106 protein-coding genes and 3 pseudogenes (2 of these 109 cut by a window edge) are annotated in these 112,652 nt (G+C 60.5%); 67 read left to right on the top strand and 42 right to left on the bottom strand.

Annotated features, from left to right (window positions below; genetic code table 11):
* Positions 1–862, bottom strand: partial view of a Do family serine endopeptidase AlgW gene (gene algW, locus ACCD00_RS00830; RefSeq protein WP_413421092.1) — the 5' portion only. Its footprint begins 302 nt before the window's first position; the window shows 862 of its 1,164 coding nt (coding positions 1–862); the start codon lies at positions 860–862; its stop codon lies off the left edge, out of view.
* Between the two features lie 103 nt (positions 863–965).
* Here algW and ACCD00_RS00825 point away from each other — a divergent pair, with 103 nt between their 5' ends.
* On the top strand, positions 966–1,724 hold the full coding sequence (locus ACCD00_RS00825) for a Nif3-like dinuclear metal center hexameric protein (protein WP_008018698.1): 759 nt from the start codon (positions 966–968) through the stop codon (positions 1,722–1,724).
* A gap of 16 nt (positions 1,725–1,740) precedes the next feature.
* Here the strand turns inward: ACCD00_RS00825 and ACCD00_RS00820 are convergent.
* Positions 1,741–1,869: pseudogene (locus ACCD00_RS00820) on the bottom strand (outer membrane lipoprotein carrier protein LolA); the annotation flags it as partial.
* Between the two features lie 114 nt (positions 1,870–1,983).
* Here ACCD00_RS00820 and cysD point away from each other — a divergent pair.
* Positions 1,984–2,901 (top strand): sulfate adenylyltransferase subunit CysD, encoded by a 918-nt coding sequence (gene cysD / locus ACCD00_RS00815; RefSeq protein WP_413421089.1) that lies wholly within the window; start codon positions 1,984–1,986, stop codon positions 2,899–2,901.
* A 9-nt stretch (positions 2,902–2,910) separates the two neighbouring features.
* A complete protein-coding gene (cysN, locus tag ACCD00_RS00810) occupies positions 2,911–4,809 on the top strand; it encodes a sulfate adenylyltransferase subunit CysN (protein WP_413421087.1) in 1,899 nt (632 codons plus the stop codon).
* A gap of 181 nt (positions 4,810–4,990) precedes the next feature.
* Here cysN and ACCD00_RS00805 read toward each other — a convergent pair whose 3' ends face one another.
* The 3 genes from ACCD00_RS00805 to ACCD00_RS00795 are packed head-to-tail and all read right to left on the bottom strand — an operon-like array spanning position 4,991 to position 8,382.
* Positions 4,991–5,896 carry an acyltransferase gene (locus tag ACCD00_RS00805; RefSeq protein WP_413421085.1) on the bottom strand — a complete coding sequence of 302 codons (906 nt, stop codon included), beginning with the start codon at positions 5,894–5,896 and terminating at the stop codon, positions 4,991–4,993.
* Positions 5,897–7,996, bottom strand: coding sequence for a phosphate acetyltransferase (gene pta / locus ACCD00_RS00800; protein WP_413421083.1), 2,100 nt, complete (start codon positions 7,994–7,996; stop codon positions 5,897–5,899).
* Positions 7,997–8,055: 59 nt separating this feature from the next.
* Positions 8,056–8,382: a DUF3565 domain-containing protein gene (locus tag ACCD00_RS00795; RefSeq protein ID WP_322615825.1), complete on the bottom strand. Its 327-nt coding sequence runs from the start codon at positions 8,380–8,382 to the stop codon at positions 8,056–8,058.
* Between ACCD00_RS00795 and ACCD00_RS00790 the strand changes: the two genes are divergently transcribed.
* From ACCD00_RS00790 to ACCD00_RS00780, 3 genes are all read left to right on the top strand, one after another.
* The gene (locus ACCD00_RS00790) at positions 8,351–8,836 is read left to right on the top strand and encodes an FKBP-type peptidyl-prolyl cis-trans isomerase (RefSeq protein WP_007942189.1); all 486 of its coding nucleotides are present in this window, start codon (positions 8,351–8,353) and stop codon (positions 8,834–8,836) included. The two genes, ACCD00_RS00795 and ACCD00_RS00790, sit on opposite strands and share 32 nt — an antisense overlap.
* A gap of 122 nt (positions 8,837–8,958) precedes the next feature.
* Complete coding sequence (locus tag ACCD00_RS00785) at positions 8,959–9,441, top strand: glutathione peroxidase (protein WP_413421081.1); 483 nt, start codon at positions 8,959–8,961, stop codon at positions 9,439–9,441.
* A gap of 191 nt (positions 9,442–9,632) precedes the next feature.
* Complete coding sequence (locus ACCD00_RS00780) at positions 9,633–10,736, top strand: NADH:flavin oxidoreductase (RefSeq protein ID WP_413421079.1); 1,104 nt, start codon at positions 9,633–9,635, stop codon at positions 10,734–10,736.
* A gap of 125 nt (positions 10,737–10,861) precedes the next feature.
* Here ACCD00_RS00780 and ACCD00_RS00775 read toward each other — a convergent pair whose 3' ends face one another.
* Complete coding sequence (locus ACCD00_RS00775; protein WP_413421077.1) at positions 10,862–12,061, bottom strand: glycosyltransferase family 4 protein; 1,200 nt, start codon at positions 12,059–12,061, stop codon at positions 10,862–10,864.
* 36 nt (positions 12,062–12,097) lie between these two features.
* On the bottom strand, positions 12,098–12,850 hold the full coding sequence (gene cysZ / locus ACCD00_RS00770; RefSeq protein WP_218429322.1) for a sulfate transporter CysZ: 753 nt from the start codon (positions 12,848–12,850) through the stop codon (positions 12,098–12,100).
* 314 nt (positions 12,851–13,164) lie between these two features.
* Between cysZ and trxB the strand changes: the two genes are divergently transcribed.
* Positions 13,165–14,121, top strand: coding sequence for a thioredoxin-disulfide reductase (trxB, locus tag ACCD00_RS00765; protein WP_007970300.1), 957 nt, complete (start codon positions 13,165–13,167; stop codon positions 14,119–14,121).
* Between the two features lie 193 nt (positions 14,122–14,314).
* On the opposite strand, the gene ACCD00_RS00760 is transcribed toward trxB, so the two are convergent.
* From ACCD00_RS00760 to ACCD00_RS00730, 7 genes are all read right to left on the bottom strand, one after another.
* Positions 14,315–15,565, bottom strand: coding sequence for an aspartate aminotransferase family protein (locus ACCD00_RS00760; protein ID WP_413421074.1), 1,251 nt, complete (start codon positions 15,563–15,565; stop codon positions 14,315–14,317).
* 264 nt (positions 15,566–15,829) lie between these two features.
* Positions 15,830–16,168 (bottom strand): HopJ type III effector protein, encoded by a 339-nt coding sequence (locus ACCD00_RS00755; RefSeq protein WP_413421072.1) that lies wholly within the window; start codon positions 16,166–16,168, stop codon positions 15,830–15,832.
* Positions 16,161–16,457, bottom strand: coding sequence for a DUF1244 domain-containing protein (locus tag ACCD00_RS00750; RefSeq protein ID WP_015093518.1), 297 nt, complete (start codon positions 16,455–16,457; stop codon positions 16,161–16,163). Before ACCD00_RS00750 ends, ACCD00_RS00755 begins: the two co-directional genes overlap by 8 nt.
* An 83-nt stretch (positions 16,458–16,540) precedes the next feature.
* Positions 16,541–16,912 (bottom strand): dihydroneopterin triphosphate 2'-epimerase, encoded by a 372-nt coding sequence (folX, locus tag ACCD00_RS00745; protein WP_007970304.1) that lies wholly within the window; start codon positions 16,910–16,912, stop codon positions 16,541–16,543.
* Positions 16,913–16,914: 2 nt separating this feature from the next.
* Positions 16,915–17,490 (bottom strand): GTP cyclohydrolase I FolE, encoded by a 576-nt coding sequence (gene folE / locus ACCD00_RS00740; protein ID WP_413421069.1) that lies wholly within the window; start codon positions 17,488–17,490, stop codon positions 16,915–16,917.
* Positions 17,491–17,510: 20 nt separating this feature from the next.
* Positions 17,511–18,221 carry a dihydromonapterin reductase gene (folM, locus tag ACCD00_RS00735; RefSeq protein ID WP_413421067.1) on the bottom strand — a complete coding sequence of 237 codons (711 nt, stop codon included), beginning with the start codon at positions 18,219–18,221 and terminating at the stop codon, positions 17,511–17,513.
* Between the two features lie 174 nt (positions 18,222–18,395).
* The gene (locus tag ACCD00_RS00730) at positions 18,396–18,965 is read right to left on the bottom strand and encodes an antibiotic biosynthesis monooxygenase (RefSeq protein WP_413421065.1); all 570 of its coding nucleotides are present in this window, start codon (positions 18,963–18,965) and stop codon (positions 18,396–18,398) included.
* Positions 18,966–19,177: 212 nt separating this feature from the next.
* Here ACCD00_RS00730 and ACCD00_RS00725 point away from each other — a divergent pair.
* Positions 19,178–20,138, top strand: a pseudogene (locus ACCD00_RS00725) (MerR family transcriptional regulator).
* Between the two features lie 3 nt (positions 20,139–20,141).
* On the opposite strand, the gene ACCD00_RS00720 reads toward ACCD00_RS00725, so the two are convergent.
* Complete coding sequence (locus ACCD00_RS00720; protein ID WP_413421063.1) at positions 20,142–20,747, bottom strand: hypothetical protein; 606 nt, start codon at positions 20,745–20,747, stop codon at positions 20,142–20,144.
* A 54-nt stretch (positions 20,748–20,801) separates the two neighbouring features.
* A complete protein-coding gene (locus ACCD00_RS00715) occupies positions 20,802–21,278 on the bottom strand; it encodes a PAS domain S-box protein (protein ID WP_413421061.1) in 477 nt (158 codons plus the stop codon).
* A gap of 102 nt (positions 21,279–21,380) precedes the next feature.
* On the opposite strand from ACCD00_RS00715, the gene ACCD00_RS00710 reads away from it, so the two are divergent.
* The 4 genes from ACCD00_RS00710 to ACCD00_RS00695 all read left to right on the top strand — a co-directional run bounded on the left by ACCD00_RS00710 (position 21,381) and on the right by ACCD00_RS00695 (position 24,817).
* Positions 21,381–21,836, top strand: coding sequence for a flavodoxin (locus ACCD00_RS00710; protein WP_413421059.1), 456 nt, complete (start codon positions 21,381–21,383; stop codon positions 21,834–21,836).
* Positions 21,837–22,059: 223 nt separating this feature from the next.
* Positions 22,060–22,842, top strand: a complete 783-nt coding sequence (locus ACCD00_RS00705) for a class II aldolase/adducin family protein (RefSeq protein ID WP_413421057.1) — start codon at positions 22,060–22,062, stop codon at positions 22,840–22,842.
* Positions 22,842–23,744, top strand: a complete 903-nt coding sequence (locus ACCD00_RS00700; RefSeq protein WP_413421055.1) for an alpha/beta fold hydrolase — start codon at positions 22,842–22,844, stop codon at positions 23,742–23,744. Before ACCD00_RS00705 ends, ACCD00_RS00700 begins: the two co-directional genes overlap by 1 nt.
* A 161-nt stretch (positions 23,745–23,905) precedes the next feature.
* A complete protein-coding gene (locus tag ACCD00_RS00695) occupies positions 23,906–24,817 on the top strand; it encodes an SDR family oxidoreductase (RefSeq protein ID WP_413421053.1) in 912 nt (303 codons plus the stop codon).
* Between the two features lie 74 nt (positions 24,818–24,891).
* On the opposite strand, the gene ACCD00_RS00690 is transcribed toward ACCD00_RS00695, so the two are convergent.
* Entirely contained in the window at positions 24,892–25,662 is a 771-nt protein-coding gene (locus tag ACCD00_RS00690) for an N-acetylmuramoyl-L-alanine amidase (protein ID WP_413421051.1), read from the bottom strand.
* Positions 25,663–26,236: 574 nt separating this feature from the next.
* On the opposite strand from ACCD00_RS00690, the gene ACCD00_RS00685 reads away from it, so the two are divergent.
* The 3 genes from ACCD00_RS00685 (at position 26,237) to ACCD00_RS00675 (ending at position 32,107) form a co-directional block, all read left to right on the top strand.
* Positions 26,237–28,030 (top strand): DUF1302 domain-containing protein, encoded by a 1,794-nt coding sequence (locus ACCD00_RS00685; protein WP_413421049.1) that lies wholly within the window; start codon positions 26,237–26,239, stop codon positions 28,028–28,030.
* Between the two features lie 23 nt (positions 28,031–28,053).
* Positions 28,054–29,421, top strand: coding sequence for a DUF1329 domain-containing protein (locus ACCD00_RS00680; RefSeq protein ID WP_413421047.1), 1,368 nt, complete (start codon positions 28,054–28,056; stop codon positions 29,419–29,421).
* Positions 29,422–29,563: 142 nt separating this feature from the next.
* Complete coding sequence (locus tag ACCD00_RS00675; RefSeq protein ID WP_413421045.1) at positions 29,564–32,107, top strand: LuxR C-terminal-related transcriptional regulator; 2,544 nt, start codon at positions 29,564–29,566, stop codon at positions 32,105–32,107.
* An 18-nt stretch (positions 32,108–32,125) separates the two neighbouring features.
* On the opposite strand, the gene ACCD00_RS00670 is transcribed toward ACCD00_RS00675, so the two are convergent.
* Complete coding sequence (locus tag ACCD00_RS00670) at positions 32,126–32,923, bottom strand: IclR family transcriptional regulator (protein WP_413421043.1); 798 nt, start codon at positions 32,921–32,923, stop codon at positions 32,126–32,128.
* Positions 32,924–33,088: 165 nt separating this feature from the next.
* Here ACCD00_RS00670 and hmgA point away from each other — a divergent pair, with 165 nt between their 5' ends.
* From hmgA to ACCD00_RS00650, 4 genes are all read left to right on the top strand, one after another.
* Entirely contained in the window at positions 33,089–34,393 is a 1,305-nt protein-coding gene (gene hmgA / locus ACCD00_RS00665; RefSeq protein ID WP_413421041.1) for a homogentisate 1,2-dioxygenase, read from the top strand.
* A 3-nt stretch (positions 34,394–34,396) separates the two neighbouring features.
* Complete coding sequence (gene fahA, locus ACCD00_RS00660) at positions 34,397–35,701, top strand: fumarylacetoacetase (protein WP_413421039.1); 1,305 nt, start codon at positions 34,397–34,399, stop codon at positions 35,699–35,701.
* A gap of 12 nt (positions 35,702–35,713) precedes the next feature.
* Entirely contained in the window at positions 35,714–36,349 is a 636-nt protein-coding gene (gene maiA, locus ACCD00_RS00655) for a maleylacetoacetate isomerase (RefSeq protein ID WP_413421037.1), read from the top strand.
* 165 nt (positions 36,350–36,514) lie between these two features.
* Positions 36,515–37,900: an MFS transporter gene (locus ACCD00_RS00650; RefSeq protein ID WP_413421035.1), complete on the top strand. Its 1,386-nt coding sequence runs from the start codon at positions 36,515–36,517 to the stop codon at positions 37,898–37,900.
* A 44-nt stretch (positions 37,901–37,944) separates the two neighbouring features.
* Here the strand turns inward: ACCD00_RS00650 and ACCD00_RS00645 are convergent, their stop codons facing one another.
* A complete protein-coding gene (locus tag ACCD00_RS00645; protein WP_413421033.1) occupies positions 37,945–38,748 on the bottom strand; it encodes a SirB1 family protein in 804 nt (267 codons plus the stop codon).
* A gap of 183 nt (positions 38,749–38,931) precedes the next feature.
* Here ACCD00_RS00645 and ACCD00_RS00640 point away from each other — a divergent pair, with 183 nt between their 5' ends.
* Entirely contained in the window at positions 38,932–39,951 is a 1,020-nt protein-coding gene (locus ACCD00_RS00640) for a Glu/Leu/Phe/Val dehydrogenase dimerization domain-containing protein (protein WP_413421031.1), read from the top strand.
* Positions 39,952–40,139: 188 nt separating this feature from the next.
* Here ACCD00_RS00640 and ACCD00_RS00635 read toward each other — a convergent pair.
* Positions 40,140–40,379 (bottom strand): annotated as a pseudogene (locus ACCD00_RS00635) (YebG family protein); the annotation flags it as partial.
* Between the two features lie 276 nt (positions 40,380–40,655).
* Between ACCD00_RS00635 and ACCD00_RS00630 the strand changes: the two are divergent.
* Positions 40,656–41,156, top strand: coding sequence for a phosphate-starvation-inducible protein PsiE (locus ACCD00_RS00630; protein WP_413421029.1), 501 nt, complete (start codon positions 40,656–40,658; stop codon positions 41,154–41,156).
* Here the strand turns inward: ACCD00_RS00630 and ACCD00_RS00625 are convergent.
* Both ACCD00_RS00625 and ACCD00_RS00620 read right to left on the bottom strand, forming a co-directional pair.
* Positions 41,153–41,470 carry a DUF3509 domain-containing protein gene (locus ACCD00_RS00625; protein ID WP_413421027.1) on the bottom strand — a complete coding sequence of 106 codons (318 nt, stop codon included), beginning with the start codon at positions 41,468–41,470 and terminating at the stop codon, positions 41,153–41,155. The two genes, ACCD00_RS00630 and ACCD00_RS00625, sit on opposite strands and share 4 nt — an antisense overlap.
* A 305-nt stretch (positions 41,471–41,775) precedes the next feature.
* Entirely contained in the window at positions 41,776–43,152 is a 1,377-nt protein-coding gene (locus tag ACCD00_RS00620; RefSeq protein WP_413421025.1) for an L-serine ammonia-lyase, read from the bottom strand.
* A 135-nt stretch (positions 43,153–43,287) separates the two neighbouring features.
* Between ACCD00_RS00620 and ACCD00_RS00615 the strand changes: the two genes are divergently transcribed.
* The 8 genes from ACCD00_RS00615 to ACCD00_RS00580 all read left to right on the top strand — a co-directional run bounded on the left by ACCD00_RS00615 (position 43,288) and on the right by ACCD00_RS00580 (position 51,530).
* On the top strand, positions 43,288–44,235 hold the full coding sequence (locus ACCD00_RS00615) for a LysR substrate-binding domain-containing protein (RefSeq protein WP_007986794.1): 948 nt from the start codon (positions 43,288–43,290) through the stop codon (positions 44,233–44,235).
* Between the two features lie 214 nt (positions 44,236–44,449).
* Entirely contained in the window at positions 44,450–44,860 is a 411-nt protein-coding gene (locus ACCD00_RS00610; RefSeq protein ID WP_413421023.1) for an HPF/RaiA family ribosome-associated protein, read from the top strand.
* A gap of 259 nt (positions 44,861–45,119) precedes the next feature.
* Positions 45,120–45,425, top strand: a complete 306-nt coding sequence (locus ACCD00_RS00605) for a DUF3649 domain-containing protein (protein ID WP_413421021.1) — start codon at positions 45,120–45,122, stop codon at positions 45,423–45,425.
* Entirely contained in the window at positions 45,422–46,993 is a 1,572-nt protein-coding gene (locus ACCD00_RS00600) for a PepSY-associated TM helix domain-containing protein (protein WP_413421019.1), read from the top strand. Before ACCD00_RS00605 ends, ACCD00_RS00600 begins: the two co-directional genes overlap by 4 nt.
* Positions 46,994–47,320, top strand: coding sequence for a DUF3325 domain-containing protein (locus ACCD00_RS00595; protein WP_413421017.1), 327 nt, complete (start codon positions 46,994–46,996; stop codon positions 47,318–47,320).
* A 4-nt stretch (positions 47,321–47,324) separates the two neighbouring features.
* Positions 47,325–47,897, top strand: a complete 573-nt coding sequence (locus ACCD00_RS00590; protein ID WP_413421015.1) for an RNA polymerase sigma factor — start codon at positions 47,325–47,327, stop codon at positions 47,895–47,897.
* Positions 47,894–48,883, top strand: coding sequence for a FecR family protein (locus ACCD00_RS00585; protein WP_413421013.1), 990 nt, complete (start codon positions 47,894–47,896; stop codon positions 48,881–48,883). The genes ACCD00_RS00590 and ACCD00_RS00585 overlap by 4 nt, the downstream gene beginning before the upstream one ends.
* A gap of 217 nt (positions 48,884–49,100) precedes the next feature.
* The gene (locus ACCD00_RS00580; RefSeq protein ID WP_413421011.1) at positions 49,101–51,530 is read left to right on the top strand and encodes a TonB-dependent siderophore receptor; all 2,430 of its coding nucleotides are present in this window, start codon (positions 49,101–49,103) and stop codon (positions 51,528–51,530) included.
* A gap of 155 nt (positions 51,531–51,685) precedes the next feature.
* Here ACCD00_RS00580 and ACCD00_RS00575 read toward each other — a convergent pair whose 3' ends face one another.
* Positions 51,686–52,561, bottom strand: a complete 876-nt coding sequence (locus ACCD00_RS00575) for a helix-turn-helix domain-containing protein (protein WP_413421009.1) — start codon at positions 52,559–52,561, stop codon at positions 51,686–51,688.
* Between the two features lie 151 nt (positions 52,562–52,712).
* On the opposite strand from ACCD00_RS00575, the gene ACCD00_RS00570 reads away from it, so the two are divergent.
* A complete protein-coding gene (locus ACCD00_RS00570) occupies positions 52,713–53,615 on the top strand; it encodes a DMT family transporter (protein WP_413421007.1) in 903 nt (300 codons plus the stop codon).
* Between the two features lie 12 nt (positions 53,616–53,627).
* Here the strand turns inward: ACCD00_RS00570 and ACCD00_RS00565 are convergent, their stop codons facing one another.
* Complete coding sequence (locus ACCD00_RS00565) at positions 53,628–54,137, bottom strand: DUF2165 family protein (protein WP_413421005.1); 510 nt, start codon at positions 54,135–54,137, stop codon at positions 53,628–53,630.
* Between the two features lie 192 nt (positions 54,138–54,329).
* On the bottom strand, positions 54,330–55,304 hold the full coding sequence (locus ACCD00_RS00560; protein ID WP_413421003.1) for a 2-hydroxyacid dehydrogenase: 975 nt from the start codon (positions 55,302–55,304) through the stop codon (positions 54,330–54,332).
* 179 nt (positions 55,305–55,483) lie between these two features.
* On the opposite strand from ACCD00_RS00560, the gene ACCD00_RS00555 reads away from it, so the two are divergent.
* A complete protein-coding gene (locus tag ACCD00_RS00555; RefSeq protein WP_413421001.1) occupies positions 55,484–55,741 on the top strand; it encodes a hypothetical protein in 258 nt (85 codons plus the stop codon).
* 119 nt (positions 55,742–55,860) lie between these two features.
* On the opposite strand, the gene ACCD00_RS00550 is transcribed toward ACCD00_RS00555, so the two are convergent.
* The 4 genes from ACCD00_RS00550 to norR all read right to left on the bottom strand — a co-directional run bounded on the left by ACCD00_RS00550 (position 55,861) and on the right by norR (position 59,466).
* Positions 55,861–56,187, bottom strand: coding sequence for a hypothetical protein (locus ACCD00_RS00550; protein WP_413420999.1), 327 nt, complete (start codon positions 56,185–56,187; stop codon positions 55,861–55,863).
* A gap of 150 nt (positions 56,188–56,337) precedes the next feature.
* On the bottom strand, positions 56,338–56,796 hold the full coding sequence (locus ACCD00_RS00545) for a GNAT family N-acetyltransferase (RefSeq protein WP_413420997.1): 459 nt from the start codon (positions 56,794–56,796) through the stop codon (positions 56,338–56,340).
* A gap of 27 nt (positions 56,797–56,823) precedes the next feature.
* Complete coding sequence (locus ACCD00_RS00540) at positions 56,824–57,726, bottom strand: chemotaxis protein CheV (RefSeq protein ID WP_413420995.1); 903 nt, start codon at positions 57,724–57,726, stop codon at positions 56,824–56,826.
* Positions 57,727–57,915: 189 nt separating this feature from the next.
* Entirely contained in the window at positions 57,916–59,466 is a 1,551-nt protein-coding gene (gene norR / locus ACCD00_RS00535) for a nitric oxide reductase transcriptional regulator NorR (protein ID WP_413420993.1), read from the bottom strand.
* Between the two features lie 153 nt (positions 59,467–59,619).
* Between norR and hmpA the strand changes: the two genes are divergently transcribed.
* On the top strand, positions 59,620–60,801 hold the full coding sequence (gene hmpA / locus ACCD00_RS00530; RefSeq protein ID WP_413420991.1) for an NO-inducible flavohemoprotein: 1,182 nt from the start codon (positions 59,620–59,622) through the stop codon (positions 60,799–60,801).
* 292 nt (positions 60,802–61,093) lie between these two features.
* The gene (locus ACCD00_RS00525) at positions 61,094–61,603 is read left to right on the top strand and encodes a disulfide bond formation protein B (protein ID WP_413420989.1); all 510 of its coding nucleotides are present in this window, start codon (positions 61,094–61,096) and stop codon (positions 61,601–61,603) included.
* Between the two features lie 550 nt (positions 61,604–62,153).
* Here ACCD00_RS00525 and ACCD00_RS00520 read toward each other — a convergent pair.
* Positions 62,154–62,414, bottom strand: coding sequence for a hypothetical protein (locus tag ACCD00_RS00520; protein ID WP_413420987.1), 261 nt, complete (start codon positions 62,412–62,414; stop codon positions 62,154–62,156).
* Positions 62,415–62,441: 27 nt separating this feature from the next.
* Between ACCD00_RS00520 and cyoA the strand changes: the two genes are divergently transcribed.
* From cyoA to ACCD00_RS00485, 7 genes are all read left to right on the top strand, one after another.
* Positions 62,442–63,377, top strand: coding sequence for a ubiquinol oxidase subunit II (gene cyoA, locus ACCD00_RS00515; RefSeq protein ID WP_008018861.1), 936 nt, complete (start codon positions 62,442–62,444; stop codon positions 63,375–63,377).
* Between the two features lie 3 nt (positions 63,378–63,380).
* Positions 63,381–65,411, top strand: a complete 2,031-nt coding sequence (gene cyoB / locus ACCD00_RS00510) for a cytochrome o ubiquinol oxidase subunit I (protein WP_111281029.1) — start codon at positions 63,381–63,383, stop codon at positions 65,409–65,411.
* 3 nt (positions 65,412–65,414) lie between these two features.
* Entirely contained in the window at positions 65,415–66,041 is a 627-nt protein-coding gene (locus ACCD00_RS00505) for a cytochrome o ubiquinol oxidase subunit III (protein ID WP_008000700.1), read from the top strand.
* A complete protein-coding gene (gene cyoD, locus ACCD00_RS00500; RefSeq protein WP_008018862.1) occupies positions 66,042–66,389 on the top strand; it encodes a cytochrome o ubiquinol oxidase subunit IV in 348 nt (115 codons plus the stop codon).
* 11 nt (positions 66,390–66,400) lie between these two features.
* Positions 66,401–67,288: a heme o synthase gene (cyoE, locus tag ACCD00_RS00495; RefSeq protein ID WP_413420984.1), complete on the top strand. Its 888-nt coding sequence runs from the start codon at positions 66,401–66,403 to the stop codon at positions 67,286–67,288.
* Positions 67,289–67,849: 561 nt separating this feature from the next.
* On the top strand, positions 67,850–68,032 hold the full coding sequence (locus tag ACCD00_RS00490; RefSeq protein ID WP_413420982.1) for a hypothetical protein: 183 nt from the start codon (positions 67,850–67,852) through the stop codon (positions 68,030–68,032).
* 103 nt (positions 68,033–68,135) lie between these two features.
* Positions 68,136–69,635 carry a Fic family protein gene (locus ACCD00_RS00485; protein WP_413420980.1) on the top strand — a complete coding sequence of 500 codons (1,500 nt, stop codon included), beginning with the start codon at positions 68,136–68,138 and terminating at the stop codon, positions 69,633–69,635.
* A gap of 72 nt (positions 69,636–69,707) precedes the next feature.
* On the opposite strand, the gene ACCD00_RS00480 is transcribed toward ACCD00_RS00485, so the two are convergent.
* Both ACCD00_RS00480 and ACCD00_RS00475 read right to left on the bottom strand, forming a co-directional pair.
* Positions 69,708–69,986: a DUF3077 domain-containing protein gene (locus tag ACCD00_RS00480; RefSeq protein ID WP_413420978.1), complete on the bottom strand. Its 279-nt coding sequence runs from the start codon at positions 69,984–69,986 to the stop codon at positions 69,708–69,710.
* A gap of 502 nt (positions 69,987–70,488) precedes the next feature.
* Positions 70,489–71,907 (bottom strand): PLP-dependent aminotransferase family protein, encoded by a 1,419-nt coding sequence (locus ACCD00_RS00475; protein WP_413420976.1) that lies wholly within the window; start codon positions 71,905–71,907, stop codon positions 70,489–70,491.
* 148 nt (positions 71,908–72,055) lie between these two features.
* Here ACCD00_RS00475 and ACCD00_RS00470 point away from each other — a divergent pair, with 148 nt between their 5' ends.
* The 10 genes from ACCD00_RS00470 (at position 72,056) to ACCD00_RS00425 (ending at position 81,381) form a co-directional block, all read left to right on the top strand.
* Complete coding sequence (locus ACCD00_RS00470; RefSeq protein WP_413420973.1) at positions 72,056–73,156, top strand: hypothetical protein; 1,101 nt, start codon at positions 72,056–72,058, stop codon at positions 73,154–73,156.
* 43 nt (positions 73,157–73,199) lie between these two features.
* Complete coding sequence (locus ACCD00_RS00465) at positions 73,200–74,480, top strand: ATP-grasp domain-containing protein (RefSeq protein WP_413420971.1); 1,281 nt, start codon at positions 73,200–73,202, stop codon at positions 74,478–74,480.
* A 48-nt stretch (positions 74,481–74,528) separates the two neighbouring features.
* Positions 74,529–75,023, top strand: coding sequence for a RidA family protein (locus ACCD00_RS00460; protein ID WP_413420969.1), 495 nt, complete (start codon positions 74,529–74,531; stop codon positions 75,021–75,023).
* 83 nt (positions 75,024–75,106) lie between these two features.
* A complete protein-coding gene (locus ACCD00_RS00455; protein ID WP_413420967.1) occupies positions 75,107–75,592 on the top strand; it encodes a cupin domain-containing protein in 486 nt (161 codons plus the stop codon).
* Positions 75,593–75,836: 244 nt separating this feature from the next.
* A complete protein-coding gene (gene yfcF, locus ACCD00_RS00450; RefSeq protein ID WP_413420965.1) occupies positions 75,837–76,481 on the top strand; it encodes a glutathione transferase in 645 nt (214 codons plus the stop codon).
* 32 nt (positions 76,482–76,513) lie between these two features.
* Positions 76,514–77,854: a KamA family radical SAM protein gene (locus ACCD00_RS00445; RefSeq protein ID WP_413420963.1), complete on the top strand. Its 1,341-nt coding sequence runs from the start codon at positions 76,514–76,516 to the stop codon at positions 77,852–77,854.
* A gap of 31 nt (positions 77,855–77,885) precedes the next feature.
* Positions 77,886–78,758, top strand: coding sequence for a branched-chain amino acid aminotransferase (locus tag ACCD00_RS00440; RefSeq protein ID WP_413420961.1), 873 nt, complete (start codon positions 77,886–77,888; stop codon positions 78,756–78,758).
* A gap of 21 nt (positions 78,759–78,779) precedes the next feature.
* Complete coding sequence (locus ACCD00_RS00435) at positions 78,780–79,538, top strand: TauD/TfdA family dioxygenase (protein WP_413420959.1); 759 nt, start codon at positions 78,780–78,782, stop codon at positions 79,536–79,538.
* Positions 79,539–79,606: 68 nt separating this feature from the next.
* The gene (locus tag ACCD00_RS00430) at positions 79,607–80,566 is read left to right on the top strand and encodes a diiron oxygenase (protein ID WP_413420957.1); all 960 of its coding nucleotides are present in this window, start codon (positions 79,607–79,609) and stop codon (positions 80,564–80,566) included.
* 14 nt (positions 80,567–80,580) lie between these two features.
* Positions 80,581–81,381 (top strand): N-acyl homoserine lactonase family protein, encoded by an 801-nt coding sequence (locus ACCD00_RS00425; RefSeq protein ID WP_413420955.1) that lies wholly within the window; start codon positions 80,581–80,583, stop codon positions 81,379–81,381.
* A 116-nt stretch (positions 81,382–81,497) separates the two neighbouring features.
* Here the strand turns inward: ACCD00_RS00425 and ACCD00_RS00420 are convergent, their stop codons facing one another.
* From ACCD00_RS00420 to ACCD00_RS00405, 4 genes are all read right to left on the bottom strand, one after another.
* The gene (locus ACCD00_RS00420) at positions 81,498–82,928 is read right to left on the bottom strand and encodes a PLP-dependent aminotransferase family protein (protein ID WP_413420953.1); all 1,431 of its coding nucleotides are present in this window, start codon (positions 82,926–82,928) and stop codon (positions 81,498–81,500) included.
* A gap of 218 nt (positions 82,929–83,146) precedes the next feature.
* Positions 83,147–83,851: a hypothetical protein gene (locus tag ACCD00_RS00415; RefSeq protein WP_413420951.1), complete on the bottom strand. Its 705-nt coding sequence runs from the start codon at positions 83,849–83,851 to the stop codon at positions 83,147–83,149.
* Positions 83,852–84,175: 324 nt separating this feature from the next.
* The gene (locus ACCD00_RS00410; RefSeq protein ID WP_413420949.1) at positions 84,176–85,696 is read right to left on the bottom strand and encodes an ATP-binding protein; all 1,521 of its coding nucleotides are present in this window, start codon (positions 85,694–85,696) and stop codon (positions 84,176–84,178) included.
* Positions 85,693–86,412, bottom strand: a complete 720-nt coding sequence (locus ACCD00_RS00405) for a response regulator transcription factor (RefSeq protein ID WP_413420947.1) — start codon at positions 86,410–86,412, stop codon at positions 85,693–85,695. The genes ACCD00_RS00410 and ACCD00_RS00405 overlap by 4 nt, the downstream gene beginning before the upstream one ends.
* Positions 86,413–86,688: 276 nt before the next feature.
* On the opposite strand from ACCD00_RS00405, the gene msrB reads away from it, so the two are divergent.
* The 3 genes from msrB to msrA are packed head-to-tail and all read left to right on the top strand — an operon-like array spanning position 86,689 to position 89,754.
* Positions 86,689–87,207: a peptide-methionine (R)-S-oxide reductase MsrB gene (gene msrB, locus ACCD00_RS00400; RefSeq protein WP_413420945.1), complete on the top strand. Its 519-nt coding sequence runs from the start codon at positions 86,689–86,691 to the stop codon at positions 87,205–87,207.
* A 33-nt stretch (positions 87,208–87,240) separates the two neighbouring features.
* Complete coding sequence (locus tag ACCD00_RS00395; protein WP_413420943.1) at positions 87,241–89,016, top strand: cytochrome c biogenesis protein DipZ; 1,776 nt, start codon at positions 87,241–87,243, stop codon at positions 89,014–89,016.
* Positions 89,017–89,046: 30 nt separating this feature from the next.
* The gene (gene msrA / locus ACCD00_RS00390; RefSeq protein WP_413420941.1) at positions 89,047–89,754 is read left to right on the top strand and encodes a peptide-methionine (S)-S-oxide reductase MsrA; all 708 of its coding nucleotides are present in this window, start codon (positions 89,047–89,049) and stop codon (positions 89,752–89,754) included.
* A gap of 23 nt (positions 89,755–89,777) precedes the next feature.
* Here the strand turns inward: msrA and ACCD00_RS00385 are convergent, their stop codons facing one another.
* Positions 89,778–90,695 carry a LysR family transcriptional regulator gene (locus ACCD00_RS00385; RefSeq protein WP_413420939.1) on the bottom strand — a complete coding sequence of 306 codons (918 nt, stop codon included), beginning with the start codon at positions 90,693–90,695 and terminating at the stop codon, positions 89,778–89,780.
* Positions 90,696–90,797: 102 nt separating this feature from the next.
* Between ACCD00_RS00385 and ACCD00_RS00380 the strand changes: the two genes are divergently transcribed.
* The gene (locus tag ACCD00_RS00380) at positions 90,798–91,988 is read left to right on the top strand and encodes an aspartate aminotransferase family protein (protein ID WP_413420937.1); all 1,191 of its coding nucleotides are present in this window, start codon (positions 90,798–90,800) and stop codon (positions 91,986–91,988) included.
* Here ACCD00_RS00380 and ACCD00_RS00375 read toward each other — a convergent pair.
* The 4 genes from ACCD00_RS00375 to ACCD00_RS00360 all read right to left on the bottom strand — a co-directional run bounded on the left by ACCD00_RS00375 (position 91,982) and on the right by ACCD00_RS00360 (position 95,728).
* Positions 91,982–92,236, bottom strand: a complete 255-nt coding sequence (locus ACCD00_RS00375) for a Txe/YoeB family addiction module toxin (protein WP_413420935.1) — start codon at positions 92,234–92,236, stop codon at positions 91,982–91,984. The genes ACCD00_RS00380 and ACCD00_RS00375 overlap by 7 nt on opposite strands.
* Entirely contained in the window at positions 92,233–92,487 is a 255-nt protein-coding gene (locus ACCD00_RS00370) for a type II toxin-antitoxin system prevent-host-death family antitoxin (RefSeq protein ID WP_057716335.1), read from the bottom strand. Before ACCD00_RS00370 ends, ACCD00_RS00375 begins: the two co-directional genes overlap by 4 nt.
* A gap of 208 nt (positions 92,488–92,695) precedes the next feature.
* Positions 92,696–93,187, bottom strand: a complete 492-nt coding sequence (locus ACCD00_RS00365) for an adenylate kinase (RefSeq protein ID WP_413420933.1) — start codon at positions 93,185–93,187, stop codon at positions 92,696–92,698.
* Positions 93,188–93,805: 618 nt separating this feature from the next.
* On the bottom strand, positions 93,806–95,728 hold the full coding sequence (locus tag ACCD00_RS00360) for an alkaline phosphatase D family protein (RefSeq protein WP_413420931.1): 1,923 nt from the start codon (positions 95,726–95,728) through the stop codon (positions 93,806–93,808).
* 255 nt (positions 95,729–95,983) lie between these two features.
* On the opposite strand from ACCD00_RS00360, the gene ACCD00_RS00355 reads away from it, so the two are divergent.
* The 7 genes from ACCD00_RS00355 to ACCD00_RS00325 all read left to right on the top strand — a co-directional run bounded on the left by ACCD00_RS00355 (position 95,984) and on the right by ACCD00_RS00325 (position 102,379).
* Positions 95,984–96,964 (top strand): quinone oxidoreductase family protein, encoded by a 981-nt coding sequence (locus ACCD00_RS00355; protein WP_413420929.1) that lies wholly within the window; start codon positions 95,984–95,986, stop codon positions 96,962–96,964.
* 13 nt (positions 96,965–96,977) lie between these two features.
* Entirely contained in the window at positions 96,978–97,826 is an 849-nt protein-coding gene (locus tag ACCD00_RS00350) for a TauD/TfdA dioxygenase family protein (RefSeq protein WP_008001204.1), read from the top strand.
* An 88-nt stretch (positions 97,827–97,914) separates the two neighbouring features.
* Positions 97,915–98,967, top strand: a complete 1,053-nt coding sequence (locus ACCD00_RS00345) for a 3-keto-5-aminohexanoate cleavage protein (protein WP_413420927.1) — start codon at positions 97,915–97,917, stop codon at positions 98,965–98,967.
* 91 nt (positions 98,968–99,058) lie between these two features.
* Complete coding sequence (locus ACCD00_RS00340) at positions 99,059–100,390, top strand: MFS transporter (protein ID WP_413420925.1); 1,332 nt, start codon at positions 99,059–99,061, stop codon at positions 100,388–100,390.
* A complete protein-coding gene (locus ACCD00_RS00335) occupies positions 100,387–101,049 on the top strand; it encodes a DsbA family oxidoreductase (RefSeq protein WP_413420923.1) in 663 nt (220 codons plus the stop codon). The genes ACCD00_RS00340 and ACCD00_RS00335 overlap by 4 nt, the downstream gene beginning before the upstream one ends.
* On the top strand, positions 101,046–101,372 hold the full coding sequence (locus ACCD00_RS00330; RefSeq protein WP_413420921.1) for a Rieske (2Fe-2S) protein: 327 nt from the start codon (positions 101,046–101,048) through the stop codon (positions 101,370–101,372). The genes ACCD00_RS00335 and ACCD00_RS00330 overlap by 4 nt, the downstream gene beginning before the upstream one ends.
* Positions 101,369–102,379, top strand: coding sequence for a YeiH family protein (locus ACCD00_RS00325; RefSeq protein WP_008020215.1), 1,011 nt, complete (start codon positions 101,369–101,371; stop codon positions 102,377–102,379). Before ACCD00_RS00330 ends, ACCD00_RS00325 begins: the two co-directional genes overlap by 4 nt.
* Positions 102,380–102,517: 138 nt before the next feature.
* Here the strand turns inward: ACCD00_RS00325 and ACCD00_RS00320 are convergent, their stop codons facing one another.
* On the bottom strand, positions 102,518–103,552 hold the full coding sequence (locus tag ACCD00_RS00320) for an AraC family transcriptional regulator (protein ID WP_413420918.1): 1,035 nt from the start codon (positions 103,550–103,552) through the stop codon (positions 102,518–102,520).
* A gap of 356 nt (positions 103,553–103,908) precedes the next feature.
* On the opposite strand from ACCD00_RS00320, the gene ACCD00_RS00315 reads away from it, so the two are divergent.
* The 6 genes from ACCD00_RS00315 to ACCD00_RS00290 form a co-directional block, all read left to right on the top strand.
* Positions 103,909–104,475, top strand: coding sequence for an RBBP9/YdeN family alpha/beta hydrolase (locus tag ACCD00_RS00315; protein WP_413420916.1), 567 nt, complete (start codon positions 103,909–103,911; stop codon positions 104,473–104,475).
* A 124-nt stretch (positions 104,476–104,599) separates the two neighbouring features.
* The gene (locus tag ACCD00_RS00310) at positions 104,600–106,603 is read left to right on the top strand and encodes a DUF1302 domain-containing protein (protein WP_413420914.1); all 2,004 of its coding nucleotides are present in this window, start codon (positions 104,600–104,602) and stop codon (positions 106,601–106,603) included.
* Between the two features lie 41 nt (positions 106,604–106,644).
* Positions 106,645–108,003: a DUF1329 domain-containing protein gene (locus ACCD00_RS00305; RefSeq protein WP_413420913.1), complete on the top strand. Its 1,359-nt coding sequence runs from the start codon at positions 106,645–106,647 to the stop codon at positions 108,001–108,003.
* Positions 108,004–108,230: 227 nt separating this feature from the next.
* A complete protein-coding gene (locus ACCD00_RS00300; RefSeq protein WP_413420911.1) occupies positions 108,231–109,322 on the top strand; it encodes a WD40/YVTN/BNR-like repeat-containing protein in 1,092 nt (363 codons plus the stop codon).
* A gap of 16 nt (positions 109,323–109,338) precedes the next feature.
* Positions 109,339–111,858, top strand: a complete 2,520-nt coding sequence (locus ACCD00_RS00295; protein WP_413420909.1) for an efflux RND transporter permease subunit — start codon at positions 109,339–109,341, stop codon at positions 111,856–111,858.
* Positions 111,859–111,864: 6 nt separating this feature from the next.
* Positions 111,865–112,652, top strand: the 5' end (the start) of a protein-coding gene (locus tag ACCD00_RS00290; protein WP_413420907.1) for an acyl-CoA dehydrogenase C-terminal domain-containing protein. It continues 991 nt past the right edge of the window; only the first 788 of its 1,779 coding nucleotides appear in the window; it begins with the start codon at positions 111,865–111,867; its stop codon lies off the right edge, out of view.

The following is a 112,652-nucleotide window of genomic DNA, read 5'->3' as shown; positions in this document are numbered from 1 at the left end:
GCTGCACTTCGATACCCAGCCAGCCACGAATCACCTGGCCGTGCTCGATGATCGACTTCATCACTTCCATCGCCAGTTTCACCGGGATCGCGAAACCGATGCCCTGGGAGCCTCCGGACTTGGAGAAGATCGCCGTGTTGATGCCGGTCAGATTGCCGACGGCATCCACCAGCGCGCCGCCAGAGTTGCCGGGGTTGATGGCGGCGTCGGTCTGGATGAAGTCTTCGTAGTTGTTCAGGCCCAGCTGGTTGCGGCCGGTGGCGCTGATGATGCCCATGGTCACGGTCTGGCCGACGCCGAACGGGTTGCCGATGGCCAGTGCGACGTCGCCGATGCGGATGTTGTCGGAACGCCCCACCGTGATCGACGGCAGGTTTTTCAGGTCGATTTTCAGAACCGCGAGGTCAGTCTCCGGGTCGCTGCCGATCACCCGCGCCAGGGTTTCCCGGCCGTCCTTGAGCGCCACCACGATCTGGTCAGCGCCGCTGGTCACGTGGTTGTTGGTCAGGATGTAGCCTTCCGGGCTCATGATCACGCCGGAGCCAAGGCTCGACTCCATGCGTTTCTGCTTGGGTGAGTTGTCGCCGAAGAAGCGCCGGAACTGCGGATCTTCGAACAACGGATGGTTGGGTTTGTTGATGACTTTGGTGGTGTACAGGTTCACCACCGACGGCGCCGCGGTGGTTACCGCGTCGGCATAGGACACCGGACCCTGCTGCATGCTGGTGGTTTGCGGCGCTTGTTGCAGATTGACGTCGAGGCTCGGGAGCCCGACCCACTGCGGGTAACGCTGGATTATCAAAAGAGCGACAAGCACGCCGGCCAACAGCGGCCAGCCGGAAAAACGCAGCGCCTTGAGCATTAAGCACTTCCTGAGAGAGTTGCAGGCGGTATGAGACCGCTCATAATGACGCGCATTATACGAGGCCGAACGCGCCTCTGAACGGGATATTTAGGAGTCTTTTATGGCCGTCGCCCTGAGCACCCTGGTCGAAGAAGCCGACCGCTACCTTAACAGTGCCAAGATTACCGATTATTGCCCCAACGGCCTGCAGGTCGAGGGGCGGCCGCAAGTGATGCGCATTGTCAGCGGCGTCACCGCGAGCCAGGCTTTGCTCGATGCCGCCGTGGAGGCCAATGCCGACCTGGTGCTGGTGCATCACGGCTACTTCTGGAAAGGCGAAAATCCGTGCATCACCGGCATGAAACAGCGCCGCTTGAAGACCCTGCTCAAGCACGATATCAGCCTGTTGTCCTATCACCTGCCGCTGGACCTGCACCCGGACGTCGGCAATAACGTGCAACTTGCCCGTCAGTTGGACATCACCGTGGAAGGGCCGCTGGACCCGGACAACCTGAAGATCGTCGGCCTGGTCGGCTCGCTGAATGAGCCGATGACGCCCCGGGATTTCGCCCGCCGCGTGCAGGAAGTCATGGGCCGTGAGCCGCTGTTGATCGAAGGCAGCGCCATGATCCGCCGCGTCGGCTGGTGCACCGGTGGCGGCCAGGGTTACATCGACCAGGCCATTCTGGCCGGAGTCGATCTGTACCTCAGCGGCGAAGCTTCCGAGCAAACCTTCCACAGTGCCCGGGAAAACGACATCAGTTTCATCGCCGCCGGTCACCATGCGACCGAACGCTACGGCGTCCAGGCGCTGGGGGATTACCTGGCGCGGCGGTTTGCGCTGGAGCACATCTTCATCGATTGCCCGAATCCGATCTGAACGCGCGAGATCCTGATACTGTAGGAGCGAGCTCGCTCGCGATAAACCTGAGAGCACCACGGGGTGTCAGATTCCCAGCATTATTGTTGCCGACCATCGCGAGCAAGCTCGCTCCTACAGGGGTTGAGCCCAAACAGGCAGGCATATTCATATGCTCTTTCGATCTAGTTGGCGTCCTGATTAGAAGAGGTCGCTGTGCTAGGATCCCCGCTCGAACACGGCCCGCTGGCCGTTCATAAGAAAGCTTTCGTGAGTAGCCATGGTCGACAAACTGACGCATCTGAAACAGCTGGAGGCGGAAAGCATCCACATCATCCGCGAGGTGGCCGCCGAGTTCGACAACCCGGTGATGCTGTACTCCATCGGTAAAGACTCCGCCGTGATGCTGCATCTGGCACGCAAGGCGTTCTTCCCGGGCAAGCTGCCGTTTCCGGTGATGCACGTCGACACTCGCTGGAAATTCCAGGAGATGTACGCCTTCCGCGACAAGATGGTCGCCGAGCTGGGCCTGGACCTGATCACCCACGTCAACCCGGACGGCGTGGCGCAGGACATCAACCCGTTCACCCACGGCAGCGCCAAGCACACCGACATCATGAAGACCGAGGGCCTCAAGCAGGCACTCGACAAGCATGGTTTCGACGCAGCTTTTGGCGGCGCCCGTCGCGATGAAGAGAAATCCCGCGCCAAGGAGCGTGTGTACTCGTTCCGCGACAGCAAGCACCGCTGGGATCCGAAGAACCAGCGTCCCGAGCTGTGGAACGTCTACAACGGCAAGGTCAACAAGGGCGAGTCGATCCGCGTCTTCCCGTTGTCGAACTGGACCGAGCTGGACATCTGGCAGTACATCTACCTTGAAGGCATCCCGATCGTTCCGCTGTACTTCGCCGCCGAGCGTGAAGTCATCGAGAAGAACGGCACGCTGATCATGATCGACGACGAGCGCATCCTCGAACACCTGAGCGATGAAGAAAAAGCCCGCATCGTCAAAAAGAAAGTGCGTTTCCGTACCCTTGGTTGCTACCCGTTGACGGGCGCGGTGGAGTCCGAGGCCGAAAGCCTCACGGACATCATTCAGGAAATGCTCCTGACGCGAACTTCCGAGCGCCAGGGCCGTGTCATCGACCACGATGGCGCAGGCTCGATGGAAGACAAAAAACGTCAAGGTTATTTCTAAGGGGCTGTCATGTCGCATCAATCTGATTTGATCAGCGAGGACATCCTCGCCTACCTGGGCCAGCACGAACGTAAAGAACTGCTGCGCTTTCTGACCTGCGGTAACGTCGATGACGGCAAGAGCACCCTGATCGGGCGCCTGCTGCACGACTCCAAGATGATCTACGAAGATCACCTGGAAGCCATTACCCGCGATTCGAAAAAAGTCGGCACCACCGGTGAAGACATCGACCTAGCGTTGCTGGTCGACGGTCTGCAGGCCGAGCGTGAACAAGGCATCACCATCGATGTCGCGTACCGCTACTTCTCCACCGCCAAGCGCAAATTCATCATCGCCGACACCCCCGGCCATGAGCAGTACACCCGCAACATGGCCACCGGTGCTTCCACCTGTGACCTGGCGATCATCCTGGTCGACGCCCGTTACGGCGTGCAGACCCAGACCCGTCGCCACAGCTTCATCGCCTCGTTGCTGGGCATCAAGCACATCGTTGTGGCCATCAACAAGATGGACCTCAAGGACTTCGACCAGGGCGTGTTCGAGTCGATCAAGGCCGACTACCTGCAGTTCGCCGAAGGCCTGAAGATGAAGCCCACCAGCATGCACTTCGTGCCGATGTCCGCTCTGAAGGGCGACAACGTGGTGAACAAGTCCGAGCGTTCGCCGTGGTACACCGGCCAGTCGCTGATGGAAATCCTCGAGACCGTGGAAGTGGCGGGCGATCGCAACTTCACCGACCTGCGTTTCCCGGTGCAGTACGTCAACCGTCCGAACCTGAACTTCCGTGGTTTCGCCGGTACGCTGGCCAGCGGCATCGTCAAGAAAGGTGACGAAGTCGTGGTGCTGCCGTCGGGCAAGAGCAGCCGCGTGAAGTCCATCGTCACCTTCGAAGGTGAACTGGAACATGCCGGTCCAGGTCAGGCAGTCACGCTGACCATGGAAGATGAAATCGACATCTCCCGTGGCGACCTGTTGGTTCACGCCGACAACGTGCCGCCGGTGACCGACAGCTTCGAAGCCATGCTGGTGTGGATGGCTGAAGAGCCGATGCTGCCGGGCAAGAAATACGACATCAAGCGCGCCACCAGTTACGTGCCGGGCTCCATCGCCAGCATCGTCAACAAGGTCGACGTGAACACCCTGGAAGAAGGCCCGGCCAGCGCGTTGCAGTTGAACGAAATCGGCAAGGTCAAGATCGCGCTCGATGCGCCGATTGCCCTCGACGGTTACGACAGCAACCGCACCACCGGCGCCTTCATCATCATCGACCGCCTGACCAACGGCACCGTTGGCGCGGGCATGATCGTCGCCCAGCCTCTGGCCCATGGTAGCTCCACGCACCACGGCAAACTGGCCCACGTCGCCACCGAAGAGCGCGCACAGCGCTTCGGCCAGCAACCGGCCACCGTGTTGTTCAGCGGCTTGTCGGGCGCGGGCAAAAGCACCCTGGCCTATGCGGTCGAGCGCAAGCTGTTCGACCTGGGTCGTGCGGTGTTCGTACTCGATGGCCAGAACCTGCGTCACGACCTGAACAAAGGTCTGCCACAGGATCGCGCCGGGCGTACCGAAAACTGGCGTCGTGCCGCGCACGTGGCGCGTCAGTTCAACGAAGCCGGCCTGCTGACCCTGGCGGCGTTCGTTGCGCCGAGTGCCGAAGGTCGTGAACAGGCCCGGGAACTGATCGGCAAGGAGCGTCTGCTGACGGTCTACGTCCAGGCTTCGCCAACGGTCTGCGCCGAGCGTGATCCGCAAGGCCTGTACGCGGCTGCCGGGGATAACATCCCGGGCGAGTCCTTCCCGTACGACGTGCCGCTGGATGCCGACCTGGTCATCGACACCCAGTCCGTGTCTCTGGAAGAAGGCGTCAAGCAAGTGCTGGGTCTGCTGCGTGAGCGTGGCGCGATCTAAGGCTTGGCCGTAATTGAAAAACCCGCCGATGAGTGATCATCGGCGGGTTTTTTATGCCTTGTGATATTCAAATGTGGGAGCGGGCTTGCTCCGGGCGGCGTTCCGACGAATGCGGTGAGTCAGTCAATATCTATGTTGAATGTCAGTCTGCCTTCGCGAGCAAGCCCGCTCCCACATTGGTTCAGCGGCGGTCAGGAAATTCGCGGTGCATCTGCGCCAGCAGAGCATCCTTGTCCTGCCATAACTGATTGATCCAGCCCTGAAACTGCAGGCGATATTCACCATCCTGCTCGTAGTTCTTGCCGATGAACTGCGGCGGAATCTTCAGCTCTTCAAAGTGCACCACCACGTCCGCGACGTTCCCGCACAACAAATCCCAAAAACCAGGCCGCCCGCCCGGGTAGTGGATGGTCACGTTGACGATGGACTCCAGTTGCTCACCCATCGCATCCAGCACAAAGGCAATACCGCCGGCCTTGGGCTTGAGCAGGTACTTGAAGGGGGACTGTTGCTGGGCATGCTTGCCCTCGGTGAAGCGCGTGCCTTCGACGAAGTTGAAAATGCCCACCGGGTTGTCGCGGAATTTCGCACAGGTCTTGCGGGTGGTTTCCAGGTCCTTGCCTTTCTTTTCCGGGTGCTTCTCCAGGTACGCCTTGGAGTAGCGCTTCATGAACGGAAAGCCCAGCGCCCACCAGGCCAGGCCGATCACCGGGACCCAGATCAGCTCCTGCTTGAGAAAGAACTTCAGCGGTTGAATGCGCCGGTTGAGCACGTATTGCAGCACCAGAATGTCGACCCAGCTCTGGTGGTTGCTGGTGATCAGGTACGAGTGCTGGTAGTCGAGACCCTGCAGACCGCTGATGTGCCAGCGGGTGCGACGGACCAGGTTCATCCAGCCTTTGTTGATGCTGATCCAGGCTTCATGGGTATGGCTCATCAGCCAGCGTGCGATGCGCTGGGTGAAAGTGAACGGCAATACCTTGACCAGCGCCACGCAGAACAGGAACGAGCAGAGCAATATTGTGTTCAGTGCCAACAGCAGCGCGGCGATCACGCCGCGCAACGGGGCGGGGAGGAAGTCCAGCATTTACACATCCATAGGTCGGTTGGCGGCTTGAATCGCGGTCAGGGCGATGGTGTAGACGATGTCATCGACCTGCGCGCCGCGCGGCAAATCGTTCACCGGTTTGCGCAGGCCTTGCAGCATCGGCCCGAGGCTGACGCAGTCGGCGCTGCGCTGCACGGCCTTGTGGGTGGTATTGCCGGTGTTGAGGTCGGGGAACACGTACACCGTGGCGCGGCCGGCCACCTGACTGTTCGGCGCCAATTGCCGGGCCACGTTTTCGTTGGCGGCGGCGTCGTACTGCAAAGGGCCGTCGATGAGCAGCGAGTGCTGTTGTTCGTGGGCGAGCAGGGTAGCCTCGCGGACCTTCTCGACTTCTTCGCCGCTCGCCGAATCGCCACTGGAGTAGCTGATCATCGCCACCCGTGGCGTGATGCCGAATGCGGCGGCCGAATCAGCGCTTTGCAGGGCGATCTCAGCCAGTTCGCTGGCGCTTGGGTGCGGGTTCATCACGCAGTCGCCATAGACCAGCACCTCTTCCGGAAACAGCATGAAGAACACCGACGACACCAGGGTGCAGCCCGGCGCCGTCTTGATCAACTGCAGGGCCGGGCGGATGGTGTTGGCGGTGGTGTTGATCACGCCCGAGACGAGACCGTCGACTTCATCCAGGGCCAGCATCATGGTGCCGATCACCACGGTGTCTTCCAGTTGTTGCTCGGCCATCGGCGCATTGAGGCTTTTGCTCTTGCGCAGCGCAACCATCGGCTCGACATAGCGCTCGCGGATCAAGTCCGGATCAATGATTTCCAAGCCAGGTGGCAACTCGATGCCCTGGGCGCGGGCGACAGCCTGCACGTCCTCGGGCTTGGCCAGCAACACACAGCGAGCGATGCCACGGGCCTGGCAGATCGCGGCGGCCTGCACGGTGAACGGTTCGCTGCCTTCGGGCAACACGATGCGCTTGTTGGCCGCCTGGGCGCGCTGGATCAGTTGATAGCGGAACACCGCTGGCGACAGACGCATCTCCCGTGGTGTGCCGCAGCGCTGATGCAACCAGTTGGCATCGAGGTGGCCGGCGATGAAGTCGGTGATGATTTCCGCGCGCTCGCGGTCATCGATAGGGATTTCCTTGTTCAGGCCATTGAGCAGGTTGGCGGTGTCGTAGGAGCCGGTGCTCACCGACAGCACCGGCAGTCCGGCCTGCAGGGCGCCACGGCACAGGTCCATGATGCGTGGGTCGGGCAAGGTGTCGCTGGTCAGCAGCAGGCCGGCCAGAGGCACGCCGTTCAACGCCGCCAGGCTGACGGCGAGGATGATGTCGTCGCGGTCGCCGGGGGTCACCACCAGCACGCCGGGCTTGAGCAACTCCACGGTGTTGCGCATGGTGCGGGCGCAAATGATGATTTTGGTCATGCGCCGGGTTTCATAATCACCGGCGTTGAGCACTTGCGCACCCATCAGGTCGGCGACGTCGCGGGTGCGCGGGGCGTTCAGTTCCGGCTGGAACGGAATGCAGCCGAGCAAGCGGAAATCACCGCTGCGCAGCAACGGCGAATGCTCCTTCAGGCGCGTGGCGAAGGCCTCCATGCTTTCTTCGGTCTTGACCTTGTTGAGGATCACGCCGAGGACTTTCGGGTCTTTCGGGCCACCGAACAATTGCGCCTGCAACTCGACGCGACCGGAGAGCTCGGTCAACACTTCGTTTTCCGGTGCCGAGACCAGGATCACCTCGGCGTCGAGGCTCTTGGCCAGGTGCAGGTTGACCCGCGCGGCGTAACTGGCGCTGCGGGTCGGCACCATGCCTTCGACGATCAGCACGTCCTTGCCGATGGCGGCCTGCTGATACAGGGTGATGATTTCTTCGAGCAACTCATCGAGCTGGCCGTCGCCGAGCATGCGCTCGACATGGGCCAGGCCCAGTGGCTGAGGCGGTTTCAGGCCGTGGGTGCGCGCCACCAGTTCGGTGGAACGTTCCGGGCCCGTGTCGCCTGGATGCGGCTGGGCAATCGGTTTGAAAAAGCCGACCTTGAGCCCGGCTCGCTCAAGGGTACGCACCAGCCCGAGGCTGATGGAGGTCAGACCCACACCAAAATCGGTGGGCGCGATAAAAAAAGTTTGCATGCGGATTCTCTAAGGGAGCAGGCAATGGTGAGCACCTATGACTGGCGATCTACCGAAATTCAGTCGCCAAGGTTATCGCTAACCGAGCCTTGTGCGCACCAACCGCAGGCAAAGGGTTGGCCTATTTTTTCCTGGCGTTGCGCAGGGTCCATGACCCAGGCGCGGGATTGCCAGGGTGGTTGGTGCCGCAGGTGTTGGGTATGGCCGCAGGAAAGCTCGGCCACCCAGTGACCGTCCTCGTCCTGATGAAAACCCGTGACCGTCGAATCCCGTCTGTCCGGGTTGTGTTCGCTTTCGGACGATTGCTTCGCTAAACTTGGCCCTTCAATCTTCTTATGCAAAAGGTCTCGCCCCATGCTGATCGCCGCCAATAAGGCTGTCTCCATTGACTATACCCTGACCAACGACGCTGGTGAGGTCATCGACAGCTCCGCCGGCGGCGCGCCGCTGGTCTACCTGCAAGGCGCAGGCAACATCATCCCGGGCCTGGAAAAGGCTCTGGAAGGCAAGGCTGTCGGCGACGAGCTGACCGTAGCCGTTGAACCGGAAGACGCTTACGGCGAATACGCTGCCGAACTGGTCAGCACCCTGAGCCGCAGCATGTTCGAAGGCGTCGACGAGCTGGAAGTGGGCATGCAGTTCCACGCTTCCGCTCCGGACGGCCAGATGCAGATCGTGACCATCCGTGATCTGGACGGCGACGACGTGACCGTTGACGGCAACCACCCGTTGGCCGGTCAGCGCCTGAATTTCCAGGTCAAGATCGTTGCTATCCGTGACGCCAGCCAGGAAGAAATCGCTCATGGCCACGTCCATGGCGAAGGTGGCCATCACCACTGATTTCTGCGCTAAGCTCAGATAACTGGAGAGGCGCCCTGTGGGCGCCTTTTTAGTATGCGGCTGTCCCTGACGACGCCGCCAAGTGGCTGTTTCGAAAAGAACACGGGAATCTGGAGTACGTCATGAGTGCTTTTCACGACCTTAAATTGACAGCCCTGAATGGTCAGGAGCTACCTCTGGCGCCTTTCAAAGGCCAAGTCGTGCTGGTGGTCAATGTCGCTTCCAAATGCGGCTTGACCCCGCAGTACGCGGCGCTGGAAAACCTCTACCAGCAATACAAGGCCAAAGGCTTCAGCGTGTTGGGCTTGCCGTGCAACCAGTTTGCCGGGCAGGAACCGGGGACCGAGCAGGAGATCAAAACGTTCTGCGATCTCAACTATGGCGTGACCTTTCCGTTGTCGAGCAAGCTGGAAGTCAACGGGCATGACCGTCATCAGTTGTACCGCTTGCTGGCGGGCGAGGGCGCGGAATTTCCCGGTGATATCACCTGGAACTTCGAGAAGTTCCTGCTGGGCAAGGACGGCCGCGTACTGGCAAGGTTCTCGCCACGCACTGCTCCGGACGATCCCAGCGTCGTTCAGGCGATTGAAAAAGCCCTGAAGTAATCCTCCCTTCGTAGGAGCGAGCTCGCTCGCGATGGTTGTAGGAACACCGCGGGGCATCAGACCGCCAGCGTTATCGTTGACCACCATCGCGAGCAAGCTCGCTCCTACATCACCCAAATCAATAGTGCTGTTCAGTACGCGCGAACCTCCATATTATCACCGTCATAAAGTCATTCCATGTGGAGCGTCCCATGCCCGTCAAAGCCCTGTTCAAACCGTTCCACCTCGGCACCCTCGAGCTGCCGACCCGCGTCGTCATGGCGCCGATGACCCGCTCCTTTTCTCCGGGCGGCGTGCCTAATTCCAAGGTGATCGAATACTACCGTCGACGCGCCGCTGCGGGCGTCGGCCTGATCATCACCGAAGGCACCACCGTCGGTCACAAGGCTTCCAACGGTTACCCGAACGTTCCGCATTTCTACGGTGAAGCGGCCCTGGCCGGCTGGAAGAAAGTCGTCGACGCCGTTCACGCCGAAGGCGGCAAGATCGTGCCGCAGTTGTGGCATGTGGGCAGCGTACGTCGTATCGGCACCGAGCCGGACGCCAGCGTGCCGGGTTATGGCCCGTCGGAAAAAATCAAGGAAGGTCAGGTCGTGGTGCATGGCATGACCAAGCAGGATATCCAGGACGTGATCGCCGCGTTCGCCCAGGCCGCCAAGGATGCACAGAGCATCGGCATGGACGGCGTGGAAATCCACGGTGCCCACGGTTACCTGATCGACCAGTTCTTCTGGGAAGGCAGCAACCAGCGTACCGACGAGTACGGCGGCAGCCTGGCCAACCGTTCGCGCTTCGCCATTGAATTGATTCAGGCGGTGCGTGCCGCGGTCGGTGAGGGTTTCCCGATCATCTTCCGTTTCTCCCAGTGGAAGCAGCAGGACTACACCGCACGCCTGGTGCAAACCCCGGAAGCCTTGGGCGAGTTCCTCAAACCGTTGGCCGACGCAGGCGTGGATATTTTCCACTGCTCGACCCGCCGCTTCTGGGAGCCGGAGTTCGACGGTTCCGAGTTGAACCTGGCTGGCTGGACCCGCCAACTCACCGGCAAGCCGACCATCACCGTGGGCAGCGTCGGCCTGGACGGCGAGTTCCTGCAGTTCATGGTCAACACCGACAAGGTCGCACAACCGGCCAGCCTGGAAAAGCTGCTGGAGCGCCTGAACAACGACGAGTTCGACCTGGTGGCGGTCGGTCGCGCGTTGCTGGTGGACCCGGACTGGGCGCAGAAAGTGCGTGACGGCCGTGAGGAAGACATTCTGCCGTTCAGCCGTGAGGCGTTGATGACCTTGGTTTAAGCGGCACTTGGACTGACGCTTTCGCGAGCAAGCCCGCTCCCACAAGTAACCGCGTTCTCTCAGGGAAATGCGATCAAGTGTGGGAGCGGGCTTGCTCGCGAAGGCTGACTCAAAAACACAGCAAATCAGGGAACAGTCGGTGCATTCGGCACCACCATCTCCCCGGCACACGCCCCGCGCAGCTGTCCCTCGAACTGCTCGATGATCGTCGCCCAGCCCTGGCGACTGGCATGCTGGCGCGCATTGAGACGTACATTGCGCAAGGTTTCCCTTTCCTCCAGCAGCCATGCCGCGGCATCGCAGAATGCTTCTTCATCCCCCGGCATCGCCAACACTCCGTTGTAGCCATGACGTATATGCTGGGCGGCCGCCGCCTGATCGTAGGCCACCACGCCGAGCCCCGAGGCAAGTGCTTCAAGTACCACATTGCCGAACGTTTCAGTCAGGCTCGGAAACAGAAACACGTCGCCTGACGCGTAGTGACACGCCAGTGCTTCACCCCGTTGGGTACCGCAGAAAATCGCCTCGGGCATTTCGTTTTGCAGTTCCTGGCGCTGCGGGCCATCGCCGACCACGATCAGTTTCAGGATGCGCTGGGGATAACTCGCCTTGAGGGTATTGAAGGTGCGCTTGAGCAGGCCGAGATTTTTTTCCGCGGCCAGGCGTCCGACATGAATGACGGCGATGTCTTCCTCGGCCAGTCCCCATTGCTCGCGCAGGGCATTCAGACGTTTGGCCGGGTGAAACAGTTCGCTGTCGACCCCTCGGGACAGCAACGCGAGTCGCTCGAAATGCCGCCGCTCCAGTTCCATGCGCTGACTGACGCTGGGCACCAGGGTCATGGTCGAGCGGTTGTGGAACCAGCGCAGGTAGTGAGTCAGCAGGCGCGTGAGCAAACCAAGCCCGTACTGGTTGGAGTACTGCTGGAAATTGGTGTGGAACCCGCTGACCACGGAAATTCCCAGTCGCCGTGCCGCACGCAAGGCCGACAGGCCCAGCGGGCCCTCGGTGGCAATGTAGAGCACGTCCGGGCGGTGGCGCGTCCAGCGCCGCAGCAGTTTGTGCATCGACGACTGACCCCATTGCAAACCGGGATAGCCCGGTAGCGGCCAGCCGCGGCACAGCAGCAACTCATCGTCGCTGCCCAACTGCTGGTCGCAGCCCTGACGCGGTCGCACCAACTCCACTTGATGCCCGCGCGCGCGCAAGCCGTCGCACAAGCGACCAAGGGTATTGGCCACGCCGTTGATTTCGGGAGGGAAGGTTTCGGTGATCAGGGTGATATGCAGAGCTGTCGTCATGACCCCAGTGTCGGTTGGGGCCATGTCGTCAGTGTGACGTCGGGATGATGGATTTGTGACTCAGCGCTGTGCCACCAGGTTTTCCGCGCCGCGTTCACGCACCCAGAACAGCGTCGCCCCGGCCACGGCGGCCGGCATCATCAGGATGTTGACCACCGGTATCAGCAGCACCAGATAGACGCTGCCGCCGAAGCTCATGCTCTGCCAGCGCTTCTGTCGCAGCCACGCGAGCATCTCGTTCCAGCCCAGCTTGTGGTTGTCCGCCGGGTAGTCGATGTACTGGATCGCCATCATCCACACCCCGAACAACAGCCACAGCGGCGCGGCGATGATGTTCACCACCGGGATGAACGAGAGGATGAACAACCCGATCGCCCGGGGCAGAAAATAGCCGAGCTTGCGCATTTCCCGGGCCAGGGTGCGCGGGATCATCGCAATCAGTTCACCCCAGCTGAAGGTCGGAAAATCATCGGTGCCGCGCACCACCACTTCGACTTTCTCCGCGAGGAAGCCGTTGAACGGCGCGGCAATGACGTTGGCGAGCATGGTGAAAGTGAAGAACACCATCAGTACGACGAGCACCACGAACAGCGGCCAGAGGATGTAGCTGAGAAAACTCAGCCAGTCGGGCAGGGACGGCATCAGCGTGTCGACCCACAGGCTGAATTGATGGCCGGCCAGATAGATCAATCCGACGAACAGCACCAGGTTGATCGCCAGTGGCAACAACACAAACAAACGCAGGCTGGGGCTGAGCACCAGCTTGAGGCCTTCGCGCAGGTATTGCGGGCCGGACAGGACAGGGGCGGGCATAAGGTGCTCCGGGCAGAGGGAAAACGCGCCGACCTTACCGGCTTTGCTGCACATGCGAAAGCGCGGTGGCGGTATCGACATTCACTGTAACAAAGACGTCGATATCGTCGGGCAGATTGCATAGAGACCACCTATGAGCTGGATTGTTAAACCGTATTTCCTTAATCTTCGCCCCCTCGATACGCTGCACCCAATCTTTTACAGGACGGTCGGGTTCAAGCCTTCCCCAAGTGCTTTCAACCGTTCTTTTTTATTCCAGCCGGCAATCCGGCGTTCCGCGCCAGGTGTTCCGGGCCGGTCAACAGGAGCAGGTCATGTCTGAAGTCCGTCATTCGCGAGTGATTATTCTCGGTTCCGGCCCTGCCGGTTACAGCGCCGCGGTCTATGCCGCCCGTGCCAACCTCAAGCCACTGCTGATCACCGGCATGCAGGCCGGCGGTCAACTGACCACCACCACCGAAGTCGACAACTGGCCGGGCGACGTCCACGGCCTGACCGGCCCGGCGCTGATGGAGCGGATGCGCGAGCACGCCGAGCGCTTTGAAACCGAGATCGTTTTCGATCACATCAATGCCGTGGACTTCGCTGCCAAGCCGTACACCCTGACCGGCGACAGCGCGACTTACACTTGCGACGCCCTGATCATCGCCACCGGCGCCAGCGCTCGTTACCTGGGCCTGCCATCGGAAGAAGCGTTCATGGGCAAAGGCGTCTCCGCCTGCGCAACCTGCGACGGTTTCTTCTATCGCAACAAGCCGGTTGCCGTGGTTGGCGGCGGCAACACCGCTGTCGAAGAAGCCCTGTACCTGGCCAACATCGCCAGCAAGGTCACTCTGATCCACCGTCGCGAAACCTTCCGCGCCGAGAAGATCCTGATCGACAAGCTGAACGCCCGCGTTGCCGAAGGCAAGATCGAGCTGAAGCTCAACGCAACCCTGGATGAAGTGCTGGGCGACAACATGGGCGTGACCGGTGCCCGCCTGAAGAACAACGACGGCAGCTTCGACGAAGTGAAAGTCGACGGCGTGTTCATCGCCATCGGCCACACTCCGAACACTTCGCTGTTCGAAGGCCAGTTGACCCTGAAAGATGGCTACCTGGTCGTGCAGGGCGGCCGTGACGGCAACGCTACTGCCACCAACCTCGAAGGCATCTTCGCCGCCGGTGACGTGGCTGACCACGTGTACCGTCAGGCCATCACCTCGGCTGGCGCCGGTTGCATGGCGGCACTGGATGCCGAGCGTTACCTGGACAATCTGCAGAACGCTTGATTCTGTAGAAACGAAAAAACCGGCTTCGGCCGGTTTTTTTTGCCTTCGGAAAATACACATGTCCCTGTAGGAGCGAGCTTGCTCCGGGCGGCGTTCCGACGATGGTCGTCAACGATAACGCTGGGAGCCTGACACCCCGCGGAGCTCTCAGGTTCTTCGCGAGCATGCTCGCTCCTACAGTGGGCGCTGTGGTTCAGGCCAGTTTCTTCAGGCACGCCTCAAGGATATCCAGCCCTTCCTCCAGCACCGTCGCCTCGGTGGTCAATGGCGCCAGCAAGCGAATGATGTGCCGCGACTTGCCGCTGGGCATCAGCAGCAACCCGGAGTCCCGCGCCAGGGCCAGCAGTTGGGTCAATTGTGCCGGTGCTGGCGAGCCATCGGCGTTGATCAACTCGATGCCGCGCATGGCGCCGACGCCGGTCAGACGCCCCAGATACGGCGTCAGCCTACTTGAGCGCCAGGCTTCATAGCGGCCGACAATCGCCTCTTCCTGTTGCGTGCCCCAGGCGTGCAGGTTGGCATCGGTCATTTCGTCCAGGGTCGCCAATGCCGCCGCACAGGCGATGGGGTTGCCGGAATAGGTGCCTCCAAGGCCGCCCTTGGGCAGGTTATCCAGCAGCGATCTGCGCCCGACCACCGCTCCCAGCGGCACGCCGCCGGCGATGCTTTTGCCGAGCAGGATCAAGTCAGGCTCGATACCCAGTCGCGAAAATGCAAAGCGTTGGCCGGTACGACCGAAACCGGACTGGATTTCATCGGCGATCAGCACAATGCCCTTGTCGTCGCAGAATTTGCGCAACGTCTGGGCGAACTCGGCCTCCATGGCCAGGAAACCTGCTTCGCCCTGCACCGGCTCGACAATAAAACACGCCACGTCGTCGACATCGATCTCGACGCTGAACAGGCGCTCCATGGCCTTCAGCGCATCGGCGCAAGTCACGCCGTTGTCCTGGCTGGGGAAAGGCAGGTGATACACCGGCCCCGGCAGCACGCCGACTTTCTGTTTGTAGGGCGCGACTTTGCCATTGAGGTTGAGCGTTGCCAGCGTGCGGCCGTGAAACGCGCCGTCGAAGGCGATAACCGCGGTGCGGCCGGTGGCGCCACGGACGATCTTCAGGGCGTTCTCCGCCGCTTCCGCGCCGCTGTTGGTGAGCATGCCGCTGACCGGGTAATCCACCGGTATGAACGTGCTGAGGCGATCCATCAACTCGAGGTAGGGCACATGGGGCGCGGCGTTGAACGCATAGTGGGTCAGTCGGGTGGCTTGTTCGCGAATGGCCTCGACGATGCGCGGATGGCAATGGCCAAGGTTCAGCACGCCGATGCCGCCGACAAAGTCGATGTAGCGTTTGCCGTCAGTGTCCCAGACCTCGGCGTTTTTGCCGTGGCTGAGGGTGACAGGGTGAACGATGTTGATCGACTGGCTGATGGTTTCGCTGCGCATGAATGACCGGCTCGGAAGTAGGAGGACTTCTTTTTATCTAAGCCGTGAGCGGTGGTGCGCGGCAAACGAAATAAAGTTGCCGGGTCAATCTTAAAAGTCGGGTTGTGCTTGTGATCCATTCCGCGCCATGAACGCAAAACCTGTAGGAGCGAGCTTGCTCGCGATGGTCGTGAACGATGACGCTGGGTGCCTGACACCCCGTGGCGTTCTTCAGTCCATCGCGAGCGGGCTCGCTCCTACAGGTTTAATCGGCAGCGAATTAAATCAGCGGCGAGTCAGCGGTTGCTGAGAGAACTTCACACCGGCCAGACCATGGGCGATCAACGCGCGGATATTGCCGTGATCGCTGCCTTCCGGCGTCGCCAACACCGAGCGGTAATGCTCGCCGAAAGCCAGCAGGGCTTCCGCATCGCTCAAGCCTTCGAGCAGCGCCAGACCCAGGGTCTTGCACGAGCCTTCGTTTTGCCCGGCCGCGTTTTCCACGCCGCCATTGTTGAAGGCCTGAGGCTGATAGTCGTAACCGGCGGCGATGAAGGCCAGGGTGTCGGCGAAGGCGTGTTCGCCGCTGTTGAGGCTGGCGCGCAGGGTGTTCAAATCACTCATTGGGTTTTCCTTTGGCGAACGCCGCTTGTTGTTCGGCGCTGGCTTCTTGCTGATATTGGGCTTTCCATTCGGCGTACGGCATGCCGTAAACCACTTCGCGGGCTTCGTCGAGGCTGACCTCGATCTGGCGCTCGTCAGCCGCCGCCTTGTACCACTTGGACAGGCAGTTGCGGCAGAAGCCCGAGAGGTTCATCAGGTCGATGTTCTGCACATCCTTGCGGCTGTCCAGGTGGGCCACCAGCCGGCGAAAGGCGGCGGCTTCGAGTTCCAGGCGTTGTTGATCGTTCATGGGAGGTCTCTGCGAGACAGCTGGGAGCTGCAAGATGGATTGCGGTAGGTCGAAGTTTACAGCCTGGCGCTTGAAGCTTGTAGCTAGCGGCTCGCTGCAAGCGTAATCGATACCGACTCGGCGAATCGCAGCGCGTGGGGCTTGTCGACTTCCACCTCGGCGTAGAGCACCGATGCGTTGGCCATCACCAGGTCGAGAATTTCCTGGGTCAGGCGTTCGAGCAGCGCAAAGCGGTTGCCTTCCACGTGGGCGATGATCGCCTTGGTGATCGTGCGGTAGTTCAACGCGTGATCGATGTCGTTGTCCCGTACCGCTTCCTGGGCTGCGTACAGAATGGTGAGGTTGATCAGCACATCCTGCTTGTTGAGGATTTCGTCCTCATTGATGCCGATGAAGGTACGCAGGCACAGGTCTTTGACCCGGATGCGTGCCATGCCTGGCTGAAGTTGTGGCATTGCTACTTGCTCCGTCCAATCAATTGCAGGAACTCCTGGCGGGTGTTGCTCGACTCGCGGAAGGCGCCGAGCATCACCGAGGTGTTCATGGTCGAATTCTGTTTCTCGACGCCGCGCATCATCATGCACATGTGCTGCGCTTCGATGACCACTGCGACGCCTGCTGCGCCGGTCACCTGTTGCACGGCTTCGGCGATTTGCCGGGTGAGGTTTTCCTGGATTTGCAGGCGCCGGGCGAACATGTCCACCAGCCGTGCAATCTTCGACAGGCCCAGCACCTTGCCGGTTGGAATATAAGCCACATGCGCCTTGCCGATGAAGGGCAGCATGTGGTGTTCGCAAAGCGAGTACAGCTCGATGTTGTCGACGATCACCATTTCATCGTTGTCGGAGGCGAACAGCGCGCCATTGACGATCTCTTCGACACTTTGCTCGTAACCATGGCAAAGGTACTGCATGGCTTTGGCCGCGCGCATCGGCGTATCGAGCAACCCTTCGCGGTCGGGGTTTTCGCCGACGCCGATGAGGATCTCGCGATAGCTCTGGGACAGGGCGTTCTGGGGCAGGGATAACGTCATGGTAAATCCTCGCGGGACACTTATTTGATGTGCCTTCCGCCATTGACGGTCAGGGTGGTGCCGGTGACATAAGGGTTGTCGAGCAGATAGCGCAGGCTCTGGTAGATCACTTCGCAGCCAGGCTCGATGCCCAGCGCGGACTTGGCCAGCGCTTTGGCGCGGTAGGCGGCGTCGTCCTCAGGCTTGAACAGTAGCAGGGCTGGCGCAATCCCGTTGACCTTGATGGCCGGCGCGTACCTGGCGGCGAAGGACAGGGTCAGGCTGTCGAGCCCGGCTTTGCTGGCGCAATAGCCGATGTGCTTGCTGCTGCCCCTGCGGGTCACGTCATCGCTGATGTGCACGATGTCGGCGGGGCTCGAGCGTTGCAGCAGTTCGGCGCAATGCAGGTTGATCAGGTAAGGCGCCAGCATGTGCACGCTGAACATGCGGGTGAATGCTGCGGCGTCAGTGTCCGGTGTTTCGGCCAGCCATTCGGAGGCGTTGTGGACAATCGCCCGCAAACAGTCGGTGTGGGTTTTCAGTTCGCCGATGAAGGCGAGGATCCCGGCCTCGCTGGCGAAGTCCGCGAACATCGCAGTGGCCCCCAGATCGCGCAGGGCTTGCACACCGGGACGCTCGCTGCGGTAGCTGAAAATCACGCGATGGCCATCTTCCAGCAGTCGCCGGGCGCAGTGCAGGCCGACACGCTGGCCGGCGCCGGTAATGAGGATAGGGGCTGCGGAAGAAGTCATGAACGGCTCGCGTCGCGGTGAGAGCAAAACTATACCAGCGACGGGAGCACTCTACCTATTGTGTAAAACGGGCCTGTGTGGGAGCGGGCTTGCTCGCGAAAGCGTGATGTCAGACAGTACAAATGTTGACTGATACGCCGCCTTCGCGAGCAAGCCCGCTCCCACAAGAGATCATCAGTGGTTTTGTGTGGAGGGTTCGACGGGCAAGCGGCGCACGGGTGTGCTGTTCAGCCAATTGGCCAGCAGACGGGTCGAAAGCGGGATGAAGAAATACACCATCAACGGCGTCAGGCACAGGGTGCTGATGAACACCCGGGGCAGTAGCGCCATCTCGCTCAGCAGCGGCCCCAGCACAAAGTTGAACAGCAGTGAAACCGGAAAGAACGCCAGCCAGATCGCCACGGCCTGTTTCCAGCGCGGCGGGCGTTGGCCGGTGGCACCGAACCAACCCTCAATGCCGCTGACCCGATGTTCCGTCGGGTGGGCGAACAGCTCGCTGCCGCGTCCGAGCCAGGCGCTGCGCGAGGCGGAATGCTCCCAGGCATGCAGGGTCTGCTCGTCGGCGAAGCGAAAGATAATCTGGAATTCGTCATCGCCGGGCGGAGGTGCGAGTACGCCGGAGCCGAGGTAGCCAGGAAAGTCGGTGGCCAGTTGTTCGCCTTCGCGCAACCAGGTGATCAGGTCTTGATAGCGACCGTTGGCAACGCGACGCGCGACCATCAGCGTGACGGGTGGGGTAGACATTGTGTATCTCCATAAGACATTCGCGTCGCTCCGGATAGGAACTTCGCCAGGCGCAGCGCCGGGGTGGTGGGCTGCGACTCGGAACAAGCAAGGATTATTCCTGATTCTGCCGGTTTCGTCTTTTAGCGTTTTTCTTCGATTATGAACTTGAATCATTACAGTACAGCGGAGTTAGAATGGGAATTCATCTGCACATGAATGTACAACTCCAGATGCCTGTCCTTACTGGCGTAACCTCAGGTGTACCGCAGGCTGTCTTCCTTGATCAGGCGCAGCTCTTTCCGATTCGCGAGGTGGCGCGCCTGACCGGTATCAACCCGGTCACCCTTCGCGCATGGGAGCGGCGCTACGGTCTGATCGTGCCGACACGCACTGAAAGTGGGCATCGCCTCTATTCAATGACCGATATCGAGCGTGTTCGCAGCATTCTCGGCTGGATCGACCGCGGGGTGGCGGTCAGCAAAATCGGCACGTTACTGGCCAGGGCGGTCCCCCCTGCAAACGCTGTCCCACATCATTCCCAACGACCTCGTGCTGGCCGACTACGCTCAATGGCAACAGCAGATCCGGGTTGCCGTCAGCGCGTTTGACGACGTTCAGCTGGAGCAGGTGTACGGACAGGTTTTTTCCAGCTACTCCCTGCCGGTGGTATTTCAAGACATTCTTCTCCCGGTATGGAGGCAATTGCTGCAACGCCAGGATCAATTCGGCGGGGCCAGCGAATGGATCTTTTTCGATGGTTTCCTGCGGTCGCGGGTGTTGCAACGCCTGCTGTTGATTCGCGATACCCGGCCACGGCGAGTGATCATCTGTGCCTTGGTTGGCCATTGCCGGGAACTCGAATTACTGATTGCCGCCTTGTTCCTGAGCAGCCCGCAAATGGGGGTTCGAGTGCTGCCCATTGGTCAGCCGTTCGATGAGTTGACCCTGGTCTGTGAACGGACCAAGCCCCAGGCGCTGGTGCTGTTTTCCAATCATGCGCCGGCTCCCGAGCTGCCCCGGCGTTTGAATCGCCTGGCCATGAGCCTGGAGTGTCGATTGTTGTTGGCCGGTGATGCTTCTGACCTGGCACGGGAGAGCCTCGCCAGCTCATCGATCGGTTGCCTGGGCAATGAAGGGGAGGTCATGAGCCAGCGTCTGAAGCAGTTCCTGGCGGGTACTCTGGATACTTGAAGTTCAGAGGTGCAGCGCTGGATGAGTCAAGCGATGCTGTTGCAGGATGAACTGGCGCAGACGCTCGGTTTCGTCCGTATCGCTCTGGCTCAGCTGATAGGCGTAGAAGCCCTGTTCGTTTTCTTTCTCGAAAGTGCCGCGCAAGGCAATCCGCTCATAGCCTGACGGGCTGAACCACAAGGCGAAATGCTTCGGCGGCTTGGTCTTGTTGCGAACCTCCAGCAAAACCCCTTTGCACGACACTTCGTGTACCCACAGGGCGCCAGGTTGACCCTTGGCGTTTTCCAGCGCTACCGGTTCGTCCAGTACCAGGCGCCAAGGCCGGACCATCGGCCCGCCTTCATAGATGCTCGGCACGCCGAGACGCAAATGCAGCGCATGGAACTCGTCTTCCACCAGATGCAGGGGGAAGGTCATTTGCTGGTTTTCGAAGCTGGCGTGAATGGTGACCTGCTCATGGGCCGCCAGGCGGGTGAGCAGGTCACGGATTTGCGATCCACCGTTGACCAGCAGGCTCGACGTCGCATCCCGCACATTGAGTTGCGGGTTGTGCTGCATGGTCTGGATGAAATCCAGCTCATCCTGGGTCAGGAGTGCGTCGCGTTGCATGGCCAACTCGCAAGATATAATTACAAAGTCAGTGGTGATTATATTTACTGACCATTAATTCCGGATTTGGTTTTTGCCGTTCGTCGCCTTGAGCGCAGCAAGCTCGGCCTGGAGTTCAGCCAACGGCCCCTCCAGGTGAGCCACGCGTTGCTGCGCCTTGACCTGCACGGTGATGTCTTTCTGTACACCGACAAAGTAGGTTTGCCCGTCCGCTGGATTTTTCACCGTTGAAAGGGACAACTCATTCCAGAACGATGTGCCGTCCTTGCGGTAGTTGCGCAGTATTTCCCGACAGGATCCTTCACGGTTCAAGGCGTCGCGAATCAATGGCAGGGCTTCCTGGTCACGGTCCCCCGACTGCAGGAAGCGGCAATCCTGATAGAGAATTTCTTCGCTGGAGTACCCCGTCAGGCGTTCGAACGCGGGGTTGACGTAAATGAGGATGTTGTCTTGCTCGCCTTCCTTTTCGGCAATCACGATACCGTCGTTTGAAGCGTTGATCACCATTTGCAGCAGTTGAGCGTCAATCATCGGAGTATCCTTTCCTGATTGATTGTCGATCGCATTCTAAAAGAACAATCCCGACCGTGCTGTTAATATCCGGGTCTTTTACCCGGATTCAGGATCAGATTTATGAAAGTCGCCATCATTTCCGGCTCGGTGTACGGCACGGCCGAAGAAGTTGCCCGCCACGCCGCCAGCCAGTTGAAAGCCGCCGGTTTCGAAACCTGGCATAACCCGCGTGCGACCCTCGCCGATATCCAGGCGTTTGGCCCCGAAGCCTTTCTGGCTGTGACATCGACCACTGGCATGGGCGAGCTGCCGGACAACCTGCAACCGCTGTATTTCGCGATTCGTGACCAGTTGCCCGCTGCCTGGCGTGGCTTGCCGGGTGCGGTGATCGGCCTGGGCGATGCGAGCTATGGCGATACGTTTTGTGGGGGCGGTGAACTGATGCGCGAATTGTTCGGTGAATTGGGCATTCGCGAAGTACTGCCAATGCTGCGCCTGGATGCCAGCGAAAGTGTGACCCCCGAAACGGATGCCGAGCCCTGGCTGGCGGAACTGGTCGGCGCACTTCGCGCCTGACCGTTGCCACGACACCCATGCCAGTCAGGGTTCTGACAGTGCAGTAAACGCTGCCTGCCAGCCCCTTACTGGCGCCGGTCACTTGACATGGATCCAGAGTTGCCGGTTGACTGACTCGCTGGGCCATAAAGCTGGCTGCCAATGCAACTACACGAACCTCAAGGGGTGACTAGACTCGGTATTCATTGGAAACACTCCATAATAAAAACCGAGGTTCCTAGCCGTGACTGTCGCTCCCGTCCAATCGCCCCATAGCGTCAAAGACCAGGTCAGTGCTGCCGAGTGGCAAACCCGCGTCGATCTCGCTGCCTGTTATCGTCTGGTGGCCCAGCATGGCTGGGACGATCTGGTTTTTACCCACATCTCCGCCAAAGTGCCGGGCACCGAAGACTTCCTGATCAACCCGTTCGGGTTGATGTTTCATGAAATGACCGCGTCGAGCCTGGTCAAGGTGGATCAGGCCGGCAACAAGCTGATGGACAGCCCTTACGAGATCAATCCGGCGGGGTACACCATCCACAGCGCCGTGCATGAAGTCCGTCACGATGTCGTCTGCGTGCTCCACACCCACACGGCTTCGGGGGTTGCCGTGTCGGCACAGAAGCAGGGGGTCTTGCCGATCAGCCAACAGTCGTTGTTCGTGCTTTCCAGCCTGGCCTACCACGCCTACGAAGGCGTGGCGCTCAACCATGACGAGAAAGTGCGGCTGCAGGCCGACCTCGGTGAAAACAACTTCCTGATGCTGCATAACCACGGTCTGCTGACCTGCGGCAGCACCATCGCCGATACGTTCCTGATGATGTTTACCTTCCAGCGTGCCTGCGACATTCAGGTCATGGCGCAAAACAGTGGCGCGGAACTGATCGCCATCGAACCGCAGATTCTGGCCGGCGCCAAAGCCATGATCGCGGGTGTCACCAGAAGTACTCAAGGAATGGGCGGAGCGCTGGCCTGGCCGGCGCTGCTACGTAAACTCGATAAACTGGACCCGGGTTATAAACTCTGATGGAACTCGCCGAGATCCCCCTGTGTGTCTGGCGCAAACGCAGCCAGGAGTTCGTATTCCATGGCCAGAGCATCCGTTACTGGACAGCGGGGCAGGGTGAGCCGCTGTTGCTCATTCACGGCTTTCCGTCCGCCAGTTGGGACTGGCATTACCTGTGGCAGCCATTGACCCAGCGTTTTCGCGTGATTGCCTGTGACATGCTGGGTTTCGGCGATTCGGCCAAACCGGCGAATCACCAATACAGCCTGCTGGAGCAAGCGGATCTGCAGCAGGCACTGCTTGAGCACTTGAATGTCGAGCAGCCGGTGCACCTGTTCGCCCACGATTATGGCGACAGCGTGGCCCAGGAACTGCTGGCCAGGCATTACGAATCGAAGGTGGAACTGGCCAGTTGCGTGTTTCTCAATGGCGGGTTGTTTCCAGAAACCCATCGCCCGGTACTGATGCAAAAACTCTTGCTCAGCCCTTTGGGCTGGATGATTGGCCGCGCCTTCAGCCGTGATGGTCTGGTGAGAAGCTTTCGACGGATTTTCGGTCCGCAGACCCGTCCCAGCGAAAGCCAGATGGATGACTTCTGGAGCCTGGTCGAAAGCCATCGCGGACCACGGATCATGCATAAACTGATCGCCTACATCCCGGAGCGACGCGTGTGGCGCAACCGCTGGGTGAGCGCGATGCAACGCGGTGAAGTGCCGCTGCGGGTGATCGATGGCGGGGTCGATCCGGTCTCCGGTGTACACATGGTCGAGCGTTATCGGGAGCTGATCCCGGACGCGGACACGGTGGTGTTGCCTGACATTGGCCATTACCCACAGATCGAGGCACCCTGCGAGGTGCTCAAGCACTACCTGGCGTTTCGCGATCAACTGCTCTTGCCGCCGCGCAAGGTGGCGTGTTCCTGAGCCTTGGATTGAACTGTTGTGGCGAGGGGGCCTGTCTATTTCTCCATCAATCATCCCCCAGCCTTATTGCGCACCATTCAGCCTCCCCCGTGTTCATTGTGACCGGCAGCGCCGTGCCTGAAACTCGGACTCATTGTCACTTGGCCTGCTGGAGTCCCCCCATGAATGAGTCTGTGCGCTTCGAAGATAAAGTCGTGATCATCACCGGTGCCGGTGGCGGCCTGGGACGGGCGCATGCACTGCTGTTCGCCAAACAGGGCGCCAGGGTGCTGGTCAACGATCTTGGCGGCTCGGCCCAGGGTGAAGGCGCCAACGCTTCGGCCGCCGACCGCGTGGTCGCGGAGATTCGCGAGGCCGGCGGCATCGCCGAGTCCAACCACGACTCGGTCACCGACGGCGACAAACTGGTGCAACACGCCCTGGATGTCTTCGGTCGCGTCGACGTAGTGGTCAACAACGCCGGAATCCTGCGCGACAAGACCTTCCACAAAATGGAAGACGCCGACTGGGACCTGGTTTACCGCGTCCACGTCGAAGGCGCCTACAAAGTCACCCGCGCCGCCTGGCCGCACATGCGTGAACAGAATTACGGCCGGGTGATTTTCACTGCGTCGACCTCGGGCATCTATGGCAACTTCGGCCAGTCCAATTACGGCATGGCCAAGCTCGGTCTCTATGGGCTGACCCGCACCCTGGCCATCGAAGGCCGCAAGAACAACATCCTGGTCAACGCCATCGCCCCCACCGGCGGTACGCGCATGACCGAAGGCCTGATCCCGCCGCAAGTCTTCGAACAGCTCAAACCGGAGCTGGTCAGCCCGCTGGTGGTGTACCTGGCCAGCGAGAGCTGCCAGGAAACTTCCGGCCTGTTCGAAGTCGGCGGCGGCTGGATGGGCAAGGTCCGCTGGGAGCGCAGCCTCGGTGTCGGGTTCGATCCACGGGCAGGTTTCTCCCCGGAAGACGTGGCGGCGCACTGGCAGCAGATTTGCGATTTCGAAGGCGCGGCGCATCCGAAGGACAACATCGAAGCGCTGAAGGAAATGATGGGGAATTTGCAGCAGTATTCGCTCTGATAGTGCCGGCAAGTTCACATTGATTGAACTTGCCGGTTGCTGCATTTTTCGGCTGGAAAAGCGTTTGCCAACGATCAGGCGGGAAAGTATTTGAACACCAGGGCCTTCAGATTGGCGGCTGTTTGTGCGTCCATTTTTCCGTCGAAGTTTTCCGGACGAAAATGCATCTGGAATGCCCGCACCAACTGTTTGAAACCACCCTCCGTTGACGCCCCGGAAATATCGTATCCATAGGTTTTGAACAAACCCAGCAATTCGCTTCGGGCCGGGATTCCCGATGTCCTGTATTGGCACAGATACTCGTCCCGAGTGGTTTCATCGAACCAGGCACCAACACCTTTCAAGTACAGCGCCTGCCAGGGAAACATAGGCCCCGGGTCACTTTTGCGGCCGATCGAAACATCGGAGTGGCCCAAAACCTGCGTCGGCGTGATATCCGGGTAGCGCTTGAGGATGTTCAGCGCCAGTTGTTCAATTGCAGCAATCTGCTCGGGGTGGTACGGCGGGAAGGTGAATTCACCGTTGTTGTCAGTCGCCAGGTTGACGACTTCAATGCCGATGGACGTGTCATTCAGATTGCTGCGGTTACCCCACTGGCTGACGCCCGCGTGCCACGCGCGATAAGTTTCATCCACCAGACTGAATACTTCCTGCCCGGTATAACCGGCTCTCAGGTAACTGGGGTCGGTGATATCCGGAATCAGATAGTGCGCGCTGACATTCGGGCCGGTCAGGGCGCTGACAGAACTTGAAAAGTTAGCAGCCGTGTAGTGAAGGATCAGAAAGCGTACTCGACTGTTGACGCTTCTGGTCGAGCGATACTGGTTGTAGTTGATGGGTTTCATGGTTGCACTCGCAATAAGTAAGTTTGAAGTCGTTCGCCGACTTGCTGTTCAACTTAATGGCGTGAGTGCTGTTGGTGGTTACCTGTGCTTGTAGCCGTTTTCTGAAAGAAATGTAGGCGTGCGAAATTTTGTCTGGATGGTCAGGGTTACCGACTGGCAACCGTTACTCATCAAAAATCATTGCCCATAAAAAAGGCCGCTGCAAACGCAGCGGCCAAGGTAAGACGTTGGATCAGGAGCTACAAATCAACGTCAGTGAACATGGGGCGATAAACCGAATCTTCGATTCATCTGAAATCTTTCATCACGGCGCGAGCCGGCACATCGTGCCTTACGACGGTTTACTGTAGCAGCCAGATAAGAATAAGCCCTTGGTGTTGTAGGAAAAATACCAATTCCGGACATGCACTGTTGCAGTCCGGGCAACAGTCAGGAATCGGGCGCTCTTCGCCTGGATGATGCCCCGGTGCCAGTCATCCTTTAGAGGTACACCACGAATACCTCCTTGGTGCGCTTATCGACCCCGGTGCCCGGCAGTAGGGTGAGGCCTTCTGTCACTCACCGGGGAAGACGCATGACAAAAACAACAATGCGCGCCATCTTCACACCGCAGGCGCTGGCGGCTGCGGTCGCATTAGGCTGTTGCGCCCAGGCGCAGGCCCTTTCATTCAACATCGGGGAAATCGAGGGGACGTTCGACTCCTCGTTGTCGGTTGGCGCGAGCTGGGGCATGCGTGACGCGGATAAATCCCTGGTGGGCATCGTCAACGGCGGTTCCGGCCAGTCTTCGACCGGTGACGACGGACGATTGAACTTCAAGAAGGGCGAAACCTTCTCGAAGATCTTCAAAGGTATTCACGACCTCGAGTTGAAGTACGGCGACACCGGTGCGTTTGTGCGTGGCAAGTACTGGTATGACTTCGAGTTGAAGGATGAAAGCCGCCCATTCAAGGACATCAGCGATCACAATCGCAAAGAAGGCGCCAAGTCCTCAGGCGGGCAAATCCTCGACGCTTTCGTCTATCACAACTACTCCCTCGCCGATTTGCCGGGCACGGTGCGCGCCGGCAAGCAGGTGGTCAGTTGGGGAGAGAGCACTTTCATCGGCAACTCCATCAACAGCATCAACCCGGTCGACGTGTCTGCGTTCCGTCGTCCTGGTGCCGAGATCAAGGAGGGCCTGATCCCGGTCAACATGCTGTTCGCCTCCCAGGGCCTGACGGAGAAGTTGACTGTCGAAGGCTTCTACCAACTGGAATGGGACCAGACGGTCGTCGACAACTGTGGCACCTTCTTTGGTGTCGATGTGGTGGCGGACGGCTGCAACAAGGGCTACACCGTCGCCAGCCCGGCCATTGCACCGTTGCAGCCGATTGCGGCTGCCTTTGGCCAGGGCTTCGAGGTCAGCAAGGAGGGCGTGATCGTTCCCCGTGGCGGCGACCGCGATGCCCGGGATTCCGGGCAGTGGGGTACGGCGTTGCGCTGGCTGGGGGATGACACCGAATACGGCCTGTATTTCTTGAACTACCACAGCCGCGGCCCGAGCGTCGGGACCACCACCGCCGGCCTCAGTACGCTGGCGAGCATTCCGGGGATCGTCGCTACCGCCAACCGCATCGCGCCTGGCACCGGTTCAGGCCTGGCCCAAAGTGTGATGCTCGGTCGCGGCCAGTATTACCTCGAATACCCGGAGGACATCCGCCTCTACGGCGCCAGCTTCGCCACCACGTTACCCACCGGCACCGCATGGAGCGGGGAAATCAGCTACCGCCCCAACGCCCCGGTGCAGGTCAACACCAATGACCTGACCCTGGCGTTGCTCAACCCTATCGCGGGTGGAGCAGCATCGCCCATTGCCACGTCACCGGGGGCCGACAACAAAGGCTATCGCCGCAAGGAGGTGACGCAGATCCAGAGCACCCTGACGCACTTCTTCGATCAGGTCGCGGGTGCGGATCGCCTGACGCTGGTCGGCGAGGCGGCGGTGGTTCGTGTCGGTGGTCTGGAAGCTCGCACCAAACTGCGCTACGGCCGCGACTCGGTGTATGGCCAGTATGGATTCGGTGGCGATACCGACGGCTTCGTGACCTCGACTTCATGGGGTTATCGCGCCCGGGCCATCCTCGACTACAACAACCTCATCGCCGGCATCAATTTCAGGCCCAACCTCTCGTGGTCCCACGACGTCTCAGGCTTTGGCCCCAACGGTCTGTTCAACGAAGGCGCCAAGGCCATCAGCCTCGGTGTCGATGCGGACTATCGCAACACCTACACCGCGAGCCTCAGTTACACCGACTTTTTCGGTGGGGACTTCAACACCCTGACCGACCGTGACTTCGTGGCGTTGAGCTTTGGCGTGAACTTCTGATCTGGCAGATAAGGATGATTTCGATGCGCAAGACAATGTTGCAACTGGGCGCGCTGACCCTCGGGTTGCTGACCGCCAACGTGATGGCCGCGGTATCGCCGGAAGAAGCCAACAAGCTCGGCACCAGCCTTACGCCGCTCGGTGCGGAGAAGGCCGGCAATGCCGATGGCTCGATTCCGGCCTGGACCGGCGGCATCCCGAAAAACGCGGGCGCGGTGGACAGCAAGGGTTTCCTGGCTGACCCTTTCGCCGGCGAAAAACCGTTGTTCGTGATCACCGCGGCGACCGTCGACAAGTACAAGGACAAGCTCTCCGACGGCCAGATAGCGATGTTCAAGCGCTACCCCGAGACCTACCGGATTCCGGTCTACCCAAGCCACCGTACCGTGGCATTGCCGACGGAGATTTATGAGTCGGCCAAGCGCAGTGCGCTGAACGTAACACCGATCAACGACGGTAACGGTCTGGCCAATTTCACCGGCAATCGCTACTACGCATTCCCGATTCCGAAGAACGGCGTGGAAGTGATCTGGAACCACGTGACCCGTTACCACGGCGGCAATCTGCGGCGCACCATCACCCAGGCAACACCGCAGTCCAATGGCGATTTCACGGTGATCCGCTTCAAGGACGAGGTCGCCGTGCCGTCGTTGCTCAGCGATCTGAAACCGGGCAGCGACGATAACGTCCTCAACTACTTCAAGCAGGAAGTGACCGCACCGGCGCGGCTGGCGGGCAACGTGTTGCTGGTTCACGAAACCCTCGACCAGGTCAAGGAACCGCGCAAGGCCTGGATCTACAACGCAGGCCAGCGGCGGGTGCGGCGTGCGCCACAGGTAGCCTATGACGGTGTCGGCACCTCATCCGACGGACTGCGCACCACCGACAACTTCGACATGTTTTCCGGCGCGCCGGATCGCTACGACTGGAAACTGGTCGGCAAGAAGGAGATGTACATCCCCTACAACAGCTACAAGCTCGACTCGCCAGACCTCAAGTACACCGACGTGATCAAGGCCGGGCACATCAATCAGGACCTGACTCGCTATGAGTTGCACCGGGTCTGGGAAATCGTCGCCACGGTCAAGCCGAGTGAGCGGCACGTGTACGCCAAGCGCCACATGTACATCGATGAAGACAGCTGGCAAGTGGCGCTGGCCGACCACTACGACGGGCGTGGCCAGCTCTGGCGCGTTGCCGAAGGTCATGCCCAGTTCTACTACGATCACCAGGTGCCGGCCTACACCGTCGAAGCGCTGTATGACCTGATTGCCGGTCGCTATATCGCCCTGGGAATGAAGAACGAAGAGAAGCGCAGTTTCGAATTCAACATCGATGCAAAGGCGGGGGACTACACACCAGCGGCCTTGCGTAGCACGGGGGTAAGGTAGGTTTCCTACAGCCTCCTACATAAAAGGGTGACTTCATGGTCACCTTTTTTATAGGGGGCGATCAGTGTGTTGAATACTTCTTCAACAAGCGCTCGGGAGGGGGCTAGGGTGGCGCCAGAATTATAAAAAAAGGCGCACCACAATGACTGCAATGACGCACTGTCTGGACCGCCCTGGCTTCCTGCCCCGACTGTCGTCCCATCATCTGTCCCGCGAGCGGCTGATTGAGCCCATGCTGGTCTCGACTGCGCGGGTGAAGTTGCTTTGTGCACCGGCCGGTAGTGGCAAGAGCGCGTTGCTCACCGAATGCCTGTTGCGAGCGCCGGAGCACTGTCGGGTCTGTTGGCTGCCGCTGGCGGGGCAGCCGTTGAGTGCGGCGGATTTTCTGTTGCGCCTGACGCAAGCGCTGGATCTGCCCTCGGCGGACGAGCCGGGGCTGCTGGCGCATTTGGCACGATTACAGGCGCCGACCTGGCTGTTTCTCGACGATTTCTGTCGCGCACCCAACCCGGAACTCGACCGGATGCTCGATCGCCTGTTGGCCGTCGCCAGCCCGACGGTTACCTGGTGGCTGAGCTCCCGTCGACGACCAGCCTGCAACTGGCCGCGGCTGCTGCTGGATGATGAGTTGTACGAGTGCGAAGGTCGGGCGCTGGCGTTTACCGAGGCCGAGGTCGGGCAGTTGCTCAGTCATGTCGAGCCGACCCTGGCAGCACAAACCGCCAAAAGGGTGGTTGAGCGCAGCGGAGGCTGGTGCGCTGGCGTGCGGATCGCGTTACTCAATGGTTGCCCGTGGGCGGGTGAGCAGGGGCGTTCGGCAACATTGCTCGATTATCTGCAACACGAGTTGTTCAACACCTTGCCATCGGAGTTGATTGAGGTCTGGCTGGTATTGGTTCATCTGCCACGCTTCAACGCCAGCTTGTGCGAGCATCTTTTCGGTATGGGGGAGGGCGCGCAGTGGCTGCACGCGTTGCAGGAAATGGGCTGCTTCATCGAGCCCTGGGAAGACTCCGTCGAGTGGTTGCGGATCTTCGAGCCACTGGCCCGGGCGATGCGTGAAGAGCCGATTCCGGCGGGGCGATCCTGGCACCGCCGCGCATGCCAATGGTTCAGCGCCGAAGAAGACTGGCAAGGCGCATTCGAGCAGGCGCTGCTGGCTCAAGAGTACGAAGTCGCTGTCAGCCTGTTGCAGCACTTCAGTTTCGAGCATTTGTTCCGGCGCGAAAATGTCTGTCTGTTGTTGAAACTCCACGAGCGTCAGCATGCTGAGCTGACCCTGGTCACGCCGCAATTGGTGGGGCTGGTTACCGCTGCGTTGTTGTTTGCCGGGCGCTTCGATCATGCCGCCGAGTGCATCGAGCAACTGGCACGATTTACCCCGCAGCCTACGGAGGCGCTGCAGCGGCAACTGCTGGCGCGCTGGCAGGCGCAACAGGGCTGGTTGCTGCATTTGCAAGGCCGCATGGAGGCGGCCCGCGCGCACTTTCTCGATGCGCTGGGCGAGTTGAGCGTCGATGCCTGGCCGGCGCGATTGTTGTGCCTGTCGGGCCTGACCCAGCAGGCGTTGCTCAACGCCGAACTCGATGCGGCACAGGCGTTCAATCGCGAGGCGTTGTGTCTGGCGCGCGCCCAGGGTTCGCTGTTGTTCGAAGGGCTGCTTGAACTCGATCACGCACAGTTGCTGGAGCTGCGCGGAGCGTCCCGGCGCGCCGAGAGCTTGTTGGCTGATGTTTTTGCACTGTTGTCCCGACAGGCTGATCGACCGACGCCGTTGTTGGGGCGAATTGCCCTGCGGCGAGGACGGCTGGCCCTCTGTCAGGGACAAGATGAGTTGGCCGCCGGTTTCTTCCAGTCCGGCCTCGAGGATTGCCTGCAAAGCCAGGACAAGCACGCGCTGTATGGCTTTCTTGGGCAAGCGCAGATAGCCGCGAATCAGCGCGATTACGCCCACGCGTTTGATCGCCTGCGCGAAGCCGAGCGCGTGATGCAGCAGCGGCAGATTCCCGATACCGTTTATCGTAGTGTGCTGCTGCAGATCAGCAGCCATTTCTGGCTGCAACAAGGGCGACCGGAGTTGGCCTGTGAGGCGCTGACCCGTGTTTTGCGTCACTATCGCGGGCCTCGTGCGCGCCAGGCGCCACCGGCCACGCTTCAGCTGATTGCCCGGGTGGAATACCAATTGGTGTTGGCACAACCCCATCTGGACCAGGCGCCAGACCCACTGGGTCGGCTCAGGGAATTGCTCGATCACGCACAACAGCACGCCATGTTGGCGCTGGAAACAGAGCTGCAACTGGCGCTATGCGAAGTGGCGGACCGGACGGGCGACACTGCGTCGGCCAAGGCTGCACTCGATGCGGGACTGGCGCTGGTGAGCCGCTGCAACGGGCAGCAGGCATTACGCGAATTGGCTTTGCGCCAGCCTGGTTTGCTCAGCCGATTACAGGGGGTGGCACCAACGGCGGACATGACCACCGACGCCAGCCTGTTGAGTGGACGAGAGCTTGAAGTGCTTGGCCTGATTGCTCAAGGCAACTCCAATCAGCAAATCGCCGAGCAACTGTTCATTTCATTGCATACGGTTAAAACCCATGCCCGGCGAATTCATAGCAAGTTGGGTGTTGAACGTCGTACTCAAGCCGTGGCCATGGCGAAGAAGATGGGGTTGATATTGCACGCGTAGCCGGCACAACCGCTGCGTTCAGAGGGGCGACGTGGCGGGATCGAACCCCATGCGCCAACTCACCGCTCGGGTGGCCGCCAACAAGCGCTGCGCAGCCGGACCGTTTTCATCGGCGTGAAACAGCGAGGTCGGCCCGACCACGGTCAGTACTGCCGCAATCTTGCCCATCGCGTTGAACACAGGTGCCGACAAGGCATCCACGCCGGGCATCAACAACCCATGCACATGATGCAGGCCCCTTTGACGGATCTGCTCGCACATCATCGTGTACACCTGCGGATCGGCCAAGGCGTGGGCGCTGCTGTTGTGCAACTCCTGATCGCGCAGGTCCACGGTTTCACGTGCGGGCAGGTAAGCGCCAAATACCAGCCCTGTCGAAGAACTGAGCAATGGCAACACCGAGCCTAGTTGTGTCACCACCGTCACCGCGCGCACCGCCGGTTCGATATGCACCACGGTCGCGCCCTGATTGCCCCACACCGCCAGAAAGCAGGTTTCGTTCAAGTCATCGCGCAACTCGGCGAGCGGCAGGGCGGCGACTTTCAGCACGTCCATACTATTGAGTGCCGCCAACCCCACGCGCAGGGCTTCACGGCCCAGGCCGTAATGGTTGGTGGCAGCGTTCTGCTCGGCAAAGCCGCTGGCGATCAGGGCCTGCAAATAGCGGTGAACCTTGCTCGCCGGCATCTGCACATGTTCGGCCAGGCGCGACAGAGAAGTCGAGGGCGACAACTCGGCCAGAGCCTTGAGGATGTCGGTGCCAACCTCGGCCGAGCGGACTTTCTGTTTACCGTTGTTGTCGCTGGTTTTTTCCATGGTGGCGCTGTGATCCGGAAACAAATTGGCGTCTTTATAGCTTGACGGTGGATGTCGATCAAATTACGTTATGCGTAATCAAATTACGATAAAAACAACTCGGGCGTGCCTCGACCTCTGCATCAGAGCGAGCGGCCACGGCCGACTCCCTGTTCAGGAGGCTCCATGAACCCCGATTCAACGACGCCAGCGTTGGCTTACCTGTCAGGCTTCGGCAACGAATTCAGCAGCGAAGCGTTGCCCGGCGCACTGCCCGTCGGCCAGAACTCCCCGCAAAAAGCCCCGTACGGCCTCTACACCGAACTGTTCTCCGGCACGGCGTTCACCATGCCGCGCAGCGAGGCGCGTCGAACCTGGATGTACCGCATTCAGCCGTCGGCCAACCATCCGGCGTTCGTCAAGCTTGATCGGCAACTGGCCGGCGGCCCACTGGGTGACGTGACCCCCAATCGCCTGCGCTGGAACCCGCTGGACATTCCCGCCGAGCCGACCGATTTCATCGACGGCCTGGTGAGCATGGCCGCCAACTCGGGCGCAGAAAAACCGGCCGGGATCAGCATCTACAACTACTGCGCCAACCGTTCCATGGAGCGTGTGTTCTTCAATGCCGACGGCGAGATGTTGCTGGTGCCTGAGCTGGGGCGCCTGCGCATTGCCACCGAACTGGGCGTGCTTGAACTGGAACCGCTGGAAATTGCCGTACTGCCACGCGGCCTGAAGTTCCGCATCGAACTGCTCGACCCGCAAGCACGCGGTTACGTCGCCGAAAACCATGGTGCGCCGCTGCGTCTGCCAGACCTGGGGCCGATCGGCAGCAATGGCCTGGCCAATCCGCGGGACTTCCTGACCCCGGTCGCGGCCTACGAAAACCTGCAGCAACCCACCACGCTGGTGCAGAAATTCCTCGGCCAGTTGTGGGCGTGCGAACTCAATCATTCGCCGCTCAACGTGGTTGCCTGGCACGGTAATAACGTGCCGTACAAATATGACCTGCGCCGTTTCAACACCATCGGCACCGTCAGTTTCGATCACCCTGATCCGTCGATCTTCACCGTGCTGACCTCGCCAACCAGCGTCCACGGCCTGGCCAACCTCGACTTCGTGATCTTCCCCCCACGCTGGATGGTGGCCGAGAAAACCTTCCGTCCGCCGTGGTTCCACCGCAACCTGATGAACGAATACATGGGCCTGATTCAGGGCGAATACGACGCCAAGGCCGAAGGCTTCGTGCCAGGTGGCGCGTCTCTGCACAGCTGCATGAGCGCCCACGGTCCGGACGGGGAGACGTGCACCAAAGCGATCAACGCTGACCTCAAACCGGCGAAAATCGACAACACCATGGCGTTCATGTTCGAGACCAGCCAGGTGTTGCGCCCAAGCCGTTTCGCCCTCGATTGCCCGCAACTGCAAAACACTTACGATGCTTGCTGGGCGACGCTGCCCGCCACTTTCGACCCAACCCGGAGATAACCCATGACGCAGACTTCCATCACTCGCAGCTGGGTTGCATCCGCCAACGGCCATGCTGATTTCCCGCTGCAAAACCTGCCGCTGGGCGTGTTCAGCCTCAACGGTTCGGCACCGCGTAGTGGCGTGGCCATTGGCGAGCATATCTTTGATCTGCAAGCAGCCCTGGAGGCCGGGCTGTTCGATGGCGCCGCGAAGGCTGCCGTCGAGGCCACCTGTGGCGGCCAGTTGAATGCCTTTTTCGAACTGGGCCGCGAGGCTCGCGTCGCGTTGCGCGAGCGTTTGCTGGAACTGTTCGCCGAGGGCAGCACCCTGCACGGCAAGATCGAAGCCCAGGGCGCAAAACTGCTGCCGCTGGCGGCGGATTGCGAGATGCACCTGCCGGCGAAAATCAACGATTACACCGACTTCTATGTTGGTATCGAACACGCGCAGAACGTCGGCAAACTGTTCCGCCCGGACAACCCGTTGCTGCCGAACTACAAGTACGTGCCAATCGGCTACCACGGTCGTGCGTCGACCATTCGTCCGTCCGGTACCGACGTGCGCCGTCCGAAAGGCCAGACGTTGCCGGCCGGTCAGAGCGAACCGACGTTCGGCCCTTGCGCACGCCTGGACTACGAACTGGAGCTGGGCATCTGGATCGGCCAGGGCAACGACATGGGCGACTCGATAGCCATTGGCGACGCTGCCAATCACATCGCCGGTTTCTGCCTGCTCAACGACTGGTCGGCACGGGACATCCAGGCCTGGGAATATCAGCCACTGGGGCCGTTCCTGTCGAAAAGCTTCATCACCAGCATTTCGCCGTGGGTTGTCACCGCCGAAGCGCTGGAGCCGTTCCGTCGTGCCCAGCCTGCGCGTCCGCAAGGCGATCCGCAGCCGCTGCCATACCTGCTCGACAAGCGCGATCAGGCCGCTGGCGCGTTCGATATCGAACTGGAAGTCCTGCTGCTCACCGAGGCCATGCGTGAGCAGAACCTGCCGGCCCATCGCCTGACCCTGAGCAACACCCGGCACATGTACTGGACCGTGGCGCAAATGGTTGCGCACCATAGCGTCAATGGTTGCCAATTGCAGGCCGGTGATCTGTTCGGCTCGGGCACGTTGTCGGGGCCGGAGAGCGGTCAGTTCGGCAGCCTGCTGGAAATTACCGAGGGCGGTAAAAAACCGATCGAGCTGGCATCGGGCGAGGTGCGCAAATTCCTTGAAGACGGTGACGAAATCATCCTGCGCGGCCGTTGCAGCCGTGACGGTTTCGCCTCCATCGGCTTCGGCGAATGCCGTGGCAAAGTGTTGCCGGCACGCTGAGAGGAGCGGGGCATGGAACTCTATACCTACTACCGTTCGACATCTTCGTACCGGGTGCGTATCGCGTTGGCGCTCAAGGGCCTGGATTATCAATCCTTGCCAGTCAACCTGATCGCACCGCAGGGCGGCGAGCATCGGCAGCCGCCTTATCTGGGCATCAACCCGCAGGGCCGCGTGCCGGCCTTGCGCACCGATGAAGGCGAATTGCTGATCCAGTCTCCCGCGATCATCGAATACCTGGAGGAACGTTATCCACAGGTGCCACTGCTGTCCAGGGACCTGGCTGCCCGCGCTCAAGAGCGCGGCGTGGCGGCAGTGATCGGCTGCGATGTGCACCCGTTGCACAACGTCAGCGTGCTCAATCGACTACGCCAGTCGGGCTACGACGAACCGCAGGTGGTTGAGTGGATCGGCCACTGGATCAGCCAGGGATTGGCCACGGTAGAGCAGTTGATCGGTGATGACGGTTACTGCTTCGGCGCCGAGCCCGGGTTGGCGGACGTCTACCTGATCCCGCAGCTGTATGCGGCCGAGCGTTTCAACGTTTCTCTTGAGGCTTATCCACGGATCCGGCGAGTGGCGGCATTGGCGGCGACGCACCCGGCGTTCATCAAGGCGCATCCGGCGAACCAGCCGGATACGCCTTAAAGCCCTACACCAACCCCATGTGGGAGCGGGCTTGCTCCGGGCGGCGTTCCGACGAAAGCGGTCTGTCAGTCACATTTTTATCGGATGTGCCGCCGCCTTCGCGAGCAAGCCCGCTCCCACAAGGGGGGCATTGCCAAAACCATAAAAAGAATCGGGAACCTTGCCATGCACAACCAGATTGCCAGCTTTCGCGCGGCACTTGATGCCCGTCCTGTGTCCCGTTATCAGTGGCTGATCCTGTTGCTCCTGGCCCTGTTGTTGGTAACTGACGGCTATGACGCGCAGGTGCTGGGTTACGTGGTGCCTGCCCTGGCGCAGGATTGGGGACTGGAAAAGGCCGCGTTCGGACCGGTGTTCAGCGCCAACCTGCTAGGCCTGACGCTTGGCTCTCTGGCGGTGACGCCCTTGGCGGACCGGTTCGGTGTGCGGCGGATTCTGCTCTGCTGTGTGCTGATCTACGCCACTCTCACTGTGTTGATGGTGTTCGCCGATTCCCTGAACACCTTGATGGCCGCTCGTTTCATTTGCGGCATCGGCATGGGCGGGGCGATGCCCTGCGCCATGGCGCTGATGTCGGAATACTCGCCACCTCGCCTGCGTACCCTGATGGTGACACTGGCCGCTTGCGGGTTTTCCTTTGGTGGCGCGGCGGGCGGTTTTGTCGCCGCCGGGTTCATCGACAGCTTCGGTTGGCAAGCCGTGTTCCTCGCCGGTGGTGTGACGCCATTGCTGCTGTTTCCGTTTCTGTTCTGGTTGCTGCCCGAATCCCTGCCGCGTCTGTTGCGTGATGCACCGCCGTATGCCCGTTTGAACAAAGTCACCGCGCGCATGTTGCCGGACTGGCAACCACCTGCCGCGTCCATCGAACAAAACGAACGGGAGCAGGGCGGCAAACTGACGGTGGTGGAGTTATTCCGCAATGGTTATGCACGGCCGACGTTGCTGATCTGGGCGACATTCTTCGTCAGCCTGATCCTGCTGTATTTCATGATCAGCTGGTTGCCGTCGCTGCTGCTGGAAAGTGGTTTGAAACTCAACGAGGCCAACCTGGTGACCTCCATGTTCCTGTTTGCCGGCACCGTCGGTGCGATAGGCATGGCCTCGATCGCCGACCGCTTGAAAAGCAAAGTCCGACTGCTGTCGTGCGTGTTGGCCGCAGCGGCGGTCTGCACGCTACTGTTGGGTTTGAACCATGACAATCCGCGTTACCTGGTGGCCTGCGTGTTTGCCGCAGGGTTCTGCATCATCGGCGGGCAACTGACCCTCAATGCCTTCGCCAGTAATTTCTACCCTGCGCAGGTTCGGGCGACGGGCACCGGTTGGGCGCTGGGGGTAGGGCGTTTCGGCTCGATCCTCGGCCCGTTGTTTGGCAGCCTGCTGTTGGCAATGCACATTCCGGTGCAGCAGATTTTCTTCTTCTGTGCGATTCCGGCAGTCATTGCCGCGCTGCTGATCATCCAGGTGCGCTCGCCCTCAGACGCAACTCCAACCCCCTGTGGGAGCGGGCTTGCTCGCGAAGGCGTCGTGTCAGCCAACAATGATGTCGACTGACTGTCCGCTTTCACGAGCAAGCCCGCTCCCACAAGGTTTGGTGATCAGTGAACAATGGCGTTTGGCGGCAAATGCCCCAGCCGTTCGGTCAGGCGAATTCGCTGGATCGGATCGTCGCTGAGCAGCAGTGCGTGCTCCAGGTCAAAACGCTCAGCGTTCGGACAGTCCAGCCGCTGGTACAGGCTGGCCCGGGCCAGGTAGTCGGTGGCACTGGCGTTGCCCAGCTCCAGGACGCGATCGGCGTCGATCAAGGCATTGATGACATCGTCGTGGGACAGGTACAACTGGCGCAGGTTGCGTGACAGCCGTTGCAGCATCTGCACCGGCTCGGCGGTTTCCAGGTGCTCGGCGCTGAGCTTGATGTTCGGGCCGTACTGGCGGAGCAGTAATTCCCGACAATCGTTGGGGTAAAGGCGACGGCCGCCGCAGGGATCGAGCAAATGATCGGCGCCCGGCACCCGCAGCAGGAAATGTCCGGGGAAGTTGACCCCGACCATGGGAATCTCCAGGCCCCTGGCCAACTCCAGCGCAATCAGCCCCAGCGTCAAGGGTTGTCCACGTCGACGTTCCAGTACTTTGTCAAGCAGTGCCACTTGTGGGCGCAAGGGTGTGAAGTCGTCCTGGGCGAAGCCAAGGTCGTTCATGCGCCGCAACAGCGGCTGGGCCAGTTCACTGACCGGCAGCATCGGCAAGCCGCCGCTGATCCGTTGTTGCAACGCCTGGAAATCGGCCAGCAGCGCTTGCGGCTCCACCTCGCTGTCGTGCTCGGCCGCAATCCACAACGCCGCCTCGAACAGCGCGGGCGGTGAACGTTGCAGGCAGGCGAAGAACGATTGGCGCGGGGTCATCAAAATCTCCGGGCAATGCCTCGTTTTAGCCCCCTCTCCGGCATTCGTCCAGTGCCGCAAAAGGGCGATCACGGATTATTTCCGAAAGATTGCATCGTGGCCGTGCTTATTCCTGTGCGCTTCTGCAATTTTTGGGCGCAAGCCTATACTGGCGACTACAAGAAGTGATTCGGGAGCCCTACGATGTTCGCTCTCATGCAAAGCACTCGCCTTGAATCGCTGCATCTGAGCGTCGACCCGGCCACCGGGTTGAAGGCGGTCATTGCCATTCATAATAGCCGCCTGGGGCCTGCCCTGGGCGGCTGTCGTTACCTTGCCTATCCCAGCGACGAGTCTGCGGTCGAGGATGCGGTGCGCCTTGCCCAAGGCATGAGTTACAAGGCGGCACTGGCCGGCCTGGCCCAGGGCGGCGGCGTGGGGGTGATCATTCGCCCGGTTCACGTGGCCAACCGTGCCGCGCTGTTCGAAGCCTTCGGGCGCTGTATCAATCAGCTCGACGGGCGCTACATCACGGCCATCGACAGTGGCACCTCAGTGGCGGACATGGATTGCATCGCCCAGCAAACCCAGCACGTCACCAGCACCACCGCGGCGGGTGACCCTGCGCCGCACGCCGCGATGGGCGTATTCACCGGCATTCGCGCCACGGCGATGGCGCGACTGGGCAGCGATAACCTCGAAGGCCTGCGCGTCGCCATTCAAGGTCTGGGCAACGTCGGTTATGCCCTGGCAGAACAGTTGCACGCCGCCGGGGCCGAACTGCTGGTCAGCGATATCGATCACGGCAAGGTGCAACTGGCGATGGAGCAACTCGGGGCTCACCCCATCGCCAACGACGCATTGCTCAGCACACCTTGCGATATTCTTGCGCCGTGCGGTTTGGGCGGGGTGCTGAACAGCCACAGCGTGACACAACTGCGCTGCTCGGCAGTGGCCGGTTCGGCGAACAATCAGCTGACGCATCTGGACGTCGCCGATCAGTTGGAACGACGGGGCATCTTGTATGCGCCGGACTACGTGATCAATGCCGGCGGTTTGATTTATGTCTCGCTCAAGCATCGGGGCGAAGAGCTGGGAACCATCACTGCGCACCTGTCGAAAATCAGTTCACGCCTGACCGAGGTGTTCGCCCATGCCCAGGCGGAAAAACGCTCCCCCGCCCGGGTGGCCGATGACTTGGCGGAGAAAGTGTTGTATCGCTGAGTTGGATATGAGTTTTCCACAGGCATGAAAAAGGCCCTGCGCCATTCGACTCAGGGCCTGTTCAATTTGGGCTTTGCTTACCTGGCGGCTTTTGGAGCCTTGGCAGGCTTGGCCGGGGTGACTGGCTCGGCGGCTTCAACAACCTCGGCCGCTGCAACAGGTTCTGCAACTTCGACCGGTGCGCTGAGCAGTTCGGACAGGGCGTCCGGCTGGCTCTTGAACGCCTTGGCGAACACATCTCGATTCTTCGCCATGTAGATCCCGGCTTCTTCCACTTGCTGCTCGGTCAGGGACGGAACGGCTTTGTGCAACACTTCAGCCAGCAATTCGGCCAGTTCGAGCATTTTGTCATGACGGTCAGCTTCGGCTTTATCCATGAACAAGCGCTCCAGATCTCGGCTGCTGCGGTATACCACTTCGACGGCCATTCACCACCTCACATGCCTTCACATTGGTTGTCGGTTTCGACTACTGTATCTATATACAGCGAAAGGATAAGCGAATCCCTGTCTTTTGGGTAGTGGCTTTTTAATGTAGACCGGATTCGACATTTGTCAGGTGAGGCGCTGCACGGGTGCGACCAAACGCCACGGCGCGCAATCCAGAGCGGCTCGCCATCATGGGCTGGCCTTTTTTCTGCATGCAGAATAACCGTCACGTCCAACCCGCATCATCCGGTCGAGCCGACCTAAGGAAGCATCATCGTGAAAATCAACTGGGCCGAAAAACTGCGGCGGAACGTACATGAACTGGCCGAGTCCCTGGGCAATCTGTTCGTCGAAACCTTTCACTACCTGGCGCTGTTCGCCATTGGTGCGGTGACCGCGTGGGCGGCGGTGATGGAATTTCTCGGAATGATCGAAGAGGGGCACATCAAGATCGATGACATCTTGTTGCTGTTCATCTACCTGGAACTGGGGGCGATGGTCGGGATTTACTTCAAGACCAACCACATGCCTGTGCGCTTCCTGATCTACGTGGCGATTACGGCGTTGACGCGGCTGCTGATTTCCAACGTTTCGCACCACAATCCGCCGGACCTGGGGATCATCTACCTGTGCGGCGGGATTCTGCTGCTGGCGTTTGCGATTCTGGTGGTGCGTTACGCTTCGTCGCAATTTCCCTCGGTGAAGATCGAGAACCCGCAACGCAAGATCGGTGCGGGTTCCAGTGAACATCCAGAGGTCGAGAAGGGCGAAATCTAGAGCCCAAGCGTAGGGCGCGGCCGCCCTTTGACGGGAGGGGGCGGCAGGGTCCGAGCGCTGCCGGTGGTCATGGCTTCGAGGATGGTCACGGCGCTGTGGCCTTGTTCGATGGCAATGCCGAATTGAATGCTTTGAACCAGACGCTTGAGGCGCTGGGGGTCATTGCGTTGTTCGGCGCTGATCATGCGTTTGGCCACCACGTGGCCACTGTTGGAAAGGGTCAGCATGATGCTGCCGTCCAGGCCCTGAATGCTCAGGTTGATCTGGTAATCCGCTGCAAAGGCATCGGTAATGAGCTGGAAAGGGTTGTCCATGATGCGTCACCGCCTGATTGAACGTGCAGTTGTTGACCGGTCGATATCGGGATTAGTTCGCAACACCGGACCATCGGCCATTCCATGGCTTGCATCAGGGATGTAGCAAGGGGCATGCCGGATGGGTTGTCGGACAACCCATCCCTTTGTAGGAGCGCGCTTGCTCGCGATGGTCGTGAACGATAACGCGTCAAATCAGAAGGTTCGCGGCGCCTGAGGGTTTTTCGCGAGCAGGCTCGCTCCTACAGTGGGCCGCGTTTTCTGCACGTTTCAGGGCAATAAACCTCGACGTGCCTCCAAAGCGGTCAACACTCCACCCAGTTCACTGCCAGTCCGCCCCGTGACGTCTCTTTGTACTTGTCGTGCATGTCGGCCCCGGTGTCACGCATGGTGCGGATCACCCGGTCCAGGGAAATGAAGTGCTGGCCATCGCCGCGCAAGGCCATTTGCGTGGCGTTGATTGCCTTCACGGCGGCGATCGCGTTGCGCTCGATACACGGCACTTGCACCAGTCCGCCGACCGGGTCGCAGGTGAGGCCGAGGTTGTGTTCCAGGCCGATTTCGGCGGCGTTCTCCAGCTGCTCCGGGGTGGCACCAAGCACCTCTGCCAGGCCTGCGGCGGCCATGGCGCAGGCGGAACCGACTTCGCCCTGGCAGCCGACTTCGGCCCCGGAGATCGAAGCGTTTTTCTTGCACAGGATGCCGACGGCCGCTGCGCCGAGGAAGAACGCGACCACGTCGTCGTCGGACGCATCGGCATTGAACTTCATGTAGTAGTGCAGCACCGCCGGAATAATTCCTGCCGCGCCGTTGGTCGGCGCCGTGACCATGCGTCCGCCGGCCGCGTTTTCTTCGTTCACGGCGAGGGCGTACAGGTTGACCCATTCCATTGCTGACAAGGTGGACGTAATGACATTCGGCTTGCCGATTTCCTGCAGGCTGCGATGCAGTTTCGCCGCTCGACGTGGAACATTCAGACCGCCGGGCAGGATGCCTTCATGGCGCAAGCCTTGCTCGACGCATTCGCGCATCACCGACCAGATGTGCAACAGGCCTTGGCGGATCTCGGCGTCACCGCGCCAAGCCCGTTCATTGGCCATCATCAGTTCACTCACCCGCAGCCCGTGCTCGTTGCACAACTTGAGCAGTTCGGCGGCACTGGAAAAGTCGTAAGGCAGCAGCACATCGCCGGCCGGTGCGATCCCGGATTCGGCTTCAGCCGCTTCGATGATGAAGCCGCCGCCCACCGAGTAATAGGTTTGCTCGAACAGCTCACCGGTTTCGCCGAAGGCTGTCAGAGACATGGCATTGGGGTGATAGGGCAGGCTTTCGTTGAGCAGCAGGAGATCGGTTTGCCAGTCGAAGGCAATTTCTGCAACGCCTGCCAGACACAGTTTGCCGGTCTCGCGCAGGGTGTGGATGCGGCTGTCGATGGTGTCGGGATCGATGCGGTCGGGCCATTCGCCCATCAGGCCCATGACGCAGGCGCGGTCCGTTGCATGGCCGACGCCGGTCGCCGACAGAGAACCGTAAAGGCGAATCTCCACGCGTCGCACGTCAGCCAGAAAACCCTGTTCGAGCAGTTGTTGAGCAAAGGTCGCGGCAGCGCGCATCGGACCAACGGTATGGGAGCTGGACGGGCCGATGCCGACTTTGAAGAGATCGAAAACACTGATAGCCATGCTAAAGCCTGCACAAGTAATGGAAGAGGAATCGCCGCCATTTTTGTAGGACAAGCGCAATTCCGGCGATACTGCCCGTCAAGGTCCTACGTGACCAACGAAATTTCCTAAGACATCCTTTAGCAGGACTAAACGATGAGCCGTCAATTGCACGCCCAGACGTATGTCTGGCTGAACGTGTTCGCCTGTGCCGCTCGGCACCTGTCGTTCACCCGCTGCGCCGAGGAACTGCACATTACCCCGGGAGCCGTCAGCCAGCAGATCCGCCAGCTGGAAGAACGCCTGGGCTTTCGCCTGTTTCACCGCCGCGCCCGCGGAGTGGAGCTCAGCGCTGAGGGGCAGCGCCTGGCCATTACCGTCAACGAGGCCTTCGGCAGCATCGACGCGGAATTGCGGCGACTGGATGCGGGCATGATCAGCGGGATTCTGCGGGTGCGTTCGATCCCGTCATTCCTGAGCAAATGGCTGACGCCGCGCCTGCCACGTTTGCAGCAGCGTTTTCCGGACATTCAATTGCGCCTGGTGGCCGAGGACAGCAGCGTGCCGTTGCATGAAGGTGACTTCGATCTGGCGATCGACCTGAACGACGGCAGCTACCCGGGCCTGTTATCCACAGCCTTGCTCGATGAACAGATTTTTCCGGTGTGCGCGCCGGGCCTGTTGCGTGGCCGTCCGCCTTTGCACGGCCCGGCAGACCTGATGCACTTTCCCTTGCTGCACGACATCACCGCCTGGCGCGGCAGCTACGAGTACGCGGAATGGGAGTTTTACCTCAACGCCATTGGCTTCGAGGGAGCGGATGTGCGACGTGGGCATACCTTCAATCGCAATCACCTGACGATCGAAGCGGCCATTGCCGGGATGGGGGTGGCGATTGCCCGACGAACGCTGCTCAACGATGAGCTGGAGCGCGGGGCGTTGATCGTGCCTTTCGGACTGGCGGTGCCAAACCACAAACGCTACATGCTGCTCTATGCACCGGGTGCGCTGAGCCATCCCGGCGTGCGTGCGGTGCATGACTGGCTGGTGGAAGAAGCGGGGATTTTCCGCAGCCTGCACCCGCTGGGTGAGCGGCAGATGTAAGGAATTCGGGTTGCCAGGCAGGGCGACCCAACTCCCGACATTAACAGCGCTTTTGCTCGTTGTCCGGCTTTTTTTGCGTATGAATATTTATCTTTTTACAGGGGTTGAATTGTTCAGCGTACAGACCGATTGTGTAACCAAGAGGTCACGGTGATGACGCCCAAGGGCTTAGCTGACCGGCCTCTCGCGAGCTAGCTGAAATAAGGGATGAACTATGCAAATCCAAGTCAATAGCGATAACCATATTCAAAGCAGTAAACGACTGGAGGAGTGGGTACGTACAACCATTGAGAGCACGCTCGAACGCTACGAAGAGGACCTGACACGGGTCGAGGTTCACTTGCGGGACGAGAACGGCGACAAGCCGGGTCCCCACGATTTACGCTGCCAACTGGAAGCGCGGCCAAAAGGCCACCAACCGATTTCTGTCACCCATAAAGCCGCCAACCTGGAACTGGCGATCGACGGCGCAGCCGAAAAACTCGAGCACGCGCTTGAACACTTGTTCGGCAAATTGCGCGGCAAACCACGCGCCGCCGTGGTGCCATTCGAGCGCAGGCCTCACGCCGACAAGCTGCTGGAAGAAGAGTTTCTTGAAAACGAGCAGGCTGCCCAAAACGGCTGAAGCCTGACTTGCCTTCCCAATGAAAACGGGCCTGCATTGCAGGCCCGTTTTGTTTTCTGTGGCTTTTGGATTCCATAGCGATTGGCATGTGCCGTCGGGACAGCCGAGTTTGCGTCGCAACCAATCGCTGAGCCAGTTGTGACGGGCGTAATAGAGGGCTTCATTCGAGCTTCTTTGCGTATGAGAATATTTATCATTAATATTGCGGGCTTGCCGGCCCTGACGCTGTCGTAGCCTCACCCGGTTTTCAGGTCGAACCATGAACGCCAAACCCCGCACACTTCCCGTTTCCTATCGATTGGCGGTCGCTTCACGAGTGCTTGCTGCCGTATTTGGCGGTTACCTCGTCGCGGCGCTGGTCAGTGTCAGCCTCAGTCTTTGGCTGCCTGGCGCTCGCGCCGAAGCGGTGGTGATCGGGATGATGACTTCGTTCCTGGTGTACTTGCTGGCCGTGATCTGGTGCTTTGCCTGCGCCAGTGCGTGGCGAGCCTGGTTCGGTCTGATGGTGCCAGGCCTGATGCTGGCAGCGCTGGCTGGTCTGGCGCACGGGATGGGCCGTCCATGAAAGAGGGCTTTCGCCAGGCGATGGCCTGGTTGCACACCTGGGCCGGGTTGATTCTCGGCTGGCTGCTGTTCGCGATTTTCCTGACCGGCACGCTGGCCTATTTCAAAAGTGAAACCAGCCGCTGGATGCAACCGGAAATCCCGGTTCGTTCCGTCTCCGCCGAAACCAGTCTGACCGTGGCTCAACACTATCTTGAGCAACACGCAGCGGGCGCCTCACATTGGTTGATCGAGTTGCCCGGCGCCCGGCGGCAGGGCTTGTCAGTGCACTGGGAAGCGGCAGCGGGCAAGCCTGGCCAACACGGCGAACAACTGCTCGATCCGCTGACCGGCACCGAAGTGCATCCCCGTGAGACGCTGGGCGGGGAGTTCTTCTATCGCTTCCACTTCGAGTTGCAAATGCCCTATCCGTGGGGGCGCTGGCTGGCCAGCATCGCGGCCATGTTGATGTTCGTGGCGCTGATCAGCGGCATCATCACCCACAAGAAAATCTTCAAGGACTTCTTCACGTTTCGTCCGCGCAAGGGCCGGCGTTCCTGGCTCGACGGGCACTACGCGGTGGGCGTGCTGGTGTTGCCGTTTCACCTGATGATCACCTACAGCAGCCTGGTGATGTTCATGATGATGGTGATGCCGGCGGGCATCCTGGCCGTTTACAAGGACAACGCCCAAACCTTTTACCAAGAGGCGCTGCCTGAATCCGGAGTCTGGCCAGCCGTGGGCAACCCAGGTCAATTGCTGTCCCTGGCGCCTTTACTGGAGCAGGCTAACCGGCTCGGAACGGGTGGCAGGGTTGCAGAAGTGACGGTGAACCACCCCGGCGATGCCAATGCTTCGGTGGTGATGGCGTTCGACGGGGCGGACCGTGTGGTTCACGATTTCGGCCGCACCGTGACCTTCGATGGCGTAACGGGCCGGCAATTGGACGCGACGCCGGAGCGCTCGCTGCCTGTGGCAATTGCCGGCAGTTTTTTCGGCCTGCACATGGGCCATTTCGCCAGCCCGGTGCTGCGCTGGCTGTACTTCCTGTGTGGCCTGGCCGGCACGGCCATGATCGGTACCGGGATGGTGATCTGGGTCGGCAAACGTCAACTCAAACATGCCCAAAGCGCTGGGATGCCTTTGGAGCTTAGGCTGGTGGACGTGCTGAACATCGCCAGCATGTCGGGGCTGATGCTCGCGGTGGCGACGTACTTCTGGGCCAATCGATTGTTGCCGGTGGCCATGGCCGGACGCTCGGATTGGGAGGTCAACGGTTTCTTCATCGTCTGGGGCTTGAGCCTGCTGCACGCCATGCTTCGCCGAGGGCGTGCGGCCTGGGTCGAGCAACTGGCGCTTGCGGCGTTGCTGTTTGGCGCGGTGCCGCTGTTGAACGCCCTGACCACGCCGTATCACCTGGGTATGTCGCTGGCGCAGAGCGATGGGGCCATGGCCGGGTTCGATCTGGCATGCCTGGCCAGCGGCCTGTTTTTCGCCTGGTCGGCCTGGAAAATACGTCGCTCGGGAAGGACTCAAGCCGTCAGCACAAAACGCCCGCGATCGATGGTGCTCGAACAGGAGGCGAACTGAATGTTGCTCGCCGCGTTGCTCTGTTATGCCGGGTTTACCGCGCTGTGTTTATCGATGGACCGGCATCACGCCGAGCTGCTTGGGCATAAACCGACACCGCGTCGGCGTTTCGGCCTGAAACTGCTTGGCTGGCTTTTGTTGAGTTGGTCGTTGTGGGCGGCAGTGGTGGCGGCAGGCTGGGGATCGGGCCTGGTGCAGTGGTTCGGCATGCTGATGCTCAGTGCATTGCTGCTGGTTTTACTGATGCCATACCGTCCGCACCTGGCCTTGTCCCTGGCCGGGCTGAGCCTGCTGGCCAGTCCGATTGCCGTGTTTGCGCAGTATTGAATCGATGATCACTCTCCCTCCCGAACCCCGCGATATCGAGCGCGACCAACAGCACGGTGACCGTGCGCACTTTCTCCAGGTGTTTCTCTCCCAGCGTTCGCAGATGGAAGCGCTGGTGAGTCGACGTGTCGGTTGCCGGGCGACGGCGGCTGACCTGGTACAGGACTTGTTCCTGCGTTTCTGGCGGCGGCCGCTGGTGCAAGTCGAGGAACTCAGTACCTACCTGTTGCGCTGCGCCGGCAATATCGCCATCGACCATTTGCGCAGTGAAGGCACGCGGGTCCGGGCCAGCGAAGGCTTGATGGTGGAACCCCCGGACAGCCATGACAGCGGACCGCAAGCGGCACTGGAGGCGGGCAACGATTTGCGCCACGTTGAAGCGGCGTTGCGTGCGTTACCGGAGCGTACGCGGCAGATCTTTTTGCTCAATCGCATTCACGGCCGCAAATACGCCGAGATCGCCAAGGCCATGGGCTTGTCCCAAAGTGCCGTGGAAAAACATATGATGCGCGCCCTCGAAGCCTGCAAGGCGAGCCTTCGGGAACCCGAAACGCGTACGCCAGGGAAAGCACCGTGAACAACTTCGAACGCGTCACCCCGACGCCCGCTCAGGAGCAGCAAGCGCTGGCCTGGCTGAGTCTGTTGCATGACCGGCCCAGCAGCGCTGACCAGACTGCTTTCAGTCATTGGTTGCAGGCCGACCCCGCCCATGCCGAGGCTTATTCTCAGGCGCAGGTCATGTGGGAGCTGAGCGAAGGACCGGCGCGCACGCTCGCCGATGAGGACGCCCTGGCCTTGCAGGGGTATCTGAACGCCATGGACAAGTCGCGGCGCAGCACGCTCGGACGCTGGTCCGGTGCGCTGGCGATGGCCGCGTGTCTGCTGTTGATGATCAGTCTCGGCACAGGCTGGCAGCCATCGCGCTGGATCGATGACCTGGGCGCGGACTTCGTCTCGGCACCGGGGGAAATCCGCACCGTCACCCTGGTCGATCAGTCGCAGGTAACACTGGATGCCGACAGTGCCATCGCCGTGGATTTCAGCCACGGCGAGCGGCATGTGCAATTGCGTCGCGGCACCGGTTTTTTCAGCGTGACGCATACGGGGCAACCATTTGTGGTCGAAGCGGAAAAAGGCCAGGTGCGGGTCCTGGGCACGCAGTTCGAAGTCCGTTTGCAGCCCCGCGGTGCACAGGTCACGGTGCTGTCCGGGCGAGTCGGCGTGACGGCGGACAAAAACGCCGAACAGCAAATCCTCACCGCCGGCCAGCAAGTCGCCTACGGCGAAGGCTCGGCGGAGAAACTCCACGCGGTGGATAGCGAAGCGCAATTGGCATGGCGTCAGGGCTGGCTCAATTACTACAAGGCGACGTTGGCCGATGTGGTGCGGGATTTGGGGCGCTATTACCCGGGGCGGATCGTGATGCTCAATGATGAACTGGCGGCACGCCGGGTCAGTGGCAGCTTCCCGAGCAGGAATCCGCAGGCCGTATTGAGTTCGTTGCAAGGGGTGATGGGGTTTGAGCAGCATCAGGTGTTGGGGCATCTGATTATTTTGCGTTGAAGCTGCCGGCCCCTTCGCGAGCAAGCCCGCTCCCACAGGGAAATGCATTGCAAATGTGGGAGCGGGCTTGCCCGCGAAGGGGCCAGTTCAAACACCACATCACCCCCGAATAAAAATATTTTCAAATTTTTGCTGAGGTAAATCCGATTGCCATCCGTGTAGTGACTGAAACTGCGAGTCATTCGCATCCGTTGCGGTTCTACACAGGTCATGAGTCATGAAGTCCAGGGCAAAATCGGGTTCGGTCAAACAATGGTTGGGTGTCTCTGCGCTGAGCTTTTCGGCATTGGCGTTGTTGCCGCTGAGCGTGGCGCTGGCTGCAGAGACGGGCAACCGTCAGCCGCGTGCACAGTTCAGTTTTTCTCTGGCCGCCAAACCGCTGCCCCAGGCCCTGAGTGATTTCAGCCGGGTGACCGGCATCAGCGTCGTCTACACCGATGAAGCGCCTTACGGACTCAATGCGCCGGCAATCAATGGCCAGATGAGCGCCGAACAGGCCCTGCAACGCCTGCTCACCGGTTCGGGCCTGACGTTCCGTCGCACCGACGGCCACACTATTGCACTGGAACCACGGCCGACTGAGGGTGCGTTGAACCTGGGCGCGACCACCATCACCTCGGTGATGGATGAGTCCATGAGTTACCAGCCGCCTCCCACCACTTCAGTGATGCGTTCCTCGGCTCCCGTTCAGGAGATCCCGCAGACCATCAATGTCGTCCCGGCCCAGGTCATCCGCGACCAGGCCCCGCGCAATCTTGATGACGCCCTGGCCAACGTCAGCGGCATCACCCAGGCCAACACCCTGGGCAGCACTCAGGACTCGGTGATGGTCCGCGGTTTTGGCGACAACCGTAATGGCTCGATCATGCGTGACGGGATGCCGATCGTGCAGGGGCGGGGCCTCAACGCCAGCGTGGATCGGGTCGAAGTGCTCAAAGGGCCGGCCTCGCTGCTCTATGGCATCCAGGATCCGGGTGGCGTGGTCAATATGGTCAGCAAGAAGCCCGAGCTCGAGCAGTACAACGCCTTGACCTTGCGCGGCTCGAGCTATGGCGACGGCAAGAACGGCAGCGGCGGTAGCCTGGACAGTACCGGTGCCCTCGGCGATTCCGGACTGGCCTACCGCATGGTGCTGGATCACGAAGACGAAGATTACTGGCGTAACTTCGGCGTGCATCGCGAGAGCTTGATCGCGCCATCGCTGGCGTGGTCCGGCGAAAGCACTAAGCTGTTGTTCGCCTATGAGCACCGCGAATTCCTCACACCCTTCGACCGTGGCACGCTGATCGATCCACGGACCAACCATCCGCTGGACATCTCGCGCAACGAGCGTCTCGACGAGCCGTTCAACAACATGGAAGGGCGTTCGGACCTCTATCACTTCGAGGCCGATCACGAACTCAACGACAACTGGAAAGCCCATTTCGGCTACAGCTGGAACCGCGAAACCTACGACGCCAGCCAAGTGCGCGTGACCGCCATCGACACCAAAAAGGGCACCCTGACCCGCAGCATGGACGGTACTCAAAACGCGATCAGCACCGACCGTTTCACCACCGCGAGCCTGGAAGGCAACGTGAATGTGCTCGGCATGCAGCACGACCTGCTGTTCGGCGTCGATGACGAGTACCGCAAGATTTTTCGCGAAGATTTGATCCGCCAGAAAAGTCGCACCACGTTCAGCTACGTGAACCCGGTGTATGGCCAGGAAGTGCCGGGTTCCACCGTCAGCGCGGCTGATAGCGCGCAGACCGATGAGCTGCGCAGCGATTCGGTGTTCCTGCAGGATTCCATCCACCTCAACGAGCAATGGATTCTGGTGGCCGGCGCGCGCTTCCAGGCGTACGACCAATTTGCTGGCAAAGGCGTGCCGTTCCACGCCAACACCGACAGTAACGGGCAGAAATGGGTGCCGCGTGCTGGCCTGGTGTACAAGTACACCGATGCCTTGTCGTTCTACGGCAGCTACACCGAGTCGTTCAAACCCAACTCGACCATCGCGCCGTTGAGCGGCAGCAGTACCGTGCTGGACGGCAGCATCGCGCCGGAAGAAGCCAAGTCCTGGGAGCTGGGTGCCAAGCTTGATCTGCCGGGGCGCGTCACCGGCAACATTGCGTTGTTCGACATCAAGAAACGCAACGTGCTGGTGGCCAACGCCGAAGGCCCGACCACGATTTACAGCGCCGCCGGCGAAGTGCGTTCCCGTGGCCTGGAAGTGGACTTGAGCGGTCAGCTCACCGATCGCTGGAGCATGATCGGCAGCTACGCCTACACCGATGCCGAAGTCACCGAAGACCCGGTTTACAAAGGCAATCAACTGCAAAACGTGGCGAAGAACAGCGGCTCGCTGTCGGCGGTCTATGACTTTGGCACCATTGTTGGCGGCGATCAGTTGCGGGTCGGTGCCGGGGCGCGTTACGTAGGTGAAAGGCAAGGTAACGCCGTGAATGATTTCGAATTGCCGAGCTACACCGTGGCCGATGCGTTCGCCACCTACGACACCAGGGTCGAAGGGCAGAAGGTCAAGTTCCAGCTCAACGTGAAGAACCTGTTCGACCGCACCTATTACACCTCGGCGGCGAGCCGGTTCTTTGTGTCGATGGGTGATTCGCGGCAGGTGACGTTGTCGAGCACTTTGGAGTTCTGACGACAGACCGCGTCATCGTTCTTCGCGAGCAAGCCCGCTCCCACAGGGGAGCAGGGTAGCCACAAAACAGGTGAGCACCACCAAACCTGTGGGAGCGGGCTTGGTCCGGGCGGCGATCCGACGAAGGCGGCAGTACAGGCGATAAAAAAACGGGGCTAGCGCAAAAATGCCTGTCGATACTCGCCGGGCGTTCCTCCCAGGGCCCGGCGAAAGCGGTTTGTGAAGTGGCTGGCACTGGAAAAGCCGCAAGCCAGGGCAATCTCCCCCAGCGGCTGCGAGGTCATGCGCAGCAACGCTCGCGCCCGGTCAAGGCGCTGTGCCAGCACGTACTGGTGGGGCGGCAAGCCGAAGCTCTCGCGAAACATCCGCGCGAAGTGGTATTCCGACAGCGCGCACAACGCCGCCAACTGACCGAGGCTGATGGCCTCGTCCAGATGGCTGTCGATGAACTCCACCAGATGCCGACGTTGATGCGCGGCCAACCCACCCTTAAGGCGCAGGCCCTGACGCATATTCACCTGGCTGAGCAGGGCATGGCTGAGCAGTTCGTGAGCCAGGCTGCTGGTGAGCAGACGCTCGCCCGGCTCGTCCCAGTTCAAGGCGATCAACCGCCGAAAGCGCAGCGCCTGCTGTGGATCATCGAGAAAGGTCTGCTCGCGCAGCTGCATTTCCCGTGGTTCGCGATCGAGCAGGGTGACGCAGCCGAGGGCAAACTGTTCGGGGCTGAAATACAGGTGGGCCAGGCGAATATCGCCGTTGATCACCCAGCCTGACTGGTGATCGGCCGGCAGGATGCACAGTTTGTCCGGCCCCCCCTTGTTGCCGGGCTGGTCGCGGCGAAAGGTGCCGGTGCCGCCAGCGAGATAGCAGGACAGCGTGTGGTGGCTGGGCGCTTCATATTCCTGGGCGTCGTGGTGATTGCTCCACAAGGCCGCAGACAAGCCGTCACCGAGCTCGGCGCTGTGCTCGAGGCGAGCATTCGGCGAACGGTTGAGGGCTTGAAAGACTTGTAGGGTATCCAGTGCAGCCATGATCGTTGCTCTCTAACACCTGCATCCAACGCCTTGCATCCTACCCCGTAGGCGTGCGCCTGCCAGCCTGTCGCCAGACAAAAGCGCAAGTTTATGCAAGTGCGCCCAGGCGTGGCGCCGGACACTGGGCTCCTGTCGAGGAGCCTTTGTCATGAACCTTTCTTTGTACCTGCTGACCGTGCTGATCTGGGGCACCACCTGGATTGCCTTGAAGTGGCAGCTGGGCGTGGTGGCCATTCCCGTGTCGATCGTCTATCGCTTCGGCCTCGCTGCGCTGGTGCTGTTCGTGATCCTGCTGCTCAGCCGACGCCTGCAAGTGATGAACCGTCGCGGGCACCTGATCTGCCTGGCTCAGGGCCTGTGCCTGTTCTGCGTCAACTTCATGTGTTTCCTCACCGCAAGCCAGTGGATCCCCAGTGGTCTGGTGGCCGTGGTGTTTTCCACTGCCACTCTGTGGAATGCGCTTAACGCGCGGGTGTTCTTCGGTCAGAAAATCGCCCGCAACGTGCTGATGGGCGGTGCGCTGGGCCTGCTTGGGCTGGGACTGCTGTTCTGGCCGGAACTGGCTGGGCATACCGCCAGCCCGGAAACTCTGCTCGGCCTTGGCCTGGCCCTGTGCGGCACCTTGTGTTTCTCGGCGGGCAACATGCTCTCGAGCCTGCAACAGAAGGCCGGTCTCAAGCCACTGACCACCAATGCCTGGGGCATGGCCTACGGGGCGGCCATGTTGTCGGTGTGGTGCCTGGTCAAAGGCATTCCATTCGACATGGAAATGAGCGTGCGTTACATCGGGTCACTGTTGTACCTGGTGATTCCGGGTTCGGTGATCGGTTTTACCGCCTATCTGACGCTGGTCGGTCGCATGGGGCCTGAGCGCGCGGCCTATTGCACTGTGCTGTTTCCGGTGGTGGCGCTGAATGTCTCGGCGTTTGCCGAGGGCTACCAATGGACGGCACCGGCTTTGGTGGGGCTGGTGATGGTGATGCTGGGTAACGTGCTGGTGTTTCGCAAGGCCAGGGCGAGCGCCAGCCCGGTGTCAGGCAAACTGGCATGAATCGCATGCCGTTCAACTATCCTTTACCGCTACCAGGTAGATCAGGCCGAGAAACATATATTCAATATTGTTTCGTGCCCAGTCAAAAGCACTGCGTTGAGCGGAATACTCCAGGTCGAACCATTCGTTGAGTATCGTTACGTATAACATCTGGTAAACAAAGATTGCGGTGGTTAAACCAATGATGGCGAATTTCTTCGCTTCGTGAAACTCATTGTGCGGTGCATCGAGTTTTCGATAGAGCTGATAAGTCCCGATCAGACAGCTCAATGTGAATATGGTCTCCAGTGTTATTATCGCCCAGTAGAAGCGATGATGAAAAAGACCTGAGCTGATCGCCCGGTAGCGCCTGGATTCATTGCCTTCGGTCGCGCTCATGCTGATGATTCTGCCGATGTATTCGGCGTATGCCGTATAGTCGGTGAAGTTGTTGATGAGGGTCATGATCCCGAAAAGCGTCGCCAGCAATACAATGGTTAGTTTGCTTCGTCTTATTATGTCTGCGGTCGTGTTTTTGTACATGTGATCGTTCTCCGAGAGCATGGCTAGTGCGTTTGTCTTGATCGGAGTCTATAGTCGGTGACCGCAAGTTGTTGAAAGCCTTGCGTTGCAGGTTGTTTCGATTGTTTATTTGATGAAGTACGGGAGTGACTGGAAAGGTTATTCAGGTTTTTTAATGGGCGGGTACATCTGCCAAGACGTACCCGGGTTCTATCAACCTTTCCACACTTGCGGATTGACCAGGTCTTGTGGCCGCTCGCCCAGCAAGGCACTGCGCAAGTTGGCCAGGGCACGATTGGCCATCGCATCGCGGGTCTCGTGGGTGGCCGAGCCAATGTGCGGCAAGGTCACGGCGTTTTTCAGCTGGAACAGTGGTGACTCGGCCAGCGGTTCTTTTTCGTACACGTCCAGCCCGGCACCACGAATGCGGTTGTTTTGCAGGGCTTCGATCAGCGCCGGCTCATCCACCACCGGGCCACGGGCGATGTTCACCAATATGGCGCTCGGCTTCATCAGCGCCAGTTCGCGATGGCTGATCAAGTGTCTGGTTTTCTCGCTGAGCGGCACCACCAGGCAGACGAAGTCGGCCTCGGCCAGCAGTTGATCGAGGCTGCGAAACTGTGCGCCGAGCTCCTGTTCCAGGTCGGTCTTGCGGCTGTTGCCGCTGTAGATGACCGGCATGTTGAACCCCAATCGACCGCGCCGGGCGATGGCGGCACCGATGTTACCCATGCCGACGATGCCCAGGGTCTTGCCATGCACATCACAACCGAACAACGGCGCACCGACGGTGGCTTGCCATTGTCCGGCCTTGGTCCAGGCATCCAGTTCGGCGACGCGGCGCGCGCTGCTCATCAGCAGCGCAAATGCCAGGTCGGCGGTGCTTTCGGTAAGCACATCCGGCGTATTGGTCAGCATGATTCCGCGTTCGTTGAAATACGCCACGTCATAGTTGTCGTAGCCCACCGAGACGCTGGACACCACCTCCAGACTGGCGGCGTTCTCCAGTTGGGCGCGGCCGAGTTTGCGACCGACGCCGATCAGGCCGTGGGCGTGGGGCAGGGCTTCGTTGAATTGGGCGCTGATGTCGCCGTTTTTCGGATTCGGCACGATGACGTCGAAATCCTGTTGCAGGCGTTCGACCATTTGCGCAGTGACGCGGCTGAAGGCCAGGACAGTCTTTTTCATGGGAGGCGGGCTCGTCGGACGGAGATAATGGTGAGCACGCTAACATTCTTCGCGGGATTTGTGCGAGTCGCCCAGCGGTCGTTGCAAGCTAGCAGCTTGCCGGGCGTCATCCAGTTATACTGCGGCCTTTCGCGGCTCGCTCACTGGGCCCGACAATTTGCGCACCACCCGGAGCTTTCATGACATCCCCGAAACAACCGCCGGTAGCCGACGCTTTGAGCGACGTGCAGGCAGAGCTGCCAGACAGCGTCGACTCCAGCGCCGACAGCGCAACCGAAGCCGGGATCCCGGCATTCAAATTCCCGTTCAAGCCGGGTGAGCTGGCGGCCGCCAAGGGCTCGAACCAGCCGTGGTACAAAAATGGCGCCAAGAACGGCCACACCAAGACGCCGGGCATGGCTCCGCCGGGGACTCGTCGGTCGATGGGCAAGCGCTGAGCTTTCAGCTCCGCGGTGCCTGATCTGCCGTCTTCGCCAGCAAGCCCGCTCCCACAAGGGATCTGCGTTCTTTCATGATGCCGCTGTAAAGGCCGCTATCGAAGCTGATCATGCGCCACTCAGTTCGCCTTGCCGGTCGGGCGGATGGAGTCCCATTCGGTGACGTACGCAGTCTTGCCCTTTTTGTTGTAGAGGCACAGCTCGGTGCCTTGTGCGCCTTTCATGTGCTTTTGCGGGTACTGGCCCTGGAGCAGGAGTGCGGTGTAGCCGACCCGGTCATCGAACTGCGCGGCGTTGCCCACGGGTTTGGCGTCCTTCAGACCGCTGGCCTTGGTGCAACTGACGAGTACGGCTTTGTCGTAGGTGGCCCAGGCATCAGGGCTTGAGGCGTGGGCCAGAGAGGTGAAGGCGGTGAGGCAGAGAAACGTCAGGGTTGCTGCTTTCATGGTTCTGGCGTCCTTGGATGTGCAATGGCCAAGGGTGGAGTATGCCTGACGGTTTTGGAGTGGATGTGCCGGCCTCTTCGCGAGCAAGCCCGCTCCCACAAAGGACTGCATTGAGCCTGTGGGAGCGGGCTTGCTCGCGAAGGCGGCGTATCAGACCGGAACCGGCTCTCGGCGAACGGCATGCATCCCGACGCTTTCATATAGCCGCCGCGCCCTATGGTTGTCTTCGCGCACCTTCAAATCCACAAATCCTTCGCGCCGCTGCTGGAACACCTTGAACGCCTGCAACAACAGTGCGCGCCCCAACCCCCGGCCCTGAAACCGCGGGTGCACCACTAGGTTCTTGATATAGGCACTGGTCCAGCACTGACACACGCCCACCACGCCTTCGGCATCCCAGGCAATGAAGCACAGGGTCGGGTCATATTCCGGATCGGTTTCAAACTGCCGTTGCCACATGTCCAGCGCGGCGACACGCCCGCCGCCGTCGAGATAACCGAACTCCATCAACCGGTGCACGGCGGCGCCCAGTTCGGGGCGGTATTCGCTCAGTTGCAGGCCGGCTGGCCAATCGGCGGGCGGCACGACGACTGAGAGGTCGCGCCGCATCAGCCAGCAGAATTCTTCCGTCAGCACTCAGTAACCCTGTTCGGCAACCGCCTTGGCCGCAGTGATCAGGCACTGGGTCAGTTCCGGCGAAGAAAATTTGGTCAGCACCGCGTTGGCCCCGGCCAGTCGTGCTTTCTCTGCATTCATCGCACTGTCCAGCGACGTGTGCAGCAGTACATAAAGATGCGCGAAATCCGGGGTTTCTCGCAGGGTGCGGGTGAAGGCGTAGCCGTCCATCTCGGACATTTCGATGTCCGAGACAATCAGGTTGATCTGCTGCGCGGTGCCTTGCAGGTCCAGCAGGCAGTCGATGGCTTCCTTGGCGCTGCGGGCCGTATGGCATTGCAGGCCCAGGTTACGCAGGGTGTGTACCGATTGTTGCAAGGCGACCTGACTGTCGTCGACTACCAGGATGCGCGCGTTGCCGAGCAACTCGGCGTCTTCCATGCTCAGCTCGGTCGGCGCCATTTCGATTTGGGCAGGAGCAATGCCGTGGATGACTTTTTCGATGTCCAGCACTTGTACCAGGGTGCCATCGACCGACGTCACGCCGGTGATGTAGGCACGCAAACCACCGGAGCCGAAGGGCGGCGGGCGGATGTCGGTAGTCAGGCAATGGACGATCTTGCTCACTGCCTGCACGTGCAGGCCCTGCTTGGAGCGGCTGACGTCAGTAACGATCAGGCAGCCGCCGTTCGGGTCTTCCAGCGGCCGCTCGCCGATGGCACGGCTGAGATCAATCACCGACAGCGACGAACCGCGCAGGGTGGCGATGCCTTTGACGTGGGGATGCGACTCCGGCAGCCTGGTCAGCGGCGGGCAGGGAATGATTTCACTGACCTTGAGCAGGTTGATCGCCATCAGCTTGCCGCTGCGCAAGGTAAACAGCAGAAGCGAAAGTGAGTCTGCGCGGGCTTTGGTGGTGGACATAAAAACCTTCTGTGGAAAAAGGTGATGGGCGAGTGAACAATCGCCAAAAGCTATCGATGCCGGGTTATCGACTCGTACAGGGCAGGCTTTAGCTATTCGGGTGAATGGTAGTTCGTCTTCGCGAGCAAGCCTGCCCGCACAGTTGATCGCATTCCAAATGTGGGAGCGGGCTTGCTCGCGAAGGGGTCCTCACTTCATACCCAGTCTCTTGGCCATCCGCCCAAGATTCGCCCGATCCAGGCCTAGCTCACGGGCCGCGCTTGCCCAGTTGTTGTTGTGCCGTTCCAGGCAGGCACCGATCAACTGGCGCTGATAGTTTTCGGTCGCCTCGCGCAAATCGCCGGTCACCACCGGCGTGACGGTGGCAGCGGGCTGCTCGGTAGCGGCTTCAATGCTGGCATTGGGCAAGTCCAGGTCGGCGGCGCTCAGGCTGAGAATCTTCGGCCGATCCTTGCAATTGCCCAGGGCTTTCAAGGCGCTGCGGCCGATCAGATGTTCAAGCTCGCGCACGTTGCCGGGCCAGTCGTAGGCCAATAGCGCGACCTGGGCGTCGCTGTTCAGGCGCAGGCTGTTGAGGCCCATGCGCGAGCGGTTCTGCTCCAGGAAGTAACCGCTGAGCAGCAGCACATCGCGCCCGCGATCGCGCAGGGCCGGCACCAGCAGCGGATAAACGCTGAGGCGATGGTAGAAGTCGGCGCGATAACGGCCGCTGCGCACTTCTTCGGCGAGGTCGCGGTTGGTCGCCGCGATCAGGCGCACGTCCACCTGATGCTCCTTGTCCGAACCCAGTCGCTGCAGCTGACCGCTCTGCAATACCCGCAGCAACTTGGCTTGCACGGTCAGCGACAACTCACCGACTTCATCGAGAAACAGCGTGCCGCCATTGGCCAGTTCGAACTTGCCACGGCGGTCGTTCATCGCCCCGGTAAAGGCGCCGCGGACATGGCCGAACAACTCGCTTTCCACCAGTGTGTCGGGCAGCGCGGCGCAGTTGAGGCTGATGATCGGTTTGTCGGCGCGGGGCGAGGCGGCGTGGATGGCCTGGGCCACCAACTCCTTGCCGACCCCGGTTTCGCCAGTGATCAGCACGGTCAGGTCGCTGCCGCCCACCAGGCTGATTTCTTCAACCAGGCGTTTGTGGGCCTTGCTCTGGCCAATCATCTCGCGATTCTGCTGGCCACTGGCCTGGCGGTAGACCTCGGCGCGCTGATGTTCATCTTCGACCCGGTTGTTCAGCCGCTCGATGCGTTCGGCGGCGTTGACCGTGGCGGCCGCGAGGCTGGCGAAGGCTTGCAGGGCATCCAGTTCGATGGGCTCGAAGCGCTCCGGATCGAGTGCGTCGAGGGTCAACAGGCCCCATGGGCGCTCGTCGATGAACAATGGGCAACCCATGCAGTCGTGGACTTCCAGATGATCATCCAGGCCATCGACCAGACCGTCATAGGGGTCAGGCAAGTCGCTGTCGGCAGCGAAACGGGTCGGACCGGGGCCGCTGAGCAGCGCTTCGAAACGCGGGTGTTCGCTGACCTTGAAGCGCCGACCGAGGGTGTCGGTGCTCAAGCCGTCGACGGCCAGCGGCACCAGCCATTCACCGTCAAGGCGCAGCAGGGCGGCGGCGTCGCAGGGCAGCAGGGCGCGCATGGCTTCCAGCAGGCGGCGATAACGCTCGCCCTCGGGCAGTTCGCGGGACAGGTCGGAGACCAGGGGCAGCAGGGCAGTGAGCAGGGGTTTTGCAGTCATAGTGACTCCGTGTAGTCGACATGACTATAAATCAGGTGGTGTCTTAATGACTATTAAGTTCTTATCTTATTGATTTATAACGATTAAATAGTTGGCATGGAAGCTGATAAGCATAGGTAATCCGTTAGCAACCCGAGAACCAGGAGTCACCTTATGCTGAGCGTTCAAGACCGTGCCATCGTCAAATCCACCGTACCGTTGCTCGAAAGCGGTGGCGAAGCGCTGATCACGCACTTCTACCGCATGATGCTCTCCGAATACCCGGAAGTCCGCCCGCTGTTCAACCAGGCCCACCAGGCCAGCGGTGATCAGCCGCGTGCCCTGGCCAACGGCGTATTGATGTATGCGCGCCATATCGACCAACTCGACCAGTTGGGCGACCTGGTGGCCAAGATCATCAACAAGCACGTGGCCCTGCAGATCCTGCCGGAACACTATCCGATTGTCGGTAACTGCCTGCTGCGGGCCATTGCCGAAGTGCTGGGCGAAGAGATCGCCACCCCTGAAGTGATCGCGGCCTGGGGCGCGGCCTATGGCCAGCTGGCGGACATTCTGATCGGTGCCGAATCCAGCATCTACGACCAGAAGGAGCAGGCCCACGGCGGCTGGCGCGGGGCGCGGGAATTCATCGTGGCCGGTAAGGTCGAGGAGAGCGCAGAGATCACCTCGTTCTACTTCGAACCGGCGGACAAAGGCCCGATCCTGGTGGCGGAACCCGGCCAGTACATCGGCATGAAACTGATCCTCGACGGTGAAGAGATCCGTCGTAACTACTCGCTGTCGGCGCTGGCGAACAAGGGCCAGTACCGCATCAGCGTAAAACGCGAGGACGGTGGCCGCGCTTCCAACTTCCTGCACGACCAATTGCATGTCGGCGCCAGCATCCAGTTGTTCCCGCCATCGGGCGAGTTCGTCCTGAGCGCCAGCGACAAACCGCTGGTGCTGATCAGTGGCGGCGTTGGCATTACCCCGACCCTGGCGATGCTCGAAGCGGCGCTGGAGACCCAGCGGCCGGTACATTTCATCCACTGCGCGCGCAATGGCAGCGTGCATGCCTTCCGTGACTGGATCGACGGCTTGGCCGAGCGTCACCCGCAACTCAAGCGGTTCTACTGCTACTCCGAAGATGACGGTGTGAGCCCGGCGGCACACAAGGTTGGTTTGTTGAGCCAGCAGCAGTTGAATGCATGGCTGCCGGAGCAGCGTGACCTGGACGCTTACTTCCTGGGGCCAAAAGGCTTCATGGCTGCAGTGAAACGCCACCTCAAGGCACTGGGCGTGCCGGAGAAGCAAAGTCGTTACGAGTTCTTCGGGCCGGCAGCGGCACTGGAGTAAGGCTCTGGCGCGGTGAGTCTGCCTCACCGCGTCGCCTTCATCGCGGGCAAGCCATGCTCCCACAGGTTTTGTGTCGTTCACATCAATCTGGATCGACACAAATCCCTGTGGGAGCGTGGCTTGCCCGCGATAGCTTCACCTCGGTCCTGAACTGAAAAAAGCCAGAAAGTTAATCCCTGCTTAACCGCCTTGTCGTCTATTCCCCCGAATCCCCCCGGACACGCTCCAGACTCTCAAAGGTCCGGGCCAGCGTGTAGACTGGCGGGCACTGGAAATCTTGAAGGGAAACGCGATGAGCGATGAATCCATGCGGTTGGGGCGTGAACGGCGCTACCTGGTGTTGTTGGGCATCATTTGCCTGGCGCTGATCGGCGGCGCGTTGTACATGCAAATTGTTCTGGGCGAGGCGCCTTGCCCGCTGTGCATCCTGCAACGTTATGCGTTGCTGCTGATCGCGATCTTCGCCTTCATCGGCGCGGCCATGCACACCCGCCGCAGCATCACGGCGTTCGAAACCCTGGTGGTGATCTGCGCGCTGGCAGGCGCAGGCGTTGCCGGGCATCACGTCTTTACGCAGTTCTATCCGGCGGTCAGCTGCGGCATCGATGTGCTGCAACCGATTGTCGATGGGTTGCCGCTGGCGAAGATCTTCCCGTTGGGCTTCCAGGTCGATGGTTTCTGCTCCACGCCATACCCGCCGATCCTCGGTCTGTCGCTGGCGCAGTGGGCGCTGGTCGCCTTCGTGCTGATCGTGGTGCTGGTGCCATTGCTGACGTCGCGTAACCGCAAAGCGCTGCGCTGAGGTCATCTGCCGCCACGCATTGTCGGACAAAAAAGCCCCGTTCCTCGCAGAGAGGACCGGGGCTTTTTTTGTCTTGCCGAGCCATTTCAGAGGCCAGATAAAAAGACCGTGATGTGTGACAGCCAAGGGTGCGACACATGTGCGACATGTTGTCACAGAGCCGGTGTCGCAGGGCCTTCGAGGAGGCCGGATTGGTGCATGGAAACGTAACGAAATTGGGCTGATTTGCAGGCTTCCGGTTTTTTCCGTTCCGAGCGCAATCAGGCAGTTTTAACACGGCTTGGCGAATAGCCAGAGCCCCCGTCATATCGGGGCTCAGGCAAGGTAAAGGGCAGTGAAGAGGGACCCGATACTGTCTGAACTGTGGGCGGAAGACCTACTAATTTTGGTGTTTTTGTTGAGAATTAATTTCGATAAGATGCGCCACTTTTGCGAAAACGGTTAATGATTGTTGCCGGTTCGGATAAAAATTATTTCGGGATGAGACATGGTTTATAAAACGTTACATATCTACAATCGCCCGCACTGAATTCCCGGCACTGCTCAAATCTTAACCAGGCGTGAGCAGAAACAGGGTGTCGAGAAGTCTGGTGGCTTCATGCGATGCCCAGGTGTCGGAGTCTCCAACTATCCGCACCAAATGGAATTGGTCTGTAAAAAGGCCTTTGACCACGAATTCGAATAAGAACTCACCGCAGGCCCAGGATTTGTCGAAACGCGTCTGACGCACGACGGGCATGCCCTTATTCAATCCAAGAAAAATGCCAACCCTTGGCAGGGTGAAGTGTTGGCGATCAAAACCCAACTGCATTGCGCAAGCTGCTTTAGAGGTCGTGAGATGAGTAAAAACAGGTACCCCAGACTACTAGGCTTATTGCCGCTGATCGGCACATTGCTGCTGTCAGGCTGCAACATGACCTTGCTCAATCCCAAGGGCCAGGTTGGTCTGGATGAGCGAAACCTGATCATCACCGCAACGCTGCTGATGCTGTTGGTCGTGGTTCCGGTCATCGTCATGACCTTCCTGTTCGCCTGGAAATACCGCGCCTCCAACACCAACGCTACCTACACCCCGAAATGGAACCACTCCACCAAGATCGAGATCGCGGTGTGGGCTGTTCCAGTTCTGATCATCATTGCCTTGGGTTACGTCACCTACAAGTCGACCCACGCCCTCGACCCGTACAAGCCGCTGGAATCCGACGTCAAGCCGGTGACCATCGAAGTGGTCGCGCTGGACTGGAAGTGGCTGTTCATCTATCCGGAACAAGGCATCGCCACGGTCAACAAGATCGTGTTCCCGGCGCACACCCCGGTCAACTTCAAGATCACTTCCGACGCCGTGATGAACTCATTCTTCATCCCTGCTCTGGGCGGCCAGATCTACGCGATGGCGGGCATGCAGACCAAGCTGCACCTGATCGCCAACGAGAACGCTGAAATGGACGGTATCTCCGCCAACTACAGCGGCGCTGGTTTCACCGGCATGAAATTCAAAGCGATCGCCACGACTCAGGAAGATTTCGACGCCTGGGTAAGCGAAGTCAAAAAGGCACCTAAACAGCTTGAACAAGCTGAATACGCAGCCCTTTCCAAGCCAAGCCAGAACAACCCAGTCGAGCTCTACTCCTCGGTTACGCCGAACCTGTTCCAGACCATCGTCGACAAGTACGAAGGCATGAAACCGGGTCCTAAGGTGCACCACGAGAAAGAAGAGAAAGAAGTGGCCGCTACGGACATGAACTCGCATTCAGCTGCCGGGGCAGAGGAGTAAACGATGTTTGGTAAATTAAGTTGGGAAGCGATCCCGTTCCACGAGCCGATTGTCATGGTGACCATCTCCATGATCGCGCTCGGTGGTCTGGCGTTGTTCGCTGCAATCACCTACTTCAAGAAGTGGACCTACCTGTGGACCGAGTGGCTGACGTCGGTCGACCACAAGAAAATCGGCGTGATGTACATCATCGTCGCCATGGTCATGCTGCTGCGCGGCTTTGCCGACGCCATCATGATGCGTACCCAGTTGGCCATGGCCACCGAAGGTTCGCCTGGCTACCTGCCACCTGAACACTATGACCAGATCTTCACCGCCCACGGTGTGATCATGATCATCTTCATGGCGATGCCATTCTTCACCGGCCTGATGAACCTTGCAGTGCCGCTGCAGATCGGCGCGCGTGACGTTGCCTTCCCGTTCCTGAACTCCCTGAGCTTCTGGCTGCTGGTTTCCGGCGTGGTGCTGATCAACCTGTCCCTGGGCGTCGGCGAATTCGCCAAGACCGGCTGGGTTGCCTATCCGCCGCTGTCGGGCCTGCAATACAGCCCTGGCGTGGGGATGGATTACTACATCTGGGCGCTACAGCTATCGGGTCTGGGGACAACGCTGACGGGGGTCAACTTCCTGGCCACCGTGCTGAAAATGCGTACCCCTGGCATGAAGCTGATGGACATGCCGATCTTCACCTGGACCTGCACCTGGGCCAACGTCCTGATCGTGGCTTCGTTCCCGATCCTGACCGCTACCCTGGCTCTGCTGACGCTTGACCGTTACATGGATTTCCACATTTTCACCAATGAACTTGGTGGCAATCCGATGATGTACGTCAACCTGTTCTGGGCTTGGGGTCACCCTGAGGTGTACATCCTGATCCTGCCGGCGTTCGGTATCTTCTCCGAAGTCATCTCGACCTTCACCGGCAAGAAACTGTTCGGCCACCACTCGATGATCTACGCATCGGGCGCGATCTCGATCCTGGGCTTCATGGTTTGGCTGCACCACTTCTTCACCATGGGTTCGGGTGCCAGCGTCAACGCCTTCTTCGGTCTGGCAACGATGCTGATTTCCATCCCGACGGGTGTGAAGCTGTTCAACTGGCTGTTCACCATCTATCAAGGCCGTCTGCGTTTCACCAGCCAGGTTCTGTGGACCCTGGGCTTCATGGTGACCTTCGCCATCGGCGGCATGACCGGCGTACTGCTGGCCATCCCGGGTGCCGACTTCGTTCTGCACAACAGCCTGTTCGTGATCGCGCACTTCCACAACGTGATCATCGGCGGTGCGGTATTCGGTTACATCGCCGGCTTCGGCTTCTACTTCCCTAAAGCGTTCGGCTTCAAGCTGCACGAAGGTTGGGGCAAGGCAGCGTTCTGGTTCTGGATCAGCGGCTTCTTCGTCGCGTTCATGCCGCTCTATGCACTGGGCTTCATGGGCATGACCCGTCGCCTGAACGCCACCACCAACCCTGAGTGGGTGCCGTACCTGTACGTCGCCATGTTCGGTGCGGTGATGATCGCAGTCGGTATCGCTTGCCAGCTGATCCAGCTGTACGTCAGCGTGCGTGACCGCAACAAGCCGGAAAACATGTGCGAACACGGCGACCCGTGGAATGCACACACCCTGGAATGGTCGACCTCGTCGCCACCTCCGTTCTACAACTTCGCCGTGCTGCCGAAAGCCGACGTTGTCGACCCGTTCACCGAAGCCAAGGAAAACGGCACCGCGTACAAGGTTGCGGCCAAGTACGAGCCGATCCACATGCCAAACAACACCGCGACCGGTGTGGTCATGGGCGCGCTGTTGACCGTGTTCGGTTTCGCGATGATCTGGCACATCTGGTGGCTGGCGATCGCTAGCCTGGCAGGCACCGTGATCTACTTCGCGATCCACGCGGCCCGTGATGATCAAGGCTATATGGTGCCGGTCGACGTGATCGAGCGCATCGAAGCCGAGCAGCACAAGCGTCTGGTCGCGGCAGGGAAAATCCCGGCCACTGCCACCCGTGTTGAAACCTCGTTGGAACAGGCTTAAACCATGTCGAACTTAGTGACCAATGCTGGACACACCCATGTCGATGGACATGGGCATGATGACCATCACCACGACTCGGGCGAGATGACCGTATACGGTTTCTGGCTCTACCTGATGACCGACTGCATTCTGTTTGCATCGATCTTCGCGGCGTACGCGGTACTGGTTAACAACGTAGCGGGTGGCCCGTCGGGCCACGACATCTTCGAACTGCCATACGTACTGGGCGAAACCGCTCTGCTGCTGTTCAGTTCGATCACCTACGGCTTCGCCATGCTGGCGTTCTTCCGGGGTAACAAGAAGCAGGTCCTGGGCTGGCTGGCCATGACCTTCCTGTTCGGTGCCGGCTTCATCGGCATGGAGATCAACGAGTTCCACATGCTGATCTCCGAAGGCTACGGCCCGAACCGCAGCGGCTTCCTGTCCGGGTTCTTCACCCTGGTCGGCACCCACGGTCTGCACGTGACCAGCGGTCTGATCTGGATGGCGATCATGATGTACCAGGTGCAGAAAAAAGGCCTGACGGCGACCAACAAGACCCGTCTGAGCTGCCTGAGCCTGTTCTGGCACTTCCTGGACGTTGTGTGGATCTGCGTATTCACCGTTGTTTATCTGATGGGGACTATGTAAATGGCTAACGCAGCTCATTCCCAACATGGCCATGACAGCCACGATGCCGGTCACGGCAGCGTCAAGTCCTACGCCATCGGCTTCATCCTGTCGGTGATCCTGACCCTGATCCCGTTCGGTCTGGTGATGTACCCGACGCTGCCGAAGTCGATCACCCTGATGATCGTCGTCGCGTTCGCAGTCATCCAGGTGCTGGTGCACCTGGTGTACTTCCTCCATCTGGACCGCTCGGCCGCGCAGCGTAACAACGTGATCGCGTTTGTCTTTGCCGCGATCGTGATTGTCCTGCTGGTTGGCTTGTCGCTGTGGATCATGTTCAGCATCCACACGTTCATGATGGCGAAGTGAGGTAAGTCCGCATGTCCCTCAAGCACTTTATCCAAATCACCAAACCGGGGATCATTTTCGGTAACGTGCTTTCTGTGGCAGGCGGATTTTTCCTGGCCTCCAAAGGGCATGTCGATCTGGCCATTTTCCTGGCCGCCATGATCGGCACGTCCCTGGTGGTTGCCTCCGGTTGCGTGTTCAACAACTGCATCGACCGCGACATCGACCTGAAGATGGAACGCACCAAGAACCGGGTGCTGGTCCAGGGCTTGATCTCCCTGAAGCTGGCCCTGGCCTATGCGACCGTCCTGGGTGTCGCCGGCGTTGCGCTGTTGTACAAGGTGGCCAACCCGTTGGCCGCGCTGTTCGCAGTCATCGGCTTCATCATCTACGTCGGCTTCTACAGCCTGTACCTCAAGCGCAAGTCGGTTCACGGCACGCTGGTGGGCAGTCTGTCGGGCGCCATGCCGCCGGTGATCGGTTACGTCGCGGTGAGCAACACCTTCGACATGGCCGCGCTGACCCTGCTGGTGATGTTCAGCCTGTGGCAGATGCCGCATTCCTATGCCATTGCGATCTTTCGCTTCAACGATTACCTGGCCGCATCGATTCCGGTGCTGCCAGTCAAGCGCGGGATCCAGGTGGCCAAGAAGCACATCCTGATCTACATCCTGGCCTTCCTCGTGGCGACCTTGATGCTGACCTTCAGCGGCTACGCCGGCATGAGCTACCTCGCCGTCGCCGCGGCCATGGGCATGTACTGGCTGTACATGGCCTGGACCGGCTACAAGGCAGTGGATGACACGGTCTGGGCACGCAAGCTGTTCGTGTTCTCGATCTTCACCATTACCGCGTTGAGCGTGATGATGTCCCTGGACTTCAAAGTGCCGACCGAGTTGCTGCTGACGTACGCGCCTTAAGGTTTAGATGCTGTAACGAAAAGCCCCGCCTTCGAGAGAAGCGCGGGGCTTTTTGTTGGGGCTTTCACTGGTTTGGGGGCCACTTCGTTTTCGACTCGGACGCGGTCTCTTGTAGGAGCTGGCTTGCCAGCGATGGTCGTTAACGATAACGCGCGTGAACTGGATAAACGCGGCGCATTTGAGTCAATCGCCAGCGAGCCGGCTCCTACAGTTTCCCGGGAATGTGTGAGAACCCTTTTGTTGGGGGAGTTCTGATGGACCGTGTTGTCGCCATCGCGACGCGGTGTTTCAGGCATTTCGCGAGGATAATTCGTTGCTTTGTGCCTGTAGGAAGTTTCAAAAAAACGCGGGGCTTTTTCATTCAAACCTCCTTACTCGTCGTCCTCTGCAAAGAAGGATCTGATCATTCAGGAAAGAGGAGTATGGCATTTGGGAAACGTCCTAACGACAGCACCTGCGGTGCTAGGTATGGTCTGCCTGGACCAGCCATGAGCGAAGCGTTCACGTTGGAGCAGATGATATTGGCAGGGTATCTGTACTCGATGGACAGCAGGAGGCCGCATGAGAAGTCGTGATCTTTTTGGAGAGTTGATGCAGGGCGTTGACGAGATGGCGGCTCAACGTGAACGCAGATTTGCGAAAGGTATTGATTCAGTGGTGGGCACGCCGATTCCCGACTTGGAAACGAACGAACTCCTGGTGCAGCAGACAATGGTGCATACGCCGCCAGCTGACAACCGCTAAAGCTGCTACTTAAGAAAAAATTGAGATAATCTTTAAATCTTAAGATTTTATTGGCCCGCTAAAGAAAAACTGCGAGGCTCTCTCAAAAATGAGGATTTGCGCGATGAGCTTAGCGGGATATGCCTGTTTACAAGACACTCTGCGGCTTTCAGCTTTCCCTTTGCGCCAAACTGCCAGCGTGCAGCCCGTTACACGGCTTGAACGAATAGGTGCGACACTGGGAGTCCCTCCTGGTATTGCCCCTGCATCAGACGACCTGCTGGGACATGTACTATTCGCCTTGAAGCATGAAGGCATTAACCTCACCATTCTAGCCCAAGCGTTACCTCAGATTCCGGTACAGGCGCTTGAAGCCGAATTGCAAAAAGCGCCAAACGGGATCTACATCCGCAAGGCTTGTTTCCTTTACGAAGCGTTCACTGGCAAAGAGTTGGCTCAACACTCTCCAGTAAAAGGTGGCTTCATCCCCCTGTTCGACCCGAAGCAGTACTTGACGATGCCTGGGGAGCGCAATTCCCGCTGGCGTGTGGAGTTCAATGGTATTGGCACGCTGGCTTACTGCGCCACTGTTGAACGAACACCTCAAATCATCGAATTGCTACAGCACGACATCCTTGCGCGCGCGCAGCAATTCATTCAAAGCCTCCCATCTGGAATGATGGACCGGGCAATCAACTGGGCCTACCTGAGTGAAACCCAGGATTCGTTCGCCATCGAGAAGGAATCGCCGAGCGAGGACAAATCCCGGCGTTTTATTCAGTTGCTCAGACAGGCGCATGAACGCATCCCACTGAGCGAGGATTACTTGGTGACCCTCCAGAATGCAACGCTTTCCAATCCGTACGATAAGGCTGTTGCGTTTCGTCACGAACAGAACCATTTGGCAAATGGTTTGCACGGCGCTGCGGGGGTTACCTATGTGCCGCCCGCACCAGAGCTGTGTCGAGAACTGATGGAACAGCTTATGGCCTTGGGAAATGAATCGACAAAGCACATCGATCCGTTGGTTGCAGCCGGGATAATCTCCTTTGGATTCGTTTTCCTTCACCCGTTCATGGATGGCAATGGGCGTCTTTCCCGCTTCCTTGTTCACCAGACACTGTGCCGTGCCGGGAGCTTGCAAAATGGCTTGTTGCTGCCAGTGTCAGTTGCAATGAAACGAGAGGAGCGTCTGTATCTGGAAACACTGCAGGAATTCTCCCGACCAGCGCGTGAGTTCTGGGAGGTTCGATGGATTGATCAGGGGAATCTGTCGTTCAACTTCACGGGACACCCGGCAATCTATCGTTACTGGGATGCTACGCCAAGCGTACGATTTACTCTGGAAATGGCTAAACATGCACTCGAAGTCGAGCTTCGTGAAGAGACCGTTTTTCTTCAAAATTACGACATGATCGTAAAAGCGGTTGATGAGCGCTACGACGTTCGGGGTAGTGACTTGTCCAGCCTGGTGATGATGTGTCTATCGCAAAACGGCACGGTCTCCAAACACCGTCGTAAGCAGTACAAGTATTCAGTTCAGGAGGAGGTGTTTGACTATATCGAGCAGGTCTCGCAGGCCCTGCTTAAGGGCCAGGAGGAGGGCGAAGTCTCTGACTGGTAGCGCATGGCGCGATGGTTATCGGTGTTCATACAAAAAGCCCCGTGCATCAAGAGATGCACGGGGCTTTTTCATTCATGCGCGGTTGTTACAGGGTGCATCGAGTACCTTCACCACGTCATCGATGATTGCCTTGCTCATGTCCTGCAAAAAATGTGAGGCCCAGGCATGTCGGTCGGAATCGCGAACCATGGCGGTGTCTGAGGCGAGGAGTTTGGCGAGGTGGAGCAGGTCGGAGGCGTGGGAGAGGGCAGAGATAACCGGGACACCGGCGTTGATGCGGAACAGGGGTTCGTTGGCGTGGTAGGAGAATGGGGTGAGGCCGATGGTTTTGAGGTCTTGGGGGTAGGTCATTGGGCTTCACCTCCTATTGGGCTGGAGGTGGAGGGGGATGACTGCTGTAGCAGACGGATCGATAGCGTTCATGAGTAAAACTCCCGTATCAAATTGAGAGCTACCACGTTCGTTCTCAGGCGAATGGGTGGCAGCTATGCGCGGGCTGAGAAACCGGAGATACAGGAATCCGGCAGACCCGCAGGTCTCCCACGCACAGCCGCCATTGCACGAATGTACTGGCATAAAAAAAGCGCCGGCAATCGTGATTGGTGGCGCTTGTGCGCCCGTATCTTACTCGGATTCTCAGGCCCGGTCGCTGAATTGGCAGCGACCGGGCGAAGTTAGCCGGCAAGGATGAGGTCGGCAATCGTAGCGATCTGGTGGCCGGGGATCTCATTGGACACCGCAATCCCTGTGGGAGCGGGCTTGCTCGCGAAGGCGGTGTGTCAGGCGACAGTGATGCTGGATGTTACGGCCCCTTCGCGAGCAAGCCCGCTCCCACAGGATTTGGGGTCGACGATTATTTACTTTGTTTATCAAGCAACCGGAAAAACCGCTCGCGCACCTGCAAACTATCGCTGTGCGCCACGTTGAAGCGCAGGAACTGACTGGCATTCGGGGCTTTGCTCAGCAACGTGCCCGGCGCCAATACCATATTGTTTTCCAGCCCCTGTCGAGCCAGCGTCTCGGCGTGCAAGCCATCCGGCAACCGCGCCCAGATAAACACGCCTTCTCCCGGCAATGAAGACAATGAACACCCGGCCTCCGCCAGCCAACCCGCCACACGGCTATTGGATTCATACAGCCGATCCACCGTGCGCCGCGCATGCTTGGCGTAGCTGCCATCGCTGAGCATGGTGCAGGTGATCTGCTCCGCCAGTTCCGAGGTCACGCCACCGCAGGCCATTTTCAGCGCGACCATGCGTGCCGCCAGTTGTGGCGACAGCACGGTGTAGCTGACCCGGCTGTTGGCGGTCAGGGTCTTGGAGAAGCCGGAGACGTAACTCACATTGTCCAGCCCGCTGGCCGCCAGGCGCGGAGTGCGGCGTTGCTGGATGTCGCAGTACAGATCGTCCTCGACAATGTGAAAACCGTAGCGGTGGCTCAACTCCACCAAGCGGTAAACCTGGGCCGGGGTGAACGAGTGACCGGTCGGGTTATGCAGTGTGCTGTTGGTCATGTACAGCACGGGTTTGTGGGTAATCAGCAGTTGCTCGAACGCGTCGAGGTCCATGCCGTCGCAATCCCGGGCGATGGTGATGACCCTGGCCCCGTGCAGCGCCAGATTGGCGTGCATGTTGAAGTAGCAGGGGTCGTCGAGCAGTACGGTGTCGCCGGGTTTGACCAACAGGCGCATCAGCAGGTCGATGGCCTGCATGGTATTGGCGGTTGTGATGATCTGGTCCACCGGCGCTTCGATGCCGAAGGTCGCCAGTTTGACCCGCAAGGCCTGGCGCAACGGCAAGTAACCGCCGGCCACGCCGTACTCGCCCATGCGCAACGACGTCGCTCGCAGGGTACTGCGTACGGCCTTCTGCAATTCATCGGCAGGTAGCCAGGAGGTCGGCAGAAAACCGCAGCCGGGGCGCAACGCGCCGTTGTCCAGCAGCAGTGCGCGGCGTACCACGCTCAGGGTGTCCTGGGGTTGCAGGTCCGGGCCGGTGCCGCTTTGCAGCGCGGCGCTGGAGCGATGCACGTAATGCCCCGAACCCTGGCGTGACACCACCAGCCCCTTGGCCCGCAAGCGGTCCAGTGCATCGACCACCGTGGACTTGCCCACGTTCATCAAGTCGGAGAGTTCGCGAATCGGCGGCAGCTTGGCGCCATGGGGCAGGCCACCGGTACTGATCGCCCGGGTCAGTTGATCGACGATCTGCTGCACCAGCGGCATGCCGGGCTGGAATTCAATGGCGGCAATGACTGCACGTTGAACCTGCATTTTACTGGTCTCTGCAGCAGTAAAGTTCGTTGGATTCTATACGAACTTGCCCTGATCAGGACACGCCTCTCTCACTACCATGCCCTTACAGACTTTTCTGAGTGCCGGCCTTTGTCGGCGGGCATTGATCCGGTTCTTGAGGTGTTGCATGGGTGTCGAAACAACGGTCGCAGTGGCCAAGCCGGTCATTAACCTGCGCCTATTCACGATCCGGATCATCACCGCTGTCTCGCTGTTCGCGGTGCTGGGCAAGGCCAACGTCTGGCTCGACACTGCCACCAACAGCATCCTGGCCCTTGGATACCGCGCCCTGTTGCTGCTGTTGCCCCTGACTTTACTGGTGCTTGGCCGTCGCTCCCTGAGCGTCACGCTGCTGTGTGCCGGCCTTGGCCTGGTGTTGCTGGCGTTGACCAGCAATCAAGGCATGGTGATGTTTGCCGCCGCCCTGTTTGCCTACGGCATTGCCATAGCCGGGTACCTGATCAAGAGCGAAGCGGCGCAGACCAAGGAGGGCGCAGCCTACAACCGCGTGGCCATGAACATGGGCAGCCTGGTGGCGGGTTTGATCCTGTTGTCGCCGCTTCTCACGCCTGCGATGTTTTTCCTCGGTGCTGCGGCGTTCGTGTTGCTGTGCCTGCCGATCGCCCTCGGCGCCACCTTCACCAGCGAACCGGTGGTAGCTCGCCCGGCCAGTCAGGTCGGCAGCAACTGGGGCAACAAGCTGCCCTGGGTCATTGCCGGGATCATCATGGGCATCAAGCTGTTCGGGGTGTTCTCGATCCTGCCACAGGCGATCCTGCTCAAGACCGGAGAGCTGCCGGCCTGGTACGGCTTGATGCTGATCCTCAACAGCGCCGTGGTGGTGTTTGCCCAGGTGCCGGTGATGAAACTGATCGAGCGCACCGGGCGCTTCAAGGTCGTGGCGGTGATCGGGATCATCGTCGGCGGTTTTGCGGTGCTGTCTTCGCCAGCCGCGTTCCACGTCGAAACCCTCGCCGGGGCGCTGATCTGGGTGGCACTGCTGTCGATCGCCGAATGCGCCTTCAGTTACCTCGATTATTTCTCGGTCAAGCAAAACAACATGTTCGTCAAGGAAGTGTCCCTGGGTGTGGGGGCCGGGCTGACCGTGTTGATCATGCGAGTGGTGCCGGCGCCGTACAACGCGCTGGTCCTCGCCGCCATCGGCGCCGGCGGGATCCTGGCCTGGTACTGGCTCAACCGTAAATCCAATGCGTCGCTGCATGACTGAGTCAGCGTCGTTGCGGTTTTCACCTTGCAGGTCGGGGGCATCAATGAATACGACTTCATGCGTAGTAGTGGTCGGTTACAACGGCAATCGCGTGCACGACATCCAGAAGCTGCGCGAGTTGTGCAAGTCGCTCTACAACGCCAGGCTCATCCTGCTGGTCGAGAAGATTCAGCCCCATGACGATCAGGTGGCCGATCACGTCTGCAGCACTTCGCTGGCCGAGAAAGATGTGGCGGCGTCCCTTGAACTGGTGGTCGGGTGCCTGAATGCCGACAGCTGGAAGTTGATCGGTGTTCTGCCGTTCTCCGACCGTGGCGTGCTGCTCGGCGCTGCGCTGGCCAGTCACTTCGGTCTGCCGGGCATTACTACCGGCGAAGCCCGGGCGGGCCTCGACAAGCAGATCTTTCGCGGGCTCGAAGCGGCTGCCGATACCTCACCCGAAGAATACCGTCCGGTGTTTTCCGCGCGGGTCGAAAGCCTGCCGGAACTGCGCCAACGCGTCGTCGAACTGGGCGGCAAGGCTTTCATCAAACCCGCGTGCGAAGGCGCGAGCCGGGGCTGTCGCGTCATCCATCACCCTTCGGAGTGCGATGACGCCTGGCTCGCCCTGAAACCTTATCGCGAAGGCGGCATCGTCCTTGAAGAGCTGGTGCAGGACGCCCGCGAATACAGCTGGGACTACGTGGCCGGCAGCACCTGGGTCACTGAAAAAACCACCACCGAAGGCGCCTATCGCGCAGAGATCCAGCAAGTCGTACCCGCACCGCTTCCGGCTGAGGTACAGACGCGTTTGATGGCGGCCGGGCGGCATATGTCGTCTTTGGTGTCCCAGGACAATGGCGCCTGGCACAACGAAGTGTTCCTGCGCAGCGACAACCTCACCTCCGCCGTGGAAACCAACATGCGCCCCGGCGGCATGCACATCTGGGACCTGGCCAAACGCGCCTTCGTCAATTTCGATCCGTGGGAGCGCTGGGTGCGCTGGGCGGTGGAAGGCAAGGCCGAACAGCACCAGCCAGAGGCTCGCGGCTACTGCGGCATTCGCCTGCTCAAGGCACCGACCGGTGGCATCTTGCGCGCAACGCCTGACATCGAGGCCCTGGCCCGCGCACTGCGTATCGACCTGGTGGAGGGGCAGTACGCAAAGCGTATCGGCGACTCGGTCAGCGCGCTGGTCAAGGACAACTTCTCATTCATCGGCCACATCGTGTTGTTCAACGAACACTACGGGCAACTGAGCAACGACCTGTTGCGTCTGGCCGAGGCGATTGAGTCACGCACTGAGGTGACTTGCCTGGTACCGGCCACCCGCGCCGTGTGTTGAGCCAGCAAGCAGCCGTTTTTTGCATTACTGATCTAGAGGGTTCGATCAATGATCCATCACATGACCTGCGATGAACGCTTCATCGCCCTGGCCAAAGAATTTGGTTATGACATCTACGGCGAAAACACCGCAGGTGGGCACTACGCGCCGCTGATCCGTCATCACGATGAGCTGTACATCAGCGGCCTGGTGCCGCGCATGAACGGCAAGATCCATTACCCCGGCCGCGTCGGACTGGACCTCACCATGGCTGATGCGCAAGCGGCCGCCAGCATCAGTGCGATGCGTGGGCTGGCACTGATCGTCGATGCCATTGGTTCGCTGGACAAGATCAAGTCATTGATTCGGGTAACGGTCTATGTGAAGTCCACGGCGGACTTTGTCGATTTGAGCGAAGTGGCCAACGGCGCCTCGGATGTATTCAGCCATGTACTGGGCGATGCCGGTAAACATACACGCACCACAGTCGGTGTTTATCAGCTACCCAAGAATGCCGCGATAGAAGTGGACATGATTGCCGCCTTGCGCCCATCGGTTTTATAAGTTATTTCCAGACTTTACAGCGCTGAACCGTTAACTTAAGGTTTGGCGCTAAAGTATGGAGAATAAGATGAAAGGATGTGCGAATGGATAACTTTCAAGGTGCATTTTTTTCATATAAGGACTTTCGTCAAAGCCTGCACCATCGAGCGCCAAGTCCCAAGGTATGGAAAGGCACCGAACTAGCGGGTATGCGTCAGGCCCTTGAAGCCAGCGACATTGATATTGTCGCTTTGGCTCACGACAAAAGCATTGAGGGTTGTGAAGTGACGCCTGGCATGGCGATCGCCATGCAATGGCTGAATCCCGGTGTGACGCTCAACGGTCATGCTCATTCCTGGTGGCATCTGTTCATTATCCAGTGCGGCAGCGGCGTGATGACCCTCGGCGATGCCGATGAAGTCGAGGTCAGCAGCGGCGACGTGCTGCTGGTGCCGGCCTGGACCCGGCATGGGTTCGTCAACACCAGCAAATACGAGCCTCTGGCGATGCTGAACATGAGCAACATGCCACAAATGGCACTGCTCTCGAACTTTGCCGACAGCCATGGCCTGATCACCACCCAGCCGTAATTTCCCAGCGCATCAGCCAAGGGAGCCAACCAATGTTGGCTCCCTTTTTTGTTTTTCCGACCTGCCTCCGGTGTCGCCTTTTGCAGCGGTATTACCGGGGTCCTGGCTGTGCGTCTGCCGCTGGAAAACAACTTTTCTGTATCGATTGAAACAGGCAAATTCTGTATCTATCCAGCCTTCAGTCAACTAATTACGATCACTTCCCATGCACGTTAATCCCTGCAGTCAGTGAATGGAGTGTTCTATGGAAAACAGGAAGCTAAAACTGTATATCGGCGCCGACTATGTCAGCGCTTTTGCGATGTCGGCTTTTGTGGCGCTCAAGGAAAAGCAACTTTCATTTGAACTTGTTATGGTGGATTTAAAGACGCGCGAAAACTATATGCCGGGTTATCGCGATCTTTCGCTGACATGCAAAGTTCCAACGCTGGTTCACGCAGGTTTTGCCTTGTCGGAGTCATCGGCGATTGCCGAATACCTCGATGAACTCTCCCCAGGGCATAAAAAACTCTATCCGCAGGACATCCAGCAGCGCGCCCGTGCCCGTCAACTGCAGGCCTGGCTGCGCAGTGACTTGCTGGTGGTGCGTAAGGAGCGCCCGTTTGACCTGGTCTACTTCGGTAAAAAAGATGTGCCCCTGAGCGCCGATGCCCAAGCCGCCGTCGAGCGCCTGTTCTTCGTCGCCGATCGTTTGCTGGAGGAGGGTGCCGAGCACCTGTTCGGTGACTGGAGCATTGCCGACACCGACCTGGCAATCATGCTCAACCGGCTGGTTGCCAACGGCGACCCAGTGCCGGCACGGCTCGCGGCCTATGTGTGCCGCCAGTGGGATCGCGACAGCGTCCGGGCGTGGATGGACATAGAGCGCAAAGCGCCGGCCATCGCGTAACAACACTCAGGGCAATCACCAGGAGCGCGGCCATGCAAGGACTGTCGGAGCACGAACGCTACAAACCCTATAACTCACGCACCATCCGCGACTCACCCTACTGGCACAAGTTGACGCCGGCGCTGCAGGAGGCCATGACCGTGGTAGCCCGGGTCATGCCGTTTCGCACCAACGAATACGTGTTGGGCACGCTGATCGACTGGAACAACATTCCCGACGATCCGGTTTTCCGCATGACCTTTCCCCACAAGGACATGCTGCTGCCGGAGGAATATGCCTCGCTCAAACAACTGATCGAGCAGGATGACAGCGCAGCGATCAAGCGTCGGATCGAGGCGATCTGGTTGCGCATGAATCCTCATCCGGCCGGGCAGTTGACCCACAACGGTGCCAGTCTCAACGGCAAAGTCCTGCCGGGCATCCAGCACAAGTACCGTGAGACCGTGCTGTTTTTCCCCGGTGCCGGTCAGACCTGTCATGCGTACTGCACTTTCTGTTTCCGCTGGGCGCAATTCATTGGCGAGGAAGAACTCAAGTTCAACGCCCGTGAGTCCCAGGAACTGGTCAGTTACCTGAGGCTGCACAGCGAAGTGACCGACGTGCTGATTACCGGCGGCGATCCGATGATCATGAACACCCGCTCGCTGGCCGGTTACATCGAACCGCTGCTGCAATTGCCACACCTGAAGAACATCCGCATCGGCACCAAGTCCGTGGCGTACTGGCCGCAACGTTTTGTCAGCGACAAGGATGCGCCTGAGCTACTGGAGCTATTCCGGCGAATCGTTGCGGCGGGGAAAAACCTGTCGATCATGGGGCACTACAACCACCCGGTGGAGATCCGCCCGGCCATCGCCCGCCAGGCCGTCGAGCGCATTCGCTCGACGGGCGCGACGCTGCGCATGCAGGCGCCGGTGATCCGCCACATCAACGAAAACCCCGCAGACTGGGCCGCGCTGTGGACCGAAGGCGTGCGGCTCGGAGCCGTGCCGTACTACATGTTTGTCGAACGCGACACCGGCCCCAGCCACTACTTTGCAATGCCACTGGCCCGGGCCTTCGAGATCTTCCAGGCGGCGTACCGCACGGTATCCGGGCTGGCGCGCACGGTGCGTGGGCCGTCCATGAGCACCTTCTACGGCAAGGTGTTGATCAACGGCATCGAGACCGTCGCCGGGGAAAAGGTCTTCGTCCTGCAGTTCCTCCAGGCACGCAATCCGCAATGGGTGTTGCGCACGTTCCATGCGCGCTTCGACCCGCAAGTGACCTGGTTCGACGACTTGCAACCGGCATTCGGCGAGCGTTCGTTCTTCTTTCAAACCGAGCTCAGCGCCATGCCGGAATTGATACCCGTGTTGCTGGAAACAGCGTAGGAAATTTCATGAAAAATGGGGAGATATGGAGATGAGCAGTATCCCGTTTGATCAGCGCGAGGGGGTTATCTGGCTCGACGGCGAGTTCGTCGAGTGGTCCCGGGCGCAGTTGCATGTGTTGACCCATGGCCTGCATTACGCGAGCACCGTGTATGAAGGCGAGCGGGTCTACAACGGCAAGGTCTTCAAGCTGCGCGAGCACAGTGAGCGCTTGTATCGTTCGGCGCAATGGATGGACTTTGCCATCCCCTATGAGCTGGCGGAACTGGAAGCGGCGAGCCTTGAACTGCTGCAACGCAACAAGGTGGTCGACGGTTATCTGCGCCCGGTGGCCTGGCGCGGCAGTGAAATGATTTCCACCTCGGCGCGTTTCAACCGTGTGCACGTGGCTATCGCTTGCTGGCAGTGGCCGAGCTATTTCGACCCGGCGGCGCGCATGGCCGGCATCCGTTTGAAAACCGCGAGCTGGCGCCGTCCGCCGCCGAGCAGCAGCCCGTTCCAGGCCAAGGCATCCGGGCATTACCAGATCGCCACGCTGAGCAAGCACGACGCCGAGAACACGGGTTACCACGATGCGCTGATGCTCGACTGGCGCGGCCACGTTGCCGAAGCCACCAGCGCCAATGTGTTTTTCGTCAAAGACCGGATGCTGCACACACCGCTGGCGGATTGCTTCCTCAACGGCATCACCCGGCAGACCGTGATCGAGTTAGCCAAAGCGCTGGACTACCAGGTCGTCGAACGCACGATTTTGCCTACGGAGCTTGGCGCCTTCGATGAGTGTTTTCTCACCGGCACCGCCGCCGAAATCACTCCGGTGCAGAGCATCGATGAGCAGCGCTATCGACCGGGCGGCGCCTGCCGCGACTTCATTGCCGCTTACACCTCAACCGTAAACGCCTGATCACCCGCCAGGAATTTCACCATGTCAGATCAAGGGATTGTTGCGTCTCAACCTTACATTTCGCTGGGCCATCGTCATGAAGAACTGTCGACGGCGGGCTGGACGGTACTGACCCCCGACGAATTCGCCGATGATGTCGTAGGCACCTTGCAGGAGTTCGGTCGGATCATTCCGCAGTTCAACGGCCAGACGGCCTTTGCCATTACCCGCAAGCCGGGTTACGAAGACTTGCCGTATTCCCAGAGCATGAACGGCATCGGCCCGCACACGGAGGCGCCGGTATACGGGCCGCCGCCGCGTTATCTGGCGTTGCATTGCCATAAACAGGCCACGTGCGGTGGCGGGCACACCGGATTGGTCGACGGCTATGAATTTCTAAAGTCCCTCGAGCGCAGTGAACCGCAACTGCGCGAGTGGCTGGATGACACGCCGGTAGAATTCGTCGCCACCGCCAAACCGGGCGAACCGGAACAACGACGGGTCAAGGAGTACATCCTCACGCCGACAGAAGACGGGGATATTTTCCGCTTCAGCTACAACCAGTTTCACTACGGCGACGTGAACCCGTCCAAAGAAGCCTTGCAGCAATCGCGGGTCGCCAACAACAGCTCGTCGCTGGCCAGGTTTGCCGTGCTTGGCGAAGCGTACTTCGTCGAGCACAACGTTCCGGTGTTGATTCCCGACGGGTGCCTGCTGATTTGGGATAACTGGCGGATGATTCACGCCCGCAGTCGTTACACTGACCCGGCGCGCAACCTGACCCGCTATTGGCTGGCCTGACTTTTCCGTCGCCCTACATTCTTTTGGCGTACCCCTTTGGCGGGTACGCGCCTTACAGGTATCGCGTCATGCAAACAGCAATCGAGATCGCCCAGGTCGATCATCAACTGATCGTGCGGCTCAACCAGGCCTGGACCAAGCGCGCTACGGTGTGTTCGCCGGACAGGGGCCAGGTTGAAGAAGTGTTCGACCCCGCGCGCCCGGATTACCCGGAGTGCATGGTGCCGTTCTTCCATCATCCGAAATTCCAGGCCTTGAGCGACGAGCTCAAAAGCAGCGTGGTGACCTGGGGCTGGATCGGCTACAACCTGCGCACCGTCACTGCCGAAGAACACGTGGTCAATCCGGCGCTGAGCGTTATCGCCAAGCAGTATCTGGGCAAGGATGACTGGCATTTTCGCGAGGCCATGCAGCAAACCCTGATCGACGAGCACTACCACACACTGATGCACCTGCGCGCCATCGAGCGGACCAAACTGGATCGGGCGCTGGACCAGGATCTGGATCTGCCGCCGTCCGTCACCTACCTGCGCCTGAAGGCCCTGCATGCAGAACTGCCGGAGCAATGGCAGCGGGATCTGGCGGCGATCACTTTTGCGGTGGTAGCCGAGATCAGCGTCAACGCCTATCTGGACCTGCTGGCAGACGACCAGACCATTCAGCCGCAGAACCGCCGGGTGGCCGAACTGCACAACCGCGACGAATATGCCCACAGCAAGGTGCTGGCCGAAGTGGCGAAGGTCATGTACGCGAACATGCAGCCCACCCAGCGGGAATTTTTCGCACGCAACCTGTCAGTGGCGCTGAGTGCCTTTATCGCTCAGGACTACTCCATGTGGGAGGCGATTCTGACGCAGCTCGGGGTCGAGGATGCGGAGCTGATCATTGCCGACACCCGCGAGAGCAACAGGAACGCGACCATCATGCGTGACTACAGTGGCCTGCATAAACTGGCCCATGACCTGGGGATCAGCGACCAGATCGATTTCGATTTTCGTCCGACCCTCAAAACCACGGCGGCCGCCTGAACCCGGAGGTGCTTATGTCCACGCCTGAGTACGAAGTGTTCGCCATCCGTGTCGGTGCCAATGCCCAGCGCACCGCCAGGGAGAATTTTCTCTATGACGCCTGCTGCGGTGATCCGAATGCGCCGATGCCACTGGATTACTACTTCTGGGTCATCCGCCACAAGCAGCAGGTGATCGTGGTCGACACCTGTTTTCAACCGGCCACGGCGCACCGGCGCAATCGCCAGATGTATCGCCTACCGGAAGAATCCCTACGGCAACTGGACATCGATCCGACGCAGGTCGAGCACCTGATCCTGACCCATTTGCATTGGGATCATGCCGGCAACCTCGGGCTGTTCCCGAAGGCGACCGTGCATTTGCAGGAAGCGGAACTGCGTTTCTGCACCGGGCCGAAAATGGTCCATCGCACGGTGAATAAAACCTACGAGGTCGAAGACGTGATGTCAGCGCTGCCGCCTCTGTTCGAAGGGCGGATGCGTTTGCACAGCGGTGTTGTCGAGGTCGTGCCTGGCGTGACGCTGCACCCGGTGGGCGGGCATACACCCGGCAGTCAGGTTGTGCGGGTGAACACTGAACGCGGCTGGATCGTGCTGGCCTCGGATGCCGCGCATTTGTGGGTCAACATTCGCGAGCGCAGTCCGTTTCCGATACTCGATGACTTGGCGCAAACCCTTGAAGCGTTCACCGAGATCGATCGCCTGGCCGACGGCGATGACCACGTCATCCCCGGCCATGACCCACTGATTGCAGAGTGTTTTCCACACTGGAATGACGACCCGCATATCATTTGCCTGCATCAGCCTCCCATCTGAAAACCACCCGCAATCCTGTGGGAGCGGGCTTGCTCGCGAAGACGGCGGCACATTCAAAATTGATGTGACAGACACGCCGCTTTCGCGAGCAAGCCCGCTCCCACAGGGGAGTAGTGTCAGCCCTGATTTTTCAGGATACGTCCCAACGTCTGCAGTGCCTCATCAATCCGCGGCGAATACGGCGCGCCACAACCGATGCGCACAAAGTGATCGAAACGCCTGGCATTGGAAAAAATATCCCCAGGGGAAATCTGGATGCCGACCTTCAGTGCTTCGTGAAAAAACGCCATCGATGAATACCGGCGGGGCAATTCCACCCATAGCAGCGTGCCGCCTTGCGGGTGGGTCACGCTGGTGCCGATGGGAAAGTGGCGGGTGATCGCCGCGCTCGTCTGCTCGCGCTGTACGGTCAGGGTTTTCCTCAATCGCCGCAGGTAACGTTCGTAGGACGGTGTGCGCATGAATTCGCTGACAGCCAGTTGCGATAACGCCTCGCACCCCCGTGACTGCGTATGCTTGAGCATCTCCACACGGTCGTGCCACTTGCCGGCGCTGATCCAGCCCAGGCGCATGCCCGGTGCCAGGGTTTTGTTCAGTGAGGCGCAATAGATCACGTTGTCGCTGCGGTCCCACTGTTTGAGTGTGGACAGCGGCTGCTCGGTGTCCACCAGGTCGCCGTAGGTGTCGTCCTCGATCAGTACGGTGTTGTGCTCGGCGCACAGTTTCACCAGCCGTGCCTTGTTGGCGTCGGGCATGATGCTGCCCAGCGGGTTTTGCAGGTTGGGAATGACGATCAGTGCCTTGACCCGTTCGGGGCCTTGCAGCAGCAGTTGCAGGGCCGCCAGATTGAGCCCGGTGTGGGCCGAAGCCGGGACTTCCAGCACCCGCAGGCTCAGGCTTTCGAGGATTTGCAGCAGGCCGTAGAACGTCGGCGACTCCACGGCCACCGTGTCACCGGGGCGGGTGACCGCACGCAAGGCCAGGTTGATCGCTTCGGTGGCGCCGTTGGTGATCACGATCCGCTCGGGGGCCAGATGGGTCTTGCTGGCCAGTGCCCGCCGGGCCAGGATGCTGCGCAATGCGCTGTTGCCGCAGGTCGGGCCCGCGGTGCCAAGCAGCCGGGCGTCGTAGCGCAGCGACTTGATCATGTTGTCTTGCAAGGTCTTGATCGGATACAGCTCCGGCGCGCAGTAGGCACTGGCGAAATTGACCTTGATCGTCGCGCGCTGACTGGCCTTGAGCACCGTTGAAACCTGTTCATGAATGCCGACATACACGCTGGTATCCAGCGCTGGCGCCAAGGCAATCGGGGCAGGTTTTGGCGCGGTGTCGGGCTGGCGAATGTAGTTGCCGGAACGTGGCCGGGCTTCCAGCACACCGTAGTCTTCCAGTTCCCGACACACCTGCACGGCGGTCGACAGGCTGACGGCGTGTTTTTCCATCATCAACCGGATCGAGGGGAAGCGTTCACCGGTTTTCAAGGTGCCGCTGCGGATGGCGTCCAGGTAGTGGTTGGCCAACTGGCGATACAAGGGGGTCGTGTTCATGATGACCTCGGCAGTTGCACCACTGAGGTCTGGGCTGGAAAGTGAGTTGACGCTCCCCGCAGGCGGACCCGTGGTGCTCATGGGTGAAGGGAAGTGTTGTTCTGCGTCGATACTGGAAGAGTAATCGCGGATTTGCCCGAATCACGGGCAATAAAAAGCCCCGCACTGGTGGCGGGGCTCTTGGGGCAGTCCCTCAGGACCTGGTGGCGAGGGGCGCCTTACTGCGCGGCAATGCTGTAGCCGTCGAACGCAGTCTGCTGCTGCAGGGCGGTGATGATGTTCTTGCGGTTGACCGCTTGCTCGGCGCCGCTGTTGTCCAGGAACGTCTCGCTTTCCAGTTCCGCCTCTTCGCCTTCGCCAACGAAGGTGAAACCGAGGAACTCCAGGGCTTCACGGTCGACGTTCAGGCGCGAGCGCGGGGTGCGCAGCGGCAAGGTGACGCTCATGCCGTCCTTGCTGATGGTGAACACTTCGACTTCTTTCTTGGCCTTGGCAGCCTTGCTCTTGCCGCCGCTCGGGTTGCTGACGGCTTGGTGCGTCTGGTTCAGCACCTTCAGGGCCAGGCCGTAGACGATTTCCTGGAACGCCGGATCGTCCTTGAAGCTGGACAGGATGCGGCTGATCGAGAACTTGCTGCTCAAGTCTTCCAGGGCGGCGATATCCGCCGCTTCAGCGTCCTTGAGCTGCTTGAGCTGGCCCATCAGTTCGTAGGCCTTGTCATCATCGAAGCTGTCGTGGGCCTGGCGGATCGCAGCGCGCAGTTCGCGAATCTGGTCGCTTTCGCGGGTGGACTGGAAGGCGTCCAGCACCATCTCGCTGATGGTTTTCGCCTGGGGTACGTGTTGTGAAAGATTGATGGAGTTTTCGTATTCCGCTTTGGACGACAAGGTGACTACGGATTCAGCGGTATTGGAATCGGACATTGAAATTTCACTACTTCTTTGAACTTGAATAGGGGCGAAAAAGCCCGGGGGCTTTTTCAGGCCGACTAATCTATTGGACCGGGACGGTGTTGTCACGGTCCGGCTGGCCGCCGGTCATGTTTTCGTCTTCCTGTAGGAGCGAGCTCGCTCGCGATGGACGTTAACGATAACGCGTTCATTCCGGATGTACGCGGTGCCTTTGAGACCATCGCGAGCAGGCTCGCTCCTACAGGGTTAGTGGGTGTACGCAAAATCTGCGAACAACAAAAAACACTGTGGGAGCGGGCTTGCTCGCGAAAGCGGTGTGTCAGGCACCACAACTTTTCAGGCCTGCCGCGGGGTATTCAGGTTCATCGACCGCTCCGCCAACCCCGAAGCGGTCTCTTCATCGATCGGCAACGAAAAACGAAACGTCGCCCCCCGTCCCGGCACGTCGATCAACTGAATTTCGCGCCCGTGCAATTGCAGGATGCGATGCACGATCCGCAGCCCCAACCCGCCATCGCGCCGTGCGCCGCCGATGTTGAACGGGCGCAGGAACAAACCTTCGCGCAGTTCCGGGGCAATGCCGGGGCCTGTATCGCTGACCGTGACTTCGATGAATGACCCTTGCGGGCGCAGGCCCAGTTCGACTTCGCCACCGGACGGGGTATGGCGCAGGGCATTGTCGAACAGGTTGGTCAGCACCCGCTCGATCAACCCGAGGTCCGCGCAGGCCGCCGAGGCATTTGGCGCGAACGTGGCCTTGAGTTCGACTTTGCGCGCTTCGGCGGTGAGTTCGAATTTCTGGAAGATGTCCTGGGCCAGGTCGGTCAGGGAAAAGCGTTCCAGCACCGGCTGCACGAAGCCGTGTTCCAGCCGCACCAGTTCCAGCAGCGACTGCGCCAGGCCGCCGACCTTGCGGCTCTGGTCCAGCGCGATGCCGAGATAGCGACGGCGGTCGGCAGGGGACAGCGTGGCGTCCTTGAGCGACAGGGTTTCCAGATAACCGTGCAGCGAGGCCAGCGGCGTGCGCAGGTCGTGGGAGATGTTCGCCACCAGTTCGCGGCGTTCCTGATCCTGGCGGGTCAAGGAGCGCCATTGTTCGCCCAGGCGGGCCTGCATCTGCCGGAACGCGGCATCGAGCACGGCGATTTCATCGTGGCTCGCGGCTTTTTCCACCGCAACGGGCAGGGCCGGTGTGACCGGAACGCCATCGATGTCGAACTGGCTGACCGTTTCGGTCAGGCGGCGCAACGGCCGGGTGATCAGGGCAAACGCCGTGAGACCGGCAATCAGGCACAGCAGCGCTACCAGTCCGATGGACCACAGCGCTGTGTTGAGCGCCGCGCTGGTCGCGCCGCGTTCGGCCAGGCGGTCGTGATCCTCACCGAGCAGCACCACATAGAGATAACCCGCCGGCTTGCCATCAACCTTCAGCGGTGCAGCGCTGAACACCTTGCGTGCATCTACGCTGCGCGGGTCGTCGCCGAGAATCGGCAGGGCTTCGCCCCGCAACAGGCGCTGGATCGGTACCAGGTCGACCCGCTCGCGACGGATCCGGCCCTCGGGCGCGGCGCTGCCGACAATCTTGCCTTCGGTATCGAGCAGGTACACCTCGACGCTGGGGTTGACCTGCATCAGTTTGCTGAACAGATCGCGCACGGCATTGGGCATCAGGCCCTGGGTGTCCATCAGCACCGTGTCACGGGCGATGTGCTGCGCCAGGTCCCGGGACAACCCTTGCACCACTTCCTGCTCATGCATCTGGTTGGAGCGCACCTGCATCCACGCCGACGTGCCGCAGCACACCAGCAGCAGCACGGCGAACACCAGGGACAGGCGTTGCGTCAGGGTCAGCCTCATGGCTGCGACTCCTCACCGGTGGCGAATTTGTAGCCACGGCCCCAGACCGTGAGGATGCGCACCGGTTGCGCCGGGTCGGCCTCGATCTTGGCGCGCAGGCGGTTGATGTGGGTGTTGACCGTGTGCTCGTAGCCTTCGTGGCTGTAGCCCCACACGGCGTTGAGCAGGTCCATGCGCGAGAACACCTTGCCGGGCTGGCGGGCGAAGAAGTACAGCAAGTCGAACTCCCGGGGCGTGAGGTCCAGGCGACGTCCGTCGAGGGACACTTCGCGGGTGATCGGGTCGATGGCCAGGCCGTCGGTCAGCAGGCTGCCGGCATCCATCTTCAGGTTGCGCGCCATGGCATCGACCCGGCGCAGCAGCGCCTTGACCCTGGCCACCAGTTCCAGCATGGAAAAGGGCTTGGCCAGGTAGTCGTCAGCACCCAGTTCGAGGCCGAGAATCCGGTGCACTTCGCTGGAGCGCGCACTGGTGATGATGATCGGTGTGTAGCGGGCCATGGCGCGGGCGCGGCGGCAGATTTCCAGGCCGTCGACACCGGGCAGCATCAGGTCGAGGATCAGTGCATCCCAGTTGCCTTGCTGCAGCAGGCGCATGCCTTCATCGCCATCGGCGCTGTGCACCACCTCGAACTGCTCATCACGCAGATGCAGGCAGATCAGGTCGGCGATGTGCAGGTCGTCCTCGACCACGAGGACTCGTTTGGTCTGTTCCATCCCATTCCATCCTTCGGCGCATTGTGCGTGTTGCCACTACTGTAGGAGCGAGCTCTGCTCGCGATGGAGGCCAACGATGACGCGGGACACCTGCACCCCGTGGCGCCCTCGGGTTCTTCGCGAGCAAGCTCGCTCCTACAGTTGTGGCAAAGGCATTGTGCGGGTTTTTCGGCGCCCGAGTTATCACGAATTGTTTAACTTCCCGTGAGGATTTGGCGATCTCCCAAAGCCTAGGCTGTGTTCCATGAAACACCCCTGGAATTTTGGGAGACGAGCATGTTTTCACGACGGCATTTTCTTCTGGCAAGCGGTGGGCTGGGGATGACGGCCCTGGCGATTGGCCTGTTGCCGAAGTTTTCCACAGGCACCGCACTGATCAGCGAGGCCAGCGCGGCCGAGGCGTTCGAAGTGACCCACAGCGACAGCGAATGGCACGCGATCCTGAGCGACGAGCAGTACGACATCCTTCGCGAAGAGGGCACCGAACGGGCCTACAGCAGTCCGCTGAACAACGAGCACCGCGACGGCACTTTTGCCTGCGCCGGTTGCGACCTGCCGTTGTTTTCCTCGGCGACCAAATTCGATAGCCGCACTGGCTGGCCGAGTTTCTGGGCGCCGCTGGACAAGGCCGTGGCCACCCGTCAGGACCGTGCGTTCGGCATGGTCCGCGAGGAAGTTCACTGCCGGCGCTGCGGCGGGCATCTGGGCCATGTCTTCGATGACGGCCCGAAACCCACCGGCTTGCGTTACTGCATGAACGGCCTGGCGATGAAATTCGTGCCGAAGACGGTGTGATTCCCTTCCATTCACTTTTTGCAGGTAATCGCCATGTGGCTGCTGGTCCTCGCTTATCTCGGTGGTGTGCTGACGATTGTCAGCCCGTGCATTCTGCCGGTGTTGCCGTTTGTCTTCGCCCGCACCGGACAACCCTTCGTCAAAAGCGGATTGCCGCTGCTGACAGGGATGGCACTGACCTTTGCGCTGGTCGCCACATTGGCGGCGGTGGGTGGCGGCTGGGTAGTGCAGCTCAATCAGTACGGGCGCTGGCTGGCGCTGGTGTTCGTCGCGCTGTTCGGTCTGACGCTGTTGCTGCCGCAATTGGCCGAGCGCCTGACCCGGCCGTTGGTGGCGGCGGGCAGCCGTTTGTCGGAGGCGGCGGGCGCCGATTCGCGGCCACGTCCCGGTGCTTCGTTCCTGATCGGTGTTGCGACAGGACTGTTGTGGGCGCCTTGTGCCGGGCCGATCCTGGGCTTGCTGCTGACCGGTGCGGCGCTGCAAGGGGCGAGCATCCAGACCACATTGCTGTTGCTGGCCTACGCAGCCGGGGCGGCTACCTCCCTTGCGCTGGCATTGCTTCTGGGAGGCAAGGTTTTCACGGCGATGAAGCGCTCGATCGGCGCGGGCGAATGGGTTCGTCGTGGCCTGGGCGCGGCCATGCTGGCCGGTGTGGCGGCGATTGCCCTGGGGCTGGACACGGGAGTCCTGGCGCGATTTTCCACGGCATCGACCGGCGGTATCGAGCAGGCGTTGGTGGAGAGACTGTCCGGCAAATCGCCGCGTAATAGCGGGGCGATGATGGCGCAGAGCACGGCCGCCGAAGGCGCGGTGCAAGTGGCTGACAAAACCCCTGGCACCTTGCCGGTCGAAGGCAACCTGCCACCGCTGGAGGGCGCCGTGCAATGGCTCAACTCGCCACCCCTCGATGCCCAGGCGCTGAAGGGCAAGGTCGTGCTGGTGGATTTCTGGACCTACTCCTGCATCAACTGCCTGCGTTCGCTGCCCTATGTCAAAGCCTGGGCCGAGAAGTATCGCGATCAGGGGCTGGTGGTGATCGGCGTGCACGCGCCCGAGTTTGCCTTCGAGCGTGACGTCAACAACGTCACCAAGGCAATGAAAGACCTGGGCATCAACTACCCGGTGGCCATCGACAACGAATTCAAGATCTGGCGCGCGTTCAACAACGAATACTGGCCGGCGCATTACTTTGCCGACGCTCAGGGCCGAATTCGGTATCACCATTTTGGCGAAGGCGCGTACGACGAATCGGAGCGGGTCATCCAGCAACTGCTGCGTGAAGCCGGCGCCGCCAAGGTCTCGGACGGCCTGATCAATGCCAAGGCTGACGGTGTGCAAATGGCGCCGGACAGCAACGACGTGCAGTCGCCGGAAACCTACGTCGGTTATCAGCGTGCGGAACATTTCGTACCGGAAACCGCGCTGGTACCGGACAAGGTGGCGGCCTACAACCCACCGACGCAACTGGCACTCAACGACTGGAGCCTGGGTGGCCAGTGGCATGTCGGCTCGGAGCGCGCCACGGCCAGCGCACCGGCCAGTCGCATCGTCTATCGCTTCCACGCCCGTGACTTGCATTTGGTGCTCGGCCCTGGCGCCGATGGCAAGCCGGTGCGGTTCAAGGTGCTGATCGACGGCAAGGCCCCCGGTGATGCCCACGGCATGGACGTGGCCCCCGACGGCAGCGGCACCGTGACGGACCAGCGCTTGTATCAACTGGTGCGCCAGAGCGGCGGCGTGACCGACCGGACGTTCAGCATCGAGTTTCTTGATCCGGGCGCGTCGGCTTACGCCTTCACCTTCGGTTGATATCCCTTCAACGCTTCAGGAGTTCGCCCCATGAAAACCCTTTTTACCTGGCGCCGTACCCTACTGGGGTTGGCGGCTGCCGGCATCATCAGCCAATGCTCGGCCTTCTCCTTCGGCGGTGCCGAAGAGGCGGTGATCATTCCACCGCCGGCACTCGATGAAACCACCCAGGCCCGCAGCGAAACCGCGGTGTTCGCCGGCGGCTGCTTCTGGGGCGTCCAGGGTGTATTCCAGCATGTCAAAGGGGTGAAGAATGCCGTTTCCGGCTACGCGGGCGGTGCGGCCAATACCGCGCAATACGAGCGCGTCAGCGACGGCAATACCGGCCATGCGGAATCGGTGGAAGTGACCTTCGATCCGAGTCAGGTCAGTTACGGCACCTTGCTACAGATTTACTTTTCAGTGGCGCACAACCCGACCGAACTCAATCGTCAGGGACCGGACAGTGGCACCCAGTATCGCTCGGCGATTTTCACCAAAAGCCCCGAGCAGCAGCGGGTCGCACAGGCCTACATCGCCCAGCTCGACACCGCCCATGCTTTCGACAAGCCGATCGTGACCAAACTCGAAACCTTCAACGGTTTCTACCCGGCGGAGGAGGAGCATCAGGACTTCCTGACCGAGCATCCGACCTATCCGTACATCGTGATCAATGACTTGCCGAAAGTGGCGCAATTGAAGCAGCTGTACCCGGATCGTTATCAGGAACAGCCGGTGCTGGTGAAGGCGGGGATGTAAAGGGCGATCAGAGACGCCATGGCCTATTCGGCCGACGGGTGCTTGCCCCACCGCTGTACGGCGAATTCGACGAAACGGCGCATTTTCGGCAAACGGTGGCGATCCTGGGCGTAGACTAGGTGCATCGGCCGACTGGGTGGGCAGTAATCAGGCATCAAGGCCAGCAGCTTGCCGTCCTTGAGGTCCTGCTCGACCAGGGCGTCGGGCATCATCACGATGCCCATGCCGGTTCGCGCCGCTTGATGCAGTCCGGCCGAACTGTTGATCAGCATCGGCCCGCTGACCCCTACGCTGACTTCGCCGTCGGGCCCGGACAGGCGCCACTCCTTTTGCACCGATTGCCAGTCATCCCCGGCCGGATAGGCAAAGGACAGGCAGTCGTGCTGACGCAGGTCCTCAGGTGTCCGGGGCGTGCCCCGGCGGGCCAGATACTCTGGTGAGGCGCACATGGTCAGGGTGTAGTCGATCAGCGGACGGGCGATCAGGTTGGAGGGCTCCAGCGCGCCGAGGCGAAACGCTACATCCAGGCCGTTTTCCAGCAGATCCGGGCGGCGGTTGGTCAGCACCACGTCGAGTTTCACCCGCGGGTTTTGCAGGCTGAACTCACTCAGTGCCGGTGCCAGGCGCTCGGTGCCGAAGGTCAAGGGCGCGGTGATGCGCAAAATGCCGCTCGGTTCGTCGACAGCTTGTTCGGCCAGCCGCTCGGAATCGGCCACCAACCCCAAGACTTCCAGGCACCGCTGGTAATACGCGGCACCGAACTCGGTCAGTCGCTGGCGCCGCGTCGTGCGGTTGAGCAGGCGCACACCCAGCCGCTGCTCCAGGGCCTTGAGGTGGTTGCCGACCATGGTCGTGGACATTTCGCACTGCAAAGCGGCGGCGGTCATGCTGCCGGTCTCTACCACTTTGACGTAGACGGTCATTGCCTGGAACAGATCCATTATCAAGCTCTGCTTTTAAATGATTGAAGTTTTACGGTGTTTATCCAGCTCTGGTGGCTAACCATACTGCAAAAACACCGACCCTTGCTGGAGCTTGATGTCATGACCGCCGCCTGCCTGATGAACACTTACCAACCCTTGGCCTTGAGTTTCAACAAGGGCCTGGGCACTCGCCTGTGGGATCAGGTCGGGCGCGAATATCTGGATGCGGTCGCCGGCGTGGCGGTGACCAACGTCGGCCACTCCCACCCGAAAATCGTTGCCGCGATTACTGAGCAGGCCGGGTTGTTGCTGCATACGTCGAACCTCTACAGCATCGACTGGCAACAACGGCTGGCGCAGAAACTGACGCGGCTGGCGGGCATGGACCGGGTGTTTTTCAACAACTCCGGGGCCGAAGCCAACGAAACCGCACTGAAAATCGCCCGGCTGCATGGCTGGAAAAAAGGTATCGAGCAACCGCTGGTGGTGGTCATGGAGAACGCGTTCCATGGCCGCACCCTCGGCACGTTGTCTGCCAGCGATGGCCCGGCGGTGCGCCTGGGGTTCAACAAGCTGCCGGGGGATTTCGTCAAAGTGCCGTTCGGCGATCTCGACGCGCTGGACAAGGTGCAACAGGCCTATGGTGCGCGGATCGTGGCGATCCTGATGGAGCCGATCCAGGGCGAAAGCGGCGTGCAACTGGCGCCACCGGGCTATCTCAAGGCCGTGCGCGAACTGTGCAACCGGCGCTCGTGGCTATTGATGCTCGATGAAATCCAGACCGGCATCGGCCGTACCGGCCAGTGGTTCGCGTTCCAGCACGAAGGCATCGTCCCGGACGTCATGACCCTGGCCAAAGGCCTGGGCAACGGCGTGCCCATCGGCGCTTGCCTGGCCCGCGGCAAGGCGGCCGAACTGTTTACGCCAGGCAGCCACGGCAGCACCTTCGGTGGCAATCCGCTGGCTTGCCGGGTCGGCTGCACCGTGCTGGAGATCGTTGAAGAGCAAGGGCTGCTGGAAAACGCCCGGCGTCAGGGCGAGCGCCTGCTCGATAGATTGCGCACAGAGTTGGCGGGCAACCCGAACGTCTTGGCGATCCGTGGCCAGGGGCTAATGATCGGCATCGAGCTAAAACAACCGATCCGCGACCTGAGCCTGATCGCCGCTCGGGATCATGGCTTGCTGATCAACGTCACTCGGGGGAAAACCATTCGCCTGCTGCCGCCGCTGACCCTTGATGAGCGGGAGGTGGAGATGATTGTCAGGGGGGTGGGTCGGGTAGTGACAGCGGGCTTAGGTCCTGCTCAGTAATGGTATCTGCACATCACGACGCATATTTCTCCGTCTTCAATGGCGTAGACCAGACGATGCTCAGCCGTAATCCGGCGTGACCAGAACCCGCTCAAGTTATGCTTGAGCGGTTCGGGTTTACCAAGACCGTCGAAAGGCTCGCGTTGGATAGCTTTGATCAACAGGTTGATACGTTTGAGCCCTGCCTTATCGTTTTGCTGGAACCAGAGATAATCGTCCCAGGCTTCAGGAGTGAACTCGATATTCATTCTTCAATCAGTTGCCTGGCTTTGGTTTTGCCGGCTCGCAGGTTGCCGATTGATTTGATCAAGCGCTCAGCGTTGGCTGGGGAACGGAGCAGATAGGCGGTTTCTTCGAGAGCGTTGTATTCGGCCAATGACATCATCACTACCGGTTCGCCTTTCTGACGAGTTACCAGTAGCGGGGCGCGATCTTCATTCACCCGGTCCATGGTTTGCGCCAGATGTGCCCGAGCGTTGGTGTAGTTGATGGTTTCCATGTGTTTGTCCTCGCTTGATGCAGAGAACGTACAGAAATGAGTACATGTTAGCAAGGCGATACCTACGAGTGGCTGTTACGTAGAAAGTGCATCCACATTTGTATCAAGTATCACCGAATGTTCTTCAGGACGTTTCCGAGACAGGTGTAATCCCATTCTGAGCTACATGCCATCCAACAGGCTTGTGTCCGACCACAGCTCCGAATGCTTACGAGTGACGAACCAGTGCCGTGATTTCCTCCCGACCTTCCAACCGGATTTTCGCACTGCAAAACCCCTCGAACAGTTGCTGATGCGCCGCAAACCCACTGGACTCCTGCCGTTGGCGATAACTGCCCGCCCACTCCAGCAAGGCGATCAGCAACAGGTCCTGTTCATCGCGTCCGGTCTCGCGTTGTCGAATGTTGGCCACGCATTCTTCGTCCCCGATACTCAGCCAGATCAGTGCCGTGGCCCGGTGGATTATTTCGCTGAGGATCCAGCCGTAAACTCCTTCGATCACCCAGCGTTCTTCACTTGCTGCCCTGCGCGCCATTCCCAGTGCTTCATTTCGGGGGCGGGCGATGCAGTGTTCGTCGGACAACCAGTGAATCTGGTCGAGGTCGGTCCAGGGGGTGTGTAGTTGCTCGGCCAGCCGCTGTGCCAGCCAGCTCTTGCCGGAGCCGGAGTTGCCGATGATCAGGGTTCGGGTGAGGTCCATGGGCGACACCGTTCAAATGTGGGGGCGACTTTCTGCAAGCTGACTTGATATTACCGCGGCACCTGATCCAATTGTGGGAGCGGGCTTGCTCGCGAAGGCGGCCTGACAGTCAGCCTGTCTTTTGTTGACGGTGTACATATCCGTTTTTTGGGTAGTGGCGACTTTTGGTTTCGCCCTTACGGCGACTCACTTTTTTTGACAAGCGCCTCAAAAAAAGTAAGCAAAAAAAACGCTCGCCCCGAACGTCCGGCCCCTCGCCTGGGCTCGGGGTTCCTTCGCTCCGGCATTCATCCGGGGGCATTGCCCTCCGGTCGGCTGCGCGCGACCTGCATGCAATGGGTTCGACTGCGTCGAACGGCGCTGCGCGCCATTCCCCCGGATGAACACCTCCGCTCAGCCGACCGAGGGGGCGGGTGGATCAAGATCAAGAGCGGCAGGCGAGCTAACGCTCGGCCTGTTGAGTGGTGAGAAGCAGTGGGCGTATGCAGGCCCATTGTAGGAGCGAGCTCGCTCGCGATGGACGTCAACGATAACGCGTGCTGCCTGAATTCCCGCGGTGTCCTGGCGTTTTTCGCGAGCAAGCTCGCTCCTACAGTTTTTCGTGGCGTCTTCTCTGCCTCAGTCGTCGACTTGCGGCGCAAGCATCCGGGTCTTCGGTGAGCCGTTCGAGTTGTGTTGGTAGATCGTCTGCGGCTGCCCCAGGTCGTTGAAAAACACCTGGCCGATTCCCGCCGAGTTCCATAGCCGCTCGCCGGCTTCGGCGTGTTCCGGGACGTGCGGGACGATGCGCATGCGTCGACGTTTGGTCAGCCAGTTCAGCGGTGAGCGTGGTGAGTACAGCCAGCGGTTGAGGCGGTCGAACCACTCGAGCAGGGTGGCGGGGAATTCATTCTTGATGCCGCTGCTGGTGATCTGCCAGATGCGCGGCCCGGCTTTGCGGTGGCGGATCAGCACTTCGTAGACGAAGGAGTAGTGCACGTCGCCCGACAGCACTACGTAGTTACCCGGCGTGCGCGAGTGGCGGAAAATGTTCAGGATCACCTGTGCCGCGCCGCGATGGGCCATCCAGTTTTCCGCGTCCACCAGCAGTGGATAACCGCACCAGCTGAATACCCGCTGTACGGTTTCGATCAGTTTGACGCCGAAGATCGGTGCCGGCGAAACGATGATGGCGCTCGGGTGGTCCAGCAGTTCCTGTTGCAGTTCGCTGAGGGCTTCCCAGTCGAGCAAACCGGAAGGCTGCTTGAGGTTCATCTCGCTGCGCCAGCGCCGGGTGCGGGTGTCGATCACCACGATGGCCGGTGTGGTCGGCAGCAGGTAATGCCAGTGCTGAAACTTCAGCAGATCATCGATCAGATCATCCTGGACCGTGCTGTCGAGGTGACGCTCGTGTGCGCCGGTGCTCAAGGCCCCGGCCTTTTCCAGTACGGCACCGAACGCATCCGGATTGTTGCCCCAGCCCTGGCACAACATGTATGCCAGCAGTGCATTGCCGATGATGCGTCGGGAGAACGGGTGGCCGTAGGCCGTTTCCTCCCATTGCGCGGAAAGGTTCCAGTCGTCGGTGATGTCGTGGTCGTCGAAAATCATCAGCGTCGGCAGATGCGCCAGTGCCCGCGCGACGTTGCCCAGGCCTGCCTTGAAGGCATCGATGCGCGTCTGTTCAAGGGCGTAGCGCTTGAGTCGTTCCGGCGTCAGCGTCGGTGCCTGTGGCGTGATCAGGGTCCAGGGCGTGGGCGACCAGACCAGCAAATACATGGCCATGACTTCGGCGAAGGTCACCAAGTGATTGTCGGCGCTGCTGCTGGTGAAAATCGGCTTGCGCACCCCGCCGAAGAAGCGATCGCGCAGGGTTTCGTTGCTTTTCAGCGCAGGAAGCAAATCGGCGCGGTGGTAGTAACTGGCAGCGTGGCCATACAACTCGGCGCTGTCGCTGACCACGGCACCTTCCAGATGTTCGCCGAACAACCCCAACCGCTCGATCAAGGCGTGAATCGCCCGCAACATCGGCCCCGCGACATCGTCGGCGTAGACCTGATCGCCGCTCATCATTAGCAACGCCGGGCGATCCGTGGCTTGGTGTTCCTGCGCGAGCAGGGCGTCGACGCACAGCAAACCGTCGGTCGCCGGGTGATGAGGCTTGCGGCAGGAACCGTGCAGCAGTTGATCAACCCGTGAACGCAGGACGAAGTTGGGGCAACCGGCCTCACCGTACAACAGGTATGGCGCCCAGTCGGCGATGCCTTTTTCCGTGCCGTCGATCAGCAGGTCATAGTCGATCGACTCATCGCAGGGCAGGGCGCAATCGAGGTGCACATCGATCAAATGCACATAGGCATGAGCCCCCACTGCAATCACCGTGCATTGCGTGGCATCGAGACGGATATCGCCCACACCCTGCAAGCGCAAGGTCAGCGCCAGCGCCCGGGAACCCACCAGCCACAGCACCAGCCGCGTGGGCTCAAGACGCCGCAGCAGCGGGCCGGCCAGGACCGGCGGCAGGGCTTGGTGATCATCGGGCAGTGGCAGTGTTTCGGACATCCGGGGTCAAGGCTCTTGGGGCATCGAGGCGGGCGATGATAGCGCAGGTGACGACCGGACAACCCTCCAGCACCGGCCGCCACCGGAAACAAAAAATGACAAGACCCCGGATAGCAAGGAGGGAGCCGCCCCGCCTGTCATCAAATGAAAAGCCATTGTCGTCTGATGAGAAGCGTCTCAAAGGGCCTCGTCCTACAGTCCAATCAGCGCAATTCGATGCAACACGCCCATATTGCAGATTGGAGAATAAGAAAAATGGCCAAAGCCGTACGCTTTTACGAAACCGGTGGTCCCGAAGTTCTACGTTATGAGGACGTCGAAGTCGGCGAGCCCGGTCCCGGCCAGGTTCGGCTTCGTCATGTGGCCGTCGGCCTGAACTATGCCGACACCTATTTCCGTAACGGTACCTATCCGATTCCTATGCCAAACGGCATGGGCGTCGAGGCCTCTGGCGTAGTCCAGGCCGTTGGTGAAGGGGTCACCAACGTCGAGGTCGGTGATCGCGTCACCTACACCGGTTTTCTCAACACCCTCGGCGCCTACAGCACCGAGCGCCTGATCCCGGCCGCGCCGCTGATCAAGCTGCCGGAAACCATCAGCTTCGAGACGGCTGCCGCGATGACCATGCGCGGTTTGACCTCCTCGTACCTGATGCGCCGCATCTACGACTTCAAGGCTGGCGACAGCATCCTGTTGCATGCCGCCGCTGGCGGTGTCGGCCTGATCGTTTCGCAGTGGGCCAAGTTGCTGGGCTTGAACGTGATCGGCACGGTGTCGACCGAGCAAAAGGCCGAAATCGCCCGGGCTCACGGTTGCGACCATACGATCAATTACAGTCATGAAGACGTCGCCGCCCGTGTTCGCGAATTGACCGACGGTGTGGGCGTCAACGTGGTGTTCGACAGCGTTGGCAAGAACACCTTCATGGGTTCGCTGGATTCGTTGAAACCCCGTGGCCTGATGGTCTGCGTGGGTACCGCATCCGGGCCGATCCCGGCGTTCGACCCGGTGATGCTGGCGATGAAAGGTTCGCTGTACCTGACCCGTCCGGCCCTGGCCAACTACATCAGCGACCCGGCCGAAAAAGCCGCGCTGGCTGGCGAGCTGTTCGACCACGTCGGCAGCGGCCGGATCAAGATCGAGATCAACCAGCACTACGCGTTGCAGGACGCCGTGCAGGCCCATCGCGACCTTGAATCACGCAAGACCACTGGCTCGTCGATTTTCGTCATTTAAGGAGCGGCCAGCCATGAAAGTCGAACAATTGACCTGCAGCATTGGCGCCGAACTGATCGGCGTCAATCTGGCCGACGCCGTCCATGACGACGGTCTGTTTGCCGAGATTCGTGCCCAGTTGCTCAAGCACCGCGTGGTGTTCCTGCGTGATCAGGACATCACCCGTGCCGAACACGTGGCCTTCGCCCGTCGCTTTGGCGAGCTGGAGGATCATCCGGTGGCCGGTAGCGATCCGGATCATCCGGGGCTGGTGCGGATCTACAAGAATCCGGACCAGCCGATGGACCGCTATGAAAACGCCTGGCACACCGACGCCACCTGGCGCGAGGCGCCGCCAATGGGTTGCGTGTTGCGCTGCGTGGAATGCCCGCCGGTCGGCGGCGACACCATGTGGGCCAACATGGTCCAGGCCTATGCAAACTTGCCGGAAGACGTAAAGGTCAAGATCGCCGACCTGCGCGCCCGCCACAGTATCGAAGCGAGTTTCGGTGCGGCGATGCCGATCGAAAAGCGCCTGGCGCTCAAGGCGATGTACCCGGACGCCGAACACCCGGTGGTGCGCACCCATCCGGAAACCGGCGAGAAGGTGCTGTTCGTCAACGCCTTCACCACCCATTTCAGTAACTACCACACCCCCGAGCGGGTGCGCTTCGGCCAGGACGCCAACCCCGGCGCCAGCGAATTGTTGCGCTACCTGATCAGCCAGGCGTACATCCCCGAGTATCAGGTGCGCTGGCGCTGGAAGCCCAACAGCATCGCCATCTGGGACAACCGCAGTACCCAGCACTACGCCGTCATGGACTACCCGCCGTGCCATCGCAAGATGGAGCGTGCCGGGATCATCGGCGACAAGACGTTCTGATCGAACGCCACCTGCATTAGCACTCGTTAACACGTCTGCCCGGCACGATCCCGGGTGGACGGGACAATCATAAGAACTGGAGTAGACCATGCAATTCTTCGACGATTCCCTGCACCCGGAAAACATGGAAAAGGTAGTCATCACCGTGGCCCCGTACGGCCCGGAATGGATGCCTGAAGATTTCCCGGAAGACATCCCGCTGACCATGGACGAGCAAGTCCAGAAAGCGGTCGATTGCTATGAAGCCGGCGCCACCGTACTGCACCTGCATGTACGTGAACTGGATGGCAAGGGTTCCAAGCGTCTGTCGAAGTTCAACGAGCTGATCGCCGGTGTGCGTGAAGCGGTGCCGGACATGATCATCCAGGTCGGCGGTTCGATCTCCTTCGCCCCGGAAAGCGATGGTGAAGCCGCCAAGTGGCTGTCCGACGATACCCGCCACATGCTGGCCGAGCTGACGCCAAAACCGGATCAGGTCACCGTGGCGATCAACACCACCCAGATGAACATCATGGAGCTGCTGTATCCGGAGTACCTGAAAGGCACTTCCCTGGACAACCCGTTGATCCATGCCGCCTACAGCGAAATGACCGTGCCAGCCGGCCCGGCCTGGGTCGCCGAGCACCTCAAGCGCCTGATGGACAACGGCATCCAGCCGCACTTCCAGTTAACCGGCATGCATGCCATGGAAACCCTCGAGCGCCTGGTGCGCAGGGGCATCTACAAGGGTCCGCTGAACCTGACCTGGATCGGCATCGGTGGCGGTTTCGACGGCCCGAACCCGTTCAACTTCTTCAACTTCATCCACCGTGCGCCGGACGGTTGCACCCTGACCTCCGAATCGCTGCTCAAGAACGTGATGCCGTTCAACACCATGTCGATGGCCATGGGCATGCACCCGCGTGTGGGCAACGAAGACACTATCATTGATCACAAGGGCGATCGCTTCGGCTCGGTTGCGCAGATCCAGCAAACCGTGCGCATTGCCCACGAACTGGGGCGTGAAATCGCTACCGGCAAGGAAGCTCGCGAGATCTACCGCATTGGCGTGCAGTACGAAACCATCGAGGAAACGCTGCTGGCCAACGGCATGGCCCCCAACCGCAAGGCCGGGCAGAAAGGCGTGCCGCAACGCGGCTGACCGATCAGGTGCGCGAGAGGCCGTGACCTCCCGCGCACCGAACTGCAACACGCTTGATAAAAAAAATAAAACGAAGCTTTGAGGAGGCTGCATGGCCTTTCACCCAATCGCCGCCGGCGATGACGACACAGATAGTGTCGGCGTTGCGCGCCAATATGCCTGGATCGTCTTTGCACTGACGTTCGGCCTGTTGATTTCCGATTACATGTCGCGTCAGGTACTGAACGCGGTATTCCCGTTGCTCAAGGGCGAGTGGGCACTGAGCGACGGTCAGCTCGGACTGCTCAGCGGCATCGTTGCGCTGATGGTGGGCCTGCTGACATTCCCCCTGTCGTTGATGGCTGACCGCTTCGGCCGGGTCAAGAGCCTGGCGTTGATGGCAATGCTCTGGAGTCTGGCGACTCTGGGCTGCGCGCTGGCCCAGGACTACCAGCAGATGTTCATCGCGCGATTCATGGTCGGCGTCGGTGAAGCGGCCTACGGCAGCGTGGGCATCGCCGTGGTGATTTCGGTGTTCCCCAAACACATGCGCGCCACCCTGGCCAGTGCCTTCATGGCCGGCGGGATGTTCGGCTCGGTATTGGGCATGGCCCTGGGCGGTGCCATCGCGGCCAAGCTGGGCTGGCGCTGGTCGTTCGCCGGCATGTCGCTGTTTGGCCTGGTACTGGCGCTGCTCTATCCGCTGATCGTCAAGGAAGCACGCATCGCTCCGCAGCGTGCCGCTCAAGTGGCGAACAAGGCAGCGGTTGTGGTCAAGCGGCCGTTGCGCACGCTGTGGTCAAGCCGTTCGGTAGTGGCGACCTATGTCGCCAGCGGTTTGCAGTTGTTCGTTGGCGGTACGGTGATGGTGTGGATTCCCAGCTACCTCAACCGCTACTACGACATGCCCACCGACAAGGCCGGCGGCATGGCGGCGATCATCGTGCTGTGCAGCGGTACGGGGATGATTCTGTGCGGCATGCTCAGCGATCGCCTGTGTCGCCACTCGCCGGAGCGCAAGGTCAGCCTGGCCATCGGATTTTGCCTGGGCAGTTGCCTGCTGTTGTCGGCGGCGTTCGCCTTGCAGGCCGGGCCGTTGCAACTGCTGCTGATCTGCCTGGGCATGCTGATTGCCACCGGCACCACCGGCCCGTGCGGCGCGATGGTTGCCAACCTGACCCATTACTCGGTGCACGGTACGGCGTTCGCCACGCTGACTCTGGCCAACAACATGCTGGGGCTGGCACCGGGGCCGTTCATCACCGGCCGGGTGTCGGACCTGATCGGCCTGCATGCCGCGTTCCAACTGGTACCGCTGGTCAGCCTCGCGGCGGCAGCGGTGTTCTTTTATGCCAAGTGTCATTACCACAGAGATATTGCCCGCCTTCAGGGTCAGCGCGTGCCTGACCCCGTCAGTGAAGCCGGGTTAGAGGTGAAGTTGTGAGTCGTCGTTTACGTATTGATGTGTTTTTCGATTTTATCTGCCCCTGGTGCCTGATCGGCAAACGCCAACTGGAGCATGCGCAGGTACAGTTTCGTAGTCGCCACCCGGATGTGCAGATCACCACGGTGTGGCATGGCGTGCAGTTGTTGCCTCAGTTGCCGGTTCAAGGTGAGCCCTTCGCCGATTTCTATCGCAAGCGCCTGGGCAACGCTGACGCCGTGACCATGCGCCAGGCCCAGGTACAGCAGGCTGCCGGGGCGGTCGGACTGACCATCGACCTCAGCCGCATCGAGACGATGCCCAACACCGCAGACGCTCACCGTCTGTTCGAACGAGTCAGCATGACGGGCAATGCCAGCCAGCGTGAGATGTTGCTCGAACGATTGTTCGCCGCGTATTTCCTGAGACGCGAAAACCTCGGTTGCCGTGAGACCTTGCTCGACATTGCCCGCTCCTGTGGCGTCAATGCGGACGCGGTGCTCGATTGCCTGAAGGGCGACGCCACGCCATTTGAAGGATCCCCCGATGCGACCAGTGGCGTGCCGAGCTTCCAGTTCGACCGCCGCATGACGGTGATCGGTGCCCAGCCTGCCCAGGCGCTGCTCGGGGCCATGAACGAAGCCCTCAAGGCCAGTGATCTCGAGCGGCAACCGGCATGACCCGGCGTATTCCGGTACCGGCCGGCAAACACCCGCAGGCCGGTGGCCGGGCGCTGTTCGAATTCGAAGACAAAAGCCTGGCGTTGTTCAACGTCGACGGGCAGTTGTTTGCCATCGACGACAGTTGCCCGCACCAGGGCGCCTCGCTGTGTGGCGGGCGTCTTGAGGGGCGGGTGATCCAGTGTTGTGCCCATGGCCTGCGCTTCGATTTGCACAGCGGCTACCTGCTTAATTCCAAAGCCGTAAAAGTCACGAACTACCCGGTCGAGATCATCGACGACCAGGCGTTCATCGTCATCGTTCCCGAGGAGGCCGCGCCATGAGCGCCATTGCTCTCACCCGTATCCACAGTCGCACGCGCGAACTGGCACCGGGGTTTATCGTCAGCCTGATCGTGGCCGCTGCCGCATCGTTTTTGTCCGAGCACTACGGTGCACCGGTCATGCTGTTCGCCTTGCTGCTGGGCATGGCCCTGAATTTTCTCGCCGATGACGGTCCGTGCAAGGCCGGTATCGAGTTCACTGCCCGCACGGTGCTGCGCATTGGCGTGGCGCTGCTGGGCATGCGCATCACCCTGGAGCAAATGGCGGCGCTGGGCTGGAAGCCGATAGCGCTGGTGGTGATCCTGGTGGTGGTGACCATCAGTGTCTCGGTGGTCGCGGCCAAGGCCCTTGGTTTCCAGCGCCTGTTCGGCATGCTGACCGGTGGAGCAACGGCCATCTGCGGCGCCTCGGCGGCACTGGCGCTGGCGGCGGCGCTGCCGAACCATCCGCAGAAAGAACGCGCCACATTGTTCACGGTGATTGGCGTCTCGGCGCTGTCCACGCTGGCGATGATCGTCTACCCGATGATCGCCAACTGGCTGCAGTTGTCGCCGCAGGTGGCGGGGGTGTTCCTCGGCGCCACGATCCACGACGTGGCCCAGGTGGTTGGCGCCGGCTACAGTATGTCGACCGAGACCGGCGACACGGCCACGGTGGTCAAGCTGATGCGCGTTGCCATGCTGCTGCCGGTGATCGTCACCGCGGCGATGATCACCCGCATGCAAGGCGCCGACACGACCGGCAAGCGCCCGCCGCTGTTGCCGTGGTTCGCCGTTGGTTTTCTGATCCTTGCGTGCATCAACAGCACCGGATGGGTGGCGCCTGCGGTGCAAGGATCGGTCAACGAACTGTCGCGCTGGTGCCTGGTGATTTCCATCAGCGCCCTGGGCATGAAGACCCGGCTCAAGGAACTGGCGGCGGTCGGGATCAAGCCGATCCTGCTGATGGTCGGGGAGACGGTGTTCCTGGTGGTGCTGGTGCTCTTGCTGCTGCGCTGGGGGCTCTGAGCGCGTCACCACCCATGGTTTTATGGCAGGGCCGCACGGTATTGACTCCTCATGCCGTGGGGCTCCCGACCGGTGTCACAAACACCGGTTCTTCGCGGCGACTGTACCAGCAGTCGCCGTTTTTTTTGCCCGGTCGACTCAGAGCTCTTTCGGACCTGCGACAGGTTTTGCGCTCGATTGCCTTTGCGCCCGCCAAGTCGCCGGCGGCATCCCGAACTGACTGATAAACCAGCGGGTAAACGAGCTCGCCATCGAGTAGCCGAGCATGTCGGCAATGCGGCTGAGCGAGTAGTTCGGGTTGTCCAGGTAACGCAGCACCAGGTCACGGCGCACGTCGTTGATCACGTCGTTGAAGGCGCAGCCATCGTCCTTGAGGCGGCGTTGCAGGGTGCGTACGTTCATGCCCTGGCTCTGGGCAACCTGCTCGATGGTGGCGCGCCCCATGGGCAGCAGCAGGTAGATGGCCTTGCGCACCTCGAACAGCATCGAGGCACCTTCGTGGTTCTGCAGCGAGTCGAGGTAGCTCTGGGCGTAGCGGGCCATGGCCGGGTCGGCGTTGGGGTTGGTGGTGTCGAGGCTGATGTCGGGGCAGACGATGCCGTTGAACTCGCTGCCGAACTCCAGGTTGCAGCCGAACAGCCGGCGATGCAGGTGCAGGTTCTCCGGCGGCTGGTGCATGAAGTTGACGCTGTAGGGGTGCCAGTGCGAGCCGAGCAGGGCCGAGCACAGCCGGAACATCACGCCGATGGCCAGCTCCGTGGCCTGACGGCTGGGCATCGGCGTTTCGGTGACCACCTCTTCGCGAATGATCACCATCTTGCCGGCCTCTTCAATGAAGATGGCCAGCGAATCGTTCATCAGGTGCCGGTAATTGACCACGACCTGCAAGGCATCGCGCAGGGTGCGCTGGTGGCTGAGTAGCAGGCTGACCACGCCGAAGTCCGAGAGCTGGCGCGACTCGGCCATGCTCAGGCCGAAGGTCTGGCAACCGCTGGCGGCGGCGGAATCTTCCAGCAGGCGCACCGCGGCATCGATGGGGATGCGGGTTTCAGGCGCTTGCAATTGGGCTCTGCTCAGGCCCACGCCTGCCATGACATCCCGCGGGTTGAAACCCAGGTACTGGGTGACCTCCAGGTAGTTGGTCAAGACGGCGGCGCGGACAAGCTTGGGCATGCGAAGGTCTTCCCTGGGCCGATGGCGATTGGCGTGAGCGTGGCGACTATATCCAGCGTATCAACAGTTGAACAGTTGTCATGTCGTTGATGGTTTTCATGCTGGCCGGTCACGCACACTCTGTGTTGGTTGATGCAATCGTCCCTCATCCGTTGATTACAGTGACCTTGCGCCAACCTGCGGGTTTTTTCGACCAGCGGTCGCACTGTCCTGCTGTCCGACAATTTGTCATCAAAAGAAAAGTGCCTGACGTCCAATGTAAAGCGCTTCGGGTGGTCGCTCTTTAATGTCGACACTACAAAAAGCCCCTGGCGAAAACAGCCAGTCGAGTTATCGAGAAAGCGAAGGTGTTGACCGTGGACAAACTGCAAACTGCCGCCACCATTCTGATCGTTCCGGGTCTGCGTGAGCATGTGGCCGAACATTGGCAAACGTTGCTTGCAGCCAGGCTGGGCAAGGTGCGCAGTGTCCCGCCGTTGGAGACCGACAAGCTCGATTGCATGGCCCGTGTGCGGGCGATTCAGCACGAGCTCGAACAAATCGACTACCCCGTGATTCTGGTCGCCCACAGCGCCGGCGTGCTGATGGTCGCGCACTGGGCGGCGCATTACAGCCGTCCGATCAAGGGCGCCTTGCTGGCCGCGCCACCGGACCTCGATGCGGTCTGGCCGGCAAACTATCCATCTTCCGAAACCCTGCGTAGCCAGGGCTGGAATCCTCTGCCCCAAGGCCCGCTGCCATTTCGCAGCATCGTGGCCGGCAGCACCAACGATCACCTCGCCAGCCTTCCAGCGGTCACCCGCATGGCAGAAGGCTGGGGCGCCGAATTGCTCAATCTGGGCGATGTCGGCCATCTCAATCCGGCCGCAGGATTTGGCCATTGGCAGCAAGCCGAGGCACTGATTCTGGAGCTGGACCGCTAGTACAAGGAGCTGGACTGGCAGTACGCCGACCGGCATTTGCCCTCATACCTTAAACGCAATCCCAAAGCGGATTGCGCGGGGGCGGCTGCGCTTAAAACAAATACAAAAAGGCGGAGACAACGCAATGCACAACAATAAGAGTCACGGCTTCACCGCAGCACGCTATACCTTGCTGGCTTCTGCCATTCTGGCCGTCATCGCGCCTGCTGCCCATGGGGTCGAGATCGATCTGGGCAATCCGGACTGGACCGCGCGCCTGGATAACACCGTCAAGTACAACTACGGCGTGCGCACCGAAAGTGCAGACAAGCGCATGCTGGGAACGCCGAACAACAACGACGGCGACTACAACTTCCGCAAGGCCGGTACCAACATCACCAACCGTATCGACCTGTTGACCGAAATGGATGTGGTCTACAAGAACGCCATGGGCTTTCGCGTCAGCGCCGCCAGCTGGTACGACAAGGCCTATGACAACACCGGCTCCAACTCCAACCCATTCGTCAACGGCAATGGATCGACGTCGGGCCTGATCGCCAACGACCCGCGCCTGGCCGCGGTCACCCATGACAACGTCGGCAATGGCAGCCCGCACCTGAGCAACTATGCCCAGCGCTACTACAGCGGACCTTCGGGCGAAATCCTCGATGCCTTCGTGTTCTACAGCACCGAAGTGGGCGAGGAGTCGATGTTCAGCGCCAAGGCCGGCCAGCACAACGTGTTCTGGGGCGAGACCATTCTCAACCCGGTGCACTCGGTCAGCTACGGCCAGTCCGGCCTCGACCTGGCCAAGCTTGCCGCGTCGCCGGGTACCGAAGCCAAGGAACTGTTCGTCCCGCGCAACCAGTTGTCGATGACGTTCACCGTCAATCCGGAGTTGACCGTGGGTGCCCAGTACTTCCTCGATTGGGACGCCGCGCGTCTGCCCGAAGCCGGTACTTACTACGGTGGTTCCGATTTGATCGGCTACGGTGCGCAGTCGTTCCTGCTCGGCAACACCAACGCCAAGGTGCCTGGCAGTCCGCTGGGTTGTGGCCTGGCGCCGTGCAACGCGTTGACCAACGTGCGTCGCGGACATGACCTGACACCGGGCAGCAGCGGCGACTGGGGCATCATGGCCAAGTGGTCGCCGGCCTGGCTGGATGGCACCCTCGGCGTCTACTACCGCGAGACTTCGGAAATCCTGCCGCAAGCCTGGCTGGATGCCAGGGGCATTACCTCGGCCAACCCCAACGGCACCCGGCCGGCAGGGCAAGTGCCTGCGGTGGTCAACACCCTCAACTCGCTGGACACCGCGACGTATCAACTGGCCTATGCCGACAACATCAAGATCTTTGGCCTGAGCCTGTCCAAGGACGTGGGCGGGATCAGCGTCGGTTCGGACCTGAACATCCGTCACAACATGCCGCTGGCCAGTATTCCGGCGATCGTCAGCACCACCAGCCCGTTGGGCCTGGGCAAGGGCCTCGGCCTGTTGCCGGCGCGTACCGATGCCACGGGCGTGATCTACGACACCCCGAGCCGCGGCGACAGCATGAGCGCCACCGGCGACACCTTGCACTGGACGCTCAACGGCCTGGTGACCCTGCCGAAAACCCCGGTGTTCGATCAGGCAACTGTGCTTGCCGAGCTGTACTACAGCAACCTGCTCAAGCTCGATAGCAAGAACGAGGCGCTCTACAAAGGCAAGGACACCTATCGCGGCATCGATGCGCCGACCCGGGACAACTGGGGCATCGCGGTCAACTTCACACCGACCTGGTACCAGGTGTTCCCCGGTGTCGACCTCAACGCGCCGATGTCGGTCAACGTCGGTATCGCCGGCGTGTCGCCGGTCTCCGGTGGCGGTGCCAAGGACACCGGCAACTATGCCGTGGGCGTCGGTGCCGTTGTTTACAACAAATACTTTGTCGACCTGAAGTACGTGGACTCCTTCGGCAAAACCGAAAAGTGCAACGTCAGCGGTGTAAGTACCGGCCCGAACGGCGGTGACGGCTCCACTCCCAACGCCTTTAGCGGCAACGAAAACTACGCCTGTTTCGCCGGAGGCTACTCGTCCTTCTCCGGAGGTGGTGCCACGACTGAGGACCGTGGCGCGGTGTACCTGACGATGAAAACAACCTTTTGATGCACCACTGATTTGCTCAATGCAAGCAGGAGAATAACAAGATGAAATTCGCACAAACCGTGTTGGCCGCTTCGCTGGCCATGGTCCTTGCCGCCCAGACACAGGCCGCTGTTTCAACCCAGGAAGCTGCCAAACTGGGCACCAGCCTGACCCTGGTGGGCGCTGAAAAAGCCGGGAACGCCGATGGTTCCATCCCTGCCTACAACGGTGGCCTGACTACGCCGCCGGCCAGTTTCAAATCCGGTGACAGCATGCGCCCGGATCCGTTTGCCAGCGAGAAACCGTTGCTGGTGATCGACGGCAAGAACGTCGATCAGTACAAGGGCCTGCTCAGCGCAACCACCGCTGAACTGGCCAAGCGCTTCCCGACCTTCCATGTCGATGTTTACCCGACTCACCGTACCGTTTCGCTGCCCCAGGCCGTTCTGGACAACGGCGTGAAGAACGCCATCGGTGCCAAGTCCCTGGAAGGTGGCCTGGCCATCGACAACGTCCTGCCGGGCGTGCCGTTCCCGATTCCGCAGTCGGGCAACGAAGCGATGTGGAACTTCCTGTTGCGCTACCAAGGCGTCAGCATCAGCTCCAAGTACGATTCCTGGAACGTCGACTCCGCCGGCGTGCCGAGCCTGGCCACCACCGGGCAAGCGAACATCTCTTACCCGATCTATGAAAACCTGTCGCAGCCGATCAGCAGCGCCGACGTGTACTACCAGATGAAGCTGGCGTACACCGGCCCTGCGCGCCGGGCCGGCGAAGCGGTGATGCTCAAGGACGCCGCCAACCCGTTGCAGCAGCCACGTCGCGCCTGGCAATACCTGCCGGGCCAGCGTCGGGTGAAACTGGCGCCGAACCTGGCGTACGACACGCCAAACCCTGGCACCGCCGGTGCGGGCACCTACGATGACGTGTTCGTGTTCAACGGTGCGCTGGACCGCTACGACTGGAAGCTGGTGGGCAAGCAGGAAATGATCGTGCCCTACAACACCTACAAGCTGACCTACGTCCAGGATCCAAAGTCGCTGACCACCGCCAACCACCTGGCACCGGACTTCGTGCGCTGGGAAAAACACCGTGTCTGGGTCGTCGAAGGCAACCTCAAGGCCGGTGCCCGTCACATCTACGCCAAGCGCCGCTTCTACCTCGACGAAGACAGCTGGACCGCTCTGGCCTCGGATCAATATGACGCCCGTGGCCAGCTCTATCGCGGCTCCTTCGCCTTCCTGAGCCAGAGCTACGACAAGCAGGTGCCGGACTCCACGCCTTTCATGATCTACGACCTGGTGGGTGGTTCGTACAACATCAACGGCGTAGTCGGTCCGTATGGCGGCATCAAGTACATCGAGCCGCTCTCCAAGGCGCAGTGGTCGTCGGAATCCCTGGCCGGCGCCGGTATTCGCTAAGCCAACCGCATTGTAGGAGCGAGCTTGCTCGCGATGGACGTTAACGATTACGCGTGTTTTCTGGATGCCCGCGTCGCCCTCAGGTCCATCGCGAGCGAGCTCGCTCCTACAACGGCATTGCCTGCACGGTCCACGGCTCGCGAGGCGGTGGCGCCGGGCGGACGCCAGGTTTGAACGTCAGGCACACGGATGTGTGTCCCGGCGCGGTTTTCCGAAGAGGACGCAGTATGTGTTCGTATAAAAATAATATGTTGCAGCTGGCGTTTGGCGTTGTGCTCTGCCTGTCGCAGGGCATCACCCACGCGGCCGAATACGTCGATGTGCTGGACCTGCCCGCCAGGGTCAGCGCCTTGGCGATCAACAGCCCGTTGTCCGGCATGGCCCGCGCCGGTGGGCGCGTGATCGCCGTCGGCCAGCGTGGCCATATTCTGCTTTCCGATGACGCCGGCCGGCATTGGCAGCAGGCCGCCGTGCCGGTCAGCGCCGATCTGACCGCGGTGAATTTTCCGACCACCACCCAAGGCTGGGCGGTGGGTAATGACGGCGTGGTGCTGCACAGCAGCGACGCCGGTGCGACCTGGCAAAAGCAGCTCGACGGTCGCCAGATCGGCGCCTTGCTGGTCAAGCATTACACGGCGCTTGCCAGCGCCGAACCGGGCAATGAGCAATGGCCCCAGTTGGCTATGGAAGGCCAACGACTAGCCGAACAGGGCGCGGACAAACCGCTACTCGACGTCTGGTTCGCCAACGAAAAACTGGGGTACGTGGTGGGTGTGTTCAACCTGATTTTGCGCACCGAGGACGGTGGCCAGACCTGGGCCCCGTTCCAGGATCGCACCGACAACCCGCAGGGCTTTCACCTCAACGCCATCGCCTCCACCGGCGACGGTTTGTACATCGCCGGCGAGCAGGGCCTGTTGCTCAAATGGGATGACAACAGCCAACGCTTCGCTGCCGTGCCGACGCCGTATCAAGGCAGCTTCTTCGGCGTGCTCGGCAAGCCCGGCGATGTGCTGGTCTACGGCCTGCGCGGCAACGTGCTGCGCAGCACCGACGGCGGCCAGAGCTGGACCGCGCTGGACACCGGCCTGCACGTCAGCATCACCGCGGGCCTGATCGATGCCCGTGGCAATTATCGCTTGTTCACCCAGGGCGGGCAGATGCTGGTCAGCCAGGGGACGGGCGCGCAGTTGCATCTGGTGCAACAGCCAGCACCGACGCCGGTTGCCGGCGCCACCCAGTCCGCCGATGGCGCCTTGGTGCTGGCCGGCAGCCGTGGTACCCGCACGCTATCCGCCGACCCAGCCCTAGAACCCTAAGAGCGAGAACCCAGACATGGGCAATATCAAACAAGACGCCATGCCGGTGATCCGCGATGTGCGTGATTTCGATCGTCGCTCCGGCAACCTGCTGGAACGGCTGGTGTTCAACTATCGCCCGCTGTTCATGCTGCTGATGGCGCTGGCCACGGTGGTGCTGGGCTACATGGCGGTGACGCGCCTGGAGCTGCGCCCCAGCTTCGAAAAGATGATTCCGCAGAGCCAGCCGTACATCCAGAACTTCCTGGAAAACCGCCAGTCGCTGCGCGGGTTGGGCAACTCGGTACGGGTGGTGGTCGAGAACACCAAGGGCGATATCTTCGACCCCGGTTACCTGGACGTGCTCAAGCAGGTCAACGACCAGTTGTTCCTCACCGAAGGCGTCGACCGCGCCTGGATGAAGTCGCTGTGGAGCCCGGCGGTGCGCTGGACCGAAGTCACCGAGGACGGTTTCCAGGGTGGACCGGTGATGCCCGATACCTATTCGGGGCAGCCTGAACAAATCGAGCAATTGCGTCAGAACATCTCCCGCGCTGGCGTCGTCGGCAGCCTGGTGGCCAGTGATTTCAAATCGAGCATGCTGGTCGTGCCATTGCTGGACAAAGCCGCGGCCGGCGGACAGCGCATCAATTACCACGCGTTCTCGCAGATGCTCGAAGAGCAGTTGCGCGACAAGATCGAATACGCCGGCGACAGCGCTGCGCGTAAATCCGGGGTAGAAGGCACCGGTCAGTACAAGGTGCGGGTGATCGGCTTCGCCAAATTGATGGGCGACCTGATCGACGGCCTGATTCAGGTGATGATGTTCTTCGGTCTGGCGGTCGTCACTTCGCTGGTGATCATCTACGCCTACACCCGTTGCGTGCGCAGCACCCTGCTGGTGGTCGGCTGCTCGCTGATCGCGGTGGTCTGGCAACTGGGCATCGTCGCCTGGCTGGGTTACGCCATTGATCCGTACTCGGTGCTGGTGCCGTTCCTGATCTTCGCCATCGGCGTGTCCCACGCCGCGCAGAAGATGAACGGCATCATGCAGGACATCGCCCGTGGCACCCACAAGCTGATCGCCGCGCGCTACACCTTCCGCCGTCTGTTCATTGCCGGCGTCACCGCGTTGCTGGCCGATGCCGTGGGCTTTGCGGTGCTGATGCTGATCGATATCCCGGTGATCCAGGATCTGGCGATCACCGCCAGCATCGGCGTCGCGGTGCTGATCTTCACCTCGCTGCTGCTGATGCCGGTGGCGCTGTCCTATGTCGGCGTCGGTGCCAAGGCCGCCGAGCGTGCGCTGAAGATCGACACCCGTGCAGAAAAGCACAAAGGCTTCGGCAAGCTCTGGGATCTGCTCGATCGCTTCACCACCGCCAAGTGGGCCACGGGCGCGGTGCTGGTCGCGGTGTTGATGGGTGTCGGCGGTTACGTGGTCAGCCTCAACCTGAAGATCGGCGACCTCGAAAGCGGCGCACCGGAGCTGCGCGCCGACTCGCGCTACAACCGCGACAATGCCTACATCACCCAGCATTACGCACTGTCCAGCGACCTGTTCGCGGTGATGATCAAGACCGCGCCGGAAGGCTGCCTGAACTACAAGACTCTGGTGCTCGCCGATCGCCTGGCGTGGGAGCTGCAACAGCACCCGGGCGTGCAGGCCACGGCTTCGCTGGTCAACGCGGTGCGCCAGATCACCGCCGGCACCTACGAAGGCAACCCCAAGCTCAACAGCATCCAGCGCAACCAGGACGTGCTGAACTACGCCGCGCAGCAAGCCTCGGTGAACTCGCCGGAGCTGTTCAACACCGAGTGCTCGCTGATGCCGGTGATCGCCTTCCTCAAGGATCACAAGGCTGAAACCCTGGACGCTGTGGTGGCGATTGCCGACAAGTTCGCCAGGGAAAACAGCAGCGACGATCGCCAGTTCCTGCTTGCCGCCGGCAGTGCCGGGATCGAGGCGGCGACCAACATCGTCGTGCGCGAAGCCAACCACACCATGCTGCTGTACGTGTATGCGGCGGTGACGCTGTTCTGCCTGATCACCTTTCGCAGCTGGCGCGCCACGCTGGTGGCGCTGTTGCCGCTGGTGCTGACGTCGATTCTCTGCGAAGCCTTGATGGTGGCCATGGGCATCGGCGTGAAGGTCGCGACCCTGCCGGTGATCGCGCTCGGCGTGGGCATCGGCGTGGACTACGCCTTGTATCTGCTCAGCGTACAACTGCACTTCCAGCGCCAGGGCCTGCCGCTGTCCCAGGCCTACCGCAACGCCGTGTCGTTTACCGGCCGGGTGGTCGGGCTGGTGGGCATCACCCTCGCGGCCGGCGTGGTGTGCTGGGTCTGGTCGCCGATCAAGTTCCAGGCCGACATGGGCATCCTGCTGACCTTCATGTTCCTGTGGAACATGCTCGGTGCGCTGATCCTGATTCCGGCCCTGTCCTGGTTCCTGCTGCGCGAACGGGCACCGCAGCCCGGTTCCGTGGCGGCCGTCGAAAACCCTGAATCCACTGAACGTCCCGGCATGCCTCTTGCCGTGACCACTTCCGAGTAAACCAAGATGTCTGATTACAAAGCTCCCCTGCGCGACATGCGCTTCGTACTCAACGAGGTTTTCCAGGTGTCCCGGCTGTGGGCCAAATTGCCTGGCCTGGCCGATGTGATCGATGAAGAAACCGCCGTCGCCATCCTCGAAGAGGCCGGCAAGATCAGCGGCGAAGTGATCGCGCCCTTGAACCGCGCCACCGACGAACAGGGCTGCACCTGGAGCAATGGCTCGGTCACCGCGCCGGACGGCTTTGCCCAGGCCTATCAAGCCTTCGCCGAGGGCGGTTGGGTCGGGGTTGGCGGTGATCCGCAGTACGGTGGCATGGGCATGCCCAAGGCCATTTCCGCGCAGGTCGAAGAGATGGTCAACTCGGCCAGCCTGTCGTTCGGCCTGTACCCGATGCTGACCGCCGGCGCGTGCCTGTCGATCAAGGCTCACGCCAGCGAAGAACTCAAGCAACGCTATCTGCCGAACATGTACGCCGGCACCTGGACCGGTTCGATGTGCCTGACCGAAGCCCACGCCGGCACCGACCTGGGCCTGATTCGCACCCGCGCCGAGCCACAGGCCGACGGTAGCTATAAGGTCACTGGCAGCAAGATTTTCATCACCGGCGGCGACCACGACCTGACCGAGAACATCATCCATCTGGTACTGGCGCGCCTGCCGGATGCACCGGCCGGCCCCAAAGGCATCTCGCTGTTCCTGGTACCCAAGGTGCTGGTCAACGCCGACGGTTCGCTGGGTGAAAACAATGCGCTGTCTTGCGGCTCCATCGAACACAAGATGGGCATCAAGGC

The organism is Pseudomonas sp. Pseusp3, from assembly GCF_047304225.1.
GTDB classification, from domain to species: Bacteria; Pseudomonadota; Gammaproteobacteria; order Pseudomonadales; family Pseudomonadaceae; genus Aquipseudomonas; species Aquipseudomonas fluorescens_CD.
This window is presented reverse-complemented; position numbering and strand designations above follow the sequence as displayed.

What these genes read in the sequence shown, in the direction of transcription:
- ACCD00_RS00825 (WP_008018698.1), top strand. Translation starts at nt 966, where the DNA reads ATGGCCGTCGCCCTGAGCACCCTGGTCGAAGAAGCCGACCGCTACCTT.
- cysD (WP_413421089.1), top strand. Translation starts at nt 1,984, where the DNA reads ATGGTCGACAAACTGACGCATCTGAAACAGCTGGAGGCGGAAAGCATC.
- cysN (WP_413421087.1), top strand. Translation starts at nt 2,911, where the DNA reads ATGTCGCATCAATCTGATTTGATCAGCGAGGACATCCTCGCCTACCTG.
- ACCD00_RS00805 (WP_413421085.1), bottom strand. Translation starts at nt 5,896, where the DNA reads ATGCTGGACTTCCTCCCCGCCCCGTTGCGCGGCGTGATCGCCGCGCTG.
- pta (WP_413421083.1), bottom strand. Translation starts at nt 7,996, where the DNA reads ATGCAAACTTTTTTTATCGCGCCCACCGATTTTGGTGTGGGTCTGACC.
- ACCD00_RS00790 (WP_007942189.1), top strand. Translation starts at nt 8,351, where the DNA reads ATGCTGATCGCCGCCAATAAGGCTGTCTCCATTGACTATACCCTGACC.
- ACCD00_RS00795 (WP_322615825.1), bottom strand. Translation starts at nt 8,382, where the DNA reads ATGGAGACAGCCTTATTGGCGGCGATCAGCATGGGGCGAGACCTTTTG.
- ACCD00_RS00785 (WP_413421081.1), top strand. Translation starts at nt 8,959, where the DNA reads ATGAGTGCTTTTCACGACCTTAAATTGACAGCCCTGAATGGTCAGGAG.
- ACCD00_RS00780 (WP_413421079.1), top strand. Translation starts at nt 9,633, where the DNA reads ATGCCCGTCAAAGCCCTGTTCAAACCGTTCCACCTCGGCACCCTCGAG.
- ACCD00_RS00775 (WP_413421077.1), bottom strand. Translation starts at nt 12,061, where the DNA reads ATGGCCCCAACCGACACTGGGGTCATGACGACAGCTCTGCATATCACC.
- cysZ (WP_218429322.1), bottom strand. Translation starts at nt 12,850, where the DNA reads ATGCCCGCCCCTGTCCTGTCCGGCCCGCAATACCTGCGCGAAGGCCTC.
- trxB (WP_007970300.1), top strand. Translation starts at nt 13,165, where the DNA reads ATGTCTGAAGTCCGTCATTCGCGAGTGATTATTCTCGGTTCCGGCCCT.
- ACCD00_RS00760 (WP_413421074.1), bottom strand. Translation starts at nt 15,565, where the DNA reads ATGCGCAGCGAAACCATCAGCCAGTCGATCAACATCGTTCACCCTGTC.
- ACCD00_RS00755 (WP_413421072.1), bottom strand. Translation starts at nt 16,168, where the DNA reads ATGAGTGATTTGAACACCCTGCGCGCCAGCCTCAACAGCGGCGAACAC.
- ACCD00_RS00750 (WP_015093518.1), bottom strand. Translation starts at nt 16,457, where the DNA reads ATGAACGATCAACAACGCCTGGAACTCGAAGCCGCCGCCTTTCGCCGG.
- folX (WP_007970304.1), bottom strand. Translation starts at nt 16,912, where the DNA reads ATGCCACAACTTCAGCCAGGCATGGCACGCATCCGGGTCAAAGACCTG.
- folE (WP_413421069.1), bottom strand. Translation starts at nt 17,490, where the DNA reads ATGACGTTATCCCTGCCCCAGAACGCCCTGTCCCAGAGCTATCGCGAG.
- folM (WP_413421067.1), bottom strand. Translation starts at nt 18,221, where the DNA reads ATGACTTCTTCCGCAGCCCCTATCCTCATTACCGGCGCCGGCCAGCGT.
- ACCD00_RS00730 (WP_413421065.1), bottom strand. Translation starts at nt 18,965, where the DNA reads ATGTCTACCCCACCCGTCACGCTGATGGTCGCGCGTCGCGTTGCCAAC.
- ACCD00_RS00720 (WP_413421063.1), bottom strand. Translation starts at nt 20,747, where the DNA reads ATGCAACGCGACGCACTCCTGACCCAGGATGAGCTGGATTTCATCCAG.
- ACCD00_RS00715 (WP_413421061.1), bottom strand. Translation starts at nt 21,278, where the DNA reads ATGATTGACGCTCAACTGCTGCAAATGGTGATCAACGCTTCAAACGAC.
- ACCD00_RS00710 (WP_413421059.1), top strand. Translation starts at nt 21,381, where the DNA reads ATGAAAGTCGCCATCATTTCCGGCTCGGTGTACGGCACGGCCGAAGAA.
- ACCD00_RS00700 (WP_413421055.1), top strand. Translation starts at nt 22,842, where the DNA reads ATGGAACTCGCCGAGATCCCCCTGTGTGTCTGGCGCAAACGCAGCCAG.
- ACCD00_RS00695 (WP_413421053.1), top strand. Translation starts at nt 23,906, where the DNA reads ATGAATGAGTCTGTGCGCTTCGAAGATAAAGTCGTGATCATCACCGGT.
- ACCD00_RS00690 (WP_413421051.1), bottom strand. Translation starts at nt 25,662, where the DNA reads ATGAAACCCATCAACTACAACCAGTATCGCTCGACCAGAAGCGTCAAC.
- ACCD00_RS00685 (WP_413421049.1), top strand. Translation starts at nt 26,237, where the DNA reads ATGACAAAAACAACAATGCGCGCCATCTTCACACCGCAGGCGCTGGCG.
- ACCD00_RS00680 (WP_413421047.1), top strand. Translation starts at nt 28,054, where the DNA reads ATGCGCAAGACAATGTTGCAACTGGGCGCGCTGACCCTCGGGTTGCTG.
- ACCD00_RS00675 (WP_413421045.1), top strand. Translation starts at nt 29,564, where the DNA reads ATGACTGCAATGACGCACTGTCTGGACCGCCCTGGCTTCCTGCCCCGA.
- ACCD00_RS00670 (WP_413421043.1), bottom strand. Translation starts at nt 32,923, where the DNA reads ATGGAAAAAACCAGCGACAACAACGGTAAACAGAAAGTCCGCTCGGCC.
- hmgA (WP_413421041.1), top strand. Translation starts at nt 33,089, where the DNA reads ATGAACCCCGATTCAACGACGCCAGCGTTGGCTTACCTGTCAGGCTTC.
- fahA (WP_413421039.1), top strand. Translation starts at nt 34,397, where the DNA reads ATGACGCAGACTTCCATCACTCGCAGCTGGGTTGCATCCGCCAACGGC.
- maiA (WP_413421037.1), top strand. Translation starts at nt 35,714, where the DNA reads ATGGAACTCTATACCTACTACCGTTCGACATCTTCGTACCGGGTGCGT.
- ACCD00_RS00650 (WP_413421035.1), top strand. Translation starts at nt 36,515, where the DNA reads ATGCACAACCAGATTGCCAGCTTTCGCGCGGCACTTGATGCCCGTCCT.
- ACCD00_RS00645 (WP_413421033.1), bottom strand. Translation starts at nt 38,748, where the DNA reads ATGACCCCGCGCCAATCGTTCTTCGCCTGCCTGCAACGTTCACCGCCC.
- ACCD00_RS00640 (WP_413421031.1), top strand. Translation starts at nt 38,932, where the DNA reads ATGTTCGCTCTCATGCAAAGCACTCGCCTTGAATCGCTGCATCTGAGC.
- ACCD00_RS00625 (WP_413421027.1), bottom strand. Translation starts at nt 41,470, where the DNA reads ATGGACAACCCTTTCCAGCTCATTACCGATGCCTTTGCAGCGGATTAC.
- ACCD00_RS00620 (WP_413421025.1), bottom strand. Translation starts at nt 43,152, where the DNA reads ATGGCTATCAGTGTTTTCGATCTCTTCAAAGTCGGCATCGGCCCGTCC.
- ACCD00_RS00615 (WP_007986794.1), top strand. Translation starts at nt 43,288, where the DNA reads ATGAGCCGTCAATTGCACGCCCAGACGTATGTCTGGCTGAACGTGTTC.
- ACCD00_RS00610 (WP_413421023.1), top strand. Translation starts at nt 44,450, where the DNA reads ATGCAAATCCAAGTCAATAGCGATAACCATATTCAAAGCAGTAAACGA.
- ACCD00_RS00605 (WP_413421021.1), top strand. Translation starts at nt 45,120, where the DNA reads ATGAACGCCAAACCCCGCACACTTCCCGTTTCCTATCGATTGGCGGTC.
- ACCD00_RS00600 (WP_413421019.1), top strand. Translation starts at nt 45,422, where the DNA reads ATGAAAGAGGGCTTTCGCCAGGCGATGGCCTGGTTGCACACCTGGGCC.
- ACCD00_RS00595 (WP_413421017.1), top strand. Translation starts at nt 46,994, where the DNA reads ATGTTGCTCGCCGCGTTGCTCTGTTATGCCGGGTTTACCGCGCTGTGT.
- ACCD00_RS00590 (WP_413421015.1), top strand. Translation starts at nt 47,325, where the DNA reads ATGATCACTCTCCCTCCCGAACCCCGCGATATCGAGCGCGACCAACAG.
- ACCD00_RS00580 (WP_413421011.1), top strand. Translation starts at nt 49,101, where the DNA reads ATGAAGTCCAGGGCAAAATCGGGTTCGGTCAAACAATGGTTGGGTGTC.
- ACCD00_RS00575 (WP_413421009.1), bottom strand. Translation starts at nt 52,561, where the DNA reads ATGGCTGCACTGGATACCCTACAAGTCTTTCAAGCCCTCAACCGTTCG.
- ACCD00_RS00570 (WP_413421007.1), top strand. Translation starts at nt 52,713, where the DNA reads ATGAACCTTTCTTTGTACCTGCTGACCGTGCTGATCTGGGGCACCACC.
- ACCD00_RS00565 (WP_413421005.1), bottom strand. Translation starts at nt 54,137, where the DNA reads ATGTACAAAAACACGACCGCAGACATAATAAGACGAAGCAAACTAACC.
- ACCD00_RS00560 (WP_413421003.1), bottom strand. Translation starts at nt 55,304, where the DNA reads ATGAAAAAGACTGTCCTGGCCTTCAGCCGCGTCACTGCGCAAATGGTC.
- ACCD00_RS00555 (WP_413421001.1), top strand. Translation starts at nt 55,484, where the DNA reads ATGACATCCCCGAAACAACCGCCGGTAGCCGACGCTTTGAGCGACGTG.
- ACCD00_RS00550 (WP_413420999.1), bottom strand. Translation starts at nt 56,187, where the DNA reads ATGAAAGCAGCAACCCTGACGTTTCTCTGCCTCACCGCCTTCACCTCT.
- ACCD00_RS00545 (WP_413420997.1), bottom strand. Translation starts at nt 56,796, where the DNA reads ATGCGGCGCGACCTCTCAGTCGTCGTGCCGCCCGCCGATTGGCCAGCC.
- ACCD00_RS00540 (WP_413420995.1), bottom strand. Translation starts at nt 57,726, where the DNA reads ATGTCCACCACCAAAGCCCGCGCAGACTCACTTTCGCTTCTGCTGTTT.
- norR (WP_413420993.1), bottom strand. Translation starts at nt 59,466, where the DNA reads ATGACTGCAAAACCCCTGCTCACTGCCCTGCTGCCCCTGGTCTCCGAC.
- hmpA (WP_413420991.1), top strand. Translation starts at nt 59,620, where the DNA reads ATGCTGAGCGTTCAAGACCGTGCCATCGTCAAATCCACCGTACCGTTG.
- ACCD00_RS00525 (WP_413420989.1), top strand. Translation starts at nt 61,094, where the DNA reads ATGAGCGATGAATCCATGCGGTTGGGGCGTGAACGGCGCTACCTGGTG.
- ACCD00_RS00520 (WP_413420987.1), bottom strand. Translation starts at nt 62,414, where the DNA reads ATGCAGTTGGGTTTTGATCGCCAACACTTCACCCTGCCAAGGGTTGGC.
- cyoA (WP_008018861.1), top strand. Translation starts at nt 62,442, where the DNA reads ATGAGTAAAAACAGGTACCCCAGACTACTAGGCTTATTGCCGCTGATC.
- cyoB (WP_111281029.1), top strand. Translation starts at nt 63,381, where the DNA reads ATGTTTGGTAAATTAAGTTGGGAAGCGATCCCGTTCCACGAGCCGATT.
- ACCD00_RS00505 (WP_008000700.1), top strand. Translation starts at nt 65,415, where the DNA reads ATGTCGAACTTAGTGACCAATGCTGGACACACCCATGTCGATGGACAT.
- cyoD (WP_008018862.1), top strand. Translation starts at nt 66,042, where the DNA reads ATGGCTAACGCAGCTCATTCCCAACATGGCCATGACAGCCACGATGCC.
- cyoE (WP_413420984.1), top strand. Translation starts at nt 66,401, where the DNA reads ATGTCCCTCAAGCACTTTATCCAAATCACCAAACCGGGGATCATTTTC.
- ACCD00_RS00490 (WP_413420982.1), top strand. Translation starts at nt 67,850, where the DNA reads ATGAGAAGTCGTGATCTTTTTGGAGAGTTGATGCAGGGCGTTGACGAG.
- ACCD00_RS00485 (WP_413420980.1), top strand. Translation starts at nt 68,136, where the DNA reads ATGAGCTTAGCGGGATATGCCTGTTTACAAGACACTCTGCGGCTTTCA.
- ACCD00_RS00480 (WP_413420978.1), bottom strand. Translation starts at nt 69,986, where the DNA reads ATGACCTACCCCCAAGACCTCAAAACCATCGGCCTCACCCCATTCTCC.
- ACCD00_RS00475 (WP_413420976.1), bottom strand. Translation starts at nt 71,907, where the DNA reads ATGCAGGTTCAACGTGCAGTCATTGCCGCCATTGAATTCCAGCCCGGC.
- ACCD00_RS00470 (WP_413420973.1), top strand. Translation starts at nt 72,056, where the DNA reads ATGGGTGTCGAAACAACGGTCGCAGTGGCCAAGCCGGTCATTAACCTG.
- ACCD00_RS00465 (WP_413420971.1), top strand. Translation starts at nt 73,200, where the DNA reads ATGAATACGACTTCATGCGTAGTAGTGGTCGGTTACAACGGCAATCGC.
- ACCD00_RS00460 (WP_413420969.1), top strand. Translation starts at nt 74,529, where the DNA reads ATGATCCATCACATGACCTGCGATGAACGCTTCATCGCCCTGGCCAAA.
- ACCD00_RS00455 (WP_413420967.1), top strand. Translation starts at nt 75,107, where the DNA reads ATGGATAACTTTCAAGGTGCATTTTTTTCATATAAGGACTTTCGTCAA.
- yfcF (WP_413420965.1), top strand. Translation starts at nt 75,837, where the DNA reads ATGGAAAACAGGAAGCTAAAACTGTATATCGGCGCCGACTATGTCAGC.
- ACCD00_RS00445 (WP_413420963.1), top strand. Translation starts at nt 76,514, where the DNA reads ATGCAAGGACTGTCGGAGCACGAACGCTACAAACCCTATAACTCACGC.
- ACCD00_RS00440 (WP_413420961.1), top strand. Translation starts at nt 77,886, where the DNA reads ATGAGCAGTATCCCGTTTGATCAGCGCGAGGGGGTTATCTGGCTCGAC.
- ACCD00_RS00435 (WP_413420959.1), top strand. Translation starts at nt 78,780, where the DNA reads ATGTCAGATCAAGGGATTGTTGCGTCTCAACCTTACATTTCGCTGGGC.
- ACCD00_RS00430 (WP_413420957.1), top strand. Translation starts at nt 79,607, where the DNA reads ATGCAAACAGCAATCGAGATCGCCCAGGTCGATCATCAACTGATCGTG.
- ACCD00_RS00425 (WP_413420955.1), top strand. Translation starts at nt 80,581, where the DNA reads ATGTCCACGCCTGAGTACGAAGTGTTCGCCATCCGTGTCGGTGCCAAT.
- ACCD00_RS00420 (WP_413420953.1), bottom strand. Translation starts at nt 82,928, where the DNA reads ATGAACACGACCCCCTTGTATCGCCAGTTGGCCAACCACTACCTGGAC.
- ACCD00_RS00415 (WP_413420951.1), bottom strand. Translation starts at nt 83,851, where the DNA reads ATGTCCGATTCCAATACCGCTGAATCCGTAGTCACCTTGTCGTCCAAA.
- ACCD00_RS00410 (WP_413420949.1), bottom strand. Translation starts at nt 85,696, where the DNA reads ATGAGGCTGACCCTGACGCAACGCCTGTCCCTGGTGTTCGCCGTGCTG.
- ACCD00_RS00405 (WP_413420947.1), bottom strand. Translation starts at nt 86,412, where the DNA reads ATGGAACAGACCAAACGAGTCCTCGTGGTCGAGGACGACCTGCACATC.
- msrB (WP_413420945.1), top strand. Translation starts at nt 86,689, where the DNA reads ATGTTTTCACGACGGCATTTTCTTCTGGCAAGCGGTGGGCTGGGGATG.
- ACCD00_RS00395 (WP_413420943.1), top strand. Translation starts at nt 87,241, where the DNA reads ATGTGGCTGCTGGTCCTCGCTTATCTCGGTGGTGTGCTGACGATTGTC.
- msrA (WP_413420941.1), top strand. Translation starts at nt 89,047, where the DNA reads ATGAAAACCCTTTTTACCTGGCGCCGTACCCTACTGGGGTTGGCGGCT.
- ACCD00_RS00385 (WP_413420939.1), bottom strand. Translation starts at nt 90,695, where the DNA reads ATGGATCTGTTCCAGGCAATGACCGTCTACGTCAAAGTGGTAGAGACC.
- ACCD00_RS00380 (WP_413420937.1), top strand. Translation starts at nt 90,798, where the DNA reads ATGACCGCCGCCTGCCTGATGAACACTTACCAACCCTTGGCCTTGAGT.
- ACCD00_RS00375 (WP_413420935.1), bottom strand. Translation starts at nt 92,236, where the DNA reads ATGAATATCGAGTTCACTCCTGAAGCCTGGGACGATTATCTCTGGTTC.
- ACCD00_RS00370 (WP_057716335.1), bottom strand. Translation starts at nt 92,487, where the DNA reads ATGGAAACCATCAACTACACCAACGCTCGGGCACATCTGGCGCAAACC.
- ACCD00_RS00365 (WP_413420933.1), bottom strand. Translation starts at nt 93,187, where the DNA reads ATGGACCTCACCCGAACCCTGATCATCGGCAACTCCGGCTCCGGCAAG.
- ACCD00_RS00360 (WP_413420931.1), bottom strand. Translation starts at nt 95,728, where the DNA reads ATGTCCGAAACACTGCCACTGCCCGATGATCACCAAGCCCTGCCGCCG.
- ACCD00_RS00355 (WP_413420929.1), top strand. Translation starts at nt 95,984, where the DNA reads ATGGCCAAAGCCGTACGCTTTTACGAAACCGGTGGTCCCGAAGTTCTA.
- ACCD00_RS00350 (WP_008001204.1), top strand. Translation starts at nt 96,978, where the DNA reads ATGAAAGTCGAACAATTGACCTGCAGCATTGGCGCCGAACTGATCGGC.
- ACCD00_RS00345 (WP_413420927.1), top strand. Translation starts at nt 97,915, where the DNA reads ATGCAATTCTTCGACGATTCCCTGCACCCGGAAAACATGGAAAAGGTA.
- ACCD00_RS00340 (WP_413420925.1), top strand. Translation starts at nt 99,059, where the DNA reads ATGGCCTTTCACCCAATCGCCGCCGGCGATGACGACACAGATAGTGTC.
- ACCD00_RS00330 (WP_413420921.1), top strand. Translation starts at nt 101,046, where the DNA reads ATGACCCGGCGTATTCCGGTACCGGCCGGCAAACACCCGCAGGCCGGT.
- ACCD00_RS00325 (WP_008020215.1), top strand. Translation starts at nt 101,369, where the DNA reads ATGAGCGCCATTGCTCTCACCCGTATCCACAGTCGCACGCGCGAACTG.
- ACCD00_RS00320 (WP_413420918.1), bottom strand. Translation starts at nt 103,552, where the DNA reads ATGCCCAAGCTTGTCCGCGCCGCCGTCTTGACCAACTACCTGGAGGTC.
- ACCD00_RS00310 (WP_413420914.1), top strand. Translation starts at nt 104,600, where the DNA reads ATGCACAACAATAAGAGTCACGGCTTCACCGCAGCACGCTATACCTTG.
- ACCD00_RS00305 (WP_413420913.1), top strand. Translation starts at nt 106,645, where the DNA reads ATGAAATTCGCACAAACCGTGTTGGCCGCTTCGCTGGCCATGGTCCTT.
- ACCD00_RS00300 (WP_413420911.1), top strand. Translation starts at nt 108,231, where the DNA reads ATGTGTTCGTATAAAAATAATATGTTGCAGCTGGCGTTTGGCGTTGTG.
- ACCD00_RS00295 (WP_413420909.1), top strand. Translation starts at nt 109,339, where the DNA reads ATGGGCAATATCAAACAAGACGCCATGCCGGTGATCCGCGATGTGCGT.